Source organism: Kitasatospora sp. NPDC048194, assembly GCF_043202455.1.
In the GTDB taxonomy this organism is placed as follows: domain Bacteria; phylum Actinomycetota; class Actinomycetes; order Streptomycetales; family Streptomycetaceae; genus Kitasatospora.
Genome location: NZ_JBIDAK010000007.1, coordinates 75223 through 190565 on the forward strand (window position 1 = coordinate 75223; position 115343 = coordinate 190565).

Below are 115343 nucleotides of genomic sequence, written 5' to 3' on the forward strand. Positions count from 1 at the left end.
GGGCGGGGGGGGGGGGGGGGGGGGGGGGGGGGGGGGCGGGGGGGGGGCGGGGGGGGGGGGGGGGGGGGGGGGGGGGGGGGGGGGCGCCCCGCCGCCCCCCCCCCCCGGCTCTGGGTCGCGACCACCGATGCCCGTTCCTGGGCGGCCGTCGACCGGGACGACGGCCGCCCCGAGCGCTTCACCGTCTGGCAGTACGGCCCGCGCCGGCTCTGGGACGAGATCGAGGCCGCCCATCAGTGGTGGGCGGAGCACGACCGCCCGGCGCCGGAGCGCTTCGGCCTCACCGTCACCGCGGACAGCCAGTGGGCCTGGCTGGACCGGCCCACCCAGCCCGTTCGAGCCCTCGACCACGAGGGGCTGGCTCCTTGAGCGCACGACATCGGCCCGGCTCCCCCGAACGGGGGAGCCGGGCCGTCGCCGTTCACGCGGGTGCGGTCAGCCGCCGAGCTGGATGCCGGCCATCCGCTTCCACTCGTACTGGCCGGTCTTGACCTTGAGGCCCAGCTCGCCCTCGAAGTCGTCGTGCAGGGTCAGCCCGGCCAGCTCCGCGGCCCGGCGGCCGACGGCGTAGCTGGGGGCCACCTGGTCGCCCCAGGCGCCGTCCGCGCCGACCACGACGATGCGCGTGGCCACGGCGCCCACGTACTCGACGACCGCGTCGGCGCTGCCGCCGTGCTGCTGGGCGAAGCTGGTCAGGTGCTTGGCGATGCGCTTGGCGCGGCGCTCGGTACGGGCGTCCGGCGCGGCGGCGGTGGCGGTCTCTGCGCTCATGCCCGCATGCTACCCACCGGTAGACGCCCTGGCGACGGGAGCACCCTGTGCACCGGGACACATACTCGGAACATGACGTTCAAAGGCTGGCCGGCCGAGGCCCTCGACTTCTACGAGCACCTGGAGGCCGACAACTCGAAGTCCTTCTGGCAGGCCCACAAGGACCAGTACGAGCAGGCCGTCCGCGCGCCCATGGAGCTGCTGCTGGCCGAGCTGGAGCCGGAGTTCGGGCCGGGGAAGATCTTCCGCCCGAACCGCGACATCCGGTTCAGCGCCGACAAGTCCCCGTACAAGACCCACATCGGCGCGCACCTGGAGAGCGGCGGCTACATCCAGCTCTCCGCCGACGGGCTGGCCTGCGGGAACGGCATGTACCAGCTCGCCCCGGACCAGCTGGAGCGCTACCGCGCCGCCGTCGCCGAGGACGTCACCGGTGCCGAGCTGGAGCGGGTGATCGCGCGGGTCGAGCAGGCCGGGCCGCGGGTGCACGGCCGGGACTCGCTCAAGTCCACCCCGCGCGGCTTCCCCAAGGACCATCCGAGGATCGGGCTGCTCCGCCACAAGGGCCTGGTGGCCTGGCAGGAGTGGGCGCCCGCGAAGTGGCTCGGCACCAGGGCGGCCCGCACCCGGATCACCGGCTTCCTGCGCGCCTCCCAGCCGCTGCGGGACTGGCTGGACGATCACGTCGGTCCGTCGGAGCTGCCCGCCCGCTGAGACGGTTCGAGAACTCGAAACCGGCCCTCGGACGCCAACGAGCTCCGGTCCACCGGACGCGAAGGAGCCCCGGCCCCCGGCCCCCGGACGCGAAGGAGCCCTGGTCCACCGGACCGGGGCTCCCTGCGTCAGCCGTTGCGTCAACCGCTACTTGACGAACGGGTCGATCGCGCACACCACGAACAGCAGCGACAGGTAGGTGATCGACCAGTGGAACAGCCGCATCTCCTTCAGCTTCGCGCCCACGACACCGGCCTTCGCCCGCCCGTACAGCGCGTGCGCCTCGCGCAGCCACGCCGCGCCCAGGACCACCGCGGCGACGGGGTACAGCCAGCTCATGTGCCCGAGCGGCCACACCGCCAGCGAGGTCGCCACCATCACCCAGGAGTAGGCGACGACCTGCTTGCCGACCGCCACGTTGCCCTTGATCACCGGCAGCATCGGCACGCCCGCGCGCAGGTAGTCGTCGCGCACCTTCATCGACAGCACCCAGGTGTGCGGCGGCGTCCAGAAGAACACCACCAGGAAGAGCGCCACCGCCGCCCAGGACACCGAGTTCGTGACCGAGGACCAGCCGACCAGCACCGGCATGCAGCCGGCGATGCCGCCCCAGACGATGTTCTGGGAGGTGCGCCGCTTGAGGCCCAGCGTGTAGACGAACACGTAGAACAGCAGGGCTCCGAGCGCCAGCCCGGCGGAGAGCCAGTTGACGCCGAAGCCCAGCAGCAGCGTCGACACGACCGCCAGTACGACGCCGAACACCAGCGCCTCGCGCGGCGACACCATCCCGGTGACGATCGGCCGCCGCTCGGTGCGGGACATCAGCGCGTCGATGTCCCGGTCGATGTACATGTTGAGGGCGTTGGCGCCGCCCGCGGACAGGAAACCGCCGACCACGACCTTCAGCACCAGCAGCATGTCCGGAACACCCTGCTGCGCCAGGAACATCACCGGCACGGTGCTCATCAGCAGCAGCTCGATGATCCGAGGCTTGGTCAGTGCGACGAAGGCGCCGACACGGGCCCCGATGGGCCGGTGCGCAGGAGTCGCCCCGGTGACCCCGGCGGGACGGGTTTCGACGGCGGTCACTAACACCCCAACTGAAGATGAATCCTCGCAGGCGGCCACAGGAACGATGGGTCCCGAATCGTCCGCTCTGCGCGTACCACGCCACCATAGACGCTCCATATATCCCATCCGGCTCCGGGGTCCCCCGGCGAGGCGGATCGCACACCCCTGAGTGAACCGGCTGAGTGAACCGGCTGGGTGATGCCACGAACCGCTTCCGGCGTGTCCGCGCGACCCGCCCCGGCCGCCCGAGCGGCGCGGCCCGGCAAATCGGGAGAGGCTGGGACAAAATCAGTCAGAACGCCCTAGTGGGAATCACCATGCGGAAATCCCGGTTGTCTCGGCACGGAGGGTGAGCCCCGGGCCGGACGGTAGGCTCGCACGTAGAAGCGGGATCTACCCTCCGTGACCGGCACCATCCTCAGTCGGGACCACAGCGCCGTGGCCGACCCGGTCCCCATTCACGGGGTCACTCTTCACAATGGAAGGAGCCCTGAGACAGGGTGAGCACTGCGCCGACGAACGCATTCGAGTGGACCGAACTGGACGAGCGCACGGTTGACACGGCGCGCGTCCTGGCCATGGACGCTGTCCAGAAGGTCGGCAACGGACACCCGGGGACGGCCATGTCGCTGGCCCCCGCGGCGTACCTGATCTTCCAGCGCTTCCTGCGCCACGACCCGACCGACCCGGCCTGGGCCGGCCGGGACCGCTTCGTCCTCTCCCCCGGGCACACCAGCCTGACGCTCTACACCCAGCTCTACTTCTCCGGCTACGGTCTGGAACTGGACGACCTCAAGGCCTTCCGCGTGGCCGGCAGCCGCACCCCCGGCCACCCGGAGCACGGCCACACCGCCGGTGTCGAGACCACCACCGGTCCGCTCGGCCAGGGCATCGCCAACGCGGTCGGCATGGCGATGGCCGCCCGCTACGAGCGCGGCCTGTTCGACCCGGACGCCCCGGCCGGCGAGTCCCCCTTCGACCACACCATCTGGGCCATCGTCTCCGACGGCGACCTGGAGGAGGGCATCTCCGCCGAGGCCTCCTCGCTGGCCGGCCACCAGAAGCTGGGCAACCTGGTCGCCCTGTACGACGACAACCACATCTCGATCGAGGGCGACACCGACACCGCCTTCTCCGAAGACGTCCTCAAGCGCTACGAGGCCTACGGCTGGCACGTCCAGCGGGTCGCCCCGAAGGCCAACGGCGACATCGACGTCGAGGCCCTCGCCCAGGCGCTGGCCGCCGCGAAGGCCGAGACCTCCCGCCCGTCGATGATCGCGATGCGCACGATCATCGCCTGGCCGGCCCCGGACGCCCAGAACACCGCCAAGGCGCACGGCTCCGCGCTCGGCGCCGCCGAGATCGCCGCCACCAAGAAGGTCCTGGGCTTCGACCCGGAGAAGACCTTCGAGGTCAGCGAGCCGGTCATCGAGCACGCCCGCAAGGTCATCAAGCGCGGCAAGGCCGCCCGCGACCAGTGGGAGAAGTCCTTCGCCGCCTGGCGCGCCGCCAACCCGCAGCGTTCCGCCGAGTTCGACCGCATCCAGGCCGGCGAGCTGCCCGAGGGCTGGAAGAAGGCCGTCCCGTCCTTCCCGGCCGGCAAGGACGTCGCCACCCGCAAGGCCTCCGGCGAGACCCTCAAGGCGCTCGGCGCGGTGATCCCGGAGCTGTGGGGCGGCTCGGCCGACCTCGCCGAGTCCAACCTCACCACCATCGACGAGGACAGCTCCTTCCTCCCCGAGGGCAACCCGCTGAAGTCCGCCAGCCCGTACGGCCGGACGATCCACTTCGGCATCCGCGAGCACGCCATGGGCTCGACCATGAACGGCATCGCGCTGCACGGGCGGACCCGCGTCTACGGCGGCACCTTCCTGGTCTTCGCCGACTACATGCGCCCGGCGGTGCGCCTGGCCGCGCTGATGAAGCTGCCGGTCACCTACGTCTGGACGCACGACTCGATCGGCCTCGGCGAGGACGGCCCGACCCACCAGCCGGTCGAGCACCTGGCCGCGCTGCGCGCCATCCCGGGTCTGGCCATGGTCCGCCCGGCGGACGCCAACGAGACCGCCGTCGCCTGGCGCACGATCATCGAGCGCCAGACCACCCACCCGGGCCCGGTCGGCCTGGCGCTCACCCGCCAGAACGTCCCGACCTTCGACCGCGAGGTCTTCGCCTCCGCCGAGGGCACCGCGAAGGGCGGCTACATCCTGGCCGAGGCCTCCAACGGCGACCCCCAGCTGATCCTGATGGGCACCGGCTCCGAGGTACAGCTGGCCGTCCAGGCCCGCGAGGTCCTGGAGGCCGAGGGCATCGCCACCCGCGTGGTCTCCCTCCCGTCCTTCGAGTGGTTCCAGGAGCAGGACCAGGCCTACCGCGACAGCGTGCTGCCGCCGTCCGTCAAGGCCCGCGTCTCGGTCGAGGCCGGGATCGCCCAGGGCTGGCGCGAGCTGGTCGGCGACCACGGCCGGATCGTCTCGCTGGAGCACTTCGGCGCCTCCGCCGACTACAAGGTGCTCTTCGAGGAGTTCGGTCTGACCGCCGAGCGGGTGGTCGCCGAGGCGCACAACACCCTGCGCGCCCTCGAAGCCGTCAACCGCTGATTCCGCTCCGGCCGCGTACCTCGCCCGCACGCGGGTACGCGGCCCCTCTGACTACCCCACGAAGCAGAAGAAGGACTGAAGCACCATGACTGACGCACTGAAGCGCCTCAGCGACGAAGGCGTTGCGATCTGGCTGGACGACCTCAGCCGCAAGCGGCTGAACTCCGGCAACCTGGCCGAGCTGGTGCAGAACAAGCACGTGGTGGGTGTCACCACCAACCCGACCATCTTCCAGAAGGCCATCGCCGGCAGCGGCGACACCTCCTACGACGGCCAGCTGCGCGACCTCGCGGTCCGCAAGGTCACCACCGAGGAGGCGGTCCGCATGATCACCACCTCCGACGTGCGCGACGCCGCCGACGTGCTGCGCCCGGTCTACGACGCCTCCAACGGCCGCGACGGCCGGGTCTCCATCGAGGTCGACCCGCGCCTGGCGCACGCGACCGCCCCGACCGTGGCCGAGGCCAAGCAGCTGTGGTGGCTGGTCGACCGCCCGAACGTCTTCATCAAGATCCCCGCCACCGAGGCCGGCCTGCCCGCCATCAGCGAGGTCATCGGCCTGGGCATCAGCGTCAACGTCACGCTGATCTTCTCGCTGGACCGCTACAAGGCCGTCATGGACGCCTACCTGACCGGTCTGGAGGCCGCCAAGGCCAAGGGCCTGGACCTCTCCCAGATCGAGTCGGTCGCCTCCTTCTTCGTGTCCCGCGTGGACACCGAGATCGACAAGCGCCTGGACAAGGTCGGCGGCGACGCCAAGAACCTGCGCTCCAAGGCCGCCCTGGCCAACGCCCGCCTCGCCTACCAGGCGTACGAGGAGGTCTTCGGCAGCGTCGACGGCAAGACCGACGGCAACGCCCGCTGGAAGGCCCTGGAGGCCGCCGGCGCCAAGCCGCAGCGCCCGCTCTGGGCGTCCACCGGCGTCAAGGACCCGGCCCTGCCGGACACCCTGTACGTCACCGAGCTGGTCGCCCCCGGCACCGTGAACACGATGCCCGAGGCCACCCTGGACGCCACCGGCGACCACGGCGTCGTCACCGGCAACACCATCGTCCCCAACTACGCCGACGCCAAGGCCGTCCTGGACGCCGTCGCGGCCGCGGGCGTGGACTACGACGACGTGGTCAAGGTCCTGGAGGACGAGGGCGTGCAGAAGTTCGAGCAGTCCTGGCAGGAGCTGCTCGACACCGTCACCGCCTCGCTGGCCTCCTTCGCCACCGAGAAGTGACCCCTGCTCACACAGCCAGCGCACGAAAGCGGAGCACACCGAAGTGAGCAACGATTTTCCTGAGTTGACGTCAGACTCGGACGCGGACGACCTCCCGGCCACCCCCGTCAACCCGCTTCGTGACCCCTCCGACCGGCGGCTCCCGCGCATCGCGGGGCCGTCCGGCCTGGTCATCTTCGGGGTCACCGGCGATCTGTCCCGCAAGAAGCTGATGCCGGCCATCTACGACCTCGCGAACCGGGGTCTGCTGCCGCCGGGCTTCTCGCTCGTCGGCTTCGCCCGCCGCGAGTGGGACGACGAGGACTTCGCCAAGGAGGTCCACGACGCCGTCCGGGACCACGCCCGCACCCCGTTCCGGGAGGAGGTCTGGCAGCAGCTCGCCAAGGGCATGCGCTTCGTCCACGGCACCTTCGACGACGACGACGCCTTCGACAAGCTCCGCCAGACCATCGAGGAACTGGACAAGGCCCAGGGCACCGGCGGCAACTTCGCCTTCTACCTGTCCGTCCCGCCGAAGTTCTTCCCGACCGTCGTCCAGCAGCTCAAGAAGCACGGCCTGGCCGACCCTCCGCAGGGCTCGTGGCGCCGCGCCGTCATCGAGAAGCCCTTCGGCCACGACCTGGAGAGCGCCCAGGAGCTCAACAAGGTCGTCCACGAGGTCTTCCCCCGTGACGAGGTCTTCCGGATCGACCACTACCTGGGCAAGGAGACGGTCCAGAACATCCTGGCGCTGCGCTTCGCCAACCAGATGTTCGAGCCGATCTGGAACCGCTCGTACGTCGACCACGTGCAGATCACCATGGCCGAGGACATCGGCATCGGCGGCCGGGCCGGCTACTACGACGGCATCGGTTCCGCCCGGGACGTCATCCAGAACCACCTGCTCCAGCTGATGGCGCTCACCGCCATCGAGGAGCCGGCGTCCTTCCACCCCAAGGCACTGGTCGCCGAGAAGCTCAAGGTGCTCAGCGCCGTCAAGCTCCCGGCCGACCTGGGCCGGCACACCGTGCGCGGCCAGTACGCGGCGGGCTGGCAGGGCGGCGAGGAGGTCGTCGGCTACCTGGACGAGGACGGCATCGACCCCGAGTCCAAGACCGACACCTACGCGGCCATCAAGCTGGAGATCAACAACCGCCGCTGGGCGGGCGTCCCGTTCTACCTGCGCACCGGCAAGCGGCTGGGCCGCCGGGTCACCGAGATCGCGGTGGTCTTCCAGCGCGCCCCGTACCTGCCGTTCGACTCCTACGCGACCGAGGAGCTGGGGCAGAACGCCCTGGTCATCCGGGTCCAGCCGGACGAGGGCGTGACGGTGCGGTTCGGTTCCAAGGTGCCGGGCACCTCCTTCGAGGTCCGGGACGTCACGATGGACTTCGCCTACGGCGAGTCCTTCACCGAGTCCAGCCCGGAGGCGTACGAGCGGCTCATCCTCGACGTGCTGCTCGGCGACGCCAACCTGTTCCCGCGCCACCAGGAGGTCGAGCTCTCCTGGCAGATCCTCGACCCGATCGAGAAGTACTGGGACGCCCACGGCAAGCCTGCCCAGTACGCGGCGGGCACCTGGGGCCCCGCGGAGGCGGACGAGATGCTCGCACGAGACGGCAGGAGCTGGCGCCGGCCATGAAGATCGACCTCACCAACACCACCTCCAGCAAGATCAACGCGGCGCTGATGGAGGCCCGCCGGGCCAGCGGCTCCACCGCTGCCGGCATGGTGCTCACCCTGGTGATCGTGACCGACGAGGGCAGCGCCTACGACGCCCTCAAGGCCGCCAACGAGGCCTCCCGCGAGCACCCGATGCGCACCCTCGCGGTGATCAAGCGCGCCGGGCGCTCGCCCCGGGCCCGTGCCGAGACCCGTCTGGACGCCGAGGTCCTGGTCGGCACGGACGCCGGCTCCGGCGAAACGGTCATCCTGCGCATGCACGGCGAACTCGCCTCGCACGCCCAGTCCGTGGTCCTGCCGCTGCTGCTGCCGGACGCGCCGACCGTCGTCTGGTGGCCGGAGAACGCTCCGCTGCACCCGGCGCAGGACCCGCTGGGCGCGCTCGCCCAGCGCCGGATCACCGACGCGGTCACCGCCGAGTCCCCGGTCGACCAGCTCGCGCAGCGGGCCGAGAGCTACACCCCGGGCGACACCGACCTGGCCTGGACCCGGCTCACCGGCTGGCGCTCCATGCTCGCCGCCGCGCTGGACCAGCGGCCGTCCCGGATCCTCTCCGCGGTGGTCGAGGGCGAGTCCTACAACCCCAGCGTCGAACTGCTCGGCCTGTGGCTGCTCAACCGGCTGCACGTGCCGGTCGAGCGGACGGTCACGGCCGGCCCGGGCATCACGGCGGTGCACCTGCGCACCAAGGACGGGGACATCACCCTGGACCGCCCGGACGGCCTGATGGGCACGCTCTCGATGCCCGGTTCGCCGGACCGCCAGGTGGCGCTCAAGCGGCGCGAGACCTCGGAGCTGATCGCCGAGGAACTGCGCCGCCTCGACCCGGACGACATCTACTCGACGGCCGTGCGCACGCCCGTCGAGCGGCTGCGCGAGCCGTCCGAGGCCGAGACGGCGGCCGCCGAGCAGATCGCCCAGGCGGTCGAGGCCGCGGTGGCCGAGCCGGACGGGGCGCCGGCCGACGCGGAGAAGAAGCCCGCCGCCCGGAAGACCGCGGCCAAGCGCTCCACCTCCAAGGACGGCGCATGACCAACGCGACCCCGCAGCTGGTCGTCCACCGCGACAAGGAGCTGATGGCCCAGGCGGCCGCGGCCCGGCTGATCACCCGGATCGTGGACGCCCAGGCCGCCCGCGGCACCGCCTCGGTGGTGCTGACCGGCGGCCGCAACGGCAACGCCCTGCTGGCCGCGATCGCCGCCTCCCCGGCGCGCGACGCGGTCGACTGGGGCCGGCTGGACCTCTGGTGGGGCGACGAGCGCTTCGTGCCCGCCGCCGACCCGGACCGCAACGCCGTCCAGGCCCGCGCCGAGCTGCTGGACTCCGTCCCGCTCGACCCGGCGCGGGTGCACGAGATGCCCGCCTCGGACGGCGCGGACGGCTCGGACCTGGAGACCGCGGCCGCCCGCTACGCCGAGGAACTGGCCCGGGCCGCCGGGCCGGGCGAGCGCAGCGGTGTCCCGGCCTTCGACGTGCTGCTGCTCGGCGTCGGCCCGGACACCCACGTCGCCTCGCTGTTCCCCGAGCACCCGGGCGTGCGGGAGACCGAGCTGACGGTGGTCGGCGTGCGCGGGGCCCCCAAGCCCCCGCCGACCCGGATCTCGCTCACCCTCCCGGCGATCCGGGCGGCCCGGGAGGTCTGGCTGCTGGCCGCGGGCGAGGACAAGGCGGGCGCGGTCGCGCTGGCCCTGTCCGGCCCCGGCGAGCTCCAGGCGCCCGCCTCCGGCGCGTACGGCCGCAGCCGCACCCTGTGGCTGCTGGACCGCGCCGCCGCGGAGCGGATTCCGCCGCAGCTCTACCCGCCGGCCTCCGCGTGAGGGCCGCGAGCACCCCTGGGCGCGAGCACCCGTAGGCGCGAGGACCCGTAGAAATAGGCAGGGGCGCCACCGTCACTCGACGGTGGCGCCCCTTCTCGTCGCTGTCCTCGGCGTCCGGCCCGACTCCAAGGCGCTTCCGGCCGCCCCGGTCGGGCTTCCGCGTCAGATCTCGCCGCGCAACTTGGCCAGCGCCTCGGCGAGGATCGCCTCGCCGTCGGCGTCGGTGCGCCGCTCGCGGACGTAGGCGAGGTGGGTCTTGTACGGCTCGTTGCGCGAGGGCGCCGGCGGGTTGTCCTCGTCCTGCCCGGCCGGGAAGCCGCAGCGCGGGCAGTCCCAGGTGTCCGGGATCACGGCGTCGGCGGCGAAGCTGGGCCGGGTCTCGTGCTTGTTGGCACACCAGAAGGAGATCCGGTTGCGCGGGGCGGACTCGCCGCGCTCCGCCTCCCCCATCGGGCCGGCCCCGACCCTGCTGCCACGGATGGCGTTGCCACTTGCCACGGTCTGACTCCCTGCGTGCTGGTGCGCCGACCCGCCGCGGTGCGCGTCGGTGGCGAAAGTCGTCCTAGTGTAAGCAGGAGTTAAGGATCGGCCACCATCGCCTCCGCCCCCGACCGTCCCAGGATAGGCGCTCGGGCGACGGGGCGTCAGGGTTGCGTCAGCTCTGGTACTTGAGGACCAGGCCCAGCACGATGATGCAGGCGAACCAGCCGAGGCCGACCACGATGGTGATGCGGTCCAGGTTGCGCTCGGCCACCGCCGAGCCCCCACCGGTCGACATCGCGCCACCGCCGAACATGTCCGACAGGCCGCCGCCCTTCCCCTTGTGCAGCAGCACCAGCAGGATCATCAGCAGACTGAAGATGATCAGGGCAATCGAGAACCCGAGAACCACGACGGGACCAACTCTCTCGTATCTTCGGCGAAGGGGCCGGGCCGCGTACGGCGGTCCGGCCCCAAAGCCTACGTTGCTGCGGCGGCGTTAGCCTACTGCCTGCTCACGGTAGCGCACGATCTTGACGAACTCGTCGGCGTCCAGCGAGGCACCGCCGATCAGGCCGCCGTCGATGTCGGGCTTGGCCATCAGGCCGGCCGCGCTCGACGACTTCACCGAACCGCCGTACAGCACGCGGACCTTGTCGGCCAGCTCGGCGTCGTACAGCTCGGCGATCCGCCGGCGGATGGCCGCGCAGACCTCCTGGGCGTCCTCCGGGGTGGCCACCTCGCCGGTGCCGATCGCCCAGACCGGCTCGTACGCGACCACGATCGACTCGGCCTGGGCCGCCGGGACGCCCTCCAGGGCGCCGTCCAGCTGGGCCAGGGTGTACTCGACGTGGGTGCCGGCCTTGCGGACGTCCAGCGGCTCGCCGATGCACAGGATCGGGGTGACCCCGGCCCGGTAGGCGGCCTTCACCTTGGCGTTGACGATCTCCTCGTTCTCGCCGTGGTACTGGCGGCGCTCCGAGTGGCCGATCACCACGTAGCTGCACTGCAGCTTGGCCAGCATCGGGCCGGAGACCTCGCCGGTGTAGGCGCCGCCGTCGTGCTGCGAGATGTCCTGCGCGCCGTACTTGATCTTCAGCTTGTCGCCGAAGACCAGGGTCTGCACCGACCGCAGGTCGGTGAACGGCACCAGGACGGCGACCTCGACGGCCTCGTAGTCCTTGTCGGCCAGCGCGAAGGCCAGCTTCTGGGTGTGCTGGATGGCCTCGAGGTGGTTGAGGTTCATCTTCCAGTTGCCCGCCATCAGCGGGAGACGCTCGGTCATGTGTTTCAGTCCTCCAGAGCGGCGAGACCGGGGAGGGTCTTGCCCTCCAGGTACTCGAGGCTCGCGCCGCCGCCGGTCGAGATGTGCCCGAACTTCTTCTCGTCGAAGCCCAGGATGCGGACGGCCGCGGCGGAGTCGCCGCCGCCGACCACGGTGAACGCGCCGCTGTCGACCAGGGCCTGCGCGACGGCCTTGGTGCCGTTGGCGTAGTCCGGGTGCTCGAAGACGCCCATCGGGCCGTTCCAGAACACGGTGCCCGCGTCGGCCAGCTTCGCCGCGTACAGCTCGCGGGTCTTCGGGCCGATGTCCAGGCCCTCCTGGTCGGCCGGGATCGCGTCGACGGCGACGGTGTCGGGGTTCGCCGGGGTCTTGCCCTTGAGGTCCGGGAACTCGGAGGACACCAGGACGTCCACCGGCAGGACGAACTCGACCCCGCGCTGCTCGGCCTCGGCCAGGTAGCCCAGGACGGTCGGGATCTGGTCCTCCTGCAGCAGCGAGATGCCGACCTCGTGGCCCTTGGCCTTGAGGAAGGTGTACGCCATGCCGCCGCCGATCAGGATCCGGTCGGCCTTCTTCAGCAGGTTGTCGATCACGCCGAGCTTGTCGGAGACCTTGGCCCCGCCCAGCACGACGACGTACGGACGCGCGACGTCCTCGGTGAGCTTCTTCAGCACGCCGACCTCGGTGGCGATCAGGTCGCCGGCCGCGTGCGGCAGCAGCTTCGGCAGGTCGTACACCGAGGCGTGCTTGCGGTGCACGGCGCCGAAGCCGTCACCGACGTAGAGGTCGGCCAGGGCGGCCAGCTGCTCGGCGAACGCCGTGCGCTCGGCGTCGTCCTTGCTGGTCTCACCGGCGTTGAAGCGCAGGTTCTCCAGCAGCGCGACCTCGCCGTCGGCGAGCGCGGCCACGGTGGCGGCGGCGCTCTCGCCCACGGTGTCGGTCGCGAAGGCGACGTCCTTGCCGAGGATCTCGCCCAGGCGCTTGGCCGCGGGGGCGAGCGAGTACTGCGGGTCCGGCGCGCCCTTGGGACGGCCGAGGTGGGAGGCGACGACGACCCTGGCCCCGCGCTCGACGAGCTTGGCGATGGTCGGCGCGACGGCGCGGATCCGGCCGTCGTCGGTGATCGTCTCGCCGTCCAGCGGAACGTTCAGGTCGGCACGCACGAAGACGCGCTTGCCGGCGACGTCCAGGTCTTCGATGGTCTTCACTGGTTCTTCGGTCTCCTGGGGAGAGGGTTGATGCGCAGAGGCGGCACGGCGCAGGGGCCGCCTGAGGAGTCCAGGTACGCAGAGCGAGGGCCCGGTCGGCTCCGTTTCGCCGTCCGGGCCCTCGCCCCTACCTCACGTCAGCTCCCACCGTGTCAGAGCTGCCCACCGACGAGGGTGACCAGGTCGACGACGCGGTTCGAGTAGCCCCACTCGTTGTCGTACCAGCCGAGCACCTTGACCTGGTTGCCCTGGACCATGGTCAGGCTGGAGTCGAAGATGCAGGAGGCCGGGTCGTTGACGATGTCCGAGGAGACGATCGGGTCCTCGGTGTAGGCCAGGATGCCCTTGAGCGGGCCCTCCTGCGCGGCCTTCTGGAAGGCCGCGTTGACCTCGTCCTTGGTGACCTCGCGCTCCAGGGTGACGACCAGGTCGGTGATGGAGCCGGTCGGGACGGGGACGCGCAGCGAGGTGCCGTCCAGCTTGCCCTTCAGCTCCGGCAGGACCAGGGCGGTCGCCTTGGCGGCGCCGGTGGAGGTCGGGATGATGTTCTGCGACGCGGCGCGGGCGCGGCGCAGGTCCTTGTGCGGGAAGTCCAGGGTCACCTGGTCGTTGGTGAACGCGTGGACGGTGGTCATCAGGCCCTTGACGATGCCGAAGCTCTCGTTCAGCACCTTGGCCATCGGCGCCACGCAGTTGGTGGTGCAGGAGGCGTTGGAGATGACGTGGTGGTTGGCGGCGTCGTACTTGTCGTCGTTGACACCCAGGACGATGGTGACGTCCTCGTCGGTGGCGGGCGCCGAGATGATGACCTTCTTGGCGCCGGCGGTGAGGTGCTTCTTCGCGGCCTCGGCCTTGGTGAAGATGCCGGTGGACTCGACGACGATGTCGGCGCCCAGCTCGGCCCACGGCAGGTTGGCGGGGTCACGCTCGGCGGTCACCTTGAAGGTGTGGCCGTCGACGGTGATGCTGTCCTCGGTGTGCGAGACCTCGCCCGGGAAGGTGCCCAGGGTGGTGTCGTACTTCAGCAGGTGAGCCAGGGTCTTCGTGTCGGTGAGGTCGTTGACACCGACGATCTCGATGTCCGCGCCCTGGGCCTTGACCGCGCGGAAGAAGTTGCGGCCGATGCGGCCGAAGCCGTTGATGCCTACCCGGATCGTCACGAACCGATCTCCTCGTTAGGTACGCCGGCGCGAGGCCGACGGGGGTGAGATTTGGGAAGTCCCCGACCGCCTACGACCCTACCCCTCCGGACGCTGGGAGGGCACATCGCGCCACCTCCTGAGACGTGGCGTGGCGTGCCGCAAACCCGATTTCAGGCCGTCCCGCCTTGGGCCGGAGGGCACTTGGCCTCCGGGGCAGTGGTCTCTACCAATCCCGCCGTCGGGCCCGGCCCGGGAACGCCGGCGGCCGGCACCCCCACCCGGGCGCCGGCCGCATCGCGATCACGCAGCGTGTTCAGTTCATCGCCATCTCGTCGGTCAGGTTGGCCTCGGTGCTCGGCAGGCCCAGCTCGGCGGCGCGCTTGTCGGCCATCGCCAGCAGGCGGCGGATCCGGCCGGCCACCGCGTCCTTGGTCAGCGGCGGGTCGGCGAGCGCGCCCAGCTCCTCCAGCGAGGCCTGCTTGTGCTGCATCCGCAGCTGGCCGGCCGCGGCCAGGTGCTCCGGCACCTCGTCGCCGAGGATCTCCAGCGCGCGGGCGACCCGGGCGCCGGCCGCCACCGCGGCCCGGGCCGAGCGGCGCAGGTTGGCGTCGTCGAAGTTGGCCAGGCGGTTGGCGGTGGCCCGGACCTCGCGCCGCATCCGGCGCTCCTCCCAGGCGAGCACCGACTCGTGCGCTCCCAGCCGGGTCAGCAGCGCGCCGATCGCGTCGCCGTCGCGGATCACCACCCGGTCCACCCCGCGCACCTCGCGGGCCTTGGCCGGGATGCCGAGCCGGCGGGCCGCACCGACCAGGGCGAGCGCCGCCTCGGAGCCGGGGCAGGTGATCTCCAGCGAGGAGGAACGGCCCGGCTCGGTGAGCGAGCCGTGCGCCAGGAACGCCCCGCGCCAGGCGGCCTCGGCGTCGCAGGTGGCCCCGGAGACGACCGCCGGGGGCAGGCCGCGGATCGGGCGCCCGCGCCCGTCCACCAGCCCCGTCTGGCGCGCGAGCAGCTCGCCGTCCTTGACGACCCGCACGACGAAGCGGCTGCCGCGCCGCAGCCCGCCGGGGGCCATCACCACGAGGTCGGAGGAGTGCCCGAAGATCTCCAGGAGGTCCTTGCGCAGCCGCCGTGCCGCCGACCCGGTGTCCAGCTCCGCCTCGATCACGATGCGGCCGCTCACGATGTGCAGTCCGCCCGCGAACCGCAGGATCGCCGACACCTCAGCCTTGCGACAGCAGGCCCGGGTGACCGGGAGCCGGCTGATCTCGTCCTTCACCGCTGGAGTCATCGCCATGGCCCGATCCTTCCATGTGTCCGGAAAATCCGGTCGTACGCGGCCGCCAACAGCTCCGGGTCGTGTCGCGGGGTGCCGTCGGTGCGGGCCACCGCACCGAGCACCAGAGCGGCGCCCATCCGTTCGGCGGCCTTCTCCAGACCGGCCAGGTCCGCCTGTCCGAAGGCGCCGCCGGTGACGGCGCGCTCGTCCACCAGGATCGCATCCACGGCGAGCTCCGGAGCGTGGTCGGCGATGACCTCCAGGTGACGCTGCGGGGTGAAGCCCTCGGTCTCGCCGGGCTGCGGGGCGAGGTTGAGGGTGAGCAGCCGGCGCGCACGGGTCTCGACCAGCGCCTTCGCCAGCTCGGGCACCAGGAGGTGCGGCAGCACGCTGGTGAACCACGAGCCGGGTCCGAGCACCACCCAGTCCGCCTCGCGCACCGCCGTGACCGCCTCCGGGACGGCCGGCGGCTCGTCCGGCAGCAGCCGGATCGACTGCACGGTGCCGGGCGTGGCGGCCACGTTGGCCTGACCGCGGACGGCGGACACCTCGCCGGGGCGCGCCGGGTCGTGGCCGCGCACGCTGGCCTCGATGTCGAGCGGCACCGCGGACATCGGCAGCACCCGGCCCTGGACGTTCAGCAGCCGGCCGACCCAGTCCAGTGCCGCCACCGGGTCGCCGAGCTTCTCCCACAGGGCCACGATCAGCAGGTTGCCGACCGCGTGGCCGCCCAGCTCGCCGTTGCCGGTGAAGCGCTGCTGGATCACCTCCGACCAGGTGCGGCCCCAGTCGTCGTCCCCGCACAGCGCGGCCAGCGCCTTGCGCAGGTCCCCGGGCGGCAGCACGCCCAGCTCCTCGCGCAGCCGTCCGCTGGAGCCGCCGTCGTCGGCGACGGTGACCACGGCGGTGAGGTCGCTGGTGAGCCGGCGCAGCGCGGACAGCGAGGCGGACAGGCCCTGGCCGCCGCCGAGCGCGGTGATCCGGGGTGCCGGATTGGCCCGGGCGGGACTGCTGCGCGGACGGCCCGGCAGCGGGCTGCCCGCCCGTTCGCCGGACCTGCTCTGCGGCTGCCGCCCGGGCACGTATCCCGCCACACTCACCTCGCGTTCCTCGGCCCCGCCACCCGGCTCCGCCGGGGGGCCGGCAGCCAGGCGGCGGTTACTCCCGTCCCATGTCACGGTGGACGAGCACCGTCTCGACTCCGTCGGCGATGAGACGCTTGGTCAGACGCTCGGACATGGCGACGCTCCGGTGCTTGCCACCGGTGCAGCCTACGGCAAGCGTCATGTAGCGCTTCCCCTCGCGGCGGTAGCCCTCGGTAACGATCCGGAGCAGCTCGGCATAGCCGTTCAGGAACTCGTTGGCGCCGGGCTGCTGGAAGACGTAGTCGGCGACGTCCGCGTCGGTGCCGGTACGGGCCCGCAGCTCGGGCACCCAGTGCGGGTTGGGCAGGAAGCGGCAGTCCACCACGAGGTCGGCGTCGACCGGCAGGCCGTACTTGAAGCCGAAGGACATCACGGTGGCGCGCAGCTCGGGCTCGTCGTGGTCGGCGAACTGGGCGTCCAGCTTGGCGCGCAGCTGGTGCACGTTGAGGTTCGAGGTGTCGATCACCAGATCGGCCTCGCCGCGCAGGTCGCGCAGCAGGTCCCGCTCCTGGGCGATGCCGTCCACGATCCGGCCGTCGGCCTGCAGCGGGTGCGGGCGGCGCACGCTCTCGAAGCGACGGACCAGCGCCTCGTCGGAGGAGTCCAGGAACACCACCCGGAGGCGGACGCCGCGCTTCTCCAGCTCGTCCAGCGAGGTGAGCAGGTCGTCGAAGAACTGGCGGCCGCGGACGTCCACGACCACGCCGATCCGGGCGACGTTGCCCTGGGAGCGGGCGCCCAGGTCGACCATGGTGGGGATCAGGGCCGGGGGCAGGTTGTCCACCACGAACCAGCCGAGGTCCTCCAGGCACTTCGCGGCGGTGGAGCGGCCGGCTCCGGACATGCCGGAGATGATCACCAGCTCCGGCGCGTTCTCGGCCACGTCTGACACGGTCACTTCGGTTCCCCGCTCTCGGTCTTTCTGCTGGGGAGAACGCGCAGGGCACGGCCGCCCTTCCCCGCCGCGGACAGGCGGGCGGGGTCGGGGCGCGCCGGCGGACGGGCGGCGTCGGCCGTCATGGCGTCTCCTGGGATGGTGCGGTCTGGGGTGCTGCGGCCACCGGCTCGGCGGCCTGGTCGGCTCCGTCCTCGATGATCTCGCCGGTAGCGGTGTTGACCGCGGGTGCGGCGGGTGTACGGGAGGACAACGCCGCCGCAACAGTCTCCGCGGTGCGGCGTCCGATGCCGGGAACCGCGCAGAGTTCGTCGACGGTGGCGGCCCGGAGCTTCTTCAGCGAGCCGAAGTGCTTGAGCAGCGCCTGGCGGCGAGTCTCGCCGAGGCCCGGGACGGAGTCCAGCTCCCCGGCGGTGAGTCGCTTGGAACGCTTGTTGCGCTGGTAGCCGATCGCGAACCGGTGGGCCTCGTCCCGGATCCGCTGGAGCAGGTAGAGGCCCTCGCTCGAGCGCGGCAGCACGACCGGGTCGTCCTCGCCGGGCAGCCAGACCTCCTCCAGCCGCTTGGCCAGGCCGCACAGCGCGACGTCGTCGACGCCGAGTTCGTCCAGGGCGCGCTTGGCCGCGGCGACCTGCGGCTGACCGCCGTCGACCACCAGCAGCTGCGGCGGGTAGGCGAAGCGCTTGGGACGGCCCTCCTCATCGCGGGCGCCGGCGGCCGGCTCGGGAGCGCCGGGCTCGTCCTCCTCGGGGACGGCCCACTCGCCGGTCTGCTCGCGCTCCTGGAGGTAGCGGCGGAAGCGGCGGCTGATCACCTCGTGCATCGAGCGGACGTCGTCCTGGCCCTCGAAGCCCTTGATCTGGAAGCGCCGGTACTCGCTCTTGCGGGCCAGGCCGTCCTCGAAGACGACCATGGAGGCGACCACGTCCTCGCCCTGGAGGTGGGAGACGTCGTAGCACTCGATGCGCAGCGGGACGGAGTCCAGCTCCAGCGCGTCGGCGATCTCCTGGAGGGCGCGGCTGCGGGTGGTCAGGTCGGAGGCCCGCTTGGTCTTGTGCAGGGCCAGCGCCTGCTGGGCGTTGCGCTGCACGGTGGCCATCAGGTCCTTCTTGTCGCCGCGCTGCGGGATGCGCAGGTCGACCTGGCTGCCGCGCAGGCCGCTGAGCCACTCCCTTATCGGGCCCGCGGGTTCGGGCACGGCCGGGACCAGCACCTCGCGCGGGACGGACTCGCTGCCGCCGCCGTAGAGCTGCTGGAGGGCGTGCTCGACCAGGCCGGCGGTGTCCACGTCCTCGACCTTGTCGGTGACCCAGCCGCGCTGGCCGCGCACCCGGCCGCCGCGGACGTGGAAGATCTGCACGGCCGCTTCCAGTTCGTCCTCGGCGAGGGCGAGCAGGTCGGCGTCGGTGGCGTCGGCGAGCACGATGGCGTTCTTCTCCATCGCGCGCTTGAGGGCGCCGATGTCGTCGCGCAGCCGGGCCGCCCGCTCGTACTCCAGGTCGGCGGCGGCCTCCTGCATCTGCTCTTCCAGCCGGCGCAGGTGGTTGCCGGTGCGCCCGGCCATGAAGTCGCAGAACTCCTCGGCCAGCGCCCGGTGTTCGTCCGCCGTCACCTTGCCGACGCAGGGCGCGGCGCACTTGTCGATGTAGCCCAGCAGGCAGGGCCGGCCGACCTGCCGGGCGCGCTTGAACACGCCGTTGGAGCAGGTGCGGACGGGAAAGACGCGCAGCAGCAGGTCGACCGTCTCGCGGATCGCCCAGGCGTGCCCGTACGGGCCGAAGTAGCGCACGCCCTTGCGGTGCGCCCCGCGCATCACCTGGACCCTCGGGTACTCCTCGTTGAGGGTGACGGCGAGTTCCGGATAGCTCTTGTCGTCGCGGTACTTGACGTTGAACCGGGGGTCGAACTCCTTGATCCAGGAGTACTCCAGCTGGAGCGCCTCGACCTCGGTGGCGACGACGGTCCACTCCACCGAGGCGGCGGTGGTGACCATGGTCGCGGTGCGCGGGTGCAGGCCGGCCAGGTCCTGGAAGTAGGACGACAGGCGCGGCCGCAGGCTCTTGGCCTTGCCGACGTAGATGACCCGGCCGTGGGCGTCACGGAACTTGTAGACGCCCGGGGAGGTCGGGATCGCGCCCGGCGCCGGGCGGTAGGTGCTCGGGTCAGCCATGGGTCCACCGTACCGATTGCGGTCGCGGCCGCGGGGACGGGATCGAAGGGGCCGCGGTCGAAGGGGAGGCGGTCGAGGGGGAGGCGGTCGAAGGGGACGGGATCGAGGGGGCCGGGATCGAGGGGAAGGCGCTCAACTGCGTCAGCTCGGGGTGACCTTGAGGTTCCCGCCCTCGACCGTGACGGTGTAGGCGGGCAGCGGGGTGGGGGCCGGGCCGTCCTGCACCGCGCCGTCGGCGATGCCGAACCGGCTGCCGTGGCAGGGGCACTGGATCTGGGCGTTCTTGACCTGGTCCACGACGCAGCCGGCGTGGGTGCACTTGGCGCTGAAGGCCTTGTACTGCCCGGCGGTCGGCTGGGTGACCACGATCTTCTGCTCCCGGAAGACCGTGCCGCCGCCCTCCGGGACGGCCGAGGCCGGGCCGAGGTCCACCGGGCCCTTGGCGGTGCTGCCGGAACCGGACGAGCCGGAGGAGGAGCTGCACCCGGTGACGGCCACCGCGCCGCCGGCCGCCAGGACGGCGGCGGCCCCGCAGAGCAGGGTGCGGCGGGAGGTGGCGGGGCTGGTCTCGGGGGCCTCGGACATCGGTGCGCTCCTGGCGGGTTCGGCTGCGGGCGGACCCACGGCTGGTGGGCCGACGGAAGTCTATGCGGCACGCGCCCCGCCGCTCCCGGCGTGGGAGCGGCGGGGCGGCGGGGCGCGGTGCGGACTACTTCTTCGCGGCGGCCCGCTTGCGCGGCGCCTTCTTGGCGGGGGCGGCGACCGGGGCGTCCGCGAAGTCGCCCGGCAGGATGTCCCGCAGGAACTTGCCGGTGTGGCTCTCCGCGACGGCCGCGATCTGCTCCGGGGTGCCCTCGGCGACCACCGTGCCGCCGCCGGAGCCGCCCTCGGGGCCCATGTCGACGACCCAGTCGGCGGTCTTGATCACATCGAGGTTGTGCTCGATGACGATCACGGTGTTCCCCTTGTCGACCAGCCCGCTGAGCACCTTGATCAGCTTGCTGATGTCCTCGAAGTGCAGACCGGTGGTGGGCTCGTCCAGCACGTAGACCGTCCGCCCGGTGGAGCGCTTCTGCAGCTCCGAGGCGAGCTTGACGCGCTGCGCCTCGCCGCCGGAGAGCGTCGGCGCGGACTGCCCGAGCCGGACGTAGCCGAGGCCGACGTCGTTGAGCGTCCTGAGGTGGCGGGCGATCGCCGGGACGGCCTCGAAGAAGGACAGGGCCTCCTCGATCGGCATGTCCAGCACCTCGGCGATGGACTTGCCCTTGTAGTGGACCTCCAGCGTCTCCCGGTTGTACCGGGCGCCGTGGCAGACCTCGCATGGCACGTAGACGTCCGGCAGGAAGTTCATCTCGATCTTGATGGTGCCGTCGCCGGTGCAGTTCTCGCAGCGGCCGCCCTTGACGTTGAAGGAGAACCGGCCGGGCAGGTAGCCGCGGACCTTGGCCTCCTGCGTCTCCGCGAAGAGCCGGCGGACGTGGTCGAACACCCCGGTGTAGGTGGCCGGGTTGGACCGCGGGGTGCGGCCGATCGGCGACTGGTCGACGTGGACCACCTTGTCCACCAGGTCGGTGCCGGTGATCCGGGTGTGCCGGCCCGGCACGCTGCGGGCGCCGTTCAGCTCCCGGGCGAGGTGGGTGTAGAGGATGTCGTTGACCAGCGTCGACTTGCCGGAGCCGGATACGCCGGTGATCGCGGTCAGGGTGCCGAGCGGGAAGCCGACCGTGACGTCCTTGAGGTTGTGCTCCCGGGCGCCGTGGACGGTCAGCTGGCGCTTCCTGTCCCGGTCGCGCCGGGCGGCCGGGATCGGGATGGACCGCTTGCCGGAGAGGTACTGCCCGGTCAGCGACTCCTTGTTGCCGAGCAGCTGCTTCAGCGAACCGGAGTGCACCACCTTGCCGCCGTGCTCGCCGGCGCCCGGTCCGATGTCCACCACCCAGTCCGCGGTCTTGATGGTGTCCTCGTCGTGCTCGACCACGATCAGGGTGTTGCCGATGTCGCGCAGCCGCACCAGCGTCTCGATCAGCCGGTGGTTGTCCCGCTGGTGCAGGCCGATGGACGGCTCGTCCAGCACGTACAGCACGCCGACCAGGCCGGAGCCGATCTGGGTGGCCAGCCGGATGCGCTGGGCCTCGCCGCCGGACAGGGTGCCGGCCGCGCGGTCCAGCGAGAGGTAGTCCAGGCCGACGTCGACCAGGAAGCGCAGCCGCTCGTTGACCTCCTTGAGGACCCGCTCGGCGATCTGCTTGTCCCGGTCGTTCAGCTTCATCGCGCCCAGGAACTCGGCGCAGTCGCTGATCGACATCGAGGAGACGTCGGCGATCGACCTGCCCTCGACGGTGACCGCGAGGACCACCGGCTTGAGCCTGGTCCCCTGGCACGTCGGGCAGGGCACCTCGCGCATGTAGCCCTCGAAGCGCTCGCGGCTGCTGTCGCTCTCCGCCTCGGTGTGCCGGCGCTGGATGAACGGCACCGCGCCCTCGAAACCGGTGCTGTAGGAGCGCTCGCGACCGAAGCGGTTGCGGTAGCGGACCTGCACCTGGTGCTTGTGCCCGTACATCAGCGCCTTCTTGGCGCGGGCGGGCAGCCCGGCCCAGGGGATGTCGGTGCGGAAGCCGAGCTCGTCCGCGAGCGCGTCGATCAGGCGCTGGAAGTACTCCTTGGCGTGCCCGGCCGACCAGGGGTGGATCGCGCCCTCGTCCAGCGAGCGCTCCGGGTCCGGCACGACCAGCTCCGGGTCGACCTCCATCCGGTTGCCCAGGCCCGAGCAGTCCGGGCAGGCGCCGAACGGCGAGTTGAAGGAGAACGAGCGCGGCTCGAGCTCCTCGAACGACACGTCGTCGTACGGGCAGTAGAGGTGCTCGGAGTACATCCGCTCGCGCTCCGGATCGCCCTCCGGGAGGTCGACGAAGTCGAGCACCACCATGCCACCGGACAGCCGCAGGGCCGTCTCCACCGAGTCGGTGAGCCGCCGCTTGGCGCTCTCCTTGACGGTCAGGCGGTCGATGACCACCTCGACGGTGTGCTTCTCCTGCTTCTTCAGCTTCGGCGGCTCGGCGAGCTGGATCGTCTCGCCGTCCACCCGGGCCCGGGAGTAGCCCTTGGACTGGAGGTCGGCGAAGAGGTCGACGAACTCGCCCTTGCGCTCGCGCACCACGGGGCTGAGCACCTGGAAACGGGTGCCCTCGGCGAGCTCCAGAACCTTGTCCACGATCGCCTGCGGCGACTGCTTGGCGATCGGGCGCCCGCAGTGCGGGCAGTGCGGCTTGCCGATCCGGGCGAACAGCAGGCGCAGGTAGTCGTAGACCTCGGTGATGGTGCCGACGGTCGAGCGGGGGTTGCGGTTGGTGGACTTCTGGTCGATCGAGACGGCCGGGGAGAGGCCTTCGATGAAGTCGACGTCGGGCTTGTCCATCTGCCCGAGGAACTGGCGTGCGTAGGACGACAGCGACTCGACGTAGCGGCGCTGGCCCTCGGCGAAGATCGTGTCGAAGGCGAGCGAGGACTTGCCGGAGCCGGAGAGGCCCGTGAAGACGATGAGGGAGTCGCGGGGCAGGTCGAGCGAGACGTTCTTGAGGTTGTGCTCGCGAGCACCGCGGACGATGAGGCGGTCGGCCACTGCTTCTGGCGCCTTTCTCCGGGGCGAGAGGGCTTGCGGTGTGAGGTGTTCTTCTTCCAGGATGCGGCAGCCAGCCTATAGCTCAGACGTTCGAATATCGACTTCGTCCAGCGGAGTCCACCCGAACGAGTGAGAGCGCCACCCGGACCGTCCGCACTCGGACCGAAAAAGGCCCTGCTCAGAGCGGGGGTTCGGCGATAGCGTCACCTGGTCAACGAGCGGAGCCCGCTCCGGGCAACGCACCGCCCCGCACAGAAGGCAGATTCGATGACCGACCCGCACTCCGCCGCCGCTCTAGCCGCCGAGCACCTCGACCTCGTCGAGGCCGGCACCCGGCGCCTGCTGGACACCGTCTCCGAACTGAAGCCGGACGCCGTCGCCGAGCCCTCCGCGCTCCCCGGCTGGACCCGCGGTCACGTGCTGGCCCACGTCTCCCGCAACGCCGACTCCCTGGTCAACCTGCTCACCGGCGCCCGCACCGGCACCGACATCCCCCAGTACCCCAGCGAGCAGGCCCGCGACCAGGGCATCGAGGACGGCGCCGGCCGCCCCCTGGACGCCCAGCTCGCCGACCTGCGCGAGTCCCACCAGCGCTTCGCCGCGGCCGCCGCCGCAATGGCCCCCGAGCACTGGGCGGCCGAGGTGCACCACCGCTCCGGCGCCGTCTTCCCGGCCTGCGAACTCCCCTGGAAGCGCCTCGGCGAGCTCGAGTACCACCTGGTCGACCTCGACGCCGGCCACACCCCGGCCGACTGGCCGGAGGAGTTCGCCGTCACCGAGTTCCGCCGGCTCGCCCGCCGACTGCACGGCACCGGGCTGCCCGCCGTCGAGCTCGTCGCCGAGGACACCGGGGACCGCGGCCTGATCGGCACCGGCGAACCCGCCCTGACCGTCCAAGGGCCCGTCCGCGCCCTGCTCGCCTGGCTCTCCGGCCGCTCCGACGGCGCGGACCTGCGCCGCACCCCCGACGCCGCGCTCCCCCAGCTTCCCCCCATGGGCTGACGGCGCGAGGATGATCCTGAACCCTGCAGTCGATCGAGGAGCGGACGGATGACGTACCACGGAGCGGTCACGGTCGGCGGGCCGCCGGACGTGCGGGAACTGGCCCATCTGATCATCACCAAGGTGGCCGTCGGCCCGTACGACAACAACGCGTACCTGCTGCGCTGCCGCGCCACCGACGAGCAGCTGCTGATCGACGCGGCCGCCGACGCCCCGGTGCTGCTGGAGACCGTCGGCGACGACCTGGAGACGGTCGTCACCACCCACCGGCACCACGACCACTGGGGCGCACTGGCCGAGGTGGTCGCCACCACCGGAGCCCGCACCGCCGCCGGCGAGCACGACGCCGAGGGCATCGACGTCCCCACCGAACTGCTGCTCGCGGACGGCGCCAAGCTGCGGGTCGGCGACGTCGAGCTGACCGTCCGCCACCTCGTCGGCCACACCCCGGGCGCGATCGTGCTCATCTACGACGACCCCCAGGGCCACCCCCACGTCTTCACCGGCGACTGCCTCTTCCCGGGCGGCGTCGGCAACACCTGGGGCGACCCGGAGGCCTTCAGGACCCTCTTCCGGGACGTCAAGGAGAAGATCTTCGACGCCCTCCCCGACGAGGCCTGGGTCTACCCCGGCCACGGCAACGACACCACCCTCGGCGCCGAACGCCCCCACCTGGACGAGTGGCGCGAGCGCGGCTGGTGAGGAAGTCCGGGTCGGTCGGCCCCAGCCGGAGCCGACCGACCCGGATCACTGCTCGCCTCCCGAAAGATGGCAGGCACAGGCACAACCCGCCACCATGCACAGGCACACCAAAGCGACGGCCCCGGACACCTCGCGGACCCCGCCAGGGCAGGCCCAGTGCGCGTCCAGCTGACATTCGGCGCTGATGTAGCGCCCGCCTTTGCCAACGTCGAAGCGGATCACGATGCCGGCGAGCGAGTCCGACCGGCGAGCGGCGGCAGTCACGACCAGGCCCCCAGGTCGATCATGTGGAAGTCCTCCAGCTCCACCCAGACGATGACCTCGCCCGTGGCATCGGTCGAGCCCCACTCGCAGCCCGACCGGAGGATGTCGAGCACCTCGGTCCACTGCGTGGACGACGTGTCGGCCGGCGCGGTCGTCGACAGCCGGACGCGGCCCGCTTTCCCTTTGGCGATTCGCACGGGAGCCCCGGCCGCCTGACAGAGAGACGCCTTGAACAGGCTCGTGCGCATGCTGATCTGCACCGACGTTCCCCTTATCGGCATGGTGAAACCGTATCGATAGAGTAGCTCCACGAGCGTTACGGTGTCTGCCACAACGCACCATTCGGAGCGAGGAGGCCGAGGCGTGAGCGACACACCCTCTTACCTGCACGTCGCGGACGCCCTGCGCCGCCACATCGGCTCCCGGCGGCTTCAGCCAGGCGATCGACTGCCGTCCATCAGTGCGCTTCAGCGCGAGCACAACGTCTCGACCGGCGTGGTCCAGCGGGCCTACGCCGTGCTGATCGAGGAAGGGCTCGTGCTCGCCCGCCCGGGCGCTGGTTACTACGTCAAGTCCCAGGAGTCACCAGCGTTTCTGGTGCGGCGCCAGCGCGTGGCGCCCGGCGACGGCTCCCCTACCGAGGCCACCCTCGCCCGGCAGGGCGTGGTCGGCACCTGGCGGCACGAGTCGCAGCCTCGCGCCGCCGACGCCCGGATCGCAGCCCGGCTGGAGATCCAGCCCGGCGACCCGGTCATGCACACCAGCTACGTCTACCTGGCTGACGGCGATCCGGCTCAACTCGCCGATAGTTGGGAGCCCATGGCGATCACCGGTGGAAGTCTGATCGTCCTGCCCGAGGCCGGTCCGCATGCCGGCATCGGCGTCGCCGACCGCATGGCCCTCATCGGGATCGAGGTCGGCGTGCCGGTCGAACGGGTCTCGGCGCGTCAGGCCAGCCGTTCCGAGGCCCAGGCGCTCGGCGTCGCACCCGCCGTGCCCGTGATGGCGATCGAGCGCACCTACTACGACCAGGCCACCGGCCGCCCGGTCGAGACTGCCGACATCGTGCTGCTCGGCTCGCGCTGGGTCGCCGAGTACGGCCGACGCCCACAGAACTGAGCGCCGCCGCCGGATCGCGATCCGGCGGCGGCGCTCCAAACTCGTTCAGGCTTGAGCTGCAGTTGCAAGCTCGCCGAAGGCCGACTCCCAGACGCTGCGGACCGCCGGACCGACCAGCGTCCGCAGGACCGGCCACTGCTCCACCAGCAAACCCGGGTCCAGGTAGCGGATGAGGTCCTCGCGCATGCCTTCGGTGAGGACGATCCGGTACAGACCCATCCGCAGCCGAGGTCGGTCGAGGTCGAAGGCTCGCAGTCCCGACCACGCGAGGTGCAGCGGTAGCTCCACCGTGCCGCTCACCGGTCCGGCCAGCGCGTCTAAGGACGCGGGGGGAGGCGTTCGGCGAGCTGTTCGTACCTGCTGTCCACCGCGGCACCGCTCATGCGGCGATTATCCCCTGCCCCGGCCCGTGGGGCGCCGAGCCTCCCGTGGGTGCGGCACACGCCCTCCGGCGTGGTAGCAGCGGCGGCGAATTCGCACCGCGCCGCCGGACGGCGCGTCCGGCGGCGGGGTGTCGACCTGCCCGGGTCCGGTCAGGCGTCGAGCTTCTCGGGCTCGGGCCGGGCGGCCTGGGCGGCCTGGGCGGCCTTCTTGGAGGCGCGCAGGCTGGTGAAGGTGGTGACGGCCAGCACCAGGACGATGAAGCCGAGCGAGAACGGGATGCCGATCTCCGGGGCCCAGGTCGCGCCCGCCTCGTGCGCGGCGTGCAGGACCAGCTTGACGCCGATGAACCCGAGGATCACCGAGAGGCCGTAGCTCAGGTGGACCAGCTTCTTCAGCAGGCCGCCGATCAGGAAGTACAGCTGGCGCAGGCCCATCAGGGCGAAGGCGTTGGCGGTGAACACGATGTACGGGTCCTGGGTGAGGCCGAAGATGGCCGGGATCGAGTCCAGGGCGAACAGGACGTCCGTCGTACCGATCGCCAGCATGACGATCAGCATCGGGGTGATCAGCCGGCGGCCGTGCTCCCGGACGAACAGCTTGGTGCCGCGGTAGGTGTCGGTCGACGGGAAGCGCCGGGTGATCGACTTCAGCAGTCGGTTCTCCTCGAACTCCTCGTCCTCCTCCTCGGCCCGGGCCTCCTTGATCAGCTTCCAGGCCGTCCAGATCAGGAACGCGCCGAAGATGAAGAACACCCAGGAGAACTGGGCCACCAGCGCCGCGCCGCCCGCGATGAACACCGCCCGGAGCACCAGCGCGATGATCACGCCGAACATCAGCACGCGCTGCTGGTAGGCCCTGGGCACCGCGAACTTGCCCATGATCAGGATGAACACGAAGAGGTTGTCGACGCTGAGCGACTTCTCGGTGATGTAGCCGGCGAAGAACTCGCCCGCCGGCCGTCCGCCGGAGTGCCACCAGAGGAACCCGCCGAAGAGCACCGCCAGCACGACCCAGACGGCCGTCCAGATCCCGGCCTCCTTGACCGAGACCTCGTGCGGCTTGCGGCCTCCGATGAAGAAGTCGGCCACGATCAGTGCGATCAGCACACCGATCGTGGTGACCCACATGGTTACGGAAACGTCCATGACTGCTCCTCCGGCAGCTAGGCGAGACGGTCATCGTCACTGCCGGAGGTCTCTTCCGCCCTTCGGGCCAGCGCCCCGGGGCGCCACGACGGGCACCCGTGATGACGGGGTCGGCTGTCGAGGAATACTCCCCTCCGCTGCCATCGAGAGTAACAGGGAAGGCAAAGGAAGGTAAAGAAGGTAAAAAGCCGCCCCGATGGAAGCCACCCCGAGGGAGCGCCCAGGGGGCGCCGCCCTACAGGAACGGCTCGATCGCCGGCAGCAGGTCCTGGAAGGTCCGCCCCTTGGCCGGGGCGCCGATCGCCTGCATCTCCCAGCCCCCGTTGCCGTCCCGGACCACCTTCGCCATGATCTGCCCGGTGTGCGGCCCGCCGCCCGCCAGCTCGTACCGGGCCAGCTCCACCCCGGTGGTCTCGTCCAGCAGCCGGCAGTGCGCCCGGCTCACCTCGGCGAAGGTCTGCCCGGTGTACGAGCTGACCGTGAACACCACCTGGGTGATGTGCGCCGGCACGTGCATCAGGTCGACCAGGATCGCCTCGTCGTCCTCGGCGCCGGAGCCGCCCTCCAGGTTGTCCCCGGTGTGCCGCACCGAGCCGTCGGTGGACTCCAGGTGCTGGAAGAACACCACGTCGGACGGGGTCCGCTCGGCGTACAGCAGTGCCGACGCGTCCAGGTCGATCTTCCTCGTCCGGCTGCCGAACAGACCCCGCTTCGGAGCGGCCTGCCAGCCGAGCCCCATCCGGACCACGGTCAGGCTGCCGCCCGCGCCCTTCTGGAGGCTGACCCGCTGCCCCTTGGCAAGATTCACCGACACGACGTTGTCCTCTCTGCCGACCGCGCGGTCGTACCCGCGCGGCTCCCCGGTGGAACACCCCGTCGCCGTCCCCCGGCTGAGGCCCCCTCTGCAAGACCGGCCCGCCACCCCGTCCCGGAGGCGCGATGCCGCAGGCCAGCCTAGGCCCTGCGGCACCCCCGACTCCTCCGAGTTACCCGATTTGTGGCAAGGATGAGACACCGCCGGGCGGTTGCCCCCCCACTGGCGCGGGGAAAGGCGGCGGCTGTCGGTCCGGGTCGCAAGCCCGGCCGCCCCGGCCCGGCACCCGCTCACCACGCTACGGACATGCGGCCTGAGCAAGGCAGATGAGACTTCGCCGCCACGACCGTCCGCTGGGCGTCGAACGATGATGCCGATACCGGTCAGCGGCGCCGACGGCGCCAGCGCTCGATGAGGGGGAGGTTCCGCACCGAGGCGCGGTCGTGCTCGTCCGCCGGAAGGCCCAGCTGCTCGCGCACGAGCAGCCGGCTTCTGCGCACGGACGAGAGCGGGCGCAGCGCCGGGTGATCGGGGTCCGGCGCGCCGGGCTGCTCCAGCGTCAGGACGATGCGCAGCGCCTCGTCGTAGTACTCCAGCGCCTGCTCGGGCCGACCGGCCCTGGCCAGGTAGTCGGCCAGTTCGTCGTAGTCGCGCCAGTCCCGCCGCGAGGCGGCCAGGCGTTCGGCCTTCCCGACCACCTCCCAGGCCTCCTCCTCCCGCCCCACCAGGAAGAGCGAGCAGGCGAGGACCGGTGAGCCCGCGTCGGACGGATCCCCGCTCTCCGCGGCGACCCGGGTCAGGAGGTCGATCGCCCGGTCGTACTCCCCTGCCTCCGACCAGTGATCGGCTGCCTGTGCCTGGAACGCGAGGCGGTCCTCGCCGCTGGTCCGCTCAGCGGCCTCCTCGAGTGCCCGGGCTTCCTTCGCCCAGTCCGGGTCCGGCTTTCCCATCCTCACCGCTTCCACGATTTCACTGAGACCACCGGTCTCGCGCCCGGTTCGCCCACCGCCCCGGCCTCGGCCGGCACCCAGGCCGCTGGCGACCAGAGCGGGTGCGGAAGGCCGTGACGGAAAGCGCCGCAGGGAACTGAGCCTCACCCGGGTGCACGCACCGGACTCCACTCGGCATGCGCTCTCCTCCCGCATCCGCGGTCGGTGGGATGCGCACTCGGCGAGGTGGATCCCCACTGCTCCGGGACGGTGTGACCGACCAGCGCGGCGACACCGGAGTCGGGGCGCCGCAGGCCAGCCCAGGCCCTGCGGCGCCCCGACTCCTCCGAGGCTCCCCCGGCCACCGGGGGGCAACAGCCTCGGCCCCCGCCGGGGCGCGGTCACGCCACGCCGGCCTCGCGCATCTGCCGCAGTTCCTTCTTCAACTCCTTGACCTCGTCGCGCAGCCGCGCCGCGACCTCGAACTGGAGGTCGGCGGCGGCCGTGTGCATCCGGTCCGTCATCTCCTGGATGAGGTCCGCGAGCTCGGCGGCCGGCAGCGACTTGGCGGGCTTGCGCTCCGAGCCGAGCATCGGCACCGGAGCCTTGCCGGCCTTCTGGCCGGCGCCGCGGTAGCCGGTGGAGAGCAGCTCGTCGGTGTCCACGTCCTCGCGGGCGAGGGTGTCCAGGATGTCGCCGATCTTCTTCCGCAGCGGCTGCGGGTCGATCCCGTGCTCCTTGTTGTAGGCCTGCTGCACGGCCCGGCGGCGGTTGGTCTCCTCGATCGCCTTCTCCATCGAGGGGGTGATCCGGTCCGCGTACATGTGCACCTGGCCGGAGACGTTGCGCGCGGCGCGGCCGATCGTCTGGATGAGCGACGTGCCGGAGCGCAGGAAGCCCTCCTTGTCGGCGTCCAGGATCGCCACCAGCGACACCTCGGGCAGGTCCAGGCCCTCGCGCAGCAGGTTGATGCCGACCAGCACGTCGAACCGGCCGGCGCGCAGCTCGCGCAGCAGCTCGACGCGGCGCAGGGTGTCCACGTCGCTGTGCAGGTACCGGACCCGGATGTCCAGGCCGAGCATGTAGTCGGTGAGGTCCTCGGCCATCTTCTTGGTCAGCGTCGTGACCAGGACGCGCTCGTCCCGCTCGACCCGCTTGCGGACCTCGTGCACCAGGTCGTCGATCTGGCCCTCGGTCGGCTTGACGATCACCTCGGGGTCGATCAGACCGGTCGGACGGATGATCTGCTCGACCTGGCCGTCCCCGCGGGACAGCTCGTACGGGCCCGGCGTCGCCGACAGGTAGACCGTCTGCCCGATCCGCTCCAGGAACTCCTCCCACTTCAGCGGGCGGTTGTCCATCGCGGACGGCAGCCGGAACCCGTGCTCGACGAGGGTGCGCTTGCGCGAGGCGTCGCCCTCGTACATCGCGCCGATCTGCGGGACGGTGACGTGCGACTCGTCGATGACCAGGAGGAAGTCCTCCGGGAAGTAGTCCAGCAGGGTGTTCGGCGGGGAGCCGGGCGCGCGGCCGTCGAAGTGCATCGAGTAGTTCTCGACGCCGGAGCAGGTGCCGATCTGGCGGAGCATCTCGATGTCGTACGTGGTCCGCATCCGCAGCCGCTGGGCCTCCAGCAGCTTGCCCTGCTTCTCCAGCTTGGCGAGCGTCTGCTCCAGCTCCTGCTCGATGCCGGTGATCGCCCGTTCCATGCGCTCGGGGCCGGCCACGTAGTGCGAGGCGGGGAAGACGTAGATCTGCTCGTCCTGGCTGATGATCTCGCCGGTGAGCGGGTGCAGGGTGTAGAGCGCCTCGATCTCGTCGCCGAACATCTCGATCCGGACGGCCAGCTCCTCGTAGACCGGGAAGATCTCGATGGTGTCGCCGCGGACCCGGAAGGTGCCCCGGGTGAAGGCCAGGTCGTTGCGGGCGTACTGGATGTCCACGAAGCGGCGCAGCAGCACGTCGCGGTCGATCTCCTGGCCGACCTTGAGCGGGACCATCCGGTCCACGTACTCCTGCGGCGTGCCGAGGCCGTAGATGCACGAGACGGAGGCGACCACGACGACGTCGCGGCGGGTGAGCAGCGAGTTGGTCGCCGAGTGCCGCAGCCGCTCGACCTCCTCGTTGATCGAGGAGTCCTTCTCGATGTAGGTGTCCGTCTGCGGGACGTACGCCTCGGGCTGGTAGTAGTCGTAGTACGAGACGAAGTACTCGACCGCGTTGTTGGGCAGCAGCTCGCGGAACTCGTTCGCCAGCTGGGCGGCCAGCGTCTTGTTCGGCGCCATCACCAGGGTGGGGCGCTGCAGCCTCTCGATCATCCAGGCCGTGGTGGCCGACTTGCCGGTGCCGGTGGCACCGAGCAGCACGACGTCCTTCTCCCCTCCCTTGATGCGCCGCTCCAGCTCGGCGATCGCCGCCGGCTGGTCACCGTTCGGCTGGAAGGGGCTGACGACCTCGAAGGGCGCCACGGACCGCTCAATACTCGTGATGGGACGCACGCATCCACCGTACGACCCACCACTGACAAGCGGCGCCTACTTCGCGCTGTCCCGGGCCAGCGCGACCAGGCGGGAGATGGCGCGCAGGTACTTCTTGCGGTAGCCGCCGCGCAGCATGTCCTCGGGGAAGACCTGGTCGAAGGGCAGGCCGGAGGCGGTGATGGGCAGCTCGCGGTCGTACATCCGGTCGGCCAGGACGACCAGGCGCAGCGCGGTGGACTGGTCGTCGACCTGGCGCACGCCGCGCAGGCAGACGGCGGTGACGTCGTCCAGCAGCGCGCCGTAGCGGCTGGGGTGGACGGCGGAGAGGTGGGCCAGCAGGGCGTCGAAGTCGTCCAGCGAGGCGCCGGGGGTGCGGGCGGCGACGGCCTCGACGGTCTCGTCGGGGTACGGCGGCGGGGCGTCCGGCAGGCCGCGGTGGCGGTAGTCCTGGCCGTCGATCCGCATCGGGCGGAAGTGCGCGGACAGGCCCTGGATCTCGCGCAGGAAGTCGGCGGCGGCGAAGCGGCCCTCGCCGAGCTTCTCCGGCAGGGTGTTCGAGGTGGCGCACAGCTTGACGCCGTTGTCGACGAGGCGGCCGAGCAGGGTGGAGACCAGCACGGTGTCGCCCGGGTCGTCCAGCTCGAACTCGTCGATGCAGAGCAGCTTGTGCCCGGAGAGGGTCTGGACGGCCTGCTGGAAGCCGAGCGCGCCGACCAGGTTGGTCAGCTCGACGAAGGTGCCGAAGGCCTTGGGCCCGGGGGCGGCGTGCCAGAGCGAGGCGAGCAGGTGGGTCTTGCCGACGCCGTAGCCGCCGTCGAGGTAGACCCCGGCGGGGCCGGTGGGCGCGGGGGCGGAGCGGCGGAACCAGCTGCGCTTGGGCGCGGAACCGTTTCCTCCCGCGAGGGTGCCGGCGAACTGCTCCAGGACCTGGACGGCCTCGTACTGGCTGGGCTGGGTCGGGTCCGGGAGGTAGGTGCCGAAGCTCACGTCGGCGAACCGGGGCGGCGGGACCATCTCGGCGACCAGCCGCTCCGCGGGCACGACGGGGCGGCGTTCGGTGAGCGCGATCGGGTCGCCGGCGGGGCTCGCGGCGGCTATGGACTCGGTCGCGGTGGCGGGGCGGGAGGCTGCGGGCACATCAGTAGAGGGTACGCCTCGCCTCCGCGCCCTTCGCACCGCCTCCGGACGGCCCCGGTGGAACACTGAGGACATGCAACAGTTGATCAGCCCTCTGGACGAGCCGGTCGCCGACCCGGCCGCACTGGAATCGCTCGCCGCCGTGTACGCGTACCCCGACCAGGTGAACCGGGGGCGCCCGTGGCTGCGCGCCAACATGGTGGCCGGACTGGACGGCGCGGCGAGGCTCGACGGCCAGTCCGAGGGCCTGTCCGGCGACGCCGACAAGCGCATCTTCGGGGTGCTGCGCGCCCTGGCGGACGTGGTGCTGGTGGGCGCCGAGACGGTCCGCGTGGAGGGCTACCGGCCGGCCAGGGCCCGCAAGGAGTTCGCGGCGGCGCGGGCGGCGGCGGGGCAGGCACCGGCCCCGGCGATCGCCATCGTGAGCCGCTCGCTGGACTTCGACCTGGGCGCGCCGCTGTTCACGGAGCCGCTGGTCCCCACGGTGGTGATCACCGTCGAGGACGCCGCGCCGGAGCGCCGCCGGGAGGTCGCCGAGGTGGCCGACCTGGTGGTGGCCGGGCGGCGTTCGGTGGACATGCGGGCGGCCGTGGCCGCCCTGGCGCAGCGGGGCTGGACGCGGTTGCTGACCGAGGGCGGGCCGCGCCTGCTGGGGCAGCTGGCGGCGGCGGACGTGGTGGACGAGCTGTGCCTGTCGCTCGCCCCGCTGCTCACGGGGGGCGACGCGCCGCGCATCCTCCGCGATGCGGAAATGCCGGACGTGCAACGGATGCGGCTGGTCTCATTGATCGAGCAGAAAGGATTCCTCTTCACCCGCTACCTGCGTCACCTGGGCTCGGACGACCCCGTGACCCCCCGATCGTGATCCCGTTATGCGATGCCGGGGCCCGGGGGCCGGCCACTGGAAGGGACTCACGTGTTCAAGACGGTACTGATGATCGAAAAGGCTCTCTCGGACGCGGACGTGGAGCTCGTCACCACGCTCCACGGCGACGAGAAGGTGTCCTTCGTCGTCCTGATGCAGCCGCGCGGCAAGCAGGACGAACTGCTGCGGGCGCTGGACGACGTCGCCCTCGGCCACCTCGACAAGGTGGTGCGCGAGCACGACGAGTCCGAGAGCGCCCCGACCGTGGCCGGCGAATCGCTCGAACACAGCCTGCGCCACCTGCGCCGGGCCGGGGCCGAGGCGGTCGGCGAACTGGTCGCGGACAAGCCGCTGGAGCGGCTGCGCGCAGTGGTCGAGGAACACCGGGCGGACGAGGTGGTGGTGCTCACCTCACCGCACTTCGTGGAGGAGTTCTTCCACCGCGACTGGGCCTCCCAGGCCCGGCACAAGGTGGGGGTCCCGGTGCTGAGGCTGTTCGCCAGCGACTCCTAGCCGCGGCGCCCGTGGTGCAGAATCGTCCTTGCGGTCCCGCCCGCGGGGACGATTCGCACGTTCCCGCACAGCGCCGTGATCCACCTGCCCGCCCTCCCCTCCCCGCCCGCCGCCGGGCGCGAGGGGCCCCATCGCCCGTACGGAGCCACGCCTTGAACGACGCCGCGCACGACCTGCACGCCCCGCACTTCATCGGCATCGGCGGCGCCGGGATGTCCGGCCTGGCGAAGATCCTCGCAGTGCGCGGCGCCAGCGTCTCCGGCAGCGACTCCAAGGAGTCCGAGACCGTCCTCGCGCTGCGCGCCCTCGGCGCGACGGTGCACATCGGCCACGCCGCCGAGCACGTGCCGGACGGCACCAGCAGCGTGGTCGTCTCGAGCGCCATCCGCGCCGACAACCCGGAGCTGGCCGCCGCCCGCGAGCGCGGCATCCCGGTGGTGCACCGCTCCGACGCGCTGGCCGCGCTGATGGGCGGCCGCCGCGCGCTGGCGGTCGCCGGCGCCCACGGGAAGACCACCACCACCAGCATGCTCGCCGTGGCCCTCGGCGAGCTGGGCCTGGACCCGTCCTACGCGATCGGCGGCGACCTCGACGCGCCCGGCTCCAACGCCCACCACGGCACGGGCGAGATCTTCGTCGCCGAGGCCGACGAGAGCGACCGCAGCTTCCACAAGTACGCGCCCGAGGTGGCGATCGTGCTCAACGTGGAGCTGGACCACCACGCCAACTACGCCTCGATCGAGGAGATCTACGAGTCCTTCGAGGCCTTCGTCGACCGGATCACCCCCGGCGGCACCCTGGTGGTCTCGGCGGACCACGACGGCGCCCGCGAGCTGACCTCCCGGGTGGCCGGGCGCGAGGGGCTCACCGTGGTGACCGTCGGCTCGGCCGAGGACGCCGACCTGCGCGTCCTGTCCGTGGTCGCCCGCGGCATGACCAGCGAGGTCACCGTCCTGCTGGACGGCGCCGAGCTGACCTTCACCGTGTCCGTCCCCGGCCGGCACTACGCCCACAACGCGGTCGCCGCGCTGGCCGCCGGCGTCGCGCTGGGCGTGCCCGCCGCCGACCTGGCCAAGGCGATCGGCGCCTACACCGGCGTGCGCCGCCGGCTGCAGCTCAAGGGCGAGGCGGCCGGCGTGCAGGTGATCGACTCCTACGCCCACCACCCGACCGAGATGACCGCCGACCTGGAGGCGATCCGCGAGGGCCTGGACGGCGCGGGCCGCGTCCTGGTGGTGTTCCAGCCGCACCTGTTCAGCCGGACCCAGCAGCTCGCCGAGGAGATGGGCCGGGCCCTGGCGCTCGCCGACGCCTCGGTGGTGCTGGACATCTACCCCGCCCGCGAGGACCCGATCCCGGGCGTCACCAGCGAGCTGATCATCGACGCCGCCCGCCGGGCCGGTGCCGACGTCACCGCCGAGCACGACTTCGCCGCCGCCCCCGCCCTGCTGGCCGGCCTGGCCCGCCCGGGGGACCTGCTGCTCACCATGGGCGCGGGCGACGTCACCAACCTGGGGCCCGAAATTCTCGAGCACCTCGCGAACGTTGCCTCCAACGTCTGATCCGAGCCGAGCGGGAGTCGTGATGAGCTACGAGATCCAGAAGACCGAGGCCGAGTGGCGCGCCCAGCTCAGCCCCGAGGAGTACCACGTGCTCCGCGAGGCCGGCACCGAGCGCCCGTTCACCGGCGAGTACACCGACACCAAGACGGTCGGCGTCTACAGCTGCCGGGCCTGCGGGGCCGAGCTGTTCAGCTCCGAGACCAAGTTCGACAGCCACTGCGGCTGGCCCTCGTACTACGCGCCGCTGGCCGGGGACCGGGTCGAGTACATCGAGGACAACTCGCTCGGCATGCGCCGGGTCGAGGTGCGCTGCGCCCGCTGCGGCGGGCACCTGGGGCACGTCTTCGAGGGCGAGGGCTACGGCACCCCGACCGACCAGCGGTACTGCATCAACAGCGTCTCGCTGACGCTCAAGCCGGCGGAGTAGCGCCGGGCGGCGCCGAGCAGCGCGGCCGGTGGAGGGCCCGGGCGGTGACCGTCCGGGCCTTCGCGCTGTCCGGCCGCCGGGGCGCCGGGACGCCTGGCCGGTGCGGACCGTCCGGCTGTCCGGCCGACCAGGACTCCCGATGTGCCGGGCTGTCCGGTCGGCCAGGCGTTCCGATGTGCCGGGCTACCCGGCCAGCGGGGCGAAGCGGACCGGCAGGTGCACCAGGGCCCGGTGGAACGGACCCGGGCGCCAGAGCAGGTCCTCGGCCGCGGTGGCCAGTTCGAGGTCGCTGAGCCGGCTGCCCAGCTGCTCGATCGCGGTGATCGCGATCAGCAGGGCCGGGTCCCGGGCCGGGCAGGCGTGCGGGCCGGCCGCCCAGGCCAGATGGGCGCTCTCGCCGCTGCGCAGTTCGGCGTCGTCGACGGGCGGCGCCGCCTGGGAGTTGGCGGCCGCGTACGAGACCAGCACCAGCGAGCCGGCCCTGATCTCCCGGCCGTGGAAGACGATGTCGTAGCGCGGGTAGTGGGCGGAGAGGTTGGCCATCGGCGGCTCCCGCCAGAGCACCTCGTCGATCGCCTGGTGGGCGGTCATCGCGCCGCCGAACAGCGAACCGGCGTAGCGGGCGTCGGTGAGCAGGCGCAGCAGGGCGTTGCCGATCAGGTTGGTGGTCGGCTCGTGTCCCGCGATCATGGTCAGGGTGATCTGGCGGATCACCTCGTCGTCGTCCAGCCCGACCGGGTGGGTGGTGAACCAGGAGGCGAGGTCGTGCCGGGGGCGCTCGCGGCGCTCCGCGACCATCGCGGTGACCACCTCGACGAGGTCGCCGTAGGCCGCGCCGGCCCGCTCGGTGGACTCGATCAGCCCGGTGATCGCGGCGACCACCCGGGCGTGCTGCTCCTCGGGCACGCCGAACCAGGTGGTCAGCACGAAGGCGGGCAGCTGGCGGGCGTACTCGGCGATCAGATCGGCCCGGCCGACCGCCGCGAACCGGTCGATCAGCCGGTGGGCCGCCTCCGCGACCTGCCGCTGGAGCCGGTGCGGCTCGAACAGGGCGAGGGCGTCGGTGATCACCGCCCGGTAGCGGGCGTGGGTCTCGCCGTCGCTGAAGAGGGCGGTGGGGCGGTAGCCGAGCACCGGCAGCAGCGGCGAGTCCGGCGGGACGGTCCGCTGCCAGGCGCGGGAGTCCTTGGAGAAGGTGTCGGTGTCGCGCAGCAGGTCCAGTGCGCCCTGGTAGTCGGTGACCAGCAGCGCCTCCACCCCGGGCGCGATCTCCACCGGGGCGACGGCGCCGTGGCCGCGCAGCCGCTCGTACACCAGCTGCGGGTCGGCCGCGAAGACCGGGCCGTAGATCGGGGTCGGGCGGGTCTCGACGGTCACGGGGCCTCCTGGGCGGCGGCGGGGGCGGGAGTGGCGGCGGCGGGGGCGGGAGCGGCGGCGGGCGCCGGCGTGGCGGCAGGCAGGGTGTCGAGGACGTGCTCGGCCAGGGCGATCAGCGCGTCGAGGCTGCTCCCGCGCTCGCGGGCGTCGCAGAGCAGCAGCGGCGTGGCGGCGTGCAGGTCCAGGTGGGTGCGCAGCACCTCGACCGGGTGGTCCGGGGACTCCGGGAAGCAGTTGACCGCCACGGCGTACGGCAGGCCCTGCTCCTCCACCATGTCCATGATCTCGAAGGAATCGGCCAGCCTGCGGGTGTCGGCGAGCACCAGGGCGCCCAGCGCGCCGCGCGCGATGTCCTGCCAGAGCGGGAAGAAGCGGCGCTGGCCGGGAGTGCCGAACATGTAGAGCACGACGTTGCCGGGCAGGGTGAGCCGGCCGAAGTCCACCGCCACGGTCGTGGTGGCCTTCTCGGGCAGGCCGGCCAGGTGGTCCACCGGCCGTCCGGTCTCCGTCATCGCCTCCTCGGTGTGCAGGGTGGCGATCTCGGAGAGGGTGCGGATCAGGGTGGTCTTGCCGACCCCGAACGGGCCGGCCACCACCAGTTTCATCAGTGTCTGGTCCCGGTCGGGCAGGTAGCCGACCCGGTTCGGCCGCCCCTCGGGGGAGCCGGTCCGGTCACCGGAGCGCACGGAGTCCAACGAGGAGCCTCTCGACGATGGAGCGGTCGGTCTGCTGGGCTCGCGGGATCGGCGCGCGGGCGTGCAGGCAGCCCGCCTCGACCAGATCGGCCGCGAGGAAGACGGTGGCACTGACCGGCAGGCGCAGGTGCGCGGCGGCCTCCACCACGGTCAGCGCCCCGGGGCGCAGCAGGTCCCAGAGCCGGCGGTGTTCGGGTTCGAGCCCGGTCGGCGGCTCGGCGCGGTCGGAGCGGTCGGCGAACAGCACGGTCAGCCGCTCGAACCCCTCGCTGCCCGGGCGGCTGCGGCCGCCGGTGGCCAGGTAGGCGGGCACCATCCGCCGACGGGGGGCGGCGGCACTCATGCGCCCGCCCGGCCGACGAGCGCGATCGGCTCGGTCATGCGCCCGCGGCGGGGTCCTGCCGCCGGGAGGGGCTGGCGAGCGCTCGACTCAGGGCCGCGACCTGCAGCTGCATCTGGTAGGCCACGTTGCCGAGTTGGGCGTCCGGGGTGGTGAACACGGCGAGCGAGGTGTTCTCCCCGGCCGGGACGACGACGGCGTAGCCGAGGTCGGACTCCACTACGGTCTGGGCCAGTCGCGGCCGCTCGGCGTCGGTGAAGGCCGCGGTGAACGCCCGGGCGGCGGCGTGCACGGTGGCGGTCATCGCGGCGACCCGCTCGGCGGAGGCCCGGCCGAGGCCGTCGGAGGCCGCCTCGACGAGTCCGTCCCCGGTGGCGACGACCGCGTGCAGCACCCCCGGCAGCTCCAGCAGCGGGTTCAGCACCCAGGAGATCTCGTCGGGGGCGGTCGGGCTGGGCGAGCTGCTCACTGCTCGGCTCCTTCCGGGGTCGGGCCGGTGGTGCGGTCGTCGGTGCGGCCATCGATACGGTCGTCGGCGCGGCCGTCGGCGCCGTCGTCGGTGCGGCCGGTGGTGCGGTCGTCGGTACGGCCGGGTGCGTCCGCCGTGGCGCTGTCGCGGGCGGCCCGTGCCACGGCGGCCCGGCCGGAGTCGGTGCCCCGCTGCAGCGCCTGCCAGTGGGCGGCGGCCCGCTCGGGGGTGCGGTGGTCCGGTCCGTCACCGGGGGCGTCCGGTTGGACGGCCGGGGCGCTGCCGGGGACTTCGGGCGCGAGCGGACGGCGGCGGCGCCGGGTGGGCAGGCCGCTGCCGTCGTCCGGCTGGGCGGCGGCCGGAGCGGCGGCTGCCGGGGAAGCGGCTGCCGGAGCCGGGTCGGAAGCAGCCTGGTCGGGAGCGGCCGGGTCGGCAGCGGGGGCCGGCAGCACCTGGACGGCCGGCGCCGGGAACGGGCCGGGCTGGTGGTGGCGGTCCGCGAGCACCGGCCCGTCCTGCTCGTCGGCGTCCCGCATCGGCGGCACGGCCTGGACCACGAAGGGCGGGGGCGGCATCCGGCCGGCGGCACCGCGGCCGCCTGGCGGCGGTACCGGAGTCGGGCTCGGGCTGGGGCCGGAGCTCGGGCTGGGGCCGGAGCTCGGAACAGGGCTCTGACTCGGAGCTGCGCCGGCCCGCAGCGGCAGCGGGGTGAGCACCGACAGCGGCTGCTCGTCGTCCACGACCGTCACCAGGGCGGCCGGGATCCGCAGGATCGTCCGCATGCCGCCGTAGGGCGAGGGCTCGATGTGGCAGGTGAAGCCGTACTGCCGGGCCAGTTTGCCGACGACCGCGAAACCGGTCTTGGGCGGGTTGCCCAGCTCGGTGAGCAGAACGTCCGGAGGCCCGGCCAGCAGTCGGCGGCCCCGCCGCAGCTGGTCCTCGTCCATGCCGATGCCGCTGTCGTCGATGATCACCAGCGCGCCCCGGCCGCCCTGCTGGACGGTGACCGGGACCTCCGTCTCCGGGTGGGAGTAGGAGGTGGCGTTGGCGAGGAGTTCGGCGATCGCGACGGCGATCGGCTCGGCGGCCCGGGCGACCACGGCGAGCCGCTGCTCCCGCAGGTGGTTGGCGACCTTGATCCGGGCGTAGCCGGGCACCCGGGAGAGCGCCCCGACCACCACCTCGGTGAGCGGGGAGTCGGTGCGGGCCAGGCCCGGCCAGGCCTCGCAGAGCACGGCGACGGTCTGGATCCGGCGCAGCGCGACCTCGTTGCGGAAGTCGACCTCCAGCAGCCGGGGGTCGTCGTTGTCGTGCTGGAGCTGCTGGACCAGGCTCTGGATCTGGTACAGCAGGGTCTGGATCCGGGAGGTGGCACCGCGCATGGCGGCCCGGGCGGCGGCGTCCACGCGTTCGCGTTCGTCGGCGAGGGCGGCGGTGGTGGCGTCCAGGACGGACTGCAGCGCCCGGACGGCCTCGGTTCCGACGGCCTCCGGGGCGAGCGGGCCGACCAGCGGGGCGTTGGCGTGGGTCAGCCGTACGGCCGTGGCGGCGATCCGCTCCTGGGCGAGGTGGCCGATCTCGGCGAGCAGCGCGGCGGCGTGCTGCTCGGCCGCGACGAGCCGGCGTTCGGCCTCCTCGGCCCGGGTGGTGGCGGCGTCGCCCCGCCGGTCGGCCTCCCGGGCGGCCTCCCCGGCCTCCCGGGCCCGCTGTTCGGCGGCGCGGTGGCGTTCCTCCGCCGCCCGGTGGCGTTCCTCGGCGCGCCGGACCTCCTCCGTGGCTTGCCGGGCTTCCTCGGCGGCGCGCCGGGCCGCTTCCCGGGCCTCGCGCAACTCCTGTTCGGCGCGGGCGAGCCGGGCCTCGGCCGCCCGGGCGCGTTGTTCGCCGTGGTCTCGGGCGGTCTCGGCGGCGGCGGCCCGGGCGGTGGCCCGGGCCCGGCCGCGGGCGAGCACGACCGTGGCCGCGGCGGCGACCAGCGCCAGGACGATCAGCGCGATCTGCATCGGAGTCCTCGGGTGTCCTTGCCGGCTCGTGCCTGGGACGGGGTCGGTTCCGGCCGTGCACGGCCGCGGGGTCGGGCCGACCGGAGCACGGCCGTCGGGTCGGTTGCAGCCGGTGACGGCCGCACGATCGGCATTCGGCCGTGCACGGCCGCGGGGTCGGCTTCCGGCCGGTGCACGGCCGCGGGGTCGGTCGCGGCCGGTGACCGGCCGCAGGGTCAGTTCGCGCCGGTGCGCGGCTGCGGGATGCGGGCGGTCTCCTCGGCCAGTTCCCGGGCGACCAGGGCGACCTGGCCCATCGACTCCAGGATGCCGGGCTTGGCGGAGCCGTCCAGGTGCCGGTACTCGGCGGCGACGGTGAGCACCAGCCGTTCCGGCAGGCCGAGTTCGGGGTGGCGCTGTTCGGCGATCACCCGGCGGGCGGCGTCCAGTGCGGGTATCCCGGCGCCGTGCAGGGCGTGGGCGCGCTCGCGGACGTAGTCGAGGTAACCGATGTGCTGCCGGACGCCGTCGCGGTCGAGCACCGGGCCGTGGCCGGGGACGAAGATCTCGGCCCCGGTGGCGAGGGCCTGCTCGCAGGCGCCGATGACGTTCGCCAGCGGGCCGGCCCAGTGCGAGGGGTGGTCGCCGGGCTGCTCGGGGGTGGAGGAGAAGATCACGTCCCCGGTGAACACCGTGCGCTGGTGCGGGAGGTGGACCAGCAGGTCGCCGCCGGTGTGGGCGGCGGGCAGGCTGGTGATCTGCACGGGGTAGCGGCCGACCTTGAGTTCCAGTTCGCCGGTGAAGACGGTGTCCGGGTGGACGGCTTCGGTCTCGGACCAGTCGAAGCCGCCGAAGTGCTCCCGCAGGTAGCCGCCGAGCGGGGAGTCCGGGTCGCTGTTGGCGATCAGCGCGTGCTGCTGCTGCGGGGAGGGCTCCCAGTGGATGTGGTCCAGTGCCTCGCGGGTGGCTATCACCTCGGCGTCGGGGAGCACCCCGGCGCCCCACAGGTGGTCGCCGTTGGCGTGGGTGACGACGACCCGGTCGATCTCCACCCCGGGCGGCAGCAGGCGCCGGCTCGCGGCGAGGAACTCCCCGGCCAGCGAGGGGTCGTACGGGGTGTCGATCCAGAGCGCGGTGGTGTCGGAGGCCAGCAGGCCGCAGTTGGCCAGGCCCCAGCCCCGCCTCGGGGGGAGCCACACGTACAGGTCCTCGGCAATCGCGCTCACGTTCGCACGGTTGATCGTCATGCGCGCGATTATGCCCACGTTGCGTCAGGAGTGGGGCGGAACCTGCACGAACGGCCGGACTTCGCGTCCACTCCCTCCCGGGCTGTCCGGTTTCGTGCCGACCGGTCGCGGCCGGCCGTCTCAGAGCTCGGGATGGGGCGTGGACACCTCGCCCCGGAAGCCGGGCGGGACGTCGGTCCGCGGCGCCGGCAGGATTCGGCAGACCTCGACGGTGACGTCCACGGTGTCCAGTCCGATCACCCGGCCCTCCACCGCGACGAATCCTTTCTCCCCCGAGCGGAACAGTGCCGCCAGCGGCGAGTTGCGGCTCGCCGCGGTGAGCGCCTCCACGGCCATCGCCGAGCCGAAGGCGAACACCCCGCACAGCACGATGCACGGCGCGTGCCGGGGCGTCCGGGTGACGAAGATGAAGCCGTGGTCGCGGATCAACTCCCCGGCCGGGTTGTACAGCGCCTCGAAGGTCATCCCGCCCCAGCGGGCCCGCGCCTCGTCCGGGTACTCGACGGCGAAGTCCGGGAACACGGCGTTCAGCACGCCCGCCGAGTACGGGTTGACGCTCGGGCCGCCGATCGAGAAGGTCGGCATCCGCGGGTCCTGCGCGCCCGCCACCACCAGCTCGATGGTCGCCTTCCGGTTGACCTTCCGCAGCAGGTCGGTGAGTTCCGCTATCGCCCTGGCCTCGGCCATCGGCATGAAGAGCACGTTCTTCGGCCCGCGGCTGGTCAACTGGCAGCCGTCCGCGGTGAACGCGAACTCCGCCACCTCCAGGCTCGGCGTGATGATCTGCACCCTGTTGTATGGCGCCAGCAGCACCCGCAGGAAGCCGTAGCGCAGGAAGAGTCTGGTCCGGGCGAGGAACCGGGCCGCGAGGAATCCGATCACCGCCGGAACGGATGCGATCAGTACCTGGAGCAGGATCTCCATATCGCCCCCCGGGAAGGCTCGACCACGAACTGTGCGCTCTGGTTAAGTCCCCGCCCGTGGCCGAAAATACCCCTCCCGACACTGCGGAGCGTCAGGATATTTGCACCCAGCGTCACTCCAGGCGCTTGATCCCCTTGCGTTCCCCGGCGCAGCGGCGGTAGCCCAGCCGGTCGTTGATCGCCAGCATCGGCGCGTTGGTCGTGTCGTTGCTCGTGTACGCGTGCCGGTAGCCCGCCGCGGCCGCGCGCCGCAGGGACTCCAGCTTGGCCAGCCCGGCCAGGCCCCGGCCGCGGAACTGCCGGCGGCAGGCGGTGAAAGCGGACCAGTAGCGGTCCCCGTCGGTCTGCGCCATGGTGAACGCCGCCGGTTCGCCGTCCACCACGGCGACGACGGTCAGCCCGAGGTCCAGGTCCGGCCGGGCCCAGTCGCCCCTCAGCCACTCCTCGTACTCCAGGGAGTCCATCGGCACCTCGCCCGGCTCGTCCCGGATGGCGTCCGCCTCGACCAGGAACAGCGGGCGCGGATCGTCGGCCCACTCGACGGCCGGGCGCAGCTCCACACCGGCCGGGAGGAGCGGCGCCGGCGGCAGTGGCAGCGTCAGGTCCCTCCCGCCGAACTGTGCCGCGCGCCCGAGCTCGTAGCCCCGCGCGGCGGCGAAGGCGAGCGAGCCGGGCACGTCGTCCAGCCACGTGTGCAGCTCCGTCACCCCGTGCCGGGCCAGGTGCCGTTCGGCCGCGGCGAGCAGCGCGGTGGCCGCGCCGCGCCGCCGGAACTCCGGCAGCACGCTGCCGTTGGCACGGCCGACGCCCGTGACCGTCGTCCCGTTCACCACCCCGCAGCGGACCGCGCCGACCACCCGGCCGTCCGTTTCGGCGACGAAGGTGCGGAAGTGCCCGTCCGGGCTCGGTCGGTCGTTCAGCCACACCAGGGCCTCGGCGCTCATCACCAGGTGCTCGCGCCCGGCCCGGTGGGCGGCGGCCACCGCCTCGGCGTCCTCGGGCCGGAAGCCCCGTACCGTCAGTTCATCGGAAGTCATGGGTCCGCACGCTATCCGCGGCGGTCGGCCGCCGCCGCGGAATTTCCGGCGCGTGGCAGCGGCCCGGGCACACCGACCGCAAAGGGGCGCGAGCCGCGCGCGGCCCACGTCACCGGGCACCGGGACGGCAAGCTCAAATATTGCTCTGAGAAGACCGGTTGAGGCTTGGCAGCCATCCCGCCCGGGGACATCCTCAGCAGCACGGCCGCGCGGTCCTGGCGACGACGCCCGCACCGCCCGACGGCCTCCCCGTCCAGCCCTCCGAAGGGGGCGAACCCGATGACTTCCCCTGCCCTGGACCTCCCAGGCTCCGCTCCCGCCGCCACCCGGCTCGGCGTGGGCCTCGGCTGGCGCGCCGAGATCGACACCGTGGTCGAGCGCCAACCCGGCCTGGACTGGGTGGAGGTGGTCGCCGAGAACCTCTGCGCCGGCCACCTGCCCGACTCGCTCGCCGTCCTGCGCGAGCGCGGCGTCACCGTCGTCCCGCACGGAGTCGGCCTCGGCCTGGGCGGCGCCGAGCTGCCCGACCCGGCCCGGCTCGACAGGCTCGCCGGGACGGCGCTCGCGCTCGGCTCCCCGCTGGTCACCGAGCACCTGGCCTTCGTCCGCGCCGGCGGACTGGAGGCCGGCCACCTGCTGCCCGTGCCCCGCACCCGGGACTCGCTGCGGGTCATCGCCGAGAACGTCCGGATCGCCCAGGACCAGCTGCCGGTACCGCTCGCCCTGGAGAACATCGCCGCCCAGCTCTCCTGGCCCGACGACGAGTTCACCGAAGGCGAGTTCCTCGCCGAGCTGGTCGCACGCACCGGTGTCCGGCTCCTGATCGACGTCGCCAACCTCCACACCAACCGGGTCAACCTGGGCGTCGACCCGGCCGCCGAACTCGACCGCCTGCCGCTGGAGGCGCTCGCCTACGTGCACGTCGCGGGCGGCACCCTGGTCGACGGCGTCTGGCACGACACCCACGCCCACCCCGTCACCGAACCGGTCCTGGACGTGCTGGCCGAACTCTGCGCGCGGGTCGCACCGCCCGGCGTCCTGCTCGAACGGGACGCCGCCTTCCCGCCGCCCACCGAGCTGGCCGGTGAACTGGACGCCATCCGCCGGGTGCTGGAGGGGAGCACCCCGCGATGAACGACCTGGAAGCCGTGTCCGCCGCCCGGGAGAGCCTCGCCCGGCGGCAGGAGGAGCTCCTGGCCGCCCTGGTGGCCGGCGGGCCCGTCCCGCCCGGCTTCGACCCGGACCAGGTCCGCGCCCAGTCCACCGGCCTCGCCGCCAAACGGCGCGACACCACCGCGAAGGTCGCCCCCGACCTGCCCCGCCTGCTCGGGGCGCAGTACGGGCCGCTCTTCCTCGACTACGCCCGCACCCACCCGCAGACCGGCGGCTACCGCGCCGACGCCCGGGCCTTCGCCGAGTGGGTGCACGGCGGAGGCGCCCCGCTCGCCGCCGACCGCCGCCGGGCCCTGGAGCAGTGGCTCCACCCGGCACCCGAGCGGCCGACCGGCCCGCTCACCCGCCTGCGCCGGGCACTGCGCGGACGCTGACCCTTACGTCACCTCGGGGGAACCGCCCATGTGGCACAACAGCTACTTCCTCATCCCGGCCGGCCTGCTGGCCGCCGCCGTTCTCCACGCCGTCCGGACCCGGCAGCGGGTCGGCCACGTCCCGTACCCGCAGGGCCTCCCCGGCCGCGGACTGCCGCTGCTGGACGCCGCGTTCCTGGCCGGTGGGCCGGGCCGGGTCTTCGACACCGCGATGGTCCGGATGCATCTCGGCGAGCAGGCCGTGATCAGCCGCTCCGGCCTGGTCACCCTCACCGGCGCCAAGCCGTACGACGCCGTGGACCAGGCGATCCACGACGCCGTCGGTCCGACCGGCAGCCGGGAACTCGCCCCGCTGCGCCGACTGGTGAAGCGCTCGCCCGCCGTCCAGGAGATCGGCGACCGGCTCGCCGACCGCGGTCTGCTGCGCCGTCCGGAGCGGCTGGAGCACGCCCGCAAGGCCCGTCAGCTGCTCTGGCTGGCGGTGTTCCTCACCGCGGTCGCCGTCCCGGTCTCCCTGCTGCTGGACAACGGCGGCGCCGCCTCCGACCACCGCAACCTCGTGCTGGACAACGGCAGCGCCGGCTCCGACCACCCCAACCTCTTCTTCCCGATCCTCCTGGTGTTCGCCGGTCTCCTGGCGCTGGCCGTCACCACCACGCCCAAGAGCCGGATCACGCCCGCCGGGCTGCGACAGCTGTCCTTGATGCAGGGCAGCCCGTGGACGCCCAAGTCCGGCGTGTCGTCGAAGCTGACGGGTGCGACGGTGCTCGGGGCGGTCGCCCTCGGCGGGCTGGCCGCGGCCGGGCTGGGCAACCAGGCGCTGGAGGCCGCGGTACTGGCCGCGGCGGCCGAGGAGGAGGCGATCCACCAGGCCTCGTCGTTCTCCCTCTTCTCCTCCTCGTCCTCCTCGTCCTCCTCCTCCTCGTCCTCGGCGGTCTCCGCTTCGACGGGCACGTCCTCCTGCGGCGGCTCCGCCACCTGGTGCGGCTCCCCCGACACCGGCTCCTCGCACCAGCCGTCCCACCACTCCTCGTGCGGCTCGTCCCACCACTCCTCGTGCGGCTCCTCGCACCACTCCTCGTGCGGCTCCTCGCACTCCAGCAGCTGCGGCTCCTCCTCCAGTTGCGGGTCCAGCTGCGGCTCGTCCTCCGGTTGCGGGTCCGGCTGCGGCGGCGGCTCCTGACGTCACAGTTCGGTATCGCGCGCCGGGAAGCCGTTCCCCGGGCCGTCGGCCCCGGCATAGAACAAGCCCATGTGGTTGCTGTTCCTGATCCCGGCCTGCGTCGCGGCGGTGGTGTCCTGCCTCCGGCTGGTGCGGATGACCGCCACCGCCGACGCCCTGACGGATCAGGAGCGGCTGCGGCCACCGGAGGCCGTCGGCATCGGCTTGTACGAGACCGCCTACCTGGCCGGTGGCCCGGACCGGGTGGTGGAGCTGGCGCTCGTCCTGATGGCCGGCCGGGGCCGGCTGCACCTCGCCCACACCGGCTGGACCACGGTGGTCGACCCCAAGGGCCGCAGCCGCCTGGAGCGCGCGGTCGTCTCCACCGTCGGCCCCGACGGCCAGTGCCGCACGGACGAGCTGCGCCGGGCGATGGCCGAGCACCCCACCGTGCTGGAGATCGGCGCCCGGCTGTCGGTGGCCGGTCTGGCCACCCCGGCCCTGGTGCAGCGCAACACCGTGGTGGTGGTCCGCCAGGTGCGGCACGCCCTGCTGCTGACCCTGGTCCTGCTCGCCGCCGCGCTCTCCCTCAGCGGCTTCACCGGCGGTGACACCGTCGCCCCGCTGGCCTGGTTCTCCCTGCCCCTGGTCCTCACCGCGGGCACCCTGCTGATGGCCCGGGTCGACGTCTACCCGTACACCCGGTGGGCCTCCCCGGTCGGTCAGGAGGTCCTGCGCGAGGTCCGCCCGACCCGCCAGCGCGGGCTCGCCGACGACGAGGAGCGCGAACTCCTCACCGCCGTCGCCATGAACGGCCCCGCCGCCCTCGTCGATCCCCGCCTGCGCGCCGCCCTCCGCCCCCACCGGGCCTGAGCACGAGCGCACCGGGCCTGAGCCCCGTCGGCCCGGAGCGCCGACCGGCGCCCGCGCCGACGACGGAGGCCGGCTCCCCCGCCGAAGCGGGGCAGCCGGCCTCCGTCGTCACGGCCGCTGCGGTCAGACCAGGCCGTTCAGCAGCTCGCTCACCGGCTTGCGGCGCCCGGTGAAGAACGGGACCTCCTCGCGGACGTGCAGCCGGGCGCGGGAGGGGCGCAGGTCGCGCATCAGGTCGACGATGCGGTGCAGCTCGTCCGCCTCGAAGGCGAGCAGCCACTCGTAGTCGCCGAGCGCGAACGAGGCGACCGTGTTGGCCCGCACGTCGGGGTAGCCGCGGGCCATCTGGCCGTGCTCGGCGAGCATCGCGCGCCGCTCGGCGTCCGGCAGCAGGTACCACTCGTAGGAGCGGACGAACGGGTACACGCAGACGTAGTCGCGCGGGCGCTCGTCGGCCAGGAAGGCCGGGATGTGCGATTTGTTGAACTCGGCCGGGCGGTGCAGCGCCATGTTCGACCAGACCGGCTCCAGCTCGCGGCCCAGCCGGGTGCGGCGGAAGCGGTTGTAGGCCTCCTGCAGGTCGTCCGAGTCCGCGGCGTGCCACCAGACCAGGATGTCGGCGTCCGCGCGCAGACCGGACACGTCGTACGTGCCGCGCACGGTCACGTCCTTCGCGGCGAGCTGGGCGAACAGCTCGTCCACCTCGGCCGCCAGCGCCGTGCGGTCCTCGGGCAGGGCGCCCTTGAGCTTGAACACCGACCACATGGTGTAGCGGATGACCTGGTTCAGGTCGCGCGCCTTCTTCTTCTCGGGCTGCTGCTCCGGCTGCCGCTCAACGGTCTCAGTCATGCGCCCATTGTCCTCTCCGTGGCACGTTCCCCGGTCGCCGGGGTCAACAGTTCGTCGAGGGCCGCCACCGCGGCGGCGGCCGAAGCGATGCAGGCCGGGATCCCCACCCCGTCGTACGCGGCTCCGCACAGCGCCAGCGCGCCCACCGCCGCCACCGCGCCGCGCACCCGGGCCACCTTGTCGAGGTGGCCAACCGGGTACTGCGGCAGACCGGCCGGGAAGCGCGAGACGAAGGTGTCGTACGGCCGGGCGGTCAGCCCGATCGCCTCCTCCAGGTCCGCCAGCGAGCGGGCCACCAGCTCCTCGTCCGGCAGCTCCAGCGCCTCGGCCTCGCGGTGGCGGCCGAGTGAGGTGCGCAGCAGGAAGGCGTCCGGGGCGGAGCGGTCCAGCCAGCCCCACTTGTTGGAGGAGAAGGTCGAGGCCTTGATCCGCCGGCCGTCCACCGGCGGTACGAGGAAGCCGCTGCCGCCGGGCAGCTCGGCGAGGTCCGCCCGGCGGAACGCGAGGGTCACCAGCGCCATGCCCGCGTACTCGACGGTGTCCAGTTCGGCGGCCGCCGCCGGGGCGTCCGCGCGCAGCAGTCGGGCCGCGGCCGGGGCCGGGACGGCCAGCACCACCGCGTCGGCGTGCAGCACCTCGCCGCCGGCGACCACCCGCCAGCCTTCGGGGGTGCGGCGCAGCTCGTCCACCGGGGTGCCGGTGCGCAGGTCCACGCCCGCCTCGGCGCAGGCGGTGGCGACCGCCGTCGGCAGGGTGCCGAGTCCGCCGCGCAGCCCCTGGAACACCGGGGTGCCGACCACCTGGGGGCGGGAGGCCAGCTCGTGCACGCCCGCGACCAGCGACCCGCCGCCCTGGGCGATCGGCAGCAGCTGCGGCACGGCGGCGCGCAGCGAGATCTCGTCGGAGCGCCCGGCGTAGACGCCGCCCAGCAGCGGTTCGACCAGCCGGTCCACCACCTCCTGGCCGAGCCGGTCGGCGACGTAGCGGCCGATCGCGACGTCCGCGCCGACCTGCGTCGGCCGCTCGTGCCGGGCCCGTTCCAGGCCCTCGACGGTGAGCACTCCTGAGGCCGCGAGCGCCGCGAGGTCACCGGGGACGCCCATCACCTGGCCGCCGGGCAGCGGCTGCAGTGCGCCGCGGGTCCAGATCGCCGCCTTGGCGGTGGTCGGCGGCTCCAGCTCCTCCCCCAGCCCGACGGCCCGCGCCAGCTCCACCGCCTCCGGCCGCCGCGCCAGCACCGACTCGGCCCCGAGGTCCACCCGGACCCCGCCGACCTCGCCGCCCCACAGCTTCCCGCCGACCCGCCCGGACGCCTCCAGCAGCGTCACCCGGGCCCGCGCCGGCCCCCCGGCCGCTCCGCTCAGGAAGGCGGCCGCAGCCAGCCCCGCGATCCCACCACCGACGACGACGACCCGTGCATCCGACATGCTCCGCAGTCTCGCAGGTCTTCACGCCGAACCCTCAATCCCCTGCCCGCCGAGGGTCGGGCACCGGCCCGTGCGGACCGGTCCCGATCGGAGCGGACCCGGGCGTTGCGGGCTCCGCCGGGTCGCACCGGCAGCGGCGGGCCCCTCCGCACCGGAGGAGCCCGCCGCCGTCGTGCCGAAGGGTCAGCGCGCGCTGGTCTCGTGGACGAAGGCGACGAGCCGGGAGAGCGCGTCCGGGTCCATGGACGGCAGCACGCCGTGGCCGAGGTTGAAGATGTGGCCGCTGGTGCCGAGTGCCTGGGCGGCGTGCAGCACCTCGCGGGCCTTGGTCTCGACGACCTTGGTCGGCGCGAACAGCACGGCCGGGTCGAGGTTGCCCTGGAGTGCCTTGCCGGGGCCGACCCGGTCGGCGGCGGTGTTCAGCGGCACCCGCCAGTCGACGCCGACGACGTCCGCGCCCGCCTGGCCCATCAGCCCGAGCAGCTCGCCGGTGCCGACGCCGAAGTGGATCCGCGGCACGCCGTAGTGGGCGACGGCGTCGAAGACCTTGGTGCTGGCGGGCATGACGGAGCGGCGGTAGTCGTCCGGCGCGAGCGAGCCGACCCAGGAGTCGAACAGCTGGACCGCCGAGGCGCCCGCCTCGATCTGGACCTTGAGGAAGGCCGAGGTGATGTCCGCGAGCCGGTCCACCAGGGCGGCCCACAGCTCGGGCTGGCCGTACATCATGGCCTTGGTGTTCTCGTGGTTCTTGGACGGGCCGCCCTCGACCAGGTAGCTGGCCAGGGTGTACGGGGCGCCGGCGAAGCCGATCAGCGGGGTCTCGCCGAGCTCGTCCACCAGCAGGCCGACGGCCTCGGTGATGTAGGGGACGTCGTCGGGCTCGAGCGGACGCAGCCGCTCGAGGTCCTCGACGGTCCGGATCGGATCGGCGATGACCGGACCGATGCCGGGCTTGATGTCCACGTCGATGCCGACGGCCTTGAGCGGCACCACGATGTCGCTGAAGAAGATCGCCGCGTCCACCTTGTGCCGGCGCACCGGCTGGAGGGTGATCTCCTTGACCAGCTCGGGCCGCATGCAGGACTCGAGCATGGGGATGCCCTCGCGGACCTTCAGGTACTCGGGCAGCGAGCGGCCCGCCTGCCGCATGAACCACACGGGCGTGTGCGGCACCGGCTCGTGCCGGCAGGCGCGCAGGAACGCGGAGTCGTGCGCGGCGCCGCGGCGCGCGGGGGTGGGTCGGCCGTCGCGGGGGGCCGCCGTGGTGTCTGCCGTAGTCTCGCTCACGGGTCAAATCTTCGCATGCGGCTCGGACCGTCCTCCCCGGGCGGCCTCGTCGGTTCCTCCAACATCCGGCCCGGTTCGCCGTTCCGGCACGCCGCTCGGACGGAAGTTGCGGCGATAACCCGGGTTTTCGACCTAGTCTTCGGGTCATGGCAGCGGTCGGCGGGCACCCCGCGCAGGGTGGCGGAGCAGGTGGCGGAACGGGTCGGGAGGGGGCGCCGAGCGAGTTCCGGGCCGCCGTGGAGGCCCTGAGCGGGGCGCGGCTGCGGCCGGAGGTCCAGCTCTCTCCCGCGCCGGCCCCGCGCCGGCTCGCCCCGCACGCGTTCGCGCTGACCGCCACCGTCGAGGTGGACGGCGACGAGCTGGCCGACGGCCGCCTGGTGCTGCTGTACGACCCGGCGGGGCAGGAGGCCTGGAACGGGGAGTTCCGGGTGGTCACCATGACCCGGGCGGAGCTGGAGCCGGAGATGGCCGGCGACCCGATGCTCTCCGAGGTCGGCTGGGCCTGGCTGCTGGACGCGCTCCAGGCGCACGGCGCCGGGTACGCCGAGCCGTCCGGGACGGTGACCCGCTGCGCGTCGCAGTACTTCGGGGGTCTGGCGGACCGCCCGTCCTCGACGGAGATCGAGATCCGGGCCTCCTGGACCCCGGCCGACGGCCGGTTCGAGCGGCACCTGGCCGCCTGGGGGGACCTGCTCTGCATCGGTGCCGGACTGCCGCCGGTCGCCCCGGCCCCGCAGTCGCCGCCCGAGGTCACGTCACTCGGTGGGGTGGTCCCGATGCCGGCCCGGCGACGCCCCCGGTCGCACTGACGGGTGGCGTCCGGGCCGGAGGGCCCCCGCTGCCCCGGCGCCACCCCCAGGACTGACGGAGTGTGGCTTCGATCCCGCTCTGCGTCAATTACCTGCTCAAAACCGACCGACTCGGCATCGCTTGTGATCGATTTTGTGCGATTTCAAGGCATGTCCCATCAGTCATATGCGCGATTTGTCCGTATTGTTACTCACTAGATCGTGATCTTTCGCTAAAGCCGGGCACGGTAGCTGCCGAAGCAGACTGTGACCCTTTCCGAACGCGGAAGACTCCGACCGCCCCCTCGGGGTTCCGTCCGCCACTCCACGCAGGAGGCCTGGTGTCGGTCCTTCTTGAGCACCCCGCAAACGTGGTCGCCTACCGCCCGACCAAGCCCACCGCCATGGTGGTCATCGCAGATCCTCGCGTCCGAAACACCGTCACCCGCCACCTGTGGGCGCTCGGCGTCCGCGACGTCATCGAGGTGTCCTCGATCGCCGAGGCCCGCCCCCGGGTCTCCACCCCCCGCGACATCTGCGTCGCCGACGTGCACCTGCCCGACGGCTCCGGCCTGACGATCCTCGCCGAGACCCGCGCCGCGGGCTGGCCCAACGGTCTGGCGCTGTCCGCGGCCGACGACATCGGCGCCGTCCGCTCCGCGCTGGCCGGCGGCGTCAAGGGCTACGTGGTCACCGGTACCCGCACCAACGTGGCGATGCCCGGCCGCCCGGGCCTGCCGCTCGGTGCCGCCGGTCTGGCCGGACGGATGCGCCGCCCCGGGATGCCGGGCATGCCGGGCGCCGCCGGCGCTCCGGGCGCACCCGGAGCCCCCGGGGCGCCGACCCCGCAGCAGGCCGCCTACCGCGAGCTGTCCGGCCGTGAGGTCGAGGTGCTGCGGCTGGTCGCCGAGGGCCAGTCCAACAAGGCGATCGGCGTGGCGATGGGCCTGTCGGCCCTCACCGTGAAGAGCCACCTGGCCCGGATCGCCCGCAAGCTCGGCACCGGCGACCGCGCCGGGATGGTCGCGGTCGCACTGCGCACCGGCATCATCCACTGACCCGACCGGGACGCACCCGCTGCGGCGGCCCCGGCGGAACGTCCCTCCTGCGCCGCCGTCGGCATGCGGAGCGGCCGTCCCGGGCCGGCGGACCGCCGCGACAGGGGCGGCGGAGCGCCGCGACAGGACGGGCGGGCCGCCCTCGCGGGCGCGCGGGACGGGCACCGCCGCTCCCGGCCGCACCAGCCTGACCAGTCCGACAACACTCCCGGTTCCGGTGACCGTCGTACCCTTGGTGGGTGACCGACGCCGTAGCAGCCATCCCAGAAGAAGCAGCCCCGGTCCCGCTCCTCGAACCGAAGGAGGGGATCCCGCCCGTCGTGGCGGACGAGCAGGCGCTGGCCGCCACGATCGCCGCCTTCGCGGCGGGCACCGGGCCGGTCGCCGTCGACGCCGAGCGTGCCTCCGGCTACCGCTACGGGCAGCGCGCGTACCTGATCCAGCTGCGCCGCGCCGGCGCCGGCTCCGCCCTGATCGACCCGATCGCCTGCCCCGACCTCAGTGAGCTGGGCGCCGCCATCGCGGACGCCGAGTGGGTGGTGCACGCCGCCACCCAGGACCTGCCCTGCCTGGCCGAGGTGGGCATGAGACCCCAGCGCCTGTTCGACACCGAGCTGGCCGGCCGGATCGCCGGCTTCGCCCGGGTCGGCCTCGGGCCGATGACCGAGAACGTGCTCGGGCTGAGCCTGGCCAAGGAGCACTCGGCGGTCGACTGGTCCACCCGCCCGCTGCCCGAGCCCTGGCTGCGCTACGCGGCTCTGGACGTCGAGGTGCTGGTCGAGCTGCGTGACGCACTCGAACAGGAGCTGGACGCCCAGGGCAAGCTCGGCTGGGCCCTGGAGGAGTTCGCCGCGATCGCCGCCGCGCCCCGCCCGGCCCCGCGCACCGACCCCTGGCGGCGCACCTCGCAGCTGCACAAGGTCCGCCGGCGCCGCCAGCTCGCCGTGGTGCGCGAGCTGTGGCTGACCCGCGACCGGATGGCGCAGGAGCGCGACGTGTCCCCCGGCCGGGTCCTCTCGGACGCCGCCATCGTCAACGCCGCCCTGGCCATGCCGCTGAACATCGCCGCGCTGCAGGCCGTGCAGGGCTTCGGGCCCCGGCTGCACCGGCGCCAGCTGGAGCAGTGGCTGGCGGCGGTGCAGCGGGCCCGGGAGATCCCGGAGAACCAGCTGCCGCCGGCCGCCGCGCCGCACGACGGACCGCCGCCGCCGCGGGCCTGGGCCGAGAAGGACCCGGTGGCCGCCGCCCGGCTGTCCGGCGCCCGTGCCGCGGTGAGCGAGCTGGCCGAGCACCACCACCTGCCGGCCGAGAACCTGATCACCCCCGACCTGGTGCGCCGGGTCTCCTGGGAGCCGCCGGCCGAGCTGACGGCCGAGGGCGTGGCCGCCGCGCTGCGCCGGCTCGGCGCCCGGCAGTGGCAGGTGGACCTGGTGGCGCCGCCGGTGGCCGCCGCGTTCGTCGCGGCCGCCTCGGCCGCCCCGGCCCGGGACTGACCGGGGCCGCGACCGGGACCACGACCGACTGCGACCGACCGCGACCGACCCGGAGCGACCGGGCGGCTCGCAGCGGCAGGACTCCGAAAAGGGGATGTCATCCGTACGGACGGCATCCCCTTCGGCGTGTCCGGGAAGCCTTCCTGGTCGGACGTGTCGCGGGACACACCGGCGGAACCCTCCGAGGGGCCTGGGCAGGCTGGTTACCGGCGGGTAGCATGGCCGTGATGCGGCGCCGCTCGGGTCTTCGCCGGCGGCAGCCTGCCCACCTCGAAATGTTGGTCCCTGGGAGGAGAGCCCGCGTGCCTCGTACCGCGAGGGACGTCGTCTTCGTTGACGGCGTCCGCACCCCGTTCGGCAAGGCCGGCCCGAAGGGCATCTACCACGAGACGCGCGCCGACGACCTCGTCGTCAAGTGCATCCGGGAGCTCGTGCGCCGGAACCCGAACCTGCCCGTCGAGCGCATCGACGAGGTCGCGATCGCGGCCACCACGCAGATCGGCGACCAGGGTCTGACCATCGGGCGCACCGCCGCCCTGCTGTCCGGCCTGCCGAAGTCCGTCCCCGGCTACGCGATCGACCGCATGTGCGCCGGCGCGCTGACCGCCGTGACCACCACCGCCGGCGGCATCGCCTTCGGCGCGTACGACGTGGTCGTGGCCGGCGGTGTCGAGCACATGGGCCGCCACCCGATGGGCGAGGGCGTCGACCCGAACCCGCGCTTCGTCTCCGAGAAGCTCGTCGACGAGTCCGCCCTCTTCATGGGCATGACCGCCGAGAACCTGCACGACCGCTTCCCGCACATCACCAAGGAGCGCTGCGACGCCTACGCCGTGCGCTCCCAGGAGAAGGCCGCCAAGGCGTACGCCAACGGCGACATCCAGCCCGACCTGGTGCCGATCTCCATCCGCAACACCAACCCCGAGGTCGGCGAGACCGGCTGGGGCCTGGCCACCGTGGACGAGCCGCTGCGCCCGGGCACCACGATGGAGTCCCTCGCGGGTCTGAAGACCCCGTTCCGTCCGCACGGCAACATCACCGCGGGCAACTCGGCCGGTCTGAACGACGGCGCCACCGCCTCGCTGCTGGCCGCCGAGGACGTCGCCGAGGAGCTCGGCCTCCCGGTCAGGATGCGCCTGGTCTCCTACGCCTTCGCGGGCGTCGAGCCCGAGGTCATGGGCATCGGCCCGGTGCCGGCCACCGAGAAGGCCCTGGCCAAGGCCGGCCTCACCATCGACGACATCCAGGCCTTCGAGGTCAACGAGGCCTTCGCCGTCCAGGTGCTGGCCTTCCTGGACCACTACGGCATCGCGGACGACGACGAGCGGGTCAACCCGTACGGCGGTGCGATCGCCTTCGGCCACCCGCTGGCCTCCTCGGGCGTGCGCCTGATGAACCAGCTGGCCCGCCGCTTCGAGCAGCGCCCGGACGTCCGCTACGGCCTCACCACGATGTGCATCGGCTTCGGCATGGGCGGCACCATCATCTGGGAGAACCCCCACTGGAGCGGGGCGACCGAGAACACCGAGCTCGAGGGTGGTAAGTGATCATGACCAACACCACTGAGCTGCTCCAGCACGGCGCCGAGCTGTTCCCGGGCGAGGTCGTCACGACCGCGCACGTCCGCCACCTGGACCTGCCGCTGCAGGCCGGCAAGCTGGCCCTGATCACCCTGGACAACGGCTTCGACCACACCAAGCCGACCACCTTCGGGCCGGGCTCGCTGCTCAAGCTGTCCGAGGCGCTGGACCAGGTCGAGGCCGAGGCCGCCGAGGGCGCCATCGTCGGCGCCGCGATCACCGGCAAGCCGTTCATCTTCGCGGTCGGCGCCGACCTCAAGGGCGTCGAGCTGCTCAAGCAGCACGCCGACGCGCTGGCCATCGGCAAGGGCGGCCACGAGGTCTTCAAGCGGATCGCCGCGCTGCCCGTCCCGACCTTCGCCTTCTACAACGGCGCGGCCATGGGCGGCGGCGTCGAGGTCGGCCTGCACTGCGACTACCGCACGGTGTCGGCGGGCGTTCCGGCCTTCTCGCTGCCCGAGGTCTTCCTCGGCCTCGTCCCCGGCTGGGGCGGCTGCACCATCCTGCCGAACCTGATCGGCGCCGGTAAGGCCGTCAAGGTCATCATCGAGAACTCGATGAACCAGAACAAGCAGCTCAAGGGCAAGGACGTGTTCGAGCTGGGGATCGCCGACGCGATCTTCGAGCCGGCCGACTTCCTGGAGCAGTCGCTGCTGTGGGCCGCCAAGGTCCTCAAGGGCGACGTCGTCGTCGAGCGCGAGCCGATCGACCGCGGCAAGGCCTGGGACGACGCCGTCGCCTGGGGCCGGCTGGTCGCCGACGGCAAGGTGCACGGCGCTGCTCCGGCCGCCTACAAGGCGCTGGACATCATCGCCGCCGTCAAGGACGCCGACCTCGCCGACAAGGCCAGCCTGCAGGCCGGCTTCGACGCCGAGGACGCGGCCCTGGCCGACCTCATCATGAGCGGCGAGCTGCGCAGCGGCATCTACGCCTTCAACCTGGTGCAGCGCCGGGCCAAGCGCCCGGTCGGCGCGCCGGACAAGTCGCTGGCCCGCCCGGTCACCAAGGTCGGCGTCGTCGGCGCCGGTCTGATGGCCTCCCAGCTGGCGCTGCTGTTCGCCCGCCGTCTGGAGGTGCCGGTGGTCCTCACCGACATCGACCAGGAGCGCGTGGACAAGGGCGTCGGCTACGTCCACGCCGAGATCGACAAGCTGCTCTCCAAGGGCCGGATCGGCCAGGACAAGGCCAACCGCCTCAAGGGCCTGGTCTCCGGCTCGCTCGACAAGGCCGTGGCCTTCGGCGACGCGGACTTCGTCATCGAGGCCGTGTTCGAGGAGATGGGCGTCAAGCAGACCGTCTTCGCGGACCTGGAGAACGTGGTCTCGCCGACCTGCGTGCTGGCGACCAACACCTCCTCGCTGTCGGTCACCGAGATGGCCTCGAAGCTGAAGCACCCGGAGCGGGTCGTCGGCTTCCACTTCTTCAACCCGGTCGCGATCCTGCCGCTGCTGGAGATCGTCCGCGGCGACACGACCGACGACGCGTCGCTGGCCACCGCCTTCGCCGTGTCGAAGAAGCTGAAGAAGACCTCGGTGCTGTGCAAGGACGCCCCGGCGTTCGTGGTGAACCGGATCCTCACCCGCTTCATGGGCGAGATCCAGGGCATCATCGACGAGGGCACCCCGATCGCCACCGTCGAGAAGGCCGTCGAGCCGCTCGGCCTGCCGATGTCCCCGATCGTGCTGCTGGAGCTGGTCGGCCCGGCCATCGCCCTGCACGTCTCGGAGACCCTCCACGGCGCCTTCCCGGAGCGGTTCGGCGTCTCCGAGAACCTCGCCAAGGTGGTCAAGGCCGGCAAGCGCGGCTTCTACACCTGGGTGGACGGCAAGCAGGTCCTCGACCCCGAGGTGCTGGAGCTGCTGACCTTCGGCGACTCGGTGCTCACCGAGGAGCAGGTGCTGAACCGCGCCCTGGAGGCCGTGGCGCAGGAGATCGGCCTGATGCTGGAGGAGGGTGTCGTCGCCGAGGCGCAGGACATCGACCTCTGCATGATCACCGGTGCGGGCTGGCCCTTCCACCTGGGCGGGATCACCCCGTACCTGGACCGTGAGGGCGTCTCGGAGCGGGTGAACGGCAAGCGGTTCCTCGCCCCCGGCGTGGCCTCGGTGCCCGCGTAACGCGTAGTGCCACGGAAGGAGCCCCGGCGACCTGGTCGCCGGGGCTCCTTCGCGTGTGCGCGCGCTGTTCGGTGGGCTGCCGGTCCGTTCGGTGGGCCGGCGCGCTGTCCGGTGGGCTCGCGCGCCGTTCGGCCGACCGCCGGTCCGCTCGGTGGGTCCGGGAGCGCGGGTCCCGGGGTCAGTGCTTGAGGCGGTAGACCACGGTGTCGCCGATGACGCCGATCATCTCGTAGTGGGTGTCCAGCAGGTTCTCGATCCGGGGGATCATCACCGGCTGGTACGGCGCGATGCCGGAGTCGTCCACGAAGACCTCGGGCAGGCCGTTGGCCAGTTCCTTGTCGAAGGTCTGCCAGGCGTTGTTGACGCTGAACTGCTCGCCGACGTTCTGGCTGCCGTCCTTGCCGCCGCTGTAGTTGGTGAGGAAGCCGGCGGTCAGGTAGCGGGTGGCGGGCTTGCGGTCGGCCAGCCAGTACAGCTCGGGGTGCATGCCCCAGACCAGCACCGTGTCCTTGGGGGTGGTCTGGGCGGCGACCGCGGTGGCGACCTCGGTGTTGCGGCTCATCTGCTCGCCCGGCCAGGCCAGTGCCAGGCCCCAGAAGACCGTCGCGGCGGCGGTGGTGTACACCAGGACGGGCTTCCAGCGGATCGCCGAGGTGGCGACCGCCCCGGTGCCGAGCAGCACCAGCGGGGGGATCAGCTGGAGGTAGTAGTGGCCGAAGAAGTGGAAGCCCACGCTGACCGCAACGGCCGAGGAGAGCAGCCACACCCACAGGTCGGTGGTCGAGCCGTGCTCCTCCCCGGCCGCCGGCAGGGGGCGGTGGCGGTGCTTGAACCAGAGCCGGCGGCCGACCGGGTACAGGAAGCCGAGGCCCGCCGCGGCCAGGATGCCCAGGTTGCCGAAGGCGCGGCCGAGCATCTGCAGCCAGGCTCCGCCGAAGGTGGCGTAGTCGCCGCTGCCGGTGACCACCCAGAAGAGGAAGCCCTTGGGCTTGGTCAGGATGACCGCGACCAGCGCTATCGGCACCGCGAAGCCGAACCCGATCTTGAACAGGGCGGGCGGCCAGCGCACCCCCCGTCGGCGGGCGTCCTGGAGCAGCATCCAGAGCACCGGCAGCAGGACGGCGCCGCCGGTCTGCTTGGTCAGCGAGCAGAGCGCGACCGCGATGCCCGCGGCCAGCCAGCGGCGCCGTTCGGCGTACCGGAAGGCGGCCACCATGGCGGGCAGCATGAAGACCTCGAACGTCGCCGCCTGGGTGTCCTCCGGAGAGAGCCCGATGGAGATCAGCAGGTACAGCAGTCCGGCCCCGGCCCCGGCGCGGTTGCCCCAGCGGCCGCGGGCGATCGAGGCCAGCAGGATCGCGGTGGTCAGGTGCGCCACCACGGCGAGGGTGCGCAGCGGCCAGAGCGAGGCGGAGCCGAAGACCGCGAAGCAGGCCTGGTAGAGCCAGGGGAGCAGCGGCGGCTTGCGGTCCACCACGGTGTCGTACAGCACCCCGCCGTCCGCCAGCATCCGGGCCTGGGTGGCCAGGAAGCCCTCGTCCGGGCTCCAGACGGGTCGGACGAAGGAGGGGATGTGGGTGAGCAGTGCCACCAGCGCGAGCACCGGCACCAGCCTGGTCCAGTACCCCTGGCGCAGGTGGGTACGGGCGCGCTCGGGCAGGCGCTCGGCCAGTCCGACGGGGCGGAGGCGGGTGGGGGTGGGCACGTTGACAACCTACCGGGCGGGATCGGCGCCGGTGGCGCCGGTCCCGCCATTCAGTGCGATTGTCGGCTCGTACCGTGATGAACTGTTACGAAGTTACGACAACCGGTCGTCAGCGGAACGGGCTAGCTCGGCCTGGCCGGCCGGCGCAGCAGGGCTGCGGAAGCGGCCAAGGCGGCCACGGCTGCCGAAGCGGCCGAGGCTGCCAGGACGACTCGGGCCCGTTCCGCGGGGCCGGCGGCTCAGGCCTCGACCGGCGCCGCGTCCAGCTTCGCCACCAGGGCGGTCACCCTGGTCGCGATGTCCGGGGCGTTCAGGCCGATCTCGGCGAGGATCTCGTCCCGGCTGGCGTGGTCCAGGAACTCCTGCGGGATGCCGAAGTCGCGCACCGGGAGGTCCACGTCCGCGTCCCGCAGCGCCTGCGCCACGGCGGCGCCGACACCGCCGGTCCGGCCGTTGTCCTCGATCGTGACGACCACCCGGTGCTCGGCGGCCAGGCCCGGCAGGGCCGGGTCGACCGGCTTGACCCAGCGCGGGTCCACCACGGTCGCGGTGATGCCCTGGGCGGCCAGCAGGTCGGCGACCTCGAGGCTCGTCGCGGCCATCGCACCGACCGAGACGATCAGCACGTCGGCGCGGTGCGCGCCGCTCGGCTCCGCGGCGGCGCGCAGCACGTCCATGCCGCCGACCCTGCCGACCGCCGGGACGGCCGGGCCGACCGTGCCCTTGGAGTAGCGGACGACGGTGGGGGCGTCCTCGACCTGGACGGCCTCGCGCAGTTGGGCGCGCAGCTGGTCGGCGTCGCGCGGGGCGGCCAGCCGCAGCGTCGGGACGACCTGGAGGATCGACATGTCCCACATGCCGTTGTGCGAGGCGCCGTCCGCCCCGGTGACCCCTGCCCGGTCGAGCACGAAGGTGACGCCCAGCTTGTGCAGGGCGACGTCCATCAGGACCTGGTCGAAGGCCCGGTTGAGGAAGGTCGCGTAGACCGCGACCACCGGGTGCAGGCCGTTGGTCGCCAGGCCGGCGGCGCTGGTGACGGCGTGCTGCTCGGCGATGCCGACGTCGAAGATCCGGTCCGGGAAGGCCTCGGCGAAGGGGGCCAGGCCGACCGGGTGGAGCATCGCGGCGGTGATACCGACGAGGTCCTGGCGCTCGCGGCCGAGCGCGACCATCTCCTCGGCGAAGACCGAGGTCCAGTCCTTGCCGGCGCTCTTGATCGGCAGGCCGGTCTCCGGGTGGATCACGCCCACCGCGTGGAAGCGGTCCTCGTCGTTGTTCTCGGCGGCGTGGTAGCCGCGGCCCTTCTCGGTGAGGCAGTGCACGATCACCGGCCCGCCGAAGCCGCGCGCCTTCGTCAGCGCCGACTCCAGGGCGGTCAGGTCGTGGCCGTCGATCGGGCCGATGTACTTGAGGCCGAGGTCCTCGAACATGCCCTGCGGGGCGATGAAGTCCTTGAGGCCCTTCTTGGCGCCGTGCAGCGTCTCGAACAGCTGCTGGCCGACCACTGGGGTGCGCTGCAGCGCGTCCTTGCCCCAGGACAGGAAGCGCTCGTAGCCCTGGGTGGTGCGCAGGGTGGCGAGGTGGTTGGCCATGCCGCCGATGGTCGGCGAGTAGGAGCGCTCGTTGTCGTTGACGACGATGACGACGGGGCGGTCCTTGGCATCGGCGATGTTGTTGATCGCCTCCCAGGCCATGCCGCCGGTCAGCGCGCCGTCGCCGATGACGGCGACCACCGGGTCGTTCTTGCCCTGGAGCTGGTTGGCCTTCGCCAGGCCGTCGGCGTACGAGAGCACGGTGGAGGCGTGCGAGTTCTCGATCACGTCGTGCTCGGACTCGGCGCGGGACGGGTAGCCGGACAGGCCGCCCTTCATCCGCAGCCGGGAGAAGTCCTGGCGGCCGGTGAGCAGCTTGTGGACGTAGCTCTGGTGGCCGGTGTCGAAGAGGATGCGGTCGCGCGGCGAGTCGAACACCCGGTGCAGGGCGATGGTGAGCTCCACCACGCCGAGGTTGGGGCCGAGGTGGCCGCCCGTCTTGGAGACCTCGGTCACCAGGAAGGTCCGGATCTCCTGGGCCAGTGCGGCCAGCTGTCCGGGCGTGAGCCGGTCGAGATCGCGCGGTCCCCGAATGCGGGTCAGCAGGGCCACCCGTTCCTCCTCGTTCAGTGTTCACGGACCGCGTGCGGTCCGACGGGCGTCGCTGCCCGGTCCGGCGGCAGGCCGGCGGTCGCGGCCGGTGCCGACCGGTCGAGTCTAATGTCCGCTTGACGGACACCGAGCGGCGCGCCCGGTGCCACCGAGCGGTTACCGCCATTCCGGGAGGTCGGGCCGGGGGCGGTGGTCAATGCGGTGTTGACGGATGGGTGTTCTCGGGCGGCGTTCGCGGCCTCCCGGCGGTGTCCCCGGTGACGTCCTGGCCGACGTGCCCGGTGACGTCGTCGGTCACGTCCTGGCCGGTGTGCTCGGTGGCGTCGTCGGTCACGTCGTGGCCGGTCTGCTCGGTGACGTCCTCGGTGACGTCTTCAGTGGCGGCCGAGGGCGCCCGACTCCCCCATCTCGCTCATCACCAGGGCCAGCGCCCCGAGCACCTCGGCCCGGCCGCCGAGGGTGCCGGGGACGACCGACAGCTGGCGGGCGGCACTGGGGATGGCGTAGCGGGCGACCGAGTCCCGGATGGGGGCGAGCACCAGCTCACCGGCCTCGGCGAGGTCGCCGCCGAGGATCACCCGGCGGGGGTTGAGCAGGTTGCACAGGGTCGCCACGCCCGTACCGATCTGCCGGCCGGCGTCGGCGATCACCCGGCGGCAGCCCAGGTCCCCCTGCTGGGCCAGCTCGACCAGCCGGGGCAGGCTGAGGTCCGGACCGAGGGTCGGGCTGAGCAGCGAGAGCAGGTAGCGGGAGCCGACGAAGGTCTCCAGGCAGCCGCGGTTGCCGCAGCGGCAGACCGGGCCCGCCTCGTCCAGGGTGATGTGCCCGATCTCACCCGCGGTGCCGCCCGGGCCGCGGTAGATCTGGCCGTTGACCACCAGCCCGGCGCCGACACCGCTGGCGATCTTGATGTAGGCGAGGTCGCTCAGCCCCCGGCCGGCACCCCAGACCAGTTCGCCGAGCGCGCCCAGGTTGGCGTCGTTGTCCACGTGCACCGGCATGCCGAGGCGCTCCGCCAGCTCCCGGCCCGGGGCGATGCCCGTCCAGCCGGGCAGGATCGCGGTCGAGCCGAGCGCACCGGTCTCCACGTCGATCGGACCGGGCACCCCGAGGCCGACGCCGATCACCTTCTCCGGGCGGAAGCCGGCCTGCTCCAGCAGCCGGTCGACCATCGCCTCGGCCCGGTCGAAGCCCTGCGCGGCGGAGACGTCCACGTCGATCGGGGCGCTCTCCTCGGCCAGCACCCGGTGCGCCAGGTTGCCGACCGCGACCCTCAGGTGGGTGTGGCCGAAGTCGATGCCGACGACGATGCCGGCGTCGCCGCTGAGCGAGACGCTGCGGGCGCGGCGGCCGCCGGAGGAGGTGTCGGCGACCACGACGGTGCCGCTCTCCTTCAGTTCCCGCACGATGTTGGAGACGGTGGCCGCGGACAGGCCGGTACCCCGGGCGATCTCGGCCTGGGTGAGCGAACCGGCCATCCGCACCGCCCGGAGCACCCGCTCCAGGTTCGCCCGGTGCAGCGACGACTGCGAGCCCGGTGTGTCCGTCGACATGATCCACCCTCCCAGGGTGGGGATCCCTCCGCCGGGTGTCCCCTTCAACTCCTGAAGGGTACGGCGCGGGACGTGCCGGTGTGGGGGTGGGCTCTCGGGAAGGCGGCTCTCCGGGGGGGGTGGGGACGCGGCCGACCGGGGGGCGCGAGGTGCCGGGGCGGTGGGTCGAGGGTGGAGCGCCGGAGGTGCGTCCGGGGGGTGGCGTCCCGGCGGCGGCGTCCCGGCGGCTCCCGGCAGCGTCCTGCCGGTGGCGTCCTGCCGGTGCCGGGCGCGGGTGCGTGGGGGTGGCGTGGGTGGGCGGTGAAAGTGTTGCGCGGTCAGGGCCTGTCGGGGCGGGGTTCCGCGGTCCTGGCGACGGCCGAAAACGACCCACCACTAGCATGGTGCCGAATCTCACCCGTCCCACCGGACCGCGGATGGTACCGACAGGGGGACGCTTCCAGACATGACGGGGAATCAGATGGCAGGGGATCACCCTACGCCGGGCGCGGGCGAAGCGCCGGGCAGTGGCCCGCAGGAGAACCGCGGCGTCTCGTTCGGGCGCCCGGCAGGCGGCGGAGTCGATCCGGCCGCCGTCGCGGACCAGATGACGCAGCTCGACGGCTCGGCGATTCCGGGCCAGGGCGCACCGCCCGCGCCGGCCCAGCCGCCGGCACCGCCCGCGCAGCCTCCGGGGGGCGTCGACTACGTGCCGTACGCGCCGACCGCGGCCGCCCTCCCCGCGCAGGCACCGCCGCCGCCTCCGGGCGGCGCGCCGGTCGGCCCGTACGACCCGGTGCCCGGCGGCGGCTACCCCACCCCCGACTACAACGCCGGCGGGTACAACTACCAGCAGCCCGGCTACAGCTACCCGGGTGCGCCGGTGCCCGTCGCGCCCGCGCGCCGCAACCCGGTGATGGTGTGGGGCGGCGTCATCGGCGGTGTCCTGGTGGTCGCCATCGTCATCGCGCTGGTCGTCCTGCTCAAGGGGAACCCCAAGCCCGGCCCGGTGGCCGACAACGGCGGCACCACGGCCGTGACCACGAACGGCACCACCAGCGGCAGCGACGGGGGATCCACCACCAACCCGTCGAAGGCGACGTACAAGGTCGCCTGGGACGCCGCCAAGCCGCAGAACTCGGACTCCTCGCAGCTGCTCGGCGCCTGGGGCGCCGGCCAGACGGCCGTGCGCGCGGACGGCACCGGCATCCGCGCCTACAACCTGGCGGACGGCAAGGAGGCCTGGAACATCCCGGTGCCCTCCGGCTCCAAGGAGCTGTGCACCGCCTCCTACTCGCACAACTCCAAGAACATCGTCGCGGTCTCCTTCAACACCGGTGACTACGACTGCTCCACCATCGGCGCCGTCGACATCTCCCAGGGCAAGCTGCTCTGGACCGTCAAGGCCACCGCGGACCGGCTGTCCTCGCCGACCCTCAGCGTCACCGACAAGGTGGTCGCCGTCGGCCCGGTCGGCGGCCTGAACATCGACAACGGCCAGCCCGTCTGGCAGTTCAAGGGCCGCGGCAAGGACTGCAGCGTGTACGGCGCCACGGCCGGCTCGCAGATCGCGATCACCGACCGCTGCTACGACGTCAGCCCGAAGTCCGTGCTGCAGATCGTCAACGCCGAGACCGGGCAGCCCACCAGCCAGCCGATCACGCTCACCGGCAGCATCGAGCGCGTCGACAAGGTGATCAGCAGCAACCCCCTGGTGGTCCTGATGACCAGCGGCCCGAACGGCGACTACATCCTGCCGTTCGACAAGGACAACAAGCCGGGCAACCAGATGTCGACCAAGGAGGCCGGCTCGGACAGCCTGCGGCTGTCGGGCCAGTCCGACGCCGTCACCCAGAACGTGGTCATCGGCAGCACGATGTACGTGCAGATCAGCGGCAGCAAGTCGGGCATCAACGCGTACGACCTGAACACCGGCAAGCGCCTGTGGTCCACCTCCGCCCAGTCCAGCAGCGACGACATGCGGCTGGTCTCCGGCGCCACCAAGGACGGCAAGGTCCGGGCGATCGTCGGCCAGGGCTACGACAAGCCGGCCAAGCTGGTGACGCTGTCGCCGAGCGACGGTTCGATGAGTGACATCGGCACCATGGCGATGCCGGACGGCATGGACATCGGGATGGGCAGCGCCGAGTACTTCGTCACCGACGACAACAGCGCGGTCATCGCCTACCGCCGCTCGAGCAGCTACTCGACGCCGATGACGAAGTGGTCGAAGTGACGGTGGCGCCGGTCGCGGGCGGTGACGCCGGTCGCGGTACGGCGAGCGCCGGTCGCGGAACGGCGGGCGCCGGTCGCGGAACGGCGGGCGCCGGTCGCGGAACGGCGAGCGCCGGTCGCGGAACGTCGAGCGCCGGTCGCGGAACGGCGGGCGCCGGTCGGAGAACGGTGACACGGATCGCGGGTTCCGGGGTCTGACCCCGGGACGCGGGCATCCGCCGGGCGGGGCGGGCACGGGCTGAGGGACTGTCGCGGACAGCCCTCCGCTCCGGGCCCGCCCCGCCTGTGATTTTCGGGCCGGTCCGGACGTTGGGCATGCGAGGATTCCGTCCAACAGCCTGACAAAGGAGTGCAGCGAGTGCCCGGCACCAATCTGACCCGCGAGGAGGCCCGCACCCGGGCCGACCTCCTCCGGGTGGACGCGTACGACATCGAGCTCGACCTCAGCTCGCCCCGCGAGGGTGGCACCTTCCGGTCCACCACGGTGGTCCGGTTCACCGCCACCACGCCCGGCGCGGACACCTTCATCGACCTCGTCGCCCCGAGCGTCGAGGAGATCACCCTCAACGGCGCCCCGCTCGACCCGAGCACCTTCGCCGACAGCCGCATCCCGCTGCCGAACCTGGCCGCCGAGAACGAGCTGCGCGTCGTCGCCGACTGCGCCTACACCAACACCGGCGAGGGCCTGCACCTGTTCGTCGACCCGGTCGACGGGGAGACCTACCTGTACACCCAGTTCGAGGTGCCGGACGCCCGCCGGGTCTTCGCCAACTTCGAACAGCCCGACCTGAAGGCCTCCTTCGCCTTCACCGTGACGGCCCCCCGGGGCTGGGTCGTGGTCTCCAACTCGCCGACCCCGGAGCCGGTCGGCGAAGGAGACACCCAGGTCTGGAAGTTCGAGCCCACCGGCCGGATCTCCACCTACATCACCGCGCTCATCGCCGGTCCGTACGTCGGCGTCTTCGACACCTACGAGAACGGCGAGCAGCGCGTGCCGCTCGGCGTCTACTGCCGGCCGTCGCTGCGCGAGTTCCTGGACGCCGAGGCGATCTTCGAGGTCACCAAGCAGGGATTCGACTACTTCCAGGAGAAGTTCGACTACCCGTACCCCTTCGCCAAGTACGACCAGCTCTTCGTCCCGGAGTTCAACGCCGGCGCGATGGAGAACGCGGGCGCCGTCACCTTCCGTGACCAGTACGTGTTCCGCTCCAAGGTCACCGACGCCGCGTACGAGGCGCGCGCCGCGACGATCCTGCACGAGCTGGCGCACATGTGGTTCGGCGACCTCGTCACCATGGAGTGGTGGAACGACCTCTGGCTGAACGAGTCCTTCGCGACCTTCGCCGAGGCGGTCTGCCAGGCCGAGGCGCCCGGCTCCCGGTGGCCGCAGTCCTGGACCACGTTCGCCAACCAGATGAAGACCTGGGCCTACCGGCAGGACCAACTGCCGTCCACCCACCCGATCATGGCGGACATCAACGACCTGGAGGACGTCCAGGTCAACTTCGACGGCATCACCTACGCCAAGGGCGCCTCGGTGCTCAAGCAGCTGGTGGCGTACGTCGGCCAGGACGCCTTCTTCCAGGGCGTGCAGGCGTACTTCAAGCGCCACGCCTGGGGCAACACGCGGCTGGGCGACCTGCTCGGGGCGCTGGAGGAGGCCAGCGGGCGCGACCTCAAGGCCTGGTCCAAGTCCTGGCTGGAGACCGCCGGCATCAACGTGCTGCGGCCTTCCATCGTGCTGAACACGGACGGTGAGATCGAGTCGTTCGCCGTGCTGCAGGAGGCGCCCGCGCTGCCGGCCGGCGCCAAGGGCGAGGCCGTGCTGCGGCCGCACCGGATCGCCATCGGCCTGTACGAGCTGGCGGACGGCGCCCTGGTGCGCACCGACCGGATCGAGCTGGACGTCGACGGCCCGCGCACCGAGGTCCCGGAGCTGGTCGGGCGGCACCGGCCGGCCGTCGTGCTGCTCAACGACGACGACCTCTCGTACGCCAAGATCCGGCTGGACGAGGACTCGATGGCCGTCGTCACCGAGCACCTGGGCGGCTTCGCCGAGTCGCTGCCGCGCGCGCTGTGCTGGGCCTCCGCCTGGGACATGACCCGCGACGGCGAACTGGCCGCCCGCGACTACCTGTCACTGGCGCTGTCCGGCATCGGGCGGGAGAGCGACATCGGCGTGGTGCAGTCCGTCCAGCGCCAGGTCAAGCTCGCCCTGGACGCCTACGCCGACCCGGACTGGCGCGAGGAGGGCCTCACCCGCTGGGCCGCCGCCGCCGAGGAGCACCTGCGCGCCGCGGAGCCCGGCAGCGACCACCAGCTGGCCTGGGCCCGCGCCCTCGCGTCCGTGGCCCGCACCGACGGTCAGCTCGCGCTGCTCGCCGGGCTGCTGGACGGCTCCGTGGAGATCAAGGGCCTGGCGGTGGACACCGAGCTGCGCTGGACCCTGCTGACCCGGCTCTCGGCCACCGGCCGGGCGGACGAGGCCGCCGTCGCCGCCGAGCTAGAGCGGGACAACACCGCGGCCGGCCAGGAGCACGCGGCCACCTGCCGCGCCGCCCGGCCGACCGCCGAGGCCAAGGCGGAGGCCTGGGCGGCGGTGGTGGAGTCGGACAAGCTCACCAACTACGTCCAGGAGGCCGTGATCGCCGGCTTCCAGCAGTCCGACCAGCGGGAGCTGCTGGCGCCGTACGCGGCGAAGTACTTCGCCGCCGTCAAGGGCGTCTGGGAGACCCGCAGCCACGAGATCTCGCAGCAGATCATCGTCGGGCTCTACCCGGCGCTCCAGGTGTCCGAGGCGACGCTCGCCGCCACCGACGCCTGGCTGGCCGAGGCCGAGCCGGCCCCGGCGCTGCGGCGCCAGGTGGTCGAGGCGCGGGCCGGGGTGGAGCGCGCGCTCAAGGCCCAGGCGGTGGACCGGGCGGCCGGCGGCCGCTGACCGGGCGTCCGGAAAGCCCGAGGGGGGCACCGGGAGAACGCGAAGGGGCGCCGGACGGGATTCACTCGTCCGGCGCCCCTTCGGGGTCGTGCGGGTCGTGCGGGTGGCGCGGTCGTACGGGTGGCACGCGGCTGGCGCGGTCATGCGGGTCGTGCGAACCGCTCGGGTCCTGCCGGGCCAGCGCGTCCTACCGGGCCTGCGGTCGCGCGCGGGTCCTGGTGGACGTTTCGCGCGCGGCGGGCTACTTCTTCTTGCCCTTGCCGTACGGCAGGCCGGCCAGACCGGCGATCACCGCGAAGGCCACGAGCGGGAGGAACACGTACAGGCCGAGGGTCTGGCCGACGCTCAGGCCGGAACCGGGGTCATCGCCGTCGTCCCGGGTGAAGGCCATGGCGGGCGACGACAGCAGCATCATCAGCGTGACCGTTGCGGAGACCGCGCCGGCTCGCAAAGCGTTCCTCTTGTCCACGTTTCCAACTTACCCGCCGCTTATGGCAGGGCGCGCGTCGGGGTCGGCCTTCCGGTTCCCGGGGCTCCTCCGGGCCCTCGCACGGGATCGGCCGGGGTGGGAGCAGGGGTGGGCGCCGGGGTGGGCGCCGGGGTGGGCGCCGGGGTGGCGGCGGGCAGGGCGAGGAGCTGGGCCAGCAGCCGGGCGGCTGGGACGGCGGCCAGCCGGTCGAGGGTGACCGGGGCCCCCGAGCCGTCGGCGACCGGCAGGCGCCAGTTCGGGTACTGGTCCCAGGTGCCGGGGAGGTTCTGCGGACGCGGGTCGCCGACCAGGTCCCCCAGCCACACCCCGACCAGCTCGGCCGGGGTCGCCCGCAGGAAGCGGTACAGCACCGGCATCGACAGCGGCTCGCCCCCGGGGAGCAGCCCCAGCCGGGCCAGCTCGGCCCGCCAGTCCGCCAGCTCGCTCGCCGCCGCCTCCTGCTCCTCCCCCAGCGGCCGGGCCAGCAGGCCGAGCCGGTGCCGCAGCTCGACGTGCTCGCCGGAGAGCCGGGCCGCCGTGCTCGGCAGGTCGTGGGTGGTGAGGGTGGCCAGGCAGGCCGCCCGCCAGCGGTCCGGGGGCAGGATGCCGCCGCCGGAGTGCCAGTCCCGCTCGAACCAGAGCACCGAGGTGCCGAGGATGCCGCGCGCCGCCAGCTCCTCCCGCACCCCCGGCTCGACCGTCCCCAGGTCCTCGCCGATCACCGCCGTCCCCGCCCGGTGCGCCTCCAGGGCCAGCACCCCGAGCATCGCCTCGGCGTCGTAGCGCACGTAGGCGCCCTCGGTGGGCGGGTGGCCGGCCGGGACCCACCAGAGGCGGAACAGGCCCATCACGTGGTCGATGCGCAGGGCGCCCGCGTGCCGGGTCGTCGCCCGCAGCAGCTCCGCGTACGGGGCGTAGCCCGCCCGGGCCAGCGCGTCCGGGCGCCAGGGCGGCAGGCCCCAGTCCTGGCCGTGGGCGTTGAAGGCGTCCGGCGGGGCGCCCACCGAGATCCCGCCGGCCAGCACGTCCTGGAGCGCCCAGGCGTCCGCGCCGTCGGGGTGGACGCCGACGGCCAGATCGTGGATCAGGCCGACCGGCATGCCCGCCTCGCGGGCACTGCGCTGGGCGGCGGCGAGCTGCTGGTCGACCTGCCAGGCCAGCCAGCGATGGAACTCGACCGCCTCCTGGAGCTCCTTCGCCGCCTGCTCGACGTGCGGGCCGTCCGGGTGACGCAGCCCCTTCGGCCAGTGGTGCCAGTCCGGGCCGTGCACCTCGGCCAGGGCGTTCCACAGCGCGTGCCGGCGCAGCCACTCGCCCTCGCGCCGCTGGTACGCCTCGTAGGCGGCCTGCCGACCCGGGCCGCGCGGCACCTCGTGCAGCAGCTCCAGGGCCTCGCGCTTGAGCGCCCAGACGGCGTCCCGGTCGATCAGGCCGTCGTGGCCGAGCACCTCCTCGCGCAGCCGGGCGGCGCGGCGGGTGAGGTCGTCGGCCCGCTGTCGCTGCTCCGGTGCCAGGTAGGCGTACTCGGGGACGGCCTCGATCCGCAGGTGCACCGGGTCCGCGAAGCGGCGGGAGGACGGACGGTACGGGGACGGGTCGGTGGGGACGCCCGGGGCGCCGGGCAGCGCCTGGTGCAGCGGGTTGATCTGCACGTACCCAGCGCCGAGGTCCGCGCCCGCCCACTCGGCGAGTTCGGCGAGGTCCCCCAGGTCGCCCATGCCCCAGGAGCGGTCCGACAGCACGGAGTACAGCTGGGCCAGGAAACCCCAGCTGCGGCCGGGGAGTTGGGGCAGCCGCTCGGGCGCGACGATCAGCGGCGCCGTGGCCGTCCGGCCGTCGGTGCGCGCCGTGAGCACGTGCCGCCCGAGCGGCAGGTCCGCAGGCAGCCAGTGCGAGTGGCCGCGCGGCAGCTCCCAACTGCCGCCGCCCTCCAGCTCCACCCGCAGCAGGACGTCGGCCGGCACGTCCAGCGCCGTCCGCCGCCCCTGCCGCACCACCACGCACGGCGGCAGCAACCCCGCCCGCTGCTCGGCCCGGTGACGCTCCAGCGCCTCCCGCACCTCCTCCGGCGTCCCCGCCGCCACCCCCAGCGCCCCCAGCACCGCGACCAGCGTCCGCGCCCCCACCGCCTGCCCGCCCGCCCCGGGATGACGGGTGTCCACCCCGTGCGCCTGCGCCAGCGCCACCAGCTCCGCCGGCGGCGGCGGCGCGTCCTGCGCTGGTACCTGCTCGGCTCCGTCACTGTCGTGGTACGCGGCCACTCGCGGCTCCTGCGATGTCTCGGCAACACCCGGGTAGGACAGCCACAGTCCTACCCGGGTGACGGGCCGATGACGCTGCGCGACACGTTGCCTGAGCCCCCGTGACACCCGGGCCTCACGCCTGGGAGTGTCGAAGCGGTGGAGCTCCACTCCGACACCGTGGCCGCGGGCGAACGCCGCAAGCTCCACCGCGGCGCCAGCGCGGCGCTTCGCAAGGAAGTGATCGGCCCTGGGCCTGCCACGGCTCGGGGGCGACGCCGGCGCGGAACTCCTCGTCGCCGCCATCCGGCACCGCCGAGAATTGGAACGCAGTTCACCGCGTAAGGCGGCTGCTGATCACCACATCGCGCGCCCAGTGCAGCTCCGGAACGAAGACCTGCTGACGGCGCCCAAGGTGATGGGCCGCCTCCAACTCGGCCGCTCCGCCGTCTACGACCTGCTCCGCTCTCGGCAACTCGCTACGCCCACGTCCGACTCCGCCTCCAGCGCCAAGCCATCGACACCCTCGGCAGGGCGCTTCGAGGCCCCGAGGAGCCTGATGACCCGCCAAGTGCAAAACCCGTCCGCTGGCGTTGCCGTCAGGAACCCAAGAAGCCGCCATCGAAACTACTTCGGTGGCGGCTTCTTGATTTACAGGAACAACTTTCAGGCTGGGCGGCAGAGAACTAGTCTAGGGCATGGTGCTCGGATTGATCAATCACGAAACGAGAAATTCAGCCCGAGATACTACAAATTCGCCATAGGAGAATTCTTGCCCTAGTTCGACGAACTCTTCATACCGATCCTGGTCGATATTGCAGGAGTACTCTATCAGCACTCTCAGGAGGATCCTAAAGGCGAGTTCAGGGGAAACATCGACGGCGCAGAATCTCAGCGACGTTACGACTTCCGGAATCCCCTTCCAGGAATTCCTCTCGATCGCCTCGGCTAGCCCGGGGCCAATTTGGTCAATTATCTCAACGACCCTCTCCCGGAGCTCGCCATACGGACTCTCGCCGATCGGGGATGACGCTGGCCATCCGAGCCAATTAAGGCGAGATTCGCAAATCGTAGCGATTTCTCGTAACCACGCCAAGGCCATGCCGGCATCGAGTCGGTGATTGGATCCGGTTGCACACTCCCAGAGCGTCGCCACTGCACTGCCAGCACTGCTACCCGCCAGCTTGCATGCATCTTCGGCCAATGCCTCAGCATAAGGTGCTGGCATCTCTTCGACATAGCTCACCACTACATCCCGAGCGCTCCCTAGGGCCCTCCAATCCTGATGGAACAGGGAGGCGAGGTGGGTGACTCCAAAGTCATCCTCGGGGAATCTGGCGCTCATCAGCGACCTCCTACCTGGGATATGCCGTCGACACATAATATCCACCCGGATGTCCGGCGGCACGCTGAAGGACAATCGTATAACCATTCCCGGTTGGCACGATCGATCCGCTGGCGTCCGCCCTTACTCCAATTGGATTATTGGCGCCGAAGCTTCCCTTGATTTCAAGCGGACCAACTCCTCCGCCTCGCAGCCAGTTGCCAATGCGCTTCCGGCTCGAAGCGATACCGTAGTCCACGACCTGTTGGGCCGTCTGGAGATCGACGAACCGGGATTTAACTCCCGAAGATTGAGCCATCTGAACCAACTGCTGGTCAGCGATATTCACATGCTCGTCGAGGACATGCGCGGCAGGGAATCGGCCATCATCCGCTACCAGGTCATTGCAATTGTGTACCAGCACTGGCGTATTTCCAGCCAGTACATAGTACGTGTAGATCTGTTCGACGGTCGGGTTATAGGCGGTGGTCGACGGCCTTGAGCTTGGCCACGTCGGTCCAGATGCCGACGCAGCCAAGGGATGCCTAAAACAGTCGTGGTGGCCCGCTATCCAAGTCAGCAGGCCACCACAAATGGCTGTGGCTAGAAGGTTTTATTTATCATGCACTATCCAGCCAGGGGCGATCAGGGAGGCCCTCCAAGAGAGATTCAACCTTCGCAGCTACAACTCGCATCATGGCTACGAGCTCGTCCATTGAAATTTCTTCTCGTTTGCAGGAGCTGAGCCCTTTATCCAGTACCTCATGTTGCTCGAAGAACCTGTCCAGGAGCTCCAGATCGCCCTCTGACGATCCCGCACTGGAAATCCTCCCAACAGCTGAATACCACCACGATATGCGGGCATCCGCCAGGATGATCCTCCCAGCCAATTCCCTGACCTGATATCCCCACGCTTTCGGCCACGAAAGCAGTTCAATCATCATGTCAGTAAACGAAGGGAGATCATTCATGAAACCAACTCCTCTTCCTTGTTCCTTAGCCGAAGTTAGCCCGCAGCCATGCAACGATACCTCGCCCTTCTGGCAGAGGCTCGCCACCACCAGCCTGAATAGCCCTACTGCAGTAGGTCAGACAGTTATTTGTCAGCGCATCATACGGGCCCTGTCCCGCACTTCCTCGGTACGCCTTCTTGGCGTAGGCGATTGCCGCCTCGGGATTCGGAAGACCAATGTCCACGGATCCTCGATGAGCACCAATGAACGAGGAAGTATGCGGCATCGGCTTCAGGATTCCACCCGGGTCCATTGCGTGAGTGTTATAGGATTCTCCGCTTGCGGTCCTGATTTCAAGGGTGTAATGCGGGCCGTCCTCAAGCTCATACTTGTGAATAGTGGCAGTCCCAGGACAGTTGTGCACGAGGACCGGCGTGGCACCAGCCATCACATAGTACGTGTGGAGCAGGTTGACGGTGAGGTTGTGGGTGGTGACGGCGTAGGGGTAGGTGCGGACGGACTGGATGGTGAGGGTGGTGCCGTCGGGCTGGCGGAGGTGTTCGCCGGGGGTGAGATCGCCGGCGTCGACCCACTGCTGGCGGGTCTCGCTCCAGTAGGGGTGGTGCTGGGTAGAGGTGATCTTCGCCTGGTCGGCCGCAGGCGGGCCGCGGGGGCTGGCGTCGTCGGTCAGGGTGAGGTCGGTGAACTCCTTGTCGTCGGGGGTGGTGATGGTGGCGGTCACCGGCTCGGGTCGGGTCTCGCCGGTCTGGGGGTCGGTCGCCATGACGACGTCGCCCTCGTGGATGTCCTCGATGGGCTTGAGAGTGCCGTCCGCCATCAGGACCTGGGTGCCGGTGGGGAAGCTGTTGCGCAGCGCGCAGCTGGAGGCTGCGGAATCGTCGGCTTCCTGGGCTACTGCCTTGCTCTCTGTTCCGGCTGCGTCGCCTGCTGTTTCCTTCGCGACCTTCTCTTCCGCGGCCTTCGCTGCTGCTGCCTCGGCCGCTCGGGCCTCGGATGCGGCTGTCTTGGCGGTGACGTAGGCGGCTTCGGCTTCCTTGGCGGCGCGTTCGCCGGCTCGGATGGCGTCGTAGGCCTTGTTGATCTCCTTGTAGATCTTGAGAGCCTGGATGCCGACCTTGATGGCCTTGAAGATCTTGCCCCAGGGCAGCGCGTTGAGGGCGGTGTTGATGCAGCCCATCACGTCGCCCTTGGTGAAGCAGTCCCGGGCGTCGTTGAAGCCGATCAGGTCACCGACGACGTCGACCACCTTGTGCACGAGCTCTTCGCGCTTGTGCTTCGCCTCGTTGACGACCTTGTCGGCGGCGTCCTTCCGCCGCTCCGCGGCCTGCTCCTCGGGCGTGGGCTTGGGTAGGTTGGCCAGGGTGGGCGGTGACCAGCTCGCCGGGGTGACGAAGGACTCGCCGTGGCCGTTGTCCTTCGAGTCCGCGAGGCCCTGGCATTCGGCCGGGGTGTCGCAGGTGGGCCGCAGGCCGTTGGCGTCCGACTTGTTGATCGGGCTGTTGTTGGCGTAGGCGTAGGCGTTCCACTGCTGGGGGTCGCCGGGGTCGGTGATGGGGTCGGGGCTGATGAAGCGGCCGGTCCTGGGGTCGTACTCGCGGGCTCCGAGGAGGGTGAAGCCGGTGGCCTTCTCCTTGGTGCCTCCGACGAAGCCCTTGTCGCCGGCCCACACGCCCTGCGCGGGCTGGGTGCCGCGGTCGTTGCCGAAGGGGTCGGTGGGGCGACGGGTGTGGTTGAGGGTTGCCGAGTCGAGCTGGACGCCGTTGGTGCCGTGCGGGTCCGCGCTCTGGTAGACGAGCGTGGAGTTGCCGTTGCTCATCGTGCGGGTGAGGGAGAGGCCGTTGGGGGCCCCGTAGCTGCGGACGTCGGTGACCACCCCTGTGCCGCTGTCCAGGGTGATCTGGTCCGCGCCCAGGTTGAGCATGGTCTTGCCCGGGTCACGGCGGATCAGCTGGTTGCCCGAGACGTCGTACAGGTAGCTGGTGGCACCGCTCTGGCCGGTACCGGTGATCTGGTCGAGCTTGCCCTGGGCGTTCCAGGTCAGCGTCTTGGTACCGGGAGTGTCGGTGATGGAGGTGGTGTTCCCCGCGGCGTCGTAGGTGTACGAGGTCACCGCGGTGCCGGCCGGGCCGGTCTGGGTGGACTTCATCAGTGCGTGCGGACCACCCGTGCCACCGCCCGTCTTCGGGTCGGAGGACGGGGTGTTGGAGCCGGTACCGAAGTTCTGGGTGGTGGTGACGTCCTTGGTCGTGTCCCCGTTGACGTCCTTCTGGACCAGCTTGGTGCGATTGCCGATGAGGTCGTACTCGTACTGCTGCCAGTACGGGGCCGGACCGCCGATGCTCGGCTTGCCGCTGGTCACCGACGGTCCGTCGGCGTTGGTGCAAGCACCGACACCGGGGACACTCGGCTGCGGCCTGGTGGTCTGGGTGCCGGAGTCGGTCCAGGCCTGGGTGAGCCGCCCGAGGTAGTCGTGGGTGAAGCACTGCAGGTCGGCAACCTGGCCGTCCTGCGCGTTGCGGGCCGACGTGACCTGGCCGAGCGGGTTGTAGGTGTAGTCGACCGAGTCGACGTGCGAGGTCTCGGCGGTCTGCTTGTCCAGGATCGAACGCGTCACCCGGCCGGTGGCGTCATCGATCATCATCGTGGCGACCACCTGGACGCCCGCGCCGCCCACCGTGGTGCGGTACGGCCGGCCGTACGGGTCGTAACGGACGTCGGCGACGTAGGTCTTGGGCGTCGCCAGGCCGAAGGCGCCTGACAGGCCACCGAACTGGCCGACGTCGTCCGGCGCGAACCTCAGTGTCTCCCGGGGCATCCCGGCCACCGCCGGAAGCACCGTGGACATCAGGCGGCCGCCCTCGTCATAGGTGTTGTCGGTCTGGTAGACGCCGGCGAGGGCGCCTTCCACGGCGGGAATGGTGGTCTTGGCGCCGGTCTCGCGGTAACCGATGTCGTAGCCGGTGACCTCCGACTTGTACGCGGCTCCGCTCGCCCCGCCGACGTACCGGGTGGAGGAGGTGGGCTTGCCCAGGGCGAGGCTGTCGTACGTCCAGGACGCCACCTGCTTGGCCGGGTCGATCGCCGTGCCCTCGTAGGCCGCGACATTGCGACCGAGCAGGTCGGTGACGCTGGTCGCGCTCCTGCCGCGCGAGTCCGTGGTGGTGACGAGGTTCCTGGTGTCGTCGTACGACGTCGTTCCGACGCCCGAATCCGGGTCGGTGGTCTTCACCGGGCGGCCGAGCAGGTCGTACTCGTAGGACCAGGTGTTGCCGGCCGCGTCCTTGCGCCACGATTCCCTGCCGTCCGGCGCGTAGCCGTAGGTGGTCTCGTCGTACGCACCGGTGGGGGTGTTGGACTTGTACTGGCGCAGCGCCACGGTGTTCCCGCGGGCGTCCTTGATGGTCGCCGAGGCGAAGCCTCCGGCCGGCGGAGTGGTGCGGACCTCGTCGGCACCGACGTAGTCGGTGTGGGTGCGCCACTGCTCCACACCGAACGACTGGAAGATCGAGTCGGTGGTCCGTCCCATGCCGTCGAACTTCTGGACGGTCTGGGACGGGATCTTGCTGTCCGGGTTCACGCCTCCGTTGGGGAGGAAGAGCTGACCGCTGGGCTGTGCCTGGTCGTTGTAGTAGGCGGCGCTGGTCTTGGTCTGTCGGCCCTGGGAGTCGAACAGCGCATCGGTGATCATGCGGCCGGTGGCGCCCGAGGGCGGAGTGGCCTGGGTCTGGCGTACCCGGGCGAGGCCGTCGTAGATCGTGTAGGTGGACGTGTAAAGCTTCAGGCTGCCCATCAGGGCCTGGCTGAGCACCTGCGAGGGCGCGTTGGTGCCGTTCACCGAGTAGGAGAACTTGCGGTTCGGGCGGTTCGGGTTCTTGGTCCGGTCGTTGCCCGGGCTCCAGGCCGCGACCGCGCGACCGAGGGCGTCGAAGTCCTGCTCGCTGATCCGGCCGTTCTCGTCCTTGATCTTGAGCGGCGAGCCGCGGCCGACGTCGAGGGTGCTGACGGTCTGCCAGCCCAGGGGGTTGGTGTGGGTGACCTGGGTCGGCAGCTGGCCGGTGGCCGGGGAGTACGCCGTCTTGGTCTCGGCGCCTGTCGGGTGGGTGGCGTCGGTGCGGGTCGGGTCGACGGTGCTGATGACTCGGCCGTACGCGTCGAAGCTCGCGCGGGCGGTGGCGCGGTAGACCGGCTGTCCGTTGGCGTCGTAGCGCTCCAGGACCTCGGTGGAGGTCTGCTCGGCCTTGGCTCCGGCCTGGCCGAGGGGCAGGCCGTCGAAGTACGCCCGGGTGTCCGCGACGGTGTTGTCCTTCGTCGCGGTCTGCCCGCAGGCGCCCTTGAGGACCAGGGTGCGCGAGGCCAGCTGCGTCGGGACACCGCCGGGGCCGGTGGCGTACTCGAAGGAGGTGCAGAGCAGCTGCTCGGGGTGGGCCAGGTCGCCGTTGTCGTAGACGGTCAGCGGACGGGCGAACGGGGTCGAGTCGTAGGAGGTCGAGCGCTCGCGGGTGCGCCAGCCGTTGGCCAGCTTGTCCCGGTTGGTCACCTTGAGGACGTTGACGGCGCGGGCGGTGATCGCCGGCATGCCGCCGGACTGGTTGCGGGTGGCCGTGACCGGACCCACCCACGGGTCGGAGACGGCGGTGGAGACCAGCTCACCGTTCTCTCCGTTGTACTCGGAGGAGTCGCGGATGAACCCGGCCAGGACGTTCTCGTCCTTGATGGTGCCGCCGTGGGCGTCCGCCACGGACACCTGGCGGGTGCTTCCGTTGGCGAGGACGTCGCCGTCCATGCCGCGGAGGAAGGTGGCGACGGACTTGGTGCGCGGCGCCTCGACGCCACTGCCGTTGCCGGTGAGGGTGGTGACCGTCGCGTAGCCGCGGAACTGGTCCCAGGTGCGGGCCTTGGGGTCGGCCATCTCGGAGTCGTTGCGGTGCCAGGCCGCGCCGCCGCCGTAGACGTAGTCGGTGACGACTGCGGGGCTGCCGCCGGCGACCGAGTCCTCCTGGGTCACCGACTGCACGATGATCTTGTTGAACCAGTCGTTGACCGGGTCCGGCGCACTCTGCCCGGGCAGGTACCACTTGACCGGCATGCAGGCCATCGTGTTGCCGTCCTCGGACGCCGGCATCGTCCCGCCGGCTTCGCGCGAGCACTCGGCAGGCCGGTACACGACGTTGATCACACCACCGGTCTCGGTGGTGATCTTCTGGATGCGGGGGCGGTTGTACGGCTCGATCGACGCCGTCGAACCGTCCGGGCGCACGATCGGGCCCTTGACGCGGTTGGCGATCTGCAGCGGCTGGAAGTAGACCGCCGGCAGTGTGATCGGAGTGCGGTTGTTGGTGCCGGTGTGCTGGACCGAGTCCAGCCACAGCGACGGGGAGGTGCCGTCGCCAGGGTCCTGGAAGGACTGGTTGAGGGCGAAGGAGTCGACCGGGCGGTACGAGGAGCCCGTCCAGACCTCGGTGTCGATCTTCGTGAGGCGCTTGGTGGTCCAGAAGGTGGGCGAGTAGACGGTGCAGTCGCCGGTGGCGTCGCAGTTCTGGTCGACCGGGGTGTCCGGCCAGCGCTTGGCGTTGGCCTTGTTCCGCTGCGACGGGTCACAGGTGAAGGTGCTGTCCGGCAGGCAGCGCTCGGCGGTTCGGAACCACACCTGCGCGGCCGGATTGGCCTTGCCCTTGGCGGCGATCTGGTCGGGCAGGCGCTGGCCGTAGCCGACCCAGGTCGGGTAGCTGGCGCGCTGGTACTGGGCCCGCGGGCCGGTGCCGTTGTTCTGGCCGCCGCCCTGGACGTAGTAGTTCTGCTCCTGGTCGTACCGGTAGGTGATCAGGTTCTGGTGGGGGTCGACGACGTAGTCCAGCGACCACTGCCAGCCCATCTGGTTCCAGGTGTTGGTGGCCGGGGAACCGCTCTTCAGGCACGGGTCCTGACCGCCGGGCCAGTAGACCGGGAGAGTGGAGACCGAGTTGCTGGCCTGGTCGGTGCCGTCGCCACCGGGCAGGTGGTTGGCGCCGAAGTAGTACTGGGTGCCGTCGACGGTGGTGATCCGCCAGGCCTCCCCGTTCCACGCACCGTTGTTCTGGCCGGTCAGCCGCTCGACCTTGGTGCCGTCCTCGCCCTGCAGGTGCCAGTCGCAGGACTTGTCGTCCTTGACCAGCTGGCCCGCGTGACCGGCGAGCGACAGTTGGAGGAGGTCACCGCCCCAGCACTGGTCGCCCGACTTGTCGATCCCCGCGTCCTTGCAGCTCTTGTAGCCGCGGACGATGGAGCCCGGGTGCCACTCCCAGCCCTCACCGATCCAGGACGGCTGGGCGTTGGTGGAGGCGGTCTTGCCGTCCACCGCGGAGGAGTCGTAGCCGAGGGAGACGGCGGGAGCCGGACCGGCCAGCGCGGAGGGCAGCTCGACGGTGTAGCCGTAGGTGAAGTTGCCCGCGTTGGCGCCGGCCTGCCAGGAGGCGGACGGGGTGATCGGCGAGGCGGTGAAGTCACCGCTGCTGCCCTTGGAATCCGCTTCGACGGCGAGCGCCACGGTCGGGGAAGCCGTCGCCGGGCTCTCGAACGCCCCGGCCGAGAAGGACGTGGCGCCGGAGGACTTGGCGGCGGAGGACTTGGCGGCGGAGGCCTCGGGGATCTCGACCTCGGCCACCAGCCGCCCGGTGGCGGCGTCGCGCTCGGACTGCACCGGGGTGCGTGTGGTGCAGCCGGCGGCGCCGGGAGTGGTCAGCGCGCAGCCGGGCAGCTGCACGATCCGGGCCCGGGAGCCCCAGTCGGCACCCGCGTTCTTGGCCCAGGCCTGGATGTCGATCCCGACCTGGACCCGACCCGCCCGGCCGCCCTCACCGGTGTCGGTGAGGGCGAGCAGCGCGCCGTTCACGCCCGCGGCCCTGGTCCGCCCCTGGTCGGCCAGGTCGACCTGGACGGTGGCGGCGGAACTCGGGCCGTCGCCGGCCGGGGCTGCGGCCGCGGCCTTGGGGGCCGACCTGGCACCGGCCGGCGGCGCGACCCAGACCGGCAGCGAACCGGCCTGGACCGGCTTCGCGGGCACGGCGGCCGGGGGTGCGTCGGCGGCGCCCGCTGCCAGGGCCGCCTTCGCGCCGACGGCGGCGCCGCCGACCACCGCGGTCGCTCTGCCTGACGGTGGACCGGAGTCGGCTGGTGGTGACCACTTCTTGCCCTGATCGGGCGTTCGGCCGGGAGTCTTGCTGCTCGTGCCCTTCACCGGATGCGACTCCGGCACCGGTGTGTTCGGCGGCACCCACACCTCGGGCGGGGTGGCGGCCTTGGCGACCGCTTGAACCGAGGGAAGCGTCACCACCGACATGCACACGGCCAGGGCGGCCGCCGTCGCCAGGCGCGAGCTGCGCGCGCGGTTGAACAGCCGGAAGCGACGAGACACCTGAATCCCCCACGGATTGCCGAGCCTTGACGGGCCGACCACGCCAGCCCAGGCCCACGGCACCCTAGGTGCACACGACCTATCGAAGGTAGGGAAAAATTAAAATCGCATTGAGTGATGAACGTCACTCCGTGAGCAATGTGTCACCACTCCCGACAACTCGGACAGGTTGTCGACAAAACGCTTTGACAGCGAATCGAATGTGCAGGCAGCGTGCGCCTGATCTCTGCTCACATCACCATTGACGACGGGTTCTTCATGCCGAGGCCACAACGTCCATCTCCTCCGACTCCCGAGCGGAACACCAGAAGCCGGACATTCGGTGCCGCGCTGCTTCCGCTCGCCTGTACGGCCGTCCTCTCGCTCGGCGCGGGCCTGCTGGGCGTTCCGACCACCGCCGCCGCGGCCCCGGCCGACCGCAACCACGGCCCCGCCGACCCCTCCTGGCCCGCTACGCCGGCGGCTCCGGCCAAGGACCAGTCCGATCCCCGGTCGGCGCAGGTGTCGGCAATCCGAGCGGCCCAGGCCAAGGCGAAGAGCACCGGGAAGCCCGTCGTCGTCGACGCGCTGACCACGGGCAGCAGCCAGACCACGGCGAACCCGGACGGCACGGTGACCAGCGACTCCACCCCGGTGGCGGAGCGGGTCAAGAACGCCGACGGCAGTTGGCGCCCGGTGGACGCGACGCTGCGTGCCAACCCGGACGGCACGCTCGCTCCCACGGCCGTGCCGTCCGCGCTCACCTTCTCCGGCGGCGGCAGCGGACCGCTGGCCACCATGGTGACGGCGGACGGCAAGAAGCTGTCGGTCAAGGCGCCGTTCACGTTGCCGAAGCCCGAAGTCAACGGCGGCAGCGCGCTCTACCGGTCAGTCCTGCCCGACGTCGACCTGGAGCTGAGCGCCACCCCCGCCGGTGGATGGCGTCAGGTCCTGATCGTTCGCACCGCCCGGGCCGCGGCCGACCCCAAGGTCAGGAAGCTCCACCTCGACACCGTCGCCGACGGGCTGACCGTCAAGGCGGACGCCAGCGGCAGCCTGACGGCCGAGGACGCCTCCGGCAAGGCCCGTTTCACCGCGCCGGTGCCGGTCATGTGGGACTCCACCACGACCGCAGCCGCCCCTGCGGCGGCAGCCCAGCCGAGGGCACTGAGCAAGGTCGCGGCGGCGCCCGCGGCGGACGGCACTCCGAGCGCGCCAGAGTCCAGCAGCAAGGCGCCCGGCCCCAACGCGAAGACGGCGCCGATCGCCACGACCGTCACCGGCGGCGGCATCGACCTGGTGCCGGACGCGTCGGTCCTCGGGCAGGGTACCGGTCCCTGGTACATCGACCCGGGCTGGAACCCCAGCGTCGACAACGGCACCCAGGCCTGGGCCCAGGTGGAGTCGGCCTACCCCGAGAACCCCGAGTACAACGGCACCCAGTACGGCCAGGACAAGCCGGGAGCCGGCTACTGCGGCTACATCGACACGAACAACCGCTGCGAGAAGGAGGGCAAGGAGCGGGCGTACTTCCAGGTCGGCCTGAACTCCGTCTTCTGGGACTCGGCCGTGCAGAGCGCGACGCTGTACGCCACCATCGCCGCCTCCTCGAGCCCCTCGACCCCGACACCGATGGGCCTCTACTCCACCGGCTCCGGCAACAGCAACCCGATCAACCAGTGGACCCGCTGGAACGCCCAGCCCTGCCCCGAGCTGTGGAACTGCGGAAAGGTCGGGACGCGGACGATCCAGGGGACGGGCGGCACCGACTACGACGTCCTCGGTCAGATGGCCCAGGCGGCGCGCGAGCACTGGGCCGGCTGGACGTTCATGTTCGCCCCCGACAACGAGACCAACAAGCTCTACCACCAGCGGTTCGCCAACAACCCGCACATCGTCGTCACGTACGACTTCGCGCCGCACGTCGGCAGTCCGGGCACCAGCCCCACGCCGGGCTTCGCCCGCGACGCGGCCTACAACCAGTGCCAGACCCCCGGCACCACGAACCCCTGGGACAACCCGGGGTGGGTCGGGATCAACACCGACATCAACGTCGCCGCGGACACCTGGTCGCCGACCGGTGAGCAGCTCTGGACCATCTTCAAGATCTGGGACGACGACGACAACGGTTCCTCGAAGATCTACGAGACCGGCTGGGCCGCGAGTTCCGGCCGCCGGAGCCTGAGCGTCGGCTCCCTGATCGACGGTCACCAGTACGGCTGGTTCGCCCACACCGGCGACGGCACGCTCGACAGCGACAACACCGCGATGTGCTTCCTGCGGATCGACCGCACCCCGCCGACCGCCCGCATCACCTCGACGGACTTCCCCGAGTCCGGCACCCTGGGCGGTCACCCCAAGCTCGTCGGCCAGGAGGGCGTCTTCACCCTGACCGGCACCGACCCGGCGCCGGCCACCGGCGGCCGCTCCTCCGGTCTGGCCTGCGCCCGTTGGACCAACGACCCGATCCAGGCCGCGGCCACCGGGTGGAGCTGCAACGACGGCGGCAACGTCGTCAAGATGAACGGCGACGGCAGCTTCCAGCTGAAGTACACCCCCTGGCACTGGGGGACCAACTTCCTGTACCTGCAGACGCAGGACAACGCCGGCAACATGTCGCAGCCGGTCGCCTACACCTACTTCGTGCCCAGCAACCCGGCCGCCGGCGACCCGGTGATGGGCGACATCGACGGTGACCGCAAGGGCGACGTCCTGCTGCCGGACGGCACCGGCTCGCTGCGCCTCGTCGGCGCCAACGCCGACCCGTACGCGGCCCCGAACACCAGGCCGGCCTCGGCGCCCGGGGCGGCCGACAACCAGGACTGGAGCACGGCCCAGATCACCCACCGGGGCTCCTTCAGCGATCGGAACGTGGATGACCTGGTCGCCCACGCCCCCGGCAACCCGTTCCTCTCCCTGTATCCGAACGACGACATCGCGGGGCACCTCGACGGTCAGGCCGCGACGACGCTGACCAAGAGCCGGACGTGCGTCCTGCCCGACAGCACGCCGATCGACTGCGCGGCCTACGGCAACGGCGCCGACTGGTCCGCCGTCACCCAGATCGCCGCGTTCGGATCGCCCTTCGGCGACACGCCGGACAGGCCGGGCACCTCGACCGTCGGTCTGCCACGCTCCTCCCTGCTCTTCGTCGAGCACAGCCGGCTGTGGCTCGGGCTGTCGTACAACGTCAAGCAGCTCGACGGGCCCGCCATCCTGCTCTCGCAGAGCCAGGCCTGGGACTCCTACGACCTGATCACCCCCGGCCCGACCAAGGGCACCAACCTGCCAACCGTCTGGGGCCGCTCCAAGTGGGACGGCACCATCCACGCCTACCAGTTGGCCAAGGGCAGCACCCAGGGCACCTTCGACGCCTCGGCGTTCGCCGACCCCACCAAGGGCTGGCTGGCCAACGGCGCCGACGCGAAGCTCTACCCGAAGGTCGGCTCCAACGGCGATGTCACCGGCGACGGCGTTCCGGACCTCTGGGCCGTCGACACCAACAACCAGCTGGTCGCCTGGGCCGGTATCGGCACCAAGGCGCCCGACGTCAACAGCGGCCCGACGGTGACCGGTCTGGAGACGCAGCCGGTCGCGCTCGGCAACCTCAACCACCCGATCGGCAACTGGCTGGCCGCTCCGAACGGCAGCAACACCGTCGCCGACGGCCAGAAGAGGGCCGACGGAACGGCCTCGGGCGTCAGCTGGGTCGGGGACACCGTGGACGGACGCGCCACCACCGTGGGCGCCTTCAGCCCCGGGGCCGGCTCGACCGTCACGATGTCGCGTCCGGTGGTCGACACCCGTAAGAGCTTCACCGTGTCCACCTGGGCCAAGACGGGCCCGAAGGGCGGCATCGTCGCCAGCCAGGACACCGTGCACGGCAGCAACTTCATCCTGTACGCCGACGCGACGTACGGCTTCTGGGCCTTCGCGCTGTCGGTCAGCGACGACGACACCTGGTCGTACGACTTCACCGACACCAGGAACGCCGGTGCCACCTTCCGGACCGGCGTCTGGACGCGGCTGACCGCCTCCTACAACGCCGACACCGGCGCGATGTCGCTGTACGTGGACGGTGTCCTCGCCGCGACCGGGCACCACCGGGCGAGCACCAGCCCGCCGTCCTCGGGGCCGTTCGTCCTGGGCCGGTACAAGTACCAGTCCAAGCCGACCGACAGCTTCGACGGGAGCATCAGCAGCACCGCCGTCTACCCCTTCGCGGTGGCGCCGTCCGCGCCGAGCACCGCCAGTGTCATCCGCTCGCACGTCGACGGCAACAAGTGCGTGGACCTGAACGGCGCCACGGCCGCGAACGGCACCGCGGTCCAGCTCTGGGACTGCAACGGGAGCTCCGCCCAGCAGTTCTCCCTGGGCAACGACGGCACCGTCCGGGTCATGAACGGGTGCCTGGCACCGGTGAGCGCCGGTACCGGCAACGGGACGCAGATGGAGTACCGCACCTGTGACGGCACCGCCGCGCAGAAGTGGATCCCCCTCGCGAACGACGCGCTGTACCACCCGGCCTCGGGCCGCTGCCTCGACCTGCCGGGCTGGCAGGCGACCAACGGCAACCGGCTGCAGCTGTGGGACTGTCACTACGGCGCCTCCCAGCAGTGGTCCGTCCCCAACCTGCGGACGGCCGTGCTGCCCGCTCCCCCGCGTTCGTGACACCGCCGTCGTGACGTCCGGGCCTCCGACGCCCGCGTTCTGACGTAGCGCCTCGGGCCCGTTCCGCCGATTCGGCGGGGCGGGCCCGAGGTGGTGTCAGGAGCAGGGCCGACCGGGGGAGGAACGGGGGCAAAGTGGGCATAGCCGTCGGCGGCGTTGACACCGGGTTGGGTAGCTGGTGGGGTTTGCTCGCGATGTGGTCCAGGCCTGTTGAGGAGGCTCCTGTGCAAGCCCGTGTGTCCGTTGTGGCCGGGCGGCGGCTGCGGCAGCAGCTGGAGCGGAGCCCGGCGCTGCGGGAGGTGCTGCAGCATCCGGCGGCGTTGGGTGCGCGGCGGGCGACGGCGCGGACGTGTCGTCAGTTGGCGCCGCGGACCGCGGACCGGCTGATCGCCGATCTGAAGGGGACGGAGCCGCTGTTGGCGTCGGTGCGGGCGGAGCGTGCGACGGGGCGGCCGGGGCGGCGGGCGATGCAGATCGCGGCCGGGGTCGCGGCGGCGGCGGTGGTCGGCGGGCTGCTGGCCGGGCCGGTGCCCTCGGCGGCGTACGCGGCGACGCCCGGGCCGGACGCGGTGAGCACCGCGCCGCAGACGCCGCTGGGCAGTGTGACGAACCCGCAGGTGTTCCCCCGGCCGCAGGAGCAGACCGTGGCGGGCAAGGCGGTGACGGTGCCCGCCGAGGTGACGCTGGTGCCCGCGCCGAAGGTGGACCGGGGTGCGGTGGACGCCGTGCGCGAGGTGCTGGCCGTCGCCGGCGCCACCTCCGTGGTTCCGCAGCCGGACGGCGGGACGCCGGCCGCCGGGTCGCTGGTGGTGTACGTCGGCGGCCCCGCCGAGGACGCCGGGGGCGAGGTGGACCGGACGCTGCGCCGGCTGGCGGCCGCGGCCGGCGCGAAGGACGGCTCCGCGCCCTCGCCGGCGGGCATGCCGGCCGGCGGCTACGTGCTGTCGGCGGGTCAGCTGCCCGCCCAGGGCGGCGGGACGTACGGCGCGGTGGTGCTGGCGGGCGTGGACCCGGCCGGCACCTTCTACGCCGCGCAGAGCCTGCGCCAACTGCTCGCCGCCGTACCGGCCGAGCAGGGGCAGGGCCCGGGCGCGGCCGGGCTCGGGCTGCCCGGGGTCGCGCTGCGGGACTGGCCGAGCGGGGCGGCGGTGCGCGGGACGGCGGAGGCCTTCTACGGCACCCCGTGGACCGCGCAGCAGCGGCTGGAGCAGGTCGACTTCCTGGGCCGCTCCAAGCAGAACTTCTACCTCTACGCGCCCGGTGACGACCCGTACCGGCTGTCCCGCTGGCGGGACGCCTACCCGGCCGCCCGGCAGTCGGAGCTGCGCGAGCTCGGCGACCGGGCCCGGCAGAACCACGTCACCCTCGGCTACGCGATCTCCCCGGGGCAGTCGCTGTGCTTCAGCTCCGACAAGGACGTCAACGCGCTGGTCGCCAAGCTGGACGGGCTGCGCAAGCTCGGCTTCACCGCCTTCCAGCTGCAGTTCCTGGACGTCAGCTACGACGAGTGGCACTGCGACGACGACCACGACGCCTACGGCAGCGGCCCGGCCGCGGCCGCCAAGGCGCAGGCCGCGCTGGTCAGGAAGGTGCAGGAGCGGCTGATCGCCCCGAACCCCGGCCTGGCACCGCTGTCCGTCGTACCGACCGAGCTGTACAAGCAGGGCGCCACGCCGTACCGCAAGGCGCTGGCCGAGGCGCTGCCGGCCGGGGTGCAGGTGGCCTGGAGCGGCGGCGGGGTGATCCCGGAGAAGGTCACCGGCGCCCAGACCTCCGACACCGGCAGCCTGTACGGGCACCCGCTGCTCACCATGGACAACTACCCGGTCAACGACGCCAGCCCGGACCGGCTGTTCCTCGGCGCCTACACCGGCCGCGAGCCCGAGGTCGCGACCCGCTCGGCGGTGCTGCTGACCGGCGCGATGCAGCAGCCGGTCGCCTCCCGGATAGCGCTGGCCACGGCCGGCGACTTCGCCTGGAACCCCACCGGCTACAAGCCCGAGGACTCCTGGCAGGCCGCGGTGCGCTCGCTGGCCGGGCCGACCGGCGGCGGCGCCACGCCCGCCGGGTCGGCGCTGGCCGCCGTCACCGCGCTGGCCGGCAACAGCACCTCCTCCCCGCTGTCCAAGCAGGAGTCCGGCTACCTGGCGCCGCTGCTGGAGCGGTTCTGGGCGGCCGCCGAGCCCACCTCGGGCGCCACCCCGGACCTCGCCAGGCTGATAGAGGCGGCGGCCCCGCTGCGGGACGCCTTCGCCGCGATGGCCACCGCCCGGCAGACCCTGTCCGACACCCAGGCCACCGCCCAGCTGGCCGCCGAGGCCGGCCCCTGGCTGGCCCCCCTGCGCGACTACGGGCTGGCCGGGCAGGCCGCGCTGGACATGTTGCTCGCCCAGAAGGGCGGCGACGGCGCGGCGGCGTGGAAGGCCCGGGTGCGGCTCAACGGGCTGCGCGCCCAGCTGGGGCAGTCCCCGGCGACCATCGGCGCCGGCGTGCTCGACCCGTTCCTGGAGCGGGCGGTGCGCGCCGCCGACAACTGGTCCGGCGTGGTCGGCGGCGGGGTCACCGCGACCAGCAGCATGGGCACCGCGCAGGACCACCTGCCGGCGCTGATGACCGACGGCCAGGCCGACACCTTCTACTGGAGCTCCGCTCCCCCGCAGCCCGGCGACTCGGTCGGCGTGGACCTCGGCGCCGGCCGGCCGGTCACCGGCGTGACCGTGCTCATGGGCGGCTGGGGCGACGGCCCCGACGCGCGGACCGCCGTGGACGACTACATCCGCGACGGCGTGCTGGAGTACAGCACCGGCGAGGGCGGCTGGAAGCAGCTCGCCGTGGTGAAGAACCAGAAGACGGTCAGCGCCCAGCTGCCGCCCGGCACGGTGGTGCGGGCGGTGCGGCTGCGGGCCACCGCCGCCCAGAAGACCGCCGTCGCGGTGCGCGAGTTCACCGTCACCGCCCCGGACGAGGCCCCGGCCAGTGTCTCCGGCGGCCCCGAGGCACTGCCCGGCTCCTCGGCCGCGGCCGTGCTGGACGGCAACCCGGACACCGCGTACCGCGCGGCCAAGGCGCCGACCGCGCAGGACGAGCCGCTCACCGTGGAGCTGGGCAGCGCCCGCCCGCTGGACCGGCTCACCGTGCTGACCGACCCGAACGTGCACGCCACCGCGACCGTCGCGGTGCGCCGCTCGGACGGCACCTGGACGGACATCGGCACCGTCCAGCCCGGTTACAACGAGCTGCCGGGCGGCGGGCAGCCGGCCGACGCGTTCCGGCTGACCTGGAAGCCCGGCGGCGACCCGCCGGTCGTCAACCAGGTGATCCCCTGGTACGCGGACGTCCCGGCGGCCCGGCTCGGCCTGGCCGACCCGGCGGTGGACGTGGTCACCGGCGCGTCCGCGCCGGCCAGGACCCAGGCCACCGTGGAGGCCGGCCGTCCCGAGGGCACCAGCGGCGAGCTGCACACCGAGGTGCCGGCGGCGGCCAAGGGCCTGACGGTGACCCCGGCCGGGGCGGTCAGCGTGCCGCGCGGCGGCCGGGTGGGCGTGCCGCTGCTGGTCACCGCCGCCCCGGGGACGCCGTCCGGGACCTACCAGGTGCCGGTGTCGTACGTGGCGGGCGGCACCACCGTGAAGCAGGTGCTGGAGGTGCACGTGGTGCCGCCGACCGGCGGGCCGGACCTCGCCGTCGGTGCGAAGGCGACCTCCTCGGGCGACGAGACGCCGGCCTTCCCGGCCGCGGCGGTCGCCGACGGCGACCCGAAGTCCCGCTGGTCCTCGCCGGCCAAGGACGACGCCTGGGTGCAGCTGGAGCTGCCGCAGGCCGTCCACCTGGGCGCCGCAGTGCTGCACTGGCAGTCCGCGTACGCCTCCTCGTACCGGATCCAGGTCTCGCCGGACGGCAGCACCTGGACGGACGCGGCGAAGGTGGACATCGGCAAGGGCGGGGACGAGACGGTGCGGTTCGACGCCCCGGGCGTCCGGTTCGTGCGGATGCAGGGCGTGGCCCGGGCCACCAAGTTCGGCTACTCGCTGTACGGCATCGAGCTGTACGCCGTCACCGCGCCGGCCGCCCCGCCGCAGCCGCCGGTCGCGCCGCCGGCCCAGCCCGGCCAGCCGGGTCAGCCCGGCCAGCCCGGTCAGCAGGGCTCGGGGCAACCGGGGGCCGTACCCGCGACGACCCCGCCGGCGGCGCCGAAGCAGTAGCGGCGGGCCGGGGCCCGGGAAACCTCGTACTCAGGCGGCCCTCCGGCCCGCGGAGGAGGCGGGAACGCGGCGGGCCGCCGGGCTCCCCGGTGCGGGGGGCGCGGCGGCCCATGAGGCGCGTACCGACGGTGTGACGGGCGGGCCCTTGTGGTGCGGTGGTCAGGCGGAGAGCGGCTCGGGCTGCTCGCCGCGGCGGACGGGGGTCGAGTGGGCGCCGTGCGCCCGGCCGATCGGGACGGTGTGGCTCGGCTCGGTATGGTCGTGGTGCTCGTACTCGCCCCACTGCGGGGCGCGCAGCTGGTCCGCGCCGCCGTACGGCTCCAGGTAGGGCCGCCAGCGCGGGTCCTTGATGCCGGTGCCGATGATCCGCCAGGCGAGGCCGCTGGGCGGTGCCGGCGGGCGCTTCATGCGCCAGCCCAGTTCGGTGAGGTGGCGGTCGGCCTTGGTGTGGTTGCAGCGGCGGCAGGCGGCCACCACGTTGTCCCACCGGTGCTGGCCGCCCCGGCTGCGCGGGATGACGTGGTCGACGCTGGTGGCGGCGGCCCCGCAGTAGACGCAGCGACCGTGGTCCCGGGCGAACAGCGCCCGGCGGGTGAGCGGGACGGGCCCGCAGAAGGGGACCCGGACGAAGCGGGTCAGACGGACGACGGACGGCGCCGGAAGGGCGCTGGTGGCGCTGTGCAGAGTGACTTCCGAGTCCTCCAGGCTGACCGCCTTGTGATTGAGGACGAGGATGAGTGCGCGGCGCATCGATACGACGCCGAGTGGCTCGTAGGACGCGTTGAGGACCAGGACATGCGGCACGGATGCCTCCTTGGACGCCTGCGGCGCGTGGCTCGCGCCGGGACGAGCGGTTGGATCGCACAACGAGTGCGCGATCTCCCCCAGTGTCGCCTTACGCCTTCGTACGGCGCCACCACTCCTGTGTAACGGACCTGACGTGAACTCCGGGTGTGGCTCCCGTCATACCCCGTATGCCCTGCGAAGGGTCCGGTTGCACCCCGGGGCGGACGGGGCCGTCAGGGTGTCCCGCCCGGGGGACGGCTCGGCCGGTCGGAGCAGCGTCCGGGCCCGTACGGCGGCGCCTCCGGGGCCGTCGGGAGGCTGTTCCGGGTGGGGCGGGGCATTGCGGATCGGTACCACAGGGGTGGTGGGGGCGGTGCGCCCGAGGAGCGCACCGGGGCGTTGACGGGGCGTCCGGGGCCCTCCGTACGCCCGTCGGCGTGTCCGGGCGGGTGTTCGGCAGCGGCTAGGCTGAGGCGCACGGTCCGCGGGCCGCTCGCGGCGGCGCGGACCCCGTCACGCTCCCAGCCAGGAAGGTCCCGCACGTGTTCCGCTCCGGCGCCACCGGTCCGACCGACGCGTCCCCGACGCTCTCCACTCCGACGCCGGCCCCCTCACCCACCGCACCCGGCCTGCCGCAACTGGACCTGCGCATCCCGACCAGCGCGCAGGAGGTCACCGACACCACGAAGCAGGCGGCCAGCTGGTTCGACACCCACTGGCAGAGCTGGCTGGCGGGCGGTCTGCAGATCGTCCTGATCATCGTGCTGGCGCTGGTCCTGCGGACCGTGGTGAACAAGTTGATCACCCAGCTGATAGCGCGGATGGCGCGCAGTCACGAGAACCGGGAGGAGAGCCGCCTCGGCGGGCTGCTGGCCAACACGGGCGTGGTGAACCCGGAGCGGCGCCAGCAGCGCTCGGAGGCGATCGGCTCGGTGCTGCGCAGCGTGGCCTCCTTCACGATCCTGGGCACCGCGGCGCTGATGGTGCTGTCCGCACTCGGGGTGAACCTGGCGCCGCTGCTGGCGAGCGCCGGTGTGGCCGGTGTGGCCATCGGTTTCGGCGCCCGCAACCTGGTCACGGACTTCCTCTCCGGGGTCTTCATGATCATGGAGGACCAGTACGGCGTCGGCGACGAGATCGACACCGGGGTGGCCAGCGGCACGGTGCTGGAGGTCGGGCTGCGGGTGACCAAGCTGCGCGGGGCGAACGGCGAGATCTGGTACATCCGCAACGGCGAGGTGAAGCGGATCGCCAACATGAGCCAGGGGTGGGCGACCGCCTCGGTGGACGTGCAGGTCGGCTACAAGGAGGACCTGCAGCGGGTCGAGGACCTGATCCTGGAGACGGCGGAGTCGCTGGCCAAGGAGGCGCCGTACGACGAGCTGGTGTGGGCGCCGGTGTCGATCCTGGGCGTGGAGTCCGTGGCGGCGGACTCGGTGGTGGTGCGGGTCGAGGCCCGGACGGCGCCGGGCAAGGCCGGGGTGGTCTCCCGGGCGCTGCGCCAGCGGCTGAAGGCGGCCTTCGACCGGGCCGGGATCAAGGTCAAGGAGGAGGCGGCGGTGGCCACCGGCGTGGCGATCACCGCGGCGGAGCCGTCGGCGCCGTCGGCCCCGGCCGCGGTGGCCGCGCCGGCCGACCAGGCCCCTCCCGCCTACCGGGCGAGCGAGCCGGTGGCGCTGCCGAAGCCGGCGGACGACCCGGCGGCCAGCAAGCCGTAGCGTCCCGCCGCGCCGCCGGACGAAGCCCCGCCCCCCTCGAGGAGGCGGGGCTTTTCGCTGCCCGGGCGCTCCGACCGGGCGCTCCCGGCCGATGCCTGACCGCCGCCGGGCCGCCGCGCGGTAACGCTTCGGCATCCTCCGCTCCACGGCCCATTGACACCCCGCTGACGGGGCCCGTACGGTCCTGTTCACGCGGACTGGAAAGTTTCCTAACAGTTCACGCCGCCATCCCGTCACGCCGCACCGCCGTCACGTCACGCCGCACCGCGGCACCGGCGCCGCTGCACCACCCGCTCCACCGCCATCCCGTCGCGTCACCTCGGTTCACGTCGACCCCCGTCGCTTCACGTCGGACAGCCGGAAGGGGAGGATCCCGGTCATGACCAACAGCACCGCCAAGGCCCCCCTCGCCGGCACCCCGAGCCTGCTGCGCGCCATCAACGACCGCGCCGCCCTCGAACTCCTGCTGGCGAACGGCCCGCTCTCCCGCACCCAGATCGGCACCCTGACCGGGCTGTCCAAGCCCACCGCCTCCCAGCTGCTGGCCCGTCTGGAGACGGCCGGGCTGGTCCTGCCGGTCGGCACCACCGCGGGCGGCCCCGGCCCCAACGCGCAGCTGTACCAGGTGAATCCGGCCGCCGGGTACGCCGCCGGGCTGGACGTCACCAACAGCGGCATCAGCGTCGCGATCGCGGACATCACCGGCACCACCCTGGCCGAGCACACCGTGTCCACCAGGGGCGTGCCGGCCGCCGGGACCGTCCCCGCGGTCGCCGCCGCCGTCGCCGAGACGGCCCGGGCCGCCGGGCTCGCCGAGGGGAGCCTGCGCACCGTGGCGATCGGCGTCGGCGGCGCCCCCGACCCGGTCACCGGCAAGCTGCGCTACGCCTCCCACCTGCCCGGCTGGCACTCGCCGCGGCTGGTCGAGGAACTGTCCGAGGCGGTCGGCGCGCCGGTGTCGATCGAGAACGACGTCAACCTGGCCGCCGTCGCCGAACAAGCCACCGGTGCGGCCGCGGGCTTCGAGGACTTCGTCCTGCTCTGGGCCGGGTCGGGCACCGGCGCCGCGGTGGTGATCGCCGGGCGGCTGCACCGCGGCTTCACCGGCGGCGCCGGCGAGGTCGGCTACATGCCGGTGCCCGGCTCGCCGGTCGAGTGGGACGCCCGCCGGCGCAAGTTCGGCGGTTTCCAGGCCCTGGTCGGCGCACCCGCCGTCCGGGCGCTGGCCCGGGAGCACGGCCTCGGCGCGCCCAGTGCCGAGGAGTCCATCACCAGGGCGCTGGCCACCCCGGGTGCCGGCGACGCCTTCCTCGGTGAACTGGCCGGGCGGCTCGCCGTCGGGCTGGCCGTGATCGTCGCCGTGGTCGACCCCCAGCTGGTGGTCCTCTCCGGGCCGGTGCCGAGCGCGGGCGGTGAACGGCTCCGCGCCCTCGTGGAGGAGGAACTGGCCCGGATCTGCCTCGCCCGCCCGGAAGTCCGCAGCGGCGCCCTGCCCGGCTCACCCGTCCTGCACGGCGCCCTGCAGCGCGCCCTCGCCGACGCCCGTGAGGCGGTCTTCTCCACCCACTGACCCTCCCCCCGCCCCCTGAACCCTCCCCTCCCCCTCCCCGCACCCGCTCCCTCCCCGCACCCACCTCTCCCGACCCCCGACGCGCGACCCGAGGCGATGAGGCCTGCCCGCGCACCACCAGGAGGATCCCGAAGTGCACGCCACCACCTCCCGCAGAGGCCGCCGCGCGATGGCCGCCGCCACCGGCACCGCCGTGCTGGCCCTGCTCGCCACCGCCTGCACCGGTTCCGACGGCGCGGGCGGCACCGACGACTCGGCCTCCGGCAAGGACGTCACCATCACCTTCTGGCACGGCTGGAGCCAGGACAACGAGGTGAAGGCGATCGACGCCAACATCGCCGCCTTCGAGAAGGCCCACCCCAACATCCACGTCAAGACCGTGGGCAACATCGCGGACGACAAGGTCAACCAGGCCCTGCGGGCCGGCGGCGACGACGCGCCGGACGTGGTGTCCTCCTTCACCACCAACAACGTCGGCATGTTCTGCTCGACCAAGGCCTTCGTCGACCTCCAGCCGCTGCTCCGGAAGAGCGGCATCGACCCGGCCAGGACCTTCCCGGCGGCGATGCTCAACTACACGCGGTTCCAGGGCGACCAGTGCTCGCTGCCGCTGCTCGGCGACGCCTACGGGCTGTACTACAACAAGAAGGCCTTCGCCGCCGCCGGCATCACCGCCCCGCCCCGGACCTTCAGCGAGTTCGCCGAGGACGCCAGGAAGTTGACCATCGCCGACGGCGACTCGTACCGGCAGCTCGGCTTCATGCCGCTGTACCACGGGTACGAGTCGACCACCGAGCACTTCCTCGGCCAGTACGGCGCCACCTACTTCGGTGCCGACGGCAAGTCGAACATCGCCACCGACCCGAAGGTCGCCGCGATGCTCGACTGGCAGAAGGGGCTGGTCGACCAGCTCGGCGGCTACGCCAGGCTGGAGAAGTACCGGGCCACCTTCGGCGAGGAGTTCAGCGCCAAGAACCCCTTCCACACCGGCCAGGTCGCGATGGCCATCGACGGTGAGTGGCGCACCGCCTCGCTCGCCGAGAACAAGCCCGACTTCGACTGGGCCACCGCGCCGTTCCCCGTCCCGGACGACCAGGCCGGCACCTACGGCCGCGGCTACCAGACCGGCACCATCATCGGCATCGCCGGCACCAGCAAGAAGCAGGCCGCGTCCTGGGAGCTGGTCAAGTACCTGACCACCGACACCGACGCGGTGGTCGCCTTCGCCAACGCGATCCACAACGTGCCGAGCACCTTCGACGCGCTCAACTCGCCGAAGCTGGTGAGCGACCCGAACTTCAAGACCTTCCTGGACGTCGCCAGGAACCCCGACTCGGGCACCACCCCGGCCAGCGTCAACGGCGGCGGCTACATCGTCTCGCTGCAGAACCTCGGTTACGACTACGAGTCCGGCAAGCAGCCCGACCTGCACGCCGGCCTGGCCGCCACGGCGAAGCAGATCGACACCGACATCGCCCAGGCCAAGTAGCCGGCGGGAACGGTCAACGGAGCTCCCATGTCACTCGCGTTCGGCACCCGCAAGGGAGGCGCCCCCGACGGCGGCGCCTCCGAGGGCGGCGGTTCCGCGGGCGCCGGGCCGGCCCACCCGGCGGCGGCCTCCTCGCAGCGCCTGCTGCGCCGGAGGCGCCGCCGGGAGGCGGCCCGCACCCTCGCCTTCCTCTCGCCCTGGCTGATCGGCTTCGGCGTCTTCTTCGTCTACCCGCTGGTCTCGACGGCCTACTTCTCCTTCACCCGGTACAACGGCTTCGGCGCGCCCGCCTTCGACGGGCTCAGGAACTGGGATTACGTCCTCGGCCAGCTGCCGGCCTTCTGGCAGGGCCTGCGCAACACCCTGTGGCTGGTGGTCGTCATGGTGACCCTGCGGGTCGCCTTCGGCCTCGGCGTCGGGCTGCTGATCACCAAGATCAGGACCGGCGTCGGCTTCTTCCGCACGGTGTTCTACCTGCCGTACCTGGCCCCGCCGGTGGCCGCCACCGTCGCCTTCGCCTTCCTGCTCAACCCCGGCACCGGCCCGCTCAACCACCTGCTCGGCGAGCTCGGCCTGCCGCAGCCCGGCTGGTTCGCCGACCCCGACTGGTCCAAGCCCGCGCTCACCATGCTCGCCATGTGGGGCGTCGGCGACCTGATGGTCATCTTCATGGCCGCGCTGCTGGACGTCCCCAAGGAGCAGTACGAGGCGGCCGAACTGGACGGCGCGGGACCGCTCCAGCGGTTCCGGTACGTCACGCTGCCGAACATCTCGCCGATCATCATGTTCGCGGTGGTCACCGGCGTGATCCAGACCATGCAGTACTACACCCAGGCGATCGTCGCCGGGAAGGTGGCCAGCGGCATCGCGGGCAACTCCGGCCAGCAGTTCGAGCCGGGCTTCCCGCAGGGCTCCACCTGGACCCTGCCGCAGATGGTCTACAACCTCGGCTTCCAGCGCTTCAACTACGGCGCGGCCTGCGTCGTCGCCCTGGTGCTGTTCGCCATCTCGATGGCCGTCACCTCGATCCTGCTCCGCCGCCGCTCCGGCTTCATGGCGAGCGACGACTAGCGGACCCCTGAGGACTCCACCATGACTCTCAGCTCCACGCTCCCCGGGGCGCCCGCCCGGACCGGCACCCACCGGGCCGGCGGCCCCGCCGCCCGGGCCGCCCGGCGCCGCGCCGCGCTCAGCTGGGTCGCCGTGCACTCGCTGGCGATCGCCGCCGCGCTGTTCTTCCTGCTGCCCTTCGTCTTCGTCTTCCTCACCTCGGTGATGGACGACCAGCAGGCGCTCACCACCGACTACTGGCCCACCCACTGGGAGTGGGGCAACTACGGCAAGGTCTGGAACACCCCCGGCTTCCTCACCTGGTGGCGCAACACCCTGCTGTACGCCGGGGCCGGGACCCTGCTGACCGTCGTCTCCAGCCTGCCCGTCGCCTACGCCCTCGCCAAGTTCCGCTTCCGCGGCCGCAACCTGGCCCTGATGGCGGTGATCGCGATGATGATGCTGCCGCCGCAGGTCACCGTCATCCCGATGTACCTGTTCTGGGCCAAGCAGCTGGGCCTGGGCGGCTCGCTCTGGCCGCTGATCGTCCCGATGGCCTTCGGCGACGCCTTCTCCATCTTCCTGCTGCGCCAGTTCCTGACGACCATCCCCAAGGAGTACCTGGAGGCCGCCCGGATCGACGGCTGCGGCGACCTGCGCACCCTGCTGCGGGTGGTCCTGCCGATGGCCAGACCGGCCGTCGCCGCCGTCGCCCTGTTCCAGTTCTTCTACTGCTGGAACGACTACTTCGGCCCGCAGATCTACGCCAGCAACAACCAGGGGTCCTGGACGCTCAGTTACGGCCTCGAGTCGTTCAAGGCCGCCCACCACACCAACTGGAACCTCACCATGGCCGCCACCCTGCTGGTGATGGCACCCGTGATCGTCCTCTTCTTCTTCGCCCAGAAGGCCTTCATCGAAGGCGTGACACTGACAGGGGTCAAGGGCTGATGTCCGCCACACTCACGGCCGCCGGCTCCGCACCCGGGCCGGCCCGCTCACCGCTCAAGCTCGCCATCGTCGGCGGCGGTTCCACCTACACCCCGGAGCTGATCGACGGCTTCGCCCGGCTGCGCGACACCCTGCCGGTCGGCGAGCTGGTGCTGATCGACCCGGCCGCCGAGCGGCTCGAGCTGATCGGCGGCCTGGCCCGGCGGATCTTCGCCGCCCAGGGCCACCCCGCCGCCGTCACCACCACGGCCGACCTGGCGGCCGGGGTCGCGGACGCCGACGCCGTCCTGCTCCAGCTGCGCGTCGGCGGGCAGGCGGCCCGCAACCAGGACGAGACCTGGCCGCTGGAGTGCGGCTGCGTCGGCCAGGAGACCACCGGCGCGGGCGGGCTCGCCAAGGCGCTGCGCACCGTCCCGGTCGTGCTGGACATCGCCGAGCAGGTCCGCCGGACCAACCCGGACGCCTGGATCGTCGACTTCACCAACCCCGTCGGCATCGTCACCCGGGCCCTGCGGACCGCCGGCCACAAGGCCGTCGGGCTGTGCAACGTCGCGATCGGCTTCCAGCGCAGGTTCGCGGCCCACCTGGGCGTGGACCCGGAACGCGTCCGGCTGGACCACGTCGGACTCAACCACCTGACCTGGGAGCGCGGGGTCACCCTGCTCGACGCCCCCGGTGCGGCGACCGGGCGCGAGGTGCTGCCCGCGCTGCTGCGCGACTTCGGCAAGGAGATCGCGGACGACCTCCACCTGCCGCAGGCCTTCGTGCAACGGCTCGGCGTGGTGCCCTCGTACTACCTGCGGTACTTCTACCAGCACGACGCCGTGGTCGAGGAGCTCAGGGCGCAGGGCTCGCGGGCGGCGCAGGTCGCCGAGATCGAGCGCCAGCTGCTGGAGCTGTACGCCGACCCGGCCCTCGACACCAAGCCCGAGCTGCTCGGCCGGCGCGGCGGGGCGTTCTACTCGGAGGCGGCCGTCCAGCTGATCGCCGCGCTGCTGGGCACCGGCGGCGGGACGTCCGTCCAGGTGGTCAACACCCGCAACGACGGGGTGCTGCCCTTCCTGCCGGACGACGCCGTCATCGAGGTCCCCGCCGAGGTGGACGCCGCCGGGGTGCGGCCGCTGCCGCAGCGGCCGGTCGAACCGCTGTTCGCCGGACTGATCGCCGCCGTCACCTCGTACGAGCACCTCGCGCTGGAGGCCGCCCTGCACGGCGGCCGCGACCGGGTCTTCGACGCCCTGCTCGCCCACCCGCTGGTCGGCCAGATCGAACTCGCCGACCGGCTCACGGATCGGCTGCTCGCCCACAACCGCGAGCACCTCGCCTGGGCCTGAGCGCCCGGCCGCGGGGGGGGCCCCCCCCCCGGCGGGGGGGGGCGGGGGGGCGGGGCCCCCCCGCCCCCCCCCCGGGGGGGGGCCCCCCGCGGCGAGGAGACCGACCACCCCCGGCCGGGGCTTGCGGCCGGGCCACGTACGAGCCGCGGGGACCTGATGACCCACCAGCCCGAACCACTCCTGCCCGGCGTCCTCGCCATCGACGCGGGGAACTCCAAGACCGACGTCGCCCTGATCGGCGCCGACGGCACCGTCCTGGGCACCGCCCGCGGCGGCGGCTTCGCACCCCACCGGATCGGCGGCGCGGCCGCCGTCGCCGGGCTCGCCCCGCTGGTCGAGGAGGCTGCCGCGGCGGCCGGCCACCCCGCCGCCGACGGCGTGCTCACCAGCCACGTCAGCGCCTGCCTGGCCAACGCCGACCTCCCGGTGGAGGAGCAGGCCCTGAGCGCCGCCCTCGCCTCGCACCCCTGGGGCGTCAGCAGCACCGTCGTCAACGACACCTTCGGGCTGCTGCGGGCCGGCACCGACGGCCCGTGCGGGGTCGCCGTGGTCTGCGGCGCCGGGATCAACTGCGTCGGCCTGCTGCCGGACGGGCGCACCGCCCGCTTCCCCGCGCTCGGCGAACTCACCGGCGACTGGGGCGGCGGCTCCGGGCTCGCCGCCACCAGCATGTGGCACGCCGTCCGCTCCGAGGACGGGCGCGGCGGGCCGACGGCGCTGGCCCGGGCCATCGCCGAGCACTTCGGCCTGCCGAGCGCCGGGGCCGTCGCGGAGGCCGTCCACCTCGGGCACCTGCCGAGCGCCCGGCTGCACGAGATCGTCCGGGTGCTGTTCGCGGTCGCGGAGGAAGGCGACGCCACCGCGCTGGAGCTGATCGACCGGCAGGCCGACGAGATCGTCCGGCTCGCCGTCGTCGCCCTCAAACGGCTGGACCTGCTGGACACCCCCACCCCGGTGGTGCTCGGCGGCGGGGTGCTCGCCTCCCGGCACCCGCTGCTGCTCGACAACGTCGAGGCCCGGCTGGCCGGGACCGCCCCGCTGGCCGAGCCCCGGGTGGTCGTCGCGCCGCCCGTCCTCGGCGCGGCGCTGCTCGGGCTCGACCACCTGGGCGCGGGCCCGGCGGCGCAGGCGCGGCTCCGCGCGGCGTACGAGGCCCAGCGGCCGGTGGCGGCCTGAGGGGCCGTCCAAGACCTCCCGCCCCCGCCGGATCCGCACGTCCGGCGGGGGCGGGAACCGCTCCCTCGGCGGCGGGCGGGAACCCCTCCACCGACGGCGGGCGGGAACCCCTCTCCCGACGGCGGGCGGTACCCGGATGCCGACGTCAGCCGCCGCGCGGGAGAGACTTGTGCCATGGCCGTGCCCCGCATCCTCCTCGCCGCCGCCGCGCTGACCGGTACCGCCCTGGCCTGCCTCACCGGCTGCACCCCCGCCGAGTCCCGCCCGACGGTGGCCGAGGCCTCCTCCGCGGCCGCCCTCGCCGACAAGGGCGGCGACCAGGGCGCCGACGACCTGTTCGACGACGACCTGTTCGACGACGATGACGACCTGCCGGCCGACCTCGACGGTTCCGCCGCCGACAGCGCCCCCGGTGACAGGACGGCCGGTGACAGGGCGGCCGGCGCTCCCGCCACCGGCCCGGTCTCCGTGCCGAGCGGCGGCCGGCCCTGCCCGGCTCCCAGCCGGCTGCCCGGCCACCAGGTGCTCGTCGTGGTCTCCGCCGGTCCGGGCGAACTCACCGCCCAGCCCGGCCGCTACACCTGCGAGCCGCCCGGTTACGAGGCCACCGGCGAGCCCGTCCACTACGGATTCGCGGCGGCGGGCGTGACGGCGACGCTGGTCGACCGCCCGCACGGGGACGCGGCGAAGAGCGTCCGCCTGGACGAGCTGATCACCCACCTCGACGACTGCCTCGCCGAGTCCGACCCGGCCGATCCCTTCGGGTGCTACGGCAACGCCTACGACGTGGTGCTCGACTCGCACGGGCGGATCATGCGGATCGGCGAGGTCGGAGCGAGCGGGGCGAGCGGCGGGACCGGGTCGGAGCAGACGGGGGACGCCGGGCAGCCCGGGCAGACGGGGCAGACCGGGCCGGCCGGGGCGCAGTAGACCGCCCTCGCCGCGGGTCGACCGGTGCCGACACGGTAGGGCATCGGCGCGGAACCGGGAAGGCCCGGTGGTGGGCTTTCCGTGCAGGTCACGGGGAGGGCGGGGGCTGACCAATACGGTGTAAAGGGCACCCTCAACTGTTGAGAAACGCCTGCGCTACGCGTGTCAACGCCCTGTCAACTGCGGCCTTTTGATCTTCCATACCTTTGCCGGGTGTTCCCTTGGGCTTGGTCTTACTGTCGCCGTCGTTGACCCGGTTCCGGCGGCGGTGCTTTGCTTCCCGCCGTCGACGGTGAACGGGCCCCCATCCCCACGTCATCGGCGGGTCGTGACGGGCCGCCAGTCCTCCCGTGCCACCGTCGCCGCGCTCCCCCCTTCGTCCCCCACAGTGCCGTCCGCGCCCTACCGGTGTGCGGTCGGCATGAGAGAGGAACCCTCACGATGGGCATGTCCCCCACCTCCCGCCGGGCGCGAGTCCGGGCCCTGACCGGGCTCAGCGCGGTGGCGCTGGCCGCCGCCGGTCTCGCCACCGCCCCGGCCGCCCAGGCGACCCAGCCGGGCAGCGAGTTCGCCGGGAACAGCCACCCGTACCGGCACGGCGCCGTCTCCACCAGGGAGAGCGCCGAGCACGCCAACGCCAACTCCGCCGCCGCGGCCCGTACGACCAACCTGAAGTACGGCGGCGGCGTCGACGGCATCGGTGTCACCACCGGCGCGCCGAAGGTGTACCTGATCTTCTGGGGCTCCCAGTGGGGCACCCCGGGCACCGACGCCAACGGCTACACCACGCTCTCCGGTGACCCGAAGGGTGAGGCCGTCCGCACCCAGCAGCTGTTCAAGGGCCTCGGCACCAACAACGAGACCTGGTCGGGCGTCATGACCCAGTACTGCGAGGGCGTCGCCAAGGGCTCCACCACCTGCGCGTCCACCGCCGCCCACGTCGGCTACCCGACCGGCGGCGCGCTGGCCGGCGTCTGGGTGGACGGTTCGGCCGCCGCTCCGGGCCAGGCCACCGGCAACCAGATCGCCGGCGAGGCCGTCAAGGCCGCCGGGCACTTCGGCAACACCACCGCCGCCGCCAACCGCAACGTCCAGTACGTGGTGCTCTCGCCGACCGGCACCCACCCGGACGGCTTCAACACCTCCACGGGCAACTTCTGCGCCTGGCACGACTGGAACGGCGACACCACGCTGACCGGCGGTGCCGCCGCCTCCCCGTACGGTGACGTGGCGTTCAGCAACGACCCGTACGTGCCCGACATGGGCACCTCGTGCGGCCAGAACTACGTCAACAGCGGCACCGCGGGCCTGCTGGACGGCGTGACCATGGTGTTCGGCCACGAGTACGCGGAGACCGTAACCGACCAGAACCCGGCCGGCGGCTGGACCGACTCGTCGGGCGCCGAGAACGCCGACAAGTGCGCCTGGAAGGGCGTCGGCGGCACCGGCGGCTCGCAGAACGTGGCCTTCGCGACCGGCTCCTTCGCGATGCAGGGCACCTGGTCGAATGCGGTCAGCGCCTGCCAGATCTCGCACGCGATCGTCCCCTGACGACGGTCCGACGCACCCCGGCGCACTGACGCCGGGACAGCAGGCGCCGGGGTGGGTTGTGCGGGCCCACCCCGGCGCCCCCGCGTTTCCGGGGCCGCGCGTTTCGGGGCCCTACGAGGGCGTGACGAGCCCGAACTCGTAGGCGTGGATGACCAGGTGGACGCGGTCGCGGGCGCCGAGCTTGGTGAACAGCCGGGCGACGTGCGCCTTGGCGGTGGCCACGCTGATGGTGAGCTCCTCGGCGATCTCCGCGTTGGACAGCCCGCGGCCGACCAGGGTCAGCACCTCGCGTTCGCGTTCGGTGATGCCCTCGACGACCGGGCGCCGGGCCCGCGGGGCCTGCGGACGGGCGGCGAACTCGCCGATCAGCCGGCGGGTGATGCCGGGGGCGAGCAGGGCGTCCCCGGCGGCGACCGCCCGTACGCCGTCCAGGATGGTCTCCAGGGCGAGGTCCTTGACCAGGAAGCCGCTCGCCCCGGCGCGCAGCGCGCCGTACACGTAGTCGTCGTCGTCGAAGGTGGTGAGGATGAGCACGTGGGTGGGCAGTCCGGGATCCGCGGTGATCCGGCGGGTGGCCTCGATGCCGTCCATGACCGGGGGCACCTCCCGGCCGCCGGGCTGGGGGCGCATCCGGATGTCCATCACGGCGACGTCCGGGCGCAGCCGGGCCACCAGCTCGACGGCCTCGGCGCCGCTGCCGGCCTCGCCGACCACCTCCAGGTCGGGGGCGTCAGCGATGAGCACCCGCAGGCCGGTGCGGATGAGCGGCTGGTCGTCGACCAGGACGACGCGGATCACGGTCCCACCTCCGGGGCGGCCCCTTCGGGCAGCGGCAGTCGGGCGGCGACGCGGAAGCCGCCGCCGGGGCGCGGCCCGGCGCTGAACCCGCCGTGCAGCAGGGTGACCCGTTCGCGCATCCCGGCCAGGCCGTAGCCGGTGACGGGAGCGGCCCCCGTCGAGCCGGTGCCCTGGTCCTCGACGGTGACGGCGAGTTCCTCCGGCCCGTACTCGACGGTGACGTGGCAGTCGCGGGTGCCGGCGTGCTTGACCACGTTGGTGACGGCCTCCTGGACGATCCGGTAGGCGGCAAGGTCCACCTCGGGCGGGACGGGACGGGCGGTGCCGCGCCGGGTGAGCGCGACTCGCACGCCGGCACCCGCGGCCCTCTCCACCAGCCGGTCCAACTCGGCGATGCCCGGGGTTACTTCGAGCGGCGCGGAGTCCTGGTCCCCCTGCCGCAGCGCGCCGAGCACCCGGCGCAGCCCGGCCAGGGTCTCCCGGCTGGTGGCCTCGATGGCGTTCAGGGCGTTGCGGGTCTCGGCGGGCTGGGTGTCCATGACCCGGCTGCCCATACCGGCCTGGATCGCGATGATGCCGATGTTGTGGGCGACCATGTCGTGCAACTCGCGGGCGATCCGCAGCCGTTCGGCGGTGACGGCCTGCTCGGTGGCGCGCCCGCGCAGGGCCTCGCCGTGGGCGCGGCTCTGGTGGACGGTGTTGCCGACCAGCCAGGCGATCAGGACGGTCGCGGCGAGGCCGGTGTACGCGAGCGGGTTGACGGGGTAGCCGTTGACGGCGCCCTGGAGCCACAGCGCGGCGAGCACGGCGAGCGGCAGCGCGAGGGCGCCCAGCGAGACCGCGCGGGAGCGGACGGCGGCGCAGTAGCCGACCACGGCGTCGGCGATCAGGAACTGCAGCACCGAGGCCTCCGGGACGCGGTTCATGCCGAGCGAGAAGACGCTGCCCGCGAGCGCCCCCGCGACGGCCGCCAGCGGCTGCCGGACCAGCAGGGCCGCGACCAGCGTGGTGACCACGGCCGTGACCACCAGCGGCATGTCCTCGGGATTGCCGTGGTACTCGAACAGGTGGCGCAGTTCGTCGTCCCGCGTGAAGAACCGGAACACCACGACGACCGTCCAGAACGCCGCCACCCACACGCCGGCGGGCAGGCGTCCGAGCAGGGGAGGGCGGGCGTCGGTGATCATGGCGCGATGGTAGCCGCGGGCGTCGCGGCGGCGCATCGGCCCGCGGGCGTAATCCCGGGGGCGGGGGCCGGGGGCGCGGTTGTGGCCCGCGGCCCGATGCCCGGTCACCGCGCCGGGCGGCAGCGTTGCCCCCGTGATCGAGATCGAGCGACTGACCAAGCGGTACGGGGCCACCACAGCCGTCGACCAGTTGACCTTCACCGTCCGGCCCGGTGCCGTCACCGGCTTCCTCGGGCCCAACGGCGCGGGCAAGTCCACCACGCTGCGGATGGTCCTGGGCCTCAACGCCCCCACCGAGGGCACCGTCACCGTGGACGGCGCGCCCTTCGCCGCCAGGCCGCGCGGCCTGCGGCACGTCGGCGCGCTGCTGGACGCGGGCGACGTGCACGGCGGGCGCAGCGCCAGGGCGCACCTGTCGGCGCTGGCCCGCAGCAACCGGATCCCGCTCGGGCGGGTGGACGAGGTGCTGGCGGAGGTCGGCCTCGCCGAGGCCGCGGGGCGGCGGATCGGCGGCTACTCGCTGGGCATGAAGCAGCGCCTGGGCATCGCCGGCGCGCTGCTCGGCGACCCGCCGGTGCTGCTCTTCGACGAACCGCTGAACGGGCTGGACCCGGAGGGCGTGCTGTGGGTGCGCGGGCTGTTCCGGCGGCTCGCGGAGGAGGGGCGGACGGTGTTCGTCTCCAGCCACATGATGGCCGAGATGGAGCACACCGCCGACCATTTGGTGGTGATCGGCCGCGGCCGCCTCATCGCCGACCAGAGCCTGGCCGAGTTCTCGGCGCGCAACGCGGTGGCCTCGGTGACCGTCCGGTCGCCGGAACTCGGCACGCTGGCCGAGGTGTTGCGGACCGAGGGTGCCGAGGTACGGCGGACGGAGGCGCAGTCCGGGGCCGTCACCGGGCTGGCCGCCGAGCGGATCGGCGAACTCGCCCTGCGGCACGGCCTGGTGCTGCACGAACTCGCCACCCGCACGTCGTCCCTGGAGTCCGCGTTCCTGTCCCTGACCGCGGACAGCGTCGAATACCCGGCAGGAGAGGCCCGATGAGCACCGTGACCCCTGGCCGTACCGTGACCGACGGCCGTACCGTGACCGACGGCCGTACCTCGGGTGTCCATCCGGCCGAGCCCGCACCCCGGTTCACCGATCTGCTCGCCGCCGAGTGGATCAAGCTGCGCTCGCTGCGGTCGACGTACTGGGTGCTGGCGCTCGCCTCGCTGGTGGCGATCGCGGTCAACCTGAACGCGGTGCACACCGACCTCGTCTACATCGACCACCCGCCCGCGCCGGAGCCCGGTACGGCGCCGTACCGGTACGACCCGCTGTTCCACGGCCTCGGCAGCATCGCGGGCGACCTGATGGCGATCGCGGCCGGCAGCCTCGGTGCGATCACCGTGTTCGGCGAGTACACCACCGGCATGATCCGCACTACCTTCGCCGCGGTGCCGGACCGGCGGGGCGTGATCGCGGCGAAGGTGCTGCTGATCGGCGGGATCACCGCGCTCGCCGGTGCGGTGGTGTCGACGGCCTCCTTCTTCGGCGTCAACGCGATGCTGGCCTCCCGGCACGTCGGGCTCTCCATCACCGACGAGGGCTGCCTGCGGGCCGTCCTCGGCTACGCCGCGATCGTGCCGACCTGCGCGCTGGTCGGGATGGCGCTGGGCGCGCTGCTGCGGCACGCCACCGCCTCGATCGTGGCGCTGGTGGTGCTGATGTTCATCCTGCCGCTGATGTTCGGCGGCGACCGCTACCACTGGCTGAAGGAGATCGGCACCCACCTGCCGCTGGCCACCGTCCACCGACTCACCATCAACCCGGCCTCCGCCACCACCATGGGGAAGTACGCGCCGAGCGTGCTGGACTCCTGGATCACCATGGGGGTGTGGGCGCTGGTCGCGGTGGCGGTGACGGCGGTCGTGGTCCGGCGGCGGGACGTGTGACGCCCCGGGCGTGCGGGCGTCCGGGCGTCCGGGCGTGCGGGCCGCGGGCTGCGGGCGTGCGGGCCGCGGGCCCACCGGATGTCCCGGGCGCCGGTCAGCCCGCGCCCGGTCCTCCCGGCGGCTCAGACGGCCGGGGCCGGGGCCGCGGCCTTGGCGCGGAAGGCGCCGAGGGTGGCGGCGTCGACGCCGCAGGCGGGGAGGAACGCCGCCGCGCCGCCGTGGTGGGTGCGGACGCGGTGCGGGAAGACGCTCATCGCCTCGGCCGGGGCCTCCAGCAGGGGTGCCGGGATGGTGAGGTGCCGGCCGTCGGGCCCGGTGACGCGCGAGGAACCCGGGCGGTTGAGGGCGGTGCGGTGGCGTTCCGCGAGGTTGGCGAAGATCTCCGGGAGGGCGTCGGCGGTGCGGGCGTAGTCGGCGACGATGCGCTCGACCGGCACGTCGAGCAGGTCGAGCAGCAGGGCGGTCAGCAGGCCGGTGCGGTCCTTGCCGGCGGCGCAGTGGAGCAGGACGGCGCCCGGGCGGGCGGCGGCCTCGACGGCGGCGGCCACGGCCTCGGGGGCGGACTCGGCGAGCAGCACGTAGAACTCGCCGAGGTCGGCGGCGGTGGTCATGGTGCTCATGTGCGCGGTGAGGGCCTCGGTGGCGGGGTTCACCGGGGCGGCGACAACGGCTATCCCGGCGGCCTCGGCGGCGGCCCAGTCGGCGGGGTGGGTCTCGCGGGGATCCCGCAGGTCGACGACGGTGCGGATGTCGCAGGCGCGCAGCTGGGCGACGACGGCCTCGTCGGCGGCCGGGTAGGGCTGGGCGGAGCGGTACAGCACACCGGGGCGGATCCGCAGGCCCTCGGGGTCGCTGAGGACGGCGGAGTCGCGGAAGTTGACCAGGGGCATGCGAGGGCCTTTCGGTGGAGCCGCACGGGAGCGAACGACATCTAGATGTCTGGATGTCTAGCCCCTCCCGGGGGTGCCGGGCAAGCCTCGGCCCGTGGCACCCCTCCATCCCACCCCCGTCGGCGCGCCGCGGCGAGCCGGAGCGAGGGCGGGCGGGCCGGGTGGGATCCAAGGCGGCCGGGGCGGGCCGGGGCGGGGGCCGCGGCGAGCGAGCCGGGCTCCGGCAGGCGGGCCGGAGGGCAGCGGGCCCGGCCCCCGGGCGCCGGCTCCGTAGGATCGGTCCGTGGCGACGAACCCCCCGAGCACTCCCCCGCGCGTTCCGCTGTACCGCCGGCTGGCCCGGCGGCTCCAGGAGCGGATCGACGCCGGCGGCTACCCGGCGGGCGCGCGGCTGCCCAGCGAGCCGGAGCTGAGCGCCGAGTTCGGCGTGAACCGGCTGACCGTGCGGCAGGCGGTCGCGGAGCTGGAGCGGGCAGCCGTGGTGGAGATCCGCCGCGGTGTGGGCACCTTCGTCCGCCCGCCCGCCGTACGGGCGTCGATCACCGTGGACCCGCGCAGCCAGCGCTTCGACCTCGGCAGCCTGCACGAGGCGCTGCCCGGGGGCGACCGGGACACCACGGGCCGGGGCGACGCCGATCGGGACACCGCCGACCGGGGCGACGCCGGCCCGGGCGACGGCGAGTTCGTGGTGGCGGCGCCCGCCGTCACCGGCTCGGCGGAGGACGAGGAGGTGGCCCGGCAGCTGGGCCGTGCGCCCGGCGAGCTGTCCCGCCTGGACTCGGTGATCCGCCTCGGCGGGCGGGCCCGGGCCGCGTGCAGCTACTGGGTGCCGTTCGGCCCGCTGCCCGCCGAGCTGGTCCGGCCGGGCCGAGCCGGGAACCTGGTACTGGAGCTGGCGCGGGCCGGCGGGGTGGAGCTCGAGTACGACTGGCGGGCCTTCGGCGCGATCGGCGCGGACCTGGCGGACGCCGAACTGCTGGGCGTGCCGGCCGGCACCCCGCTGCTGGTGCGGGAGGGGGTCAGCTGCACCCCGGACGGCACCCCCGCCCTCTACGTCCGGCGCCGGATCGACGGCAGCAGCGCCCGCTTCGTGCTGCACTTCCGGGAGCGGTGAGCGACCGGCTCCGGCTCGTGCCGGCCGGTGGCGGCGCTGCCAGGGGTCACCGCCGGCCTTCACGCCGCACGGGGGTCGGTAGGACACGGTGACCGACGGGCACGAGGGCGACGGCGTGCCGACCGAACCGGCCCGGGTCCACCTCGGCATGCCGGCCGACGTCTCCCGCACCGGGCGCCTGCCGCGCCGGGAGGAACCGGAGGGCCTGCGCCGCCTCGGTGAGCGCTGCGCCGAGGCCGGTCACGGGCTGCGCGGGGTGGTCGCCCACCAGTGCCCGGCGACCGCCGCCGGCAGCGTCGGCGAGCTGCACCGGACGGGCGACGCCGTGCCGGCCGCCACCGAAGCCGCGCCGGCCGCCCTCGGCGTGGGGCACCAGCGGGCGCAGCGGCTGGCGACCCGCCAGGAGGGGGCGCGGCGGGAGTCCGTCGACGACCTGCTGTTCAGCTGCGGCGACCAGGGCCTGCTGGCGGAACGCGCGGAGCGGTTCGGGCTGCGGGCTGGCGGGCAAGGACGGCCGGTGTGCATCGCGCCGGCACGCCGGACGACGCCCGGCGCCTGAACCCGCCGACCGGGCGGCCGAGGCGCCCTGGTGCGCACCGTACTCGCGCCGCCTCCGCGCTCACGTGGCGACGGCCCCGTTGTGCCCGCCGACCACCGTGACCTGGTCCGCGCCGGGTCCGAGCGCCGGGTCCGGCGCTCGCGGCCCGTGGCGGTGGGGAGTCCGGTCAGGGCGGAGCGAGCCGGTGCGGGCAGATCGGGCACCCCGTGGGCCACGCTTCCCCCGACACCGCGCCCCCGGCGGCCCGTCCTGCGGCACCCTGCCGGGATGGTGTCGCAGCGCCGCCCCACGCCGAGGTGCTCAACCCCGTCCGGATTCACCGTGCCGGAAGAGCCCGACGGGGCCGACGGAACCGGGCCTGGGTTCTCCTGGTCGGATGGTCCGACGACCGTACCTACCCTCCCGGCGGTGGACTCCCCCGTGGCGCCGCCGGGAGCGGCGCGGGGCCGTCGGTAGCGTGTCCGCATGGGCGCTCAGGGGCTGGATCTCGCCGGGCTGCGCCGGGTGTACGGGCGGGCCGGGAGCCGGTGGTTCTACACCCGGGTGGCCCGCAACGCCCGGCACTGGGGGTGGACGGAGCCGGGGCAGTCGAAGTGGCGGTTGTGGCGGGCGCAGCGGCAGCTGGAGGACGTGCTGGGGCACAAGCTGGCGCTGCCGCCCGGTTCGCGGGTGCTGGACGCCGGCTGCGGGGCGGGCGTGGTGGCCCGGGCGATGGCCGCCCGGTTCGGCCTGCGGGTCAGCGGCGTCGACGTCCTGGACTTCCACCTGGCCGAGGCCCGCCGGCTCAGCGCCCGCACCGCACTCGCCGACCGGACCACCTTCTGCTTCGGCGACTACCACGAACTGCCTTTCCCCGACGGAGCGTTCGACGGCGCCTACTCGATGGAGACGCTGGTCCACTCCTACGACCCGCCCCGCGCGCTGGCCGAACTGCACCGGGTGCTGCGCCCCGGCGGCCGACTGGTGCTGCTCGGCCCGATGAGCACCGCACCGCTGGACGAACTGCCGCCGCACGCCCGGGCCGTGCTCGAACCGTACCTGGACGCGATGGTGATGACGGGCGCCAAGGTCTACCACGCCCGCAATCTGCCCGCGCTGCTCACCGGAGCCGGCTTCGAGGTGGAGGAGGCACTCGACGCGACGGCGTACTACACGCCCACCACCGAGGCCGTGCACGCGTACTTCCGCCTGCCCTGGGAGCTGCTGCGCCGCCTCGGCGATCCGGCGAGGTGGCTCAACCTCCGCTCCACGGTGGAGATGTACGGGGTGCGCGAGTTCGTCGCCTGGTACGTCCACACGGCCGTCAAGCCGGTGCGGTGACCCCGGCCCGTCCCGGGGGCCCGTCGGGCGCCGGAGCCACCGCGGAACTACTCACATCCGCCCAACGCGCCCCTTCCGCACCGGGTCACGTGACGTCAACCGGGCGGCCCGCGGGTGAACCCCGCGCGGGCCGCCCCGGCTCACCGGCGGGGGAAACCGCCACCGCCGTACCACCCGCTGCTCACCGCCGCCGCCCCGCCGCCAGCAGCTCCGCCACCGTGGCCAGCTTCACCCGCGGCCGCCCCTGCGCCTCGCCCCGCGCGCGCTCCGCCCGCTCCACAGCCCGCAGCTCTCGCAGGCCGACCGCGTCCGGCCGGCGCCGCCGCACCAGCCGCTCGAAGTCCTGGCGCCCCGCCGCCGGTACGGGCAGCGCCCGGGCCACCGCGTCGTCCAGCAGCGCGTCCACCGTCTCCCGCGCGCAGGCCCGGTTGGCGCCGATCCCCCCGGACGGCCCGCGCTTGGCCCAGCCCACCACGTACGCACCGGGCAGCGCCCGCCCGGTGGCCGGGTCGACGACCCGCCCGCCGCGCTGGGCGACCGTCCCGGTCCGCTCGTCGAAGGGAAGGCCGGCCACGGGCACGCCCCGGTGCCCGATCGAGCGCACCACCAGTGCGGTCCGCAGGGTGTCGCGCTCCCCGGTGGTCTCGGCCCGGCCCTGCGCCGTCATCCTGGTCCGCTCGACGGCCACCGACTCGACCCGCCCCTCCCCGAGCAGGGCGAACGGCGCGGACAGGAACCGCAGCACGATCCGCCGCCCCGGCCCCGGCTCCGCGCCGCCGTCGTACGGCACCAGCGGCAACCCGGCCAGCAGCGCGGCCCGCGAGTCCGGCGCGGCCGTCTCGATCGCCGCCCGCACCTGCGGGTGGTCCTCGATCACCAGCTCCACGCCCGGCAGCCGGCGCAGCGCCAGGAACTCCGGCCCGGTCCAGGCCGCCTGGTCGGGTCCGCGCCGTGCCAGCAGCACGACCTCCCGGACCCGGCTGCGGCGCAGCGCGGCCAGGGCGTGGTCGGCGATGTCGGTGGCGGCGAGCCGGTCCGGATCGGTGAGCAGGATCCGGACGATGTCCACCGCGACGTTGCCGTTGCCGACGACGACCACGCGCTCGGCGGACAGCTCCACGGCTTCCCCGGGCACCGTCGGGTCGGCGTTGTACCAGCCGACGAAGGCGGTCGCGGGCAGGCTGCCCGGCAGGTCCTCGCCGGGGATGCCGAGCCGCCGGTCGGCGGCGGCGCCGACCGCGTACACCACCGCGTGGTGGTGGGCGGCGAGTTCGGCGTGGCTGATGTCGGTGCCGACCTCCAGGTTGAGGTGCATCCGCAGCCGCGGGTCGTGGAACACGCTCGCGAAGCTCTCCGCGATCCGCTTGGTGGACTGGTGGTCGGGGGCGACGCCGTGCCGCAGCAGGCCGCCGGTGACGGGCAGCCGGTCGATCATGGTCAGTTCGGCGCTGGTGCAGCGCAGCAGTTCCTGCGCGGTGTACCCGGCGGCGGGCCCGGTGCCGACCACGGCGATCCGCAGGGTGCCGAGCTCGGCGGGCAGACTGCGCGGGAAGCTGGGCGCTCCCCAGGCGTGGTCGTTGGGGTGGTCGCGGAACCAGTCGCGGTTGAGGTCGCCGAACACGGTGTCCGGCCCGCGCAGCCGGTCGACCGGGAACACCGCGTCCACCGGGCAGGCGTCCGCGCAGGCACCGCAGTCGATGCACGCCCGGGGGTCGATGTAGAGCATGTCGGTGGTGCCGAACTCCGGTTCGTCCGGAGTCGGATGGATGCAGTTGACCGGGCAGACGGACACGCACGAGGCGTCGTTGCAGCAGGTCTGGGTGATCGCGTAGGCCATGGCCGGAGTGGGGTCCTCGCTGTGTCCGAACGGTCCGATTCGACGTCAGGGGATGCGGACCCGGGGGGTCCGCGCGCCTGGGGACGGCGTGCGCCTCGGAGGCGGTGCACCCCGGGGCGGGGCGCCTCAGAGCATGTGGACGCGGCGGTAGACGGCCGCCGAGCGGCTGGTGAGCAGCCCGGTCTCGGCGAGGAAGGCCATCAGGTGCCGTGAGCTGGTGCGCATCATCGCCTTGCGGTGCTCGTTGCCCTTGACCTCGGCGAGCGCCCGGGCGACGTCCAGCCCGGCCGCCTTGTACACGCCGGGGTGGACCATGCTGGTGACGATGACGTACGCGCCGACGGCGATGCCGGTGGCCGAGGTGCGGCGGCGGGCCGGGCTCGCGTGGCGCATCCGCTCGCGGATCTCCTGCCGGGCGAACTTCATGTGCCGCGACTCCTCGACCACGTGGATCCGGGAGGTGCCGCGGACGATCTCCAGGACGTTCTCGCCGCGCATCCAGTCGCGCTGCATGACGTCGAGCACCTCCTCGGCCACCAGGATTCCACCGTAGGCGAGTTCGCCCTTGGCGAGCGCCTTGAACGCGCGGCCGGCCTGGGCGATCACCTTGTTCGGCCGGTAGGCGGGGACGCCCATCTTCTGGCAGGCGCGGGCGAACATGATCGAGTGGCGGCACTCGTCGGCGATCTCGGTCAGCGCGAACTGGAACTCGGCGTTGGCGGGGTTCTTGAGGTACTGGTCGCGCAGCACCATCTGCTGGAGGATCATCTCGAACCAGATGCCGGTGTTCATGATCGAGCAGACCTCGTGCCGGGTGAGCGTGACCCGCTGCTGCTCGGTCATCTCGTCCCACAGCCGGGTGCCGTAGAGCGTGCTCCACTCCGGGTTGAGGCCGTAGTGCTCCTCCGGGAGGGGCGCGTCCCAGTCGATCTCGGTCGAGGGGTCGTAGGAGAGGGTGGCGGCCGACTCCAGCAGCCGCTTCGAGACGTCGTCGTCGGCCGCGGTGTGGCCGTGCTCGGTCTGCCAGGTGAGAGCCATGGCTGCCTCCAGGTGCCTGCCGCTGCGGGTTCCCGCTCACCCGCTTATTAGACGGACAGTACAATAAGAGCCTGCCGCCGAGAACCCCCCGCGCACCGGCATCCGGCGCACGGGAGCGGAACGCGCGCCGGGAAGGTTCCGGGCCGACGGCCCCGGCTCCCCGCGGTGGGGGCGCCGACCGCCAGGGCGCCGACGCCCTGCGTCCCACCGGTTGACGACCCGCGCGGACGACCGGCACCCGGCCCGATCCCGCTCGGCGCCGTGCGGTGACGGGTCGGCCCGCGTTGAGCGGGACCTCTCCGGGCCCCTTCAGCAGCCGCGCCGGTCCGCGGCGTCGAAGGCGGCGAGCACGCCCGCCCCCGGCTCCAGGGCGCGGCGCAGCGCGGTGCGGACGGGTTCCTCCAGGCCGCCCAGGGCGCCGGCGAGTTCCTCGGCGACATCGTCGGCGATCTCCGCCGCGACCGCATCGGCGGGCGTGCGCGGACCGAGCTTGCTGACGGCCGCGGCGGCGCGGGCGGGGGTGAGCAGGGCGGCCGCCCGGACCAGGAGCCAGGCGGGGACTCCGGCGGCGCCCTCGGGCGGAGGCAGGTACGGGCGGGCGCCGTCGTAGCGGCCGTCCTCGGCGAAGGCCTTCTGCTTGACCTTCACCACCGGGCGCGGCGCGTCCGTCTCGGACCACTCGCCGGCGGGCTTGAGGACGTAGCCCTCGGCGAGGTTCCCGGGCAGTTCGGGCAGGCCGAACAGGGCGGGGACGCGGCTGGGGAAGGAGACCGGCAGGTCCTGAAGGGTGGTCAGCGGACCGCGGCCGAGCAGGGGCACGCAGCCGAGCCCGGCGAGGGCGGCGGCGGAGCGCAGCTCGCGGTCGGAGACCCAGCGGCGTCCGGCGGCCGTCTCGACCGTGGCGTCGAAGGGCAGCCAGTGCAGTCCGGGGGCGTACCAGACGCCGGTCTGCACGGGCTCGGCACCGGCGACGGCGGATACGTCGGGGTGGGGGTAGCGGCCGCCGACCAGTTCGCCGTAGACGGTGACGGTGGCGGCGGTGGCGGTGGCGGCGCCACGTTCACCGTCCGCCCGATCACCGCCCCCTCGTTCGCCGTCCCTCCGCCCGGCGAGGACCGCCGCTGCCAAGCGCCCCGCGGCGACGGCGAGTTGCGGCCAGATCCGGCTGACGCCGAAGAAGGCGTCGAGGTCGCCGTCCGCCAGCAGCTCGCGGCGCTTCGCCGGCCGCACCGCGCCGCCCTCGCACACCACGGCGAAGTGCGCGCCGTGCACCTTCTCCGTCGCGCTCCACTCCCGCCCGCCGGGCGCGCCGGACCCGCCCCGCGCGGGGATCTTCGGGTAGGGCCGCAGCTCGGGCCGTTCGAACGCCGTCTCGGACACGGTCAGATCCTCGCCGGGGCGCCCGCGCACTGCAACGGCCTTTCGCGGCCCGGCCGGTGGGCTCAACCGCGCGCCCAGAGCCGGGCCAGGTGCGCATGCAGCAGTTCCTCCGCCTCCCGCGCCGTCCGGTGGCCGATCAGTACGTGGGCGGTGAGCCCGTCGGCGAGGGCGAGCAGCGTCCGGGCCTCGCCCCTGGCGTCGACCGGAGCCACACCGTCCGAAGCCGCGTCGACCGGAGCCGCGCCACCCG

General features: G+C 72.7%; 88 protein-coding genes and 2 pseudogenes (2 of these 90 only partly in view). 41 read left to right on the forward strand and 49 right to left on the reverse strand.

What is annotated here, in order from left to right:
* A protein-coding gene (locus ACGF07_RS11795) for a methyltransferase domain-containing protein (protein ID WP_392897524.1) crosses the window boundary here: on the forward strand, positions 1–491 show its final stretch. 1039 nt of this gene lie to the left of the window's left edge; 491 of the gene's 1530 nt are visible here — the last part of the coding sequence; the start codon falls outside the window, past its left edge; its stop codon occupies positions 489–491.
* On the opposite strand, the gene ACGF07_RS11800 is transcribed toward ACGF07_RS11795, so the two are convergent.
* Complete coding sequence (locus tag ACGF07_RS11800) at positions 436–771, reverse strand: hypothetical protein (protein ID WP_350747864.1); 336 nt, start codon at positions 769–771, stop codon at positions 436–438. The two genes, ACGF07_RS11795 and ACGF07_RS11800, sit on opposite strands and share 56 nt — an antisense overlap.
* Before the next feature lie 72 nt (positions 772–843).
* On the opposite strand from ACGF07_RS11800, the gene ACGF07_RS11805 reads away from it, so the two are divergent.
* A complete protein-coding gene (locus ACGF07_RS11805) occupies positions 844–1485 on the forward strand; it encodes a DUF2461 domain-containing protein (protein WP_350747867.1) in 642 nt (213 codons plus the stop codon).
* A gap of 147 nt (positions 1486–1632) precedes the next feature.
* Here the strand turns inward: ACGF07_RS11805 and ACGF07_RS11810 are convergent, their stop codons facing one another.
* Positions 1633–2580: a heme o synthase gene (locus ACGF07_RS11810; RefSeq protein ID WP_350747870.1), complete on the reverse strand. Its 948-nt coding sequence runs from the start codon at positions 2578–2580 to the stop codon at positions 1633–1635.
* A gap of 476 nt (positions 2581–3056) precedes the next feature.
* Here ACGF07_RS11810 and tkt point away from each other — a divergent pair, with 476 nt between their 5' ends.
* From tkt to pgl, 5 genes are all read left to right on the forward strand, one after another.
* Entirely contained in the window at positions 3057–5156 is a 2100-nt protein-coding gene (gene tkt, locus ACGF07_RS11815; RefSeq protein WP_350747873.1) for a transketolase, read from the forward strand.
* 85 nt (positions 5157–5241) lie between these two features.
* Entirely contained in the window at positions 5242–6384 is a 1143-nt protein-coding gene (gene tal, locus ACGF07_RS11820) for a transaldolase (RefSeq protein ID WP_392897528.1), read from the forward strand.
* A gap of 64 nt (positions 6385–6448) precedes the next feature.
* Entirely contained in the window at positions 6449–8005 is a 1557-nt protein-coding gene (gene zwf, locus ACGF07_RS11825; RefSeq protein ID WP_350747879.1) for a glucose-6-phosphate dehydrogenase, read from the forward strand.
* Positions 8002–9078, forward strand: a complete 1077-nt coding sequence (opcA, locus tag ACGF07_RS11830; RefSeq protein ID WP_350747882.1) for a glucose-6-phosphate dehydrogenase assembly protein OpcA — start codon at positions 8002–8004, stop codon at positions 9076–9078. Before zwf ends, opcA begins: the two co-directional genes overlap by 4 nt.
* Positions 9075–9863 (forward strand): 6-phosphogluconolactonase, encoded by a 789-nt coding sequence (gene pgl, locus ACGF07_RS11835; RefSeq protein WP_392897530.1) that lies wholly within the window; start codon positions 9075–9077, stop codon positions 9861–9863. Before opcA ends, pgl begins: the two co-directional genes overlap by 4 nt.
* Before the next feature lie 162 nt (positions 9864–10025).
* On the opposite strand, the gene ACGF07_RS11840 is transcribed toward pgl, so the two are convergent.
* The 11 genes from ACGF07_RS11840 to uvrA form a co-directional block, all read right to left on the reverse strand.
* Positions 10026–10313 (reverse strand): RNA polymerase-binding protein RbpA, encoded by a 288-nt coding sequence (locus ACGF07_RS11840; RefSeq protein WP_392897762.1) that lies wholly within the window; start codon positions 10311–10313, stop codon positions 10026–10028.
* Positions 10314–10518: 205 nt separating this feature from the next.
* Complete coding sequence (gene secG / locus ACGF07_RS11845; protein WP_350577332.1) at positions 10519–10755, reverse strand: preprotein translocase subunit SecG; 237 nt, start codon at positions 10753–10755, stop codon at positions 10519–10521.
* A gap of 87 nt (positions 10756–10842) precedes the next feature.
* Positions 10843–11628 (reverse strand): triose-phosphate isomerase, encoded by a 786-nt coding sequence (gene tpiA, locus ACGF07_RS11850; RefSeq protein ID WP_350747542.1) that lies wholly within the window; start codon positions 11626–11628, stop codon positions 10843–10845.
* A gap of 5 nt (positions 11629–11633) precedes the next feature.
* Positions 11634–12836, reverse strand: a complete 1203-nt coding sequence (locus ACGF07_RS11855) for a phosphoglycerate kinase (RefSeq protein ID WP_392897533.1) — start codon at positions 12834–12836, stop codon at positions 11634–11636.
* Positions 12837–12988: 152 nt separating this feature from the next.
* Complete coding sequence (gene gap, locus ACGF07_RS11860; protein ID WP_350747548.1) at positions 12989–13996, reverse strand: type I glyceraldehyde-3-phosphate dehydrogenase; 1008 nt, start codon at positions 13994–13996, stop codon at positions 12989–12991.
* A gap of 295 nt (positions 13997–14291) precedes the next feature.
* Positions 14292–15272, reverse strand: coding sequence for a DNA-binding protein WhiA (gene whiA, locus ACGF07_RS11865; RefSeq protein WP_350747551.1), 981 nt, complete (start codon positions 15270–15272; stop codon positions 14292–14294).
* Positions 15263–16348 (reverse strand): uridine diphosphate-N-acetylglucosamine-binding protein YvcK, encoded by a 1086-nt coding sequence (yvcK, locus tag ACGF07_RS11870; RefSeq protein ID WP_392897764.1) that lies wholly within the window; start codon positions 16346–16348, stop codon positions 15263–15265. The genes whiA and yvcK overlap by 10 nt, the downstream gene beginning before the upstream one ends.
* A gap of 64 nt (positions 16349–16412) precedes the next feature.
* Positions 16413–17297, reverse strand: a complete 885-nt coding sequence (gene rapZ / locus ACGF07_RS11875; protein WP_270143324.1) for an RNase adapter RapZ — start codon at positions 17295–17297, stop codon at positions 16413–16415.
* A gap of 118 nt (positions 17298–17415) precedes the next feature.
* A complete protein-coding gene (gene uvrC / locus ACGF07_RS11880; RefSeq protein ID WP_392897536.1) occupies positions 17416–19464 on the reverse strand; it encodes an excinuclease ABC subunit UvrC in 2049 nt (682 codons plus the stop codon).
* Positions 19465–19605: 141 nt separating this feature from the next.
* The gene (locus tag ACGF07_RS11885) at positions 19606–20049 is read right to left on the reverse strand and encodes a Rieske (2Fe-2S) protein (protein WP_392897538.1); all 444 of its coding nucleotides are present in this window, start codon (positions 20047–20049) and stop codon (positions 19606–19608) included.
* A gap of 124 nt (positions 20050–20173) precedes the next feature.
* Positions 20174–23083 (reverse strand): excinuclease ABC subunit UvrA, encoded by a 2910-nt coding sequence (gene uvrA / locus ACGF07_RS11890; protein ID WP_392897540.1) that lies wholly within the window; start codon positions 23081–23083, stop codon positions 20174–20176.
* A gap of 267 nt (positions 23084–23350) precedes the next feature.
* Here uvrA and ACGF07_RS11895 point away from each other — a divergent pair, with 267 nt between their 5' ends.
* On the forward strand, positions 23351–24085 hold the full coding sequence (locus ACGF07_RS11895; RefSeq protein ID WP_392897542.1) for a maleylpyruvate isomerase family mycothiol-dependent enzyme: 735 nt from the start codon (positions 23351–23353) through the stop codon (positions 24083–24085).
* A 48-nt stretch (positions 24086–24133) separates the two neighbouring features.
* Positions 24134–24787 carry an MBL fold metallo-hydrolase gene (locus tag ACGF07_RS11900; RefSeq protein ID WP_392897544.1) on the forward strand — a complete coding sequence of 218 codons (654 nt, stop codon included), beginning with the start codon at positions 24134–24136 and terminating at the stop codon, positions 24785–24787.
* A 260-nt stretch (positions 24788–25047) separates the two neighbouring features.
* Here the strand turns inward: ACGF07_RS11900 and ACGF07_RS11905 are convergent, their stop codons facing one another.
* Positions 25048–25311, reverse strand: a complete 264-nt coding sequence (locus tag ACGF07_RS11905) for a hypothetical protein (RefSeq protein ID WP_392897546.1) — start codon at positions 25309–25311, stop codon at positions 25048–25050.
* 103 nt (positions 25312–25414) lie between these two features.
* On the opposite strand from ACGF07_RS11905, the gene ACGF07_RS11910 reads away from it, so the two are divergent.
* Positions 25415–26170, forward strand: a complete 756-nt coding sequence (locus ACGF07_RS11910) for a GntR family transcriptional regulator (RefSeq protein WP_392897548.1) — start codon at positions 25415–25417, stop codon at positions 26168–26170.
* Between the two features lie 45 nt (positions 26171–26215).
* Here ACGF07_RS11910 and ACGF07_RS11915 read toward each other — a convergent pair whose 3' ends face one another.
* From ACGF07_RS11915 to zapE, 6 genes are all read right to left on the reverse strand, one after another.
* Positions 26216–26458 carry a transcriptional regulator gene (locus ACGF07_RS11915; RefSeq protein WP_392897550.1) on the reverse strand — a complete coding sequence of 81 codons (243 nt, stop codon included), beginning with the start codon at positions 26456–26458 and terminating at the stop codon, positions 26216–26218.
* Positions 26459–26703: 245 nt separating this feature from the next.
* Positions 26704–27699, reverse strand: a complete 996-nt coding sequence (locus ACGF07_RS11920; protein WP_392897552.1) for a TerC family protein — start codon at positions 27697–27699, stop codon at positions 26704–26706.
* 235 nt (positions 27700–27934) lie between these two features.
* A complete protein-coding gene (locus tag ACGF07_RS11925; RefSeq protein WP_350743245.1) occupies positions 27935–28513 on the reverse strand; it encodes a TerD family protein in 579 nt (192 codons plus the stop codon).
* A gap of 383 nt (positions 28514–28896) precedes the next feature.
* Positions 28897–29463, reverse strand: coding sequence for a hypothetical protein (locus tag ACGF07_RS11930; RefSeq protein WP_392897554.1), 567 nt, complete (start codon positions 29461–29463; stop codon positions 28897–28899).
* A 380-nt stretch (positions 29464–29843) separates the two neighbouring features.
* Entirely contained in the window at positions 29844–31940 is a 2097-nt protein-coding gene (gene uvrB / locus ACGF07_RS11935; protein WP_350743247.1) for an excinuclease ABC subunit UvrB, read from the reverse strand.
* 36 nt (positions 31941–31976) lie between these two features.
* Positions 31977–33020: a cell division protein ZapE gene (gene zapE, locus ACGF07_RS11940; protein WP_392897767.1), complete on the reverse strand. Its 1044-nt coding sequence runs from the start codon at positions 33018–33020 to the stop codon at positions 31977–31979.
* A gap of 112 nt (positions 33021–33132) precedes the next feature.
* Here zapE and ACGF07_RS11945 point away from each other — a divergent pair, with 112 nt between their 5' ends.
* The 4 genes from ACGF07_RS11945 to msrB all read left to right on the forward strand — a co-directional run bounded on the left by ACGF07_RS11945 (position 33133) and on the right by msrB (position 36426).
* Complete coding sequence (locus ACGF07_RS11945; RefSeq protein WP_350743249.1) at positions 33133–33924, forward strand: pyrimidine reductase family protein; 792 nt, start codon at positions 33133–33135, stop codon at positions 33922–33924.
* Between the two features lie 51 nt (positions 33925–33975).
* Complete coding sequence (locus ACGF07_RS11950) at positions 33976–34437, forward strand: indole-3-glycerol phosphate synthase (protein ID WP_350743251.1); 462 nt, start codon at positions 33976–33978, stop codon at positions 34435–34437.
* 173 nt (positions 34438–34610) lie between these two features.
* Complete coding sequence (murC, locus tag ACGF07_RS11955; RefSeq protein WP_392897769.1) at positions 34611–35999, forward strand: UDP-N-acetylmuramate--L-alanine ligase; 1389 nt, start codon at positions 34611–34613, stop codon at positions 35997–35999.
* Positions 36000–36021: 22 nt separating this feature from the next.
* A complete protein-coding gene (gene msrB, locus ACGF07_RS11960) occupies positions 36022–36426 on the forward strand; it encodes a peptide-methionine (R)-S-oxide reductase MsrB (RefSeq protein ID WP_350743253.1) in 405 nt (134 codons plus the stop codon).
* Between the two features lie 183 nt (positions 36427–36609).
* Here the strand turns inward: msrB and ACGF07_RS11965 are convergent, their stop codons facing one another.
* The 8 genes from ACGF07_RS11965 to ACGF07_RS12000 all read right to left on the reverse strand — a co-directional run bounded on the left by ACGF07_RS11965 (position 36610) and on the right by ACGF07_RS12000 (position 44493).
* Positions 36610–37803: a cytochrome P450 gene (locus tag ACGF07_RS11965; RefSeq protein ID WP_392897557.1), complete on the reverse strand. Its 1194-nt coding sequence runs from the start codon at positions 37801–37803 to the stop codon at positions 36610–36612.
* The gene (locus ACGF07_RS11970; RefSeq protein WP_392897559.1) at positions 37800–38498 is read right to left on the reverse strand and encodes an ATP/GTP-binding protein; all 699 of its coding nucleotides are present in this window, start codon (positions 38496–38498) and stop codon (positions 37800–37802) included. Before ACGF07_RS11970 ends, ACGF07_RS11965 begins: the two co-directional genes overlap by 4 nt.
* The gene (locus tag ACGF07_RS11975) at positions 38476–38841 is read right to left on the reverse strand and encodes a DUF742 domain-containing protein (protein ID WP_350743257.1); all 366 of its coding nucleotides are present in this window, start codon (positions 38839–38841) and stop codon (positions 38476–38478) included. Before ACGF07_RS11975 ends, ACGF07_RS11970 begins: the two co-directional genes overlap by 23 nt.
* Positions 38842–38875: 34 nt before the next feature.
* Positions 38876–39307, reverse strand: coding sequence for a roadblock/LC7 domain-containing protein (locus ACGF07_RS11980; protein WP_392897561.1), 432 nt, complete (start codon positions 39305–39307; stop codon positions 38876–38878).
* Positions 39304–41307, reverse strand: coding sequence for an ATP-binding protein (locus ACGF07_RS11985; protein WP_392897563.1), 2004 nt, complete (start codon positions 41305–41307; stop codon positions 39304–39306). Before ACGF07_RS11985 ends, ACGF07_RS11980 begins: the two co-directional genes overlap by 4 nt.
* Positions 41308–41522: 215 nt before the next feature.
* Positions 41523–42533, reverse strand: a complete 1011-nt coding sequence (locus ACGF07_RS11990) for an MBL fold metallo-hydrolase (protein ID WP_392897564.1) — start codon at positions 42531–42533, stop codon at positions 41523–41525.
* A 120-nt stretch (positions 42534–42653) separates the two neighbouring features.
* Positions 42654–43457: a hypothetical protein gene (locus ACGF07_RS11995; protein ID WP_392897566.1), complete on the reverse strand. Its 804-nt coding sequence runs from the start codon at positions 43455–43457 to the stop codon at positions 42654–42656.
* Positions 43458–43569: 112 nt separating this feature from the next.
* Complete coding sequence (locus ACGF07_RS12000; protein ID WP_392897568.1) at positions 43570–44493, reverse strand: GNAT family N-acetyltransferase; 924 nt, start codon at positions 44491–44493, stop codon at positions 43570–43572.
* A gap of 279 nt (positions 44494–44772) precedes the next feature.
* Between ACGF07_RS12000 and ACGF07_RS12005 the strand changes: the two are divergent.
* The 3 genes and pseudogenes from ACGF07_RS12005 (at position 44773) to ACGF07_RS12015 (ending at position 48075) form a co-directional block, all read left to right on the forward strand.
* Positions 44773–46040: pseudogene (locus ACGF07_RS12005) on the forward strand (DUF692 family multinuclear iron-containing protein).
* A gap of 28 nt (positions 46041–46068) precedes the next feature.
* The gene (locus ACGF07_RS12010; RefSeq protein WP_392897570.1) at positions 46069–47223 is read left to right on the forward strand and encodes a TIGR04222 domain-containing membrane protein; all 1155 of its coding nucleotides are present in this window, start codon (positions 46069–46071) and stop codon (positions 47221–47223) included.
* Between the two features lie 69 nt (positions 47224–47292).
* On the forward strand, positions 47293–48075 hold the full coding sequence (locus ACGF07_RS12015; protein WP_350743276.1) for a TIGR04222 domain-containing membrane protein: 783 nt from the start codon (positions 47293–47295) through the stop codon (positions 48073–48075).
* 123 nt (positions 48076–48198) lie between these two features.
* Here ACGF07_RS12015 and hemQ read toward each other — a convergent pair whose 3' ends face one another.
* The 3 genes from hemQ to hemE all read right to left on the reverse strand — a co-directional run bounded on the left by hemQ (position 48199) and on the right by hemE (position 51638).
* A complete protein-coding gene (gene hemQ / locus ACGF07_RS12020; RefSeq protein ID WP_392897571.1) occupies positions 48199–48924 on the reverse strand; it encodes a hydrogen peroxide-dependent heme synthase in 726 nt (241 codons plus the stop codon).
* Positions 48921–50351 carry a protoporphyrinogen oxidase gene (gene hemG, locus ACGF07_RS12025; protein WP_392897573.1) on the reverse strand — a complete coding sequence of 477 codons (1431 nt, stop codon included), beginning with the start codon at positions 50349–50351 and terminating at the stop codon, positions 48921–48923. The genes hemQ and hemG overlap by 4 nt, the downstream gene beginning before the upstream one ends.
* A gap of 183 nt (positions 50352–50534) precedes the next feature.
* Positions 50535–51638 (reverse strand): uroporphyrinogen decarboxylase, encoded by a 1104-nt coding sequence (hemE, locus tag ACGF07_RS12030; protein ID WP_392897575.1) that lies wholly within the window; start codon positions 51636–51638, stop codon positions 50535–50537.
* A 146-nt stretch (positions 51639–51784) separates the two neighbouring features.
* On the opposite strand from hemE, the gene ACGF07_RS12035 reads away from it, so the two are divergent.
* The 5 genes from ACGF07_RS12035 (at position 51785) to ACGF07_RS12055 (ending at position 58674) form a co-directional block, all read left to right on the forward strand.
* Positions 51785–52447, forward strand: coding sequence for a DUF3000 domain-containing protein (locus tag ACGF07_RS12035; RefSeq protein ID WP_350743282.1), 663 nt, complete (start codon positions 51785–51787; stop codon positions 52445–52447).
* A gap of 320 nt (positions 52448–52767) precedes the next feature.
* On the forward strand, positions 52768–53484 hold the full coding sequence (locus tag ACGF07_RS12040) for a response regulator transcription factor (RefSeq protein WP_350743285.1): 717 nt from the start codon (positions 52768–52770) through the stop codon (positions 53482–53484).
* A gap of 239 nt (positions 53485–53723) precedes the next feature.
* Positions 53724–54977: an HRDC domain-containing protein gene (locus ACGF07_RS12045; protein ID WP_392897578.1), complete on the forward strand. Its 1254-nt coding sequence runs from the start codon at positions 53724–53726 to the stop codon at positions 54975–54977.
* Between the two features lie 302 nt (positions 54978–55279).
* Complete coding sequence (locus tag ACGF07_RS12050; RefSeq protein ID WP_392897580.1) at positions 55280–56524, forward strand: thiolase family protein; 1245 nt, start codon at positions 55280–55282, stop codon at positions 56522–56524.
* Between the two features lie 2 nt (positions 56525–56526).
* A complete protein-coding gene (locus ACGF07_RS12055) occupies positions 56527–58674 on the forward strand; it encodes a 3-hydroxyacyl-CoA dehydrogenase NAD-binding domain-containing protein (protein WP_392897582.1) in 2148 nt (715 codons plus the stop codon).
* A gap of 178 nt (positions 58675–58852) precedes the next feature.
* On the opposite strand, the gene ACGF07_RS12060 is transcribed toward ACGF07_RS12055, so the two are convergent.
* From ACGF07_RS12060 to ACGF07_RS12075, 4 genes are all read right to left on the reverse strand, one after another.
* Entirely contained in the window at positions 58853–60379 is a 1527-nt protein-coding gene (locus ACGF07_RS12060) for a glycosyltransferase family 39 protein (protein ID WP_350739926.1), read from the reverse strand.
* Positions 60380–60618: 239 nt separating this feature from the next.
* Complete coding sequence (gene dxs / locus ACGF07_RS12065; protein ID WP_350739929.1) at positions 60619–62523, reverse strand: 1-deoxy-D-xylulose-5-phosphate synthase; 1905 nt, start codon at positions 62521–62523, stop codon at positions 60619–60621.
* Positions 62524–62716: 193 nt separating this feature from the next.
* Entirely contained in the window at positions 62717–62857 is a 141-nt protein-coding gene (locus ACGF07_RS12070) for a hypothetical protein (RefSeq protein ID WP_392897583.1), read from the reverse strand.
* Between the two features lie 40 nt (positions 62858–62897).
* Positions 62898–64076, reverse strand: coding sequence for an ROK family transcriptional regulator (locus ACGF07_RS12075; RefSeq protein ID WP_350739935.1), 1179 nt, complete (start codon positions 64074–64076; stop codon positions 62898–62900).
* A 586-nt stretch (positions 64077–64662) separates the two neighbouring features.
* Here ACGF07_RS12075 and ACGF07_RS12080 point away from each other — a divergent pair.
* Together ACGF07_RS12080 and pepN are read left to right on the forward strand one after the other, a co-directional pair.
* A complete protein-coding gene (locus ACGF07_RS12080) occupies positions 64663–66291 on the forward strand; it encodes a PQQ-binding-like beta-propeller repeat protein (RefSeq protein WP_392897585.1) in 1629 nt (542 codons plus the stop codon).
* Between the two features lie 357 nt (positions 66292–66648).
* On the forward strand, positions 66649–69228 hold the full coding sequence (gene pepN / locus ACGF07_RS12085) for an aminopeptidase N (RefSeq protein ID WP_392897586.1): 2580 nt from the start codon (positions 66649–66651) through the stop codon (positions 69226–69228).
* Positions 69229–69469: 241 nt separating this feature from the next.
* On the opposite strand, the gene ACGF07_RS12090 is transcribed toward pepN, so the two are convergent.
* Positions 69470–69697 (reverse strand): hypothetical protein, encoded by a 228-nt coding sequence (locus ACGF07_RS12090; RefSeq protein ID WP_030238515.1) that lies wholly within the window; start codon positions 69695–69697, stop codon positions 69470–69472.
* A gap of 20 nt (positions 69698–69717) precedes the next feature.
* Complete coding sequence (malQ, locus tag ACGF07_RS12095; protein WP_392897588.1) at positions 69718–71958, reverse strand: 4-alpha-glucanotransferase; 2241 nt, start codon at positions 71956–71958, stop codon at positions 69718–69720.
* Positions 71959–72301: 343 nt separating this feature from the next.
* On the opposite strand from malQ, the pseudogene ACGF07_RS12100 reads away from it, so the two are divergent.
* Positions 72302–72427, forward strand: a pseudogene (locus ACGF07_RS12100) (DNA-binding protein); the annotation flags it as partial.
* 228 nt (positions 72428–72655) lie between these two features.
* Here ACGF07_RS12100 and ACGF07_RS12105 read toward each other — a convergent pair.
* From ACGF07_RS12105 to ACGF07_RS12120, 4 genes are all read right to left on the reverse strand, one after another.
* Positions 72656–73282, reverse strand: a complete 627-nt coding sequence (locus ACGF07_RS12105; protein WP_392897589.1) for a hypothetical protein — start codon at positions 73280–73282, stop codon at positions 72656–72658.
* 10 nt (positions 73283–73292) lie between these two features.
* Entirely contained in the window at positions 73293–73580 is a 288-nt protein-coding gene (locus tag ACGF07_RS12110) for an RNase A-like domain-containing protein (RefSeq protein WP_392897772.1), read from the reverse strand.
* Positions 73581–73881: 301 nt separating this feature from the next.
* Positions 73882–74232 carry a hypothetical protein gene (locus ACGF07_RS12115; protein ID WP_392897590.1) on the reverse strand — a complete coding sequence of 117 codons (351 nt, stop codon included), beginning with the start codon at positions 74230–74232 and terminating at the stop codon, positions 73882–73884.
* Positions 74233–74257: 25 nt separating this feature from the next.
* Entirely contained in the window at positions 74258–81625 is a 7368-nt protein-coding gene (locus ACGF07_RS12120) for an RHS repeat-associated core domain-containing protein (protein ID WP_392897591.1), read from the reverse strand.
* A gap of 501 nt (positions 81626–82126) precedes the next feature.
* Here ACGF07_RS12120 and ACGF07_RS12125 point away from each other — a divergent pair.
* Together ACGF07_RS12125 and ACGF07_RS12130 are read left to right on the forward strand one after the other, a co-directional pair.
* Positions 82127–86275 (forward strand): ricin-type beta-trefoil lectin domain protein, encoded by a 4149-nt coding sequence (locus ACGF07_RS12125; RefSeq protein ID WP_392897593.1) that lies wholly within the window; start codon positions 82127–82129, stop codon positions 86273–86275.
* Positions 86276–86499: 224 nt separating this feature from the next.
* On the forward strand, positions 86500–90477 hold the full coding sequence (locus ACGF07_RS12130; RefSeq protein WP_392897594.1) for a beta-N-acetylglucosaminidase domain-containing protein: 3978 nt from the start codon (positions 86500–86502) through the stop codon (positions 90475–90477).
* Positions 90478–90636: 159 nt separating this feature from the next.
* On the opposite strand, the gene ACGF07_RS12135 is transcribed toward ACGF07_RS12130, so the two are convergent.
* Positions 90637–91281 (reverse strand): HNH endonuclease, encoded by a 645-nt coding sequence (locus ACGF07_RS12135; RefSeq protein WP_350739959.1) that lies wholly within the window; start codon positions 91279–91281, stop codon positions 90637–90639.
* Positions 91282–91805: 524 nt separating this feature from the next.
* Here ACGF07_RS12135 and ACGF07_RS12140 point away from each other — a divergent pair.
* From ACGF07_RS12140 to ACGF07_RS12180, 9 genes are all read left to right on the forward strand, one after another.
* Entirely contained in the window at positions 91806–92981 is a 1176-nt protein-coding gene (locus tag ACGF07_RS12140) for a mechanosensitive ion channel family protein (RefSeq protein ID WP_392897596.1), read from the forward strand.
* A gap of 379 nt (positions 92982–93360) precedes the next feature.
* Positions 93361–94551 carry an ROK family transcriptional regulator gene (locus tag ACGF07_RS12145; RefSeq protein WP_392897598.1) on the forward strand — a complete coding sequence of 397 codons (1191 nt, stop codon included), beginning with the start codon at positions 93361–93363 and terminating at the stop codon, positions 94549–94551.
* A gap of 169 nt (positions 94552–94720) precedes the next feature.
* Positions 94721–96040: an ABC transporter substrate-binding protein gene (locus ACGF07_RS12150; RefSeq protein WP_392897775.1), complete on the forward strand. Its 1320-nt coding sequence runs from the start codon at positions 94721–94723 to the stop codon at positions 96038–96040.
* Positions 96041–96067: 27 nt separating this feature from the next.
* Positions 96068–97111 carry a sugar ABC transporter permease gene (locus ACGF07_RS12155; RefSeq protein WP_350749178.1) on the forward strand — a complete coding sequence of 348 codons (1044 nt, stop codon included), beginning with the start codon at positions 96068–96070 and terminating at the stop codon, positions 97109–97111.
* Positions 97112–97132: 21 nt separating this feature from the next.
* Positions 97133–98041 carry a carbohydrate ABC transporter permease gene (locus ACGF07_RS12160; protein WP_392897600.1) on the forward strand — a complete coding sequence of 303 codons (909 nt, stop codon included), beginning with the start codon at positions 97133–97135 and terminating at the stop codon, positions 98039–98041.
* Positions 98041–99375: a 6-phospho-beta-glucosidase gene (locus tag ACGF07_RS12165; RefSeq protein ID WP_392897602.1), complete on the forward strand. Its 1335-nt coding sequence runs from the start codon at positions 98041–98043 to the stop codon at positions 99373–99375. The genes ACGF07_RS12160 and ACGF07_RS12165 overlap by 1 nt, the downstream gene beginning before the upstream one ends.
* Positions 99376–99531: 156 nt before the next feature.
* Positions 99532–100551: an N-acetylglucosamine kinase gene (locus tag ACGF07_RS12170; RefSeq protein ID WP_392897604.1), complete on the forward strand. Its 1020-nt coding sequence runs from the start codon at positions 99532–99534 to the stop codon at positions 100549–100551.
* 174 nt (positions 100552–100725) lie between these two features.
* Positions 100726–101481: a hypothetical protein gene (locus ACGF07_RS12175; protein ID WP_392897606.1), complete on the forward strand. Its 756-nt coding sequence runs from the start codon at positions 100726–100728 to the stop codon at positions 101479–101481.
* Positions 101482–101922: 441 nt separating this feature from the next.
* Positions 101923–103032, forward strand: coding sequence for a hypothetical protein (locus tag ACGF07_RS12180; RefSeq protein ID WP_392897608.1), 1110 nt, complete (start codon positions 101923–101925; stop codon positions 103030–103032).
* Positions 103033–103143: 111 nt separating this feature from the next.
* On the opposite strand, the gene ACGF07_RS12185 is transcribed toward ACGF07_RS12180, so the two are convergent.
* Both ACGF07_RS12185 and ACGF07_RS12190 read right to left on the reverse strand, forming a co-directional pair.
* Complete coding sequence (locus tag ACGF07_RS12185) at positions 103144–103830, reverse strand: response regulator (protein WP_392897610.1); 687 nt, start codon at positions 103828–103830, stop codon at positions 103144–103146.
* Positions 103827–105017, reverse strand: coding sequence for a sensor histidine kinase (locus tag ACGF07_RS12190; RefSeq protein WP_392897612.1), 1191 nt, complete (start codon positions 105015–105017; stop codon positions 103827–103829). The genes ACGF07_RS12185 and ACGF07_RS12190 overlap by 4 nt, the downstream gene beginning before the upstream one ends.
* 133 nt (positions 105018–105150) lie before the next feature.
* On the opposite strand from ACGF07_RS12190, the gene ACGF07_RS12195 reads away from it, so the two are divergent.
* Both ACGF07_RS12195 and ACGF07_RS12200 read left to right on the forward strand, forming a co-directional pair.
* Entirely contained in the window at positions 105151–106062 is a 912-nt protein-coding gene (locus ACGF07_RS12195; protein WP_392897614.1) for an ABC transporter ATP-binding protein, read from the forward strand.
* Positions 106059–106955, forward strand: coding sequence for an ABC transporter permease (locus ACGF07_RS12200; protein ID WP_392897615.1), 897 nt, complete (start codon positions 106059–106061; stop codon positions 106953–106955). The genes ACGF07_RS12195 and ACGF07_RS12200 overlap by 4 nt, the downstream gene beginning before the upstream one ends.
* A 122-nt stretch (positions 106956–107077) precedes the next feature.
* Here ACGF07_RS12200 and ACGF07_RS12205 read toward each other — a convergent pair whose 3' ends face one another.
* The gene (locus ACGF07_RS12205) at positions 107078–107845 is read right to left on the reverse strand and encodes a tyrosine-protein phosphatase (protein WP_392897617.1); all 768 of its coding nucleotides are present in this window, start codon (positions 107843–107845) and stop codon (positions 107078–107080) included.
* A 283-nt stretch (positions 107846–108128) separates the two neighbouring features.
* On the opposite strand from ACGF07_RS12205, the gene ACGF07_RS12210 reads away from it, so the two are divergent.
* The 3 genes from ACGF07_RS12210 (at position 108129) to ACGF07_RS12220 (ending at position 110838) form a co-directional block, all read left to right on the forward strand.
* On the forward strand, positions 108129–108959 hold the full coding sequence (locus ACGF07_RS12210; protein ID WP_392897619.1) for a GntR family transcriptional regulator: 831 nt from the start codon (positions 108129–108131) through the stop codon (positions 108957–108959).
* An 88-nt stretch (positions 108960–109047) separates the two neighbouring features.
* Complete coding sequence (locus tag ACGF07_RS12215; RefSeq protein WP_392897621.1) at positions 109048–109518, forward strand: hypothetical protein; 471 nt, start codon at positions 109048–109050, stop codon at positions 109516–109518.
* Positions 109519–109983: 465 nt separating this feature from the next.
* On the forward strand, positions 109984–110838 hold the full coding sequence (locus ACGF07_RS12220; protein ID WP_350742059.1) for a methyltransferase domain-containing protein: 855 nt from the start codon (positions 109984–109986) through the stop codon (positions 110836–110838).
* A gap of 181 nt (positions 110839–111019) precedes the next feature.
* On the opposite strand, the gene ACGF07_RS12225 is transcribed toward ACGF07_RS12220, so the two are convergent.
* From ACGF07_RS12225 to ACGF07_RS12240, 4 genes are all read right to left on the reverse strand, one after another.
* Positions 111020–112675: a 4Fe-4S binding protein gene (locus ACGF07_RS12225; protein ID WP_392897623.1), complete on the reverse strand. Its 1656-nt coding sequence runs from the start codon at positions 112673–112675 to the stop codon at positions 111020–111022.
* Positions 112676–112801: 126 nt separating this feature from the next.
* The gene (locus tag ACGF07_RS12230; protein ID WP_392897625.1) at positions 112802–113713 is read right to left on the reverse strand and encodes a diiron oxygenase; all 912 of its coding nucleotides are present in this window, start codon (positions 113711–113713) and stop codon (positions 112802–112804) included.
* Between the two features lie 309 nt (positions 113714–114022).
* On the reverse strand, positions 114023–115093 hold the full coding sequence (locus tag ACGF07_RS12235; protein ID WP_392897627.1) for an RNA ligase family protein: 1071 nt from the start codon (positions 115091–115093) through the stop codon (positions 114023–114025).
* 62 nt (positions 115094–115155) lie between these two features.
* Positions 115156–115343, reverse strand: partial view of a TetR/AcrR family transcriptional regulator gene (locus ACGF07_RS12240; RefSeq protein ID WP_392897629.1) — the 3' end only. The gene runs 454 nt beyond the window's last position; 188 of the gene's 642 nt are visible here — the last part of the coding sequence; the start codon falls outside the window, past its right edge; its stop codon occupies positions 115156–115158.

Coding starts and splice junctions, on each gene's coding strand:
- ACGF07_RS12165 (WP_392897602.1), top strand. CDS start 98,041: ATGTCCGCCACACTCACGGCCGCCGGCTCCGCACCCGGGCCGGCCCGC.
- ACGF07_RS12010 (WP_392897570.1), top strand. CDS start 46,069: ATGTGGCACAACAGCTACTTCCTCATCCCGGCCGGCCTGCTGGCCGCC.
- ACGF07_RS12035 (WP_350743282.1), top strand. CDS start 51,785: ATGGCAGCGGTCGGCGGGCACCCCGCGCAGGGTGGCGGAGCAGGTGGC.
- ACGF07_RS12205 (WP_392897617.1), bottom strand. CDS start 107,845: ATGCCCCTGGTCAACTTCCGCGACTCCGCCGTCCTCAGCGACCCCGAG.
- ACGF07_RS12080 (WP_392897585.1), top strand. CDS start 64,663: ATGACGCAGCTCGACGGCTCGGCGATTCCGGGCCAGGGCGCACCGCCC.
- ACGF07_RS12110 (WP_392897772.1), bottom strand. CDS start 73,580: ATGGCTCAATCTTCGGGAGTTAAATCCCGGTTCGTCGATCTCCAGACG.
- ACGF07_RS11930 (WP_392897554.1), bottom strand. CDS start 29,463: ATGGGAAAGCCGGACCCGGACTGGGCGAAGGAAGCCCGGGCACTCGAG.
- ACGF07_RS12000 (WP_392897568.1), bottom strand. CDS start 44,493: ATGACTTCCGATGAACTGACGGTACGGGGCTTCCGGCCCGAGGACGCC.
- ACGF07_RS12145 (WP_392897598.1), top strand. CDS start 93,361: ATGACCAACAGCACCGCCAAGGCCCCCCTCGCCGGCACCCCGAGCCTG.
- ACGF07_RS12155 (WP_350749178.1), top strand. CDS start 96,068: ATGTCACTCGCGTTCGGCACCCGCAAGGGAGGCGCCCCCGACGGCGGC.
- ACGF07_RS11800 (WP_350747864.1), bottom strand. CDS start 771: ATGAGCGCAGAGACCGCCACCGCCGCCGCGCCGGACGCCCGTACCGAG.
- msrB (WP_350743253.1), top strand. CDS start 36,022: ATGAGCTACGAGATCCAGAAGACCGAGGCCGAGTGGCGCGCCCAGCTC.
- ACGF07_RS11895 (WP_392897542.1), top strand. CDS start 23,351: ATGACCGACCCGCACTCCGCCGCCGCTCTAGCCGCCGAGCACCTCGAC.
- uvrC (WP_392897536.1), bottom strand. CDS start 19,464: ATGGCTGACCCGAGCACCTACCGCCCGGCGCCGGGCGCGATCCCGACC.
- ACGF07_RS11985 (WP_392897563.1), bottom strand. CDS start 41,307: ATGCAGATCGCGCTGATCGTCCTGGCGCTGGTCGCCGCCGCGGCCACG.
- tpiA (WP_350747542.1), bottom strand. CDS start 11,628: ATGACCGAGCGTCTCCCGCTGATGGCGGGCAACTGGAAGATGAACCTC.
- ACGF07_RS12160 (WP_392897600.1), top strand. CDS start 97,133: ATGACTCTCAGCTCCACGCTCCCCGGGGCGCCCGCCCGGACCGGCACC.
- ACGF07_RS12055 (WP_392897582.1), top strand. CDS start 56,527: ATGACCAACACCACTGAGCTGCTCCAGCACGGCGCCGAGCTGTTCCCG.
- ACGF07_RS12175 (WP_392897606.1), top strand. CDS start 100,726: ATGGCCGTGCCCCGCATCCTCCTCGCCGCCGCCGCGCTGACCGGTACC.
- ACGF07_RS12015 (WP_350743276.1), top strand. CDS start 47,293: ATGTGGTTGCTGTTCCTGATCCCGGCCTGCGTCGCGGCGGTGGTGTCC.
- hemG (WP_392897573.1), bottom strand. CDS start 50,351: ATGTCGGATGCACGGGTCGTCGTCGTCGGTGGTGGGATCGCGGGGCTG.
- ACGF07_RS11900 (WP_392897544.1), top strand. CDS start 24,134: ATGACGTACCACGGAGCGGTCACGGTCGGCGGGCCGCCGGACGTGCGG.
- ACGF07_RS11885 (WP_392897538.1), bottom strand. CDS start 20,049: ATGTCCGAGGCCCCCGAGACCAGCCCCGCCACCTCCCGCCGCACCCTG.
- opcA (WP_350747882.1), top strand. CDS start 8,002: ATGAAGATCGACCTCACCAACACCACCTCCAGCAAGATCAACGCGGCG.
- ACGF07_RS12225 (WP_392897623.1), bottom strand. CDS start 112,675: ATGGCCTACGCGATCACCCAGACCTGCTGCAACGACGCCTCGTGCGTG.
- tal (WP_392897528.1), top strand. CDS start 5,242: ATGACTGACGCACTGAAGCGCCTCAGCGACGAAGGCGTTGCGATCTGG.
- ACGF07_RS12075 (WP_350739935.1), bottom strand. CDS start 64,076: ATGTCGACGGACACACCGGGCTCGCAGTCGTCGCTGCACCGGGCGAAC.
- ACGF07_RS11990 (WP_392897564.1), bottom strand. CDS start 42,533: ATGACGATCAACCGTGCGAACGTGAGCGCGATTGCCGAGGACCTGTAC.
- hemQ (WP_392897571.1), bottom strand. CDS start 48,924: ATGACTGAGACCGTTGAGCGGCAGCCGGAGCAGCAGCCCGAGAAGAAG.
- ACGF07_RS12150 (WP_392897775.1), top strand. CDS start 94,721: ATGGCCGCCGCCACCGGCACCGCCGTGCTGGCCCTGCTCGCCACCGCC.
- ACGF07_RS12200 (WP_392897615.1), top strand. CDS start 106,059: ATGAGCACCGTGACCCCTGGCCGTACCGTGACCGACGGCCGTACCGTG.
- ACGF07_RS11840 (WP_392897762.1), bottom strand. CDS start 10,313: ATGGGGGAGGCGGAGCGCGGCGAGTCCGCCCCGCGCAACCGGATCTCC.
- ACGF07_RS12190 (WP_392897612.1), bottom strand. CDS start 105,017: ATGATCACCGACGCCCGCCCTCCCCTGCTCGGACGCCTGCCCGCCGGC.
- ACGF07_RS12220 (WP_350742059.1), top strand. CDS start 109,984: ATGGGCGCTCAGGGGCTGGATCTCGCCGGGCTGCGCCGGGTGTACGGG.
- ACGF07_RS12230 (WP_392897625.1), bottom strand. CDS start 113,713: ATGGCTCTCACCTGGCAGACCGAGCACGGCCACACCGCGGCCGACGAC.
- ACGF07_RS11805 (WP_350747867.1), top strand. CDS start 844: ATGACGTTCAAAGGCTGGCCGGCCGAGGCCCTCGACTTCTACGAGCAC.
- ACGF07_RS11995 (WP_392897566.1), bottom strand. CDS start 43,457: ATGGAGATCCTGCTCCAGGTACTGATCGCATCCGTTCCGGCGGTGATC.
- ACGF07_RS11945 (WP_350743249.1), top strand. CDS start 33,133: ATGCAACAGTTGATCAGCCCTCTGGACGAGCCGGTCGCCGACCCGGCC.
- ACGF07_RS12170 (WP_392897604.1), top strand. CDS start 99,532: ATGACCCACCAGCCCGAACCACTCCTGCCCGGCGTCCTCGCCATCGAC.
- whiA (WP_350747551.1), bottom strand. CDS start 15,272: ATGGCGATGACTCCAGCGGTGAAGGACGAGATCAGCCGGCTCCCGGTC.
- ACGF07_RS12180 (WP_392897608.1), top strand. CDS start 101,923: ATGGGCATGTCCCCCACCTCCCGCCGGGCGCGAGTCCGGGCCCTGACC.
- ACGF07_RS12105 (WP_392897589.1), bottom strand. CDS start 73,282: ATGAGCGCCAGATTCCCCGAGGATGACTTTGGAGTCACCCACCTCGCC.
- ACGF07_RS11975 (WP_350743257.1), bottom strand. CDS start 38,841: ATGAGTGCCGCCGCCCCCCGTCGGCGGATGGTGCCCGCCTACCTGGCC.
- ACGF07_RS11920 (WP_392897552.1), bottom strand. CDS start 27,699: ATGGACGTTTCCGTAACCATGTGGGTCACCACGATCGGTGTGCTGATC.
- pgl (WP_392897530.1), top strand. CDS start 9,075: ATGACCAACGCGACCCCGCAGCTGGTCGTCCACCGCGACAAGGAGCTG.
- ACGF07_RS12115 (WP_392897590.1), bottom strand. CDS start 74,232: ATGAATGATCTCCCTTCGTTTACTGACATGATGATTGAACTGCTTTCG.